Source organism: Streptomyces sp. NBC_00433 (genome assembly GCA_036015235.1).
Classification (GTDB): Bacteria; Actinomycetota; Actinomycetes; order Streptomycetales; family Streptomycetaceae; genus Actinacidiphila.
On record CP107926.1, the window covers coordinates 3,763,478 to 3,875,436 of the forward strand.

Here is a 111,959-nt window from a genome sequence, read left to right on the forward strand (position 1 = left end):
GCAGCGCCCCGCCGAGCCCGTTGTCGGGGTAGGGCGAGGCGACCCAGAGCAGGAGGACGACCGCGGTGAGTACGGCGAGCGCGAGGCCTGCGGCGGCCACCCCGGCCGCGACGGCCGACGCGCGTGCCGCGGCGAGCGCGCGGCCTGTCGTGGAGGGCGGGTACGCCGGTGCGTGTTCCGTCATATGGGTCACGACGTCACATGGTGCCAAGAACACCCGTTTCGCCCGCGCAGCGGGCGATTGGTCGCCGTGTCGCCCACGATGTGCCGTATACGTGCTTTTATCGGACCGTCTGACGAGAGGCCTCACTGGTGAGCGGGCGCAAACGGTCACAGAAGAAGCGGGCCCAGCCGACTCCGCACCCCGCCTCCCGCGCGGCCGCGTCAGCGCAGGCGGCCGGCTCGCAGGCCGAGGCCGCCGCGCGGCGCGCACCGGCCACGGCGACCACCCCCGCTCCCCCGCCCGGCCACAAGAGCTCCCGCCCGCGCAAGCCGGGGCCCTCGACGGGCCGGCCGGGCACACCGCCGCCCGCGCCCATGCGGGTACGGGTCGTCTACCGCCCGGTCGCCGCCACCGTCCTGCCCGCCGAGGAGGAGGCCGCCGACCCCGAGGGCGCCTTCGACGCCCTCTACCTGCGCAGCGCCACGGCCTTGCGGCGGCAGGTCGCCGTGCTGACGGGGGATCGGAAACTGGCCGCGCGAGCCGTGCAGCGCGCCTTCGACCTGGCCTGGCGGCAGTGGCCCGAGGTGGCGCGGGACAGCGACCCGGTGGGGTGGGTGCGGGCGGCCGCGCACAACTACGCCCTGGCGCCGTGGCAGCGCGCCTTGCGGGGCCGGGGGCCGGGGCGGCACAAGGCGGTGGCCGCGGCGGAGGACGCACTGCCGCGGGCGCTGGTGCGGCTGCACCCGGAGCGGCGGCGGGCGCTGCTGCTGCACGACGGGCTCGGGCTGAGCCTGCGGGTGACGGCCGCCGAGGTCGAGTCGAGCACGACGGCCGTCGCGTCGCGGATCATCGGCGCCCGGCGGGAGCTGGCCGCTGCGGCGCCCGACGACTACGACGGCGGCGACGCCGCCGGGCACCTGACGGTGCTGCTCGCGGCGGAGCCCGACCCGCCGGCCGGGGAGCCGGAACCCCGCGGCGTACGGAAGGCGAGCGAGCGCGGCACCCGGCGGCGTACGGTCGGCGTCCTCGCGACGGTCGGCGCGATCGCGCTGGCCACGACGGTCGGCATGATCGTCCTGCCCCAGCACGGCACCCCGCCGCGGCACGGGCCCGCCCACGAGCAGCAGGCCGCCCGACCGTCGGCGAACAGCTGACAGGACCGGACGGCCGACCGGACGCGAACGGCGTGGGCCCGCCCCGGGAAAGGGGCGGGCCCACGCCGTCGCGGGTGGCCTCGGGTCAGCCGACGAGGATCTCGCGGGCCAGCCTGGCGGTCTCGGACGGGGTCTTGCCGACCTTGACGCCCGCGGCCTCCAGGGCCTCCTTCTTGGCCTGGGCCGTGCCGGAGGAGCCGGAGACGATGGCGCCGGCGTGGCCCATGGTCTTGCCCTCGGGCGCGGTGAAGCCGGCGACATAGCCGACGACCGGCTTCGTCACGTGCTTCTCGATGAAGGCCGCGGCCCGCTCCTCGGCGTCGCCGCCGATCTCGCCGATCATCACGATCAGGTCGGTGTCGGGGTCGGCCTCGAACGCGGCGAGCGCGTCGATGTGCGTGGTGCCGATGATCGGGTCGCCGCCGATGCCGACCGCGGACGAGAAGCCGATGTCCCGCAGCTCGTACATCATCTGGTACGTCAGAGTGCCGGACTTCGACACCAGGCCGATGCGGCCGGGCTTGGTGATGTCGCCCGGGATGATGCCGGCGTTGGACTGGCCGGGGGTGATCAGGCCGGGGCAGTTCGGACCGATGATCCGGGTCTTGTTGCCCTTCTGCTGGGCCAGCGCCCAGAAGGCGGCCGAGTCGTGCACCGCGACGCCCTCGGTGATCACGACGGCCAGCGGGATCTCGGCCTCGATGGCCTCGACCACGGCGTCCTTGGTGAACTTCTCCGGGACGAAGATGACCGTCACGTCCGCGCCGGTGGCCTCCATGGCCTCCTTGACGCTGCCGAAGACCGGGACCTCACGGCCCTCGTCGAAGGTGACGGTGGTGCCGGCCTTGCGCGGGTTGACACCGCCGACGATGTTCGTGCCGTCGGCGAGCATCAGCGTGGTGTGCTTCATGCCGGTGGCGCCGGTCATGCCCTGGACGATGACCTTGCTGTCCTTGGTGAGGAAGATAGCCATGGTTGTCTGTGTCCTCGTCCCTTACTTCGCGGCCAGCTCGGCGGCCTTGTCGGCCGCGCCGTCCATGGTGTCCACCCGCTGGACCAGGGGGTGGTTCGCGTCGGACAGGATCTTGCGACCCAGCTCCGCGTTGTTGCCGTCCAGGCGCACGACCAGCGGCTTGGTGACGTCCTCGCCCTTGGACTTGAGCAGCGCCAGGGCCTGCACGATGCCGTTGGCGACCTCGTCGCAGGCGGTGATGCCGCCGAAGACGTTGACGAAGACGGACTTGACGTCCGGGTCGCCGAGGATGATCTCCAGGCCGTTGGCCATGACCTCGGCGGAGGCGCCGCCGCCGATGTCCAGGAAGTTGGCGGGCTTCACGCCGCCGTGCGCCTCGCCGGCGTAGGCGACGACGTCGAGGGTGGACATGACCAGCCCCGCGCCATTGCCGATGATGCCGACCTCGCCGTCGAGCTTGACGTAGTTGAGACCCTTGGCCTTGGCCTTGGCCTCCAGCGGGTTGGCGGCGGCCTTGTCCTCGAGCGCCTCGTGGCCGGGCTGCCTGAAGGCGGCGTTCTCGTCCAGCGAGACCTTGCCGTCGAGCGCGACGATCTTGCCCTCGCCGGTCTTGACCAGCGGGTTGACCTCGACCAGCAGGGCGTCTTCCTTGATGAAGACGGTCCACAGCTGCTGCAGCACATCGGCGACCTGGTCGGCGATGTCGGCAGGGAACTTCGCCGCGGCCACGATCTCGGCGGCCTTCTCCGGCGTCACGCCCTCCAGCGCGTCCACCGCGACCTTGGCCAGCGCGTCCGGGTTCTCCTCGGCGACGACCTCGATCTCGACACCGCCCTCGACCGACGCCATGGCCAGGAAGGTGCGGTTGGTGCGGTCCAGCAGGAAGGAGACGTAATACTCCTCCTTGATGTCCGCGGTCTCGGCGAGCATCACCTTGTGGACGGTGTGGCCCTTGATGTCCATACCGAGGATGGCCTCGGCCTTGGCGACCGCGTCGGCCGGGTCGGCGGCCAGCTTCACACCGCCGGCCTTGCCGCGGCCACCCACCTTGACCTGCGCCTTGACGACCGCACGGCCGCCCAGTCGCTCCGCCGCCGCGCGTGCCGCCTCAGGCGTGTCGATGACTTCACCGGCCAGCACCGGTACACCGTGCTTGGCGAAGAGATCCCTCGCCTGGTACTCGAACAGGTCCACGCGCGTCCGTCTCCCTTTTCCCTGGAATCCGCTGGAAGTAAGCCTGGATGTCATCCGCATCGGCAGGAGGCTGCCGCCCATGGGTACAGCGCCGCCTGCCGGCTGGGCGTGCCGCTACGGGCAGGGCGACTGCACGTCACCAGCTGTCACCAGGGAAGCGCACGCGGTGTCCGAGTACGCGGCATGTCCGTCTTGCAGGTTATCGCCGCGCGCGGGCGGGGCCTAAATCGCGGATCACTTGTGAGCGGTGAGAACGGTCACAGACCGCTGGTCGCTTCGCCCTTTCAGGCCTCGGGTATCGGAATACGGCGCTTCTCGATCGCCGCGGCCATCACTTCGGGGAAGAGGTCGGGGGTGCAGGCGAAGGCGGGCGCTCCGAGCGCGGCCAGCGCGGCCGCGTGCTCCCGGTCGTAGGCGGGCGCGCCCTCGTCGGACAGCGCGAGCAGCGCCACGAACTGCACCCCCGACGCCTTCATCGCCGCCACCCGCTTGAGCATCTCGTCCCGTATGCCGCCCTCGTAGAGGTCGCTGATCAGTACGACCACCGTTTCGGCCGGACGGGTGATCAGCGACTGGCAGTACGCCAGCGCCCGGTTGATGTCGGTGCCGCCGCCGAGCTGGGTGCCGAACAGCACGTCGACCGGGTCGGCGAGCTGCTCGGTCAGGTCCACCACCGCGGTGTCGAAGACCACCAGCCGGGTGTCGATGGACCGCATCGAGGCGAGGACCGCGCCGAAGACCGACGCGTAGACGACGGACGCGGCCATCGACCCGGACTGGTCGACGCACAGCACCACGTCCTTCTTCACCGAGCGGTCCGCGCGGCCGTAGCCGATCAGCCGCTGCGGCACGACCGTGCCGTGCTCGGGCAGGTAGTGCCGCAGGTTGGCCCGGATGGTGCGGTCCCAGTCGATGTCGCGGTGCCGGGGCCTGCTGACCTTCGCCGACCGGTCCAGCGCCCCGGTCAGCGTGGCCCGCGTGCGGGTCGCGAGCCGCGCCTCCAGGTCCTCGACCACCTTCCTGACCACGGCCCGCGCGGTCTCCTTGGTCGTCTCGGGCATCGCCCGGTTCAGCGACAGCAGGGTGCCGACCAGGTGCACATCGGCCTCCACCGCCTCCAGCATCTCCGGCTCGAGCAGCAGCGCGGACAGCCCGAGCCGGTCGATGGCGTCACGCTGCATCACCTGCACCACGGAGCTGGGGAAATACCGCCGGATGTCCCCGAGCCACCGCGCGACCTGCGGCGCCGACCCCCCGAGCCCCGCCGCCCGCTCCCCGCCCCGCTCCGGCCGCCCCCCGCCGGCCCCGCCCGAGCCGTACAGCGCGGCGAGCGTACGGTCCATCGCCGCGTCCCGCCCCGACAGCTCGTGGCCGGTCCCCTCACCCGCGGGTCCGCCGCCCAGCACCAGCCGCCAGCGCCGCAGCCGCTCCCCGGCCGCCCCGGCCTCCTCTGTGCTCCCCTTGTCACTCATCGCCCGCTCCCCCGTCTCCGCGCGTGCCCAGGTCGGTCGTCGTGGTGGTGCCCAGCAGCAGCCGCACGGTGTGCGCCGCCGCTTCCGCCCTGGCCAGGTGCAGGGTGGGGCCGAAACCGGGCAGGCCGGGCTCCGGCACCCGGCCGCCCCGCTGCCGCGCCGCCGCCGGGCCGCGGCGCACCAGCTCGCCGACCGTGCGCCGCACCCCGGGCTCGAACTCGGCGAAGGTCCGCCGCAGCAGCGGCAGCACATCGCCGAAGGCCGCCGCCGGCACCCCGGCCAGCCATCCGTCCACCAGCGCCAGCAGCTTCTCGTCGTGCACCAGCAGCATGCCGCCGCCGGCCAGGAAGCCCTCGATCCAGCCCGCCGACTCGGCCGGGCCCGTCCCCGGCGACAGCGCCAGACCCATCAGCCGGGCGGCCTGGTCCGCCTCCAGCCGGCCGTCGTCCCGCAGCAGCCGGGCGGCCGCGCCCCGCAGCAGCCCCGCTATGCCGCCGTCGCGCTCGGCCACACTCCGCAGCGCGGCCGCCCAGCGGTCCCGCAGCGCGGGGTCGGGCAGCAGGGCGACCGCCCGGTGTACCTCGTCGACCAGCGGGCGCATGGCCGCGGCGCCCTCCGCGTCCAGCCCCGCGCAGGCCGGCGGCAGCCCGACGCAGATCCGCAGCGCCAGGCCCGCCGCGACGTCGCCGAGCGCCGCCGAGTCCGTGCCGCGCACATCGCCGTAGCGCACCGCCCGCACCAGCGCGGGCAGCGCCGCCGCCAGATGCGCCACGTCCATGTCCAGCGCCGCCCGGTCGGCCAGCACCCGCATCACCACCGGCAGCGCGTCCGGCAGCCCGGCCAGCAGGCACGCCTCGGCCGTCGCCGTGACCTCGGCGAGGGTGCCCGAATGCGCCGCCGCGTCCGCCGCCTTCGCCGCGGCCGCCGACGCCACCGTCGTCCCCCATATCCCCGCCTCGGCGACCCGCACCGCCAACTCCGGCTCCCAGCGCAGCCGCCAGGTCTCCCGGAAGGTGCCCTTGTTGTCCCGGCCCCTGGCCGGCTCGCCCCAGCCGATACCGAGCAGCGCCAGCCGGTGCAGCAGCCGGCTGCGGGCCGCGTCGGTGTCCTTGCGCAGGTCCAGGTCCAGCTCGCGCTCCAGCGCCTCCGGCTTGAGCCGCAGGGTGCGCTGCTCCCTGGCCAGGTCGCGGGCCAGCGGCACCGCGGGCGCGTCCGGCGGGACCTCGCCGAGCACATCGCCGACCACCAGCCGGTCCCTTATCAGCGCCAGCGGCACATCGGAGCCGTCGCACATCACGGCCCGGATCGCGTCCGTGGTCTCGCCGAGCCCCGCCAGCGGCCGCCCGCGCATGGCCGCGAGCGTGTCGGCGAGCCGCACCGCCTCGATCACATGCGCCGACGAGACCGGCAGGTCCTCCTCCCGCAGCAGGCCGGCGACCTTCGTCATCCACCGGGTGACCGGCCGGTCGGCGGCGGTGAACAGGTGGCGATACCAGCCAGGCGAGTCGATCCCCGCGCCGTACCCGCTGGCCCTGGCCAGCCTGCGGTGCGTCCACGGCACCCAGGTCGTCTCGACCTTCGCCTTCGGCAGCCCCTTGAGCAGCTGCCGGTCGGCGGCCACCGCCGGCCGCCCGGCCAGCGCGGGCACATGCCATGCCCCGCACACCACGGCCGTCCGCTCATACGCCCGCCGCGCCTCACGCAGCCGGAGCCGCATATGCGCTTCCCGCAGCGGGTCGTGGGCATGCCCGCCGTCGCCGTGGATCGCCCGGATCGCGCCCATCGCCTCCGCCAGCGCGGCGAACGGCGCCAGCGGGTCACCGGCGTCCGCCCCGCTCCCCCGGTGCTCGACCGCGTCCTCCCACCAGCGCTCCGGGTCGTCGTAACCGGCCGTCTCCGCCAGCACCGCCAGCGGGTCGACCCGCACATCGGCGCCGCCCGGCTCCGGGGCCGCCGGATCGGGCTCCTCCTCCCCGGTCGCCGGGCGCAGCGCCAGGCTGTGCGCGGCCGGCAGGTCGATGAAGCGCACCTCGGCGCCCGCCCTCGCCGCCCACCGCAGGGCGACCCACTCGGGCGAGAACTCGGCGAAGGGCCAGAAAGCGGCCCGCGACGGGTCGTCCACCACATGCGCCAGCAGCGCCACCGGCGGCCGCATCGCCGGATCACCGGCCAGCCCCACCAGCACGTCGGCCTCCGGCGGCCCCTCGATCAGCACCGCCTGCGGCCGATACGCCTCCAGCGCGCCCAGCACCGCCCGCGCGGACCCCGGGCCGTGGTGCCGCACCCCGAGCAGCACGACATCCTCCGGCGCCGGGGCCGCCTCGCCCGCCGCCCGCGCGACGGCGGTGGCCGCCGCCCGGTCGGCGGTGTCCCGCGGCGGGACCGGCGGCAGCCGGTCCGTGGTCCTGGTCATGACGACACCTCCCTGCACGCGCGGTAGAAGTCCTTCCAGCCGTCCCGCTCCCTGACCACCGTCTCCAGATACTCCTGCCAGACGAGGCGGTCGGCCGCCGGGTCGCGGACGACCGCGCCGAGGATGCCGGCCGCGATGTCGCCCGCGCGCAGCACCCCGTCGCCGAAGTGGGCGGCCAGCGCCAGGCCGTTGGTCACCACCGAGATCGCCTCGGCCGTGGACAGCGTGCCCGAGGGGGACTTGACCTTGGTGCGGCCGTCCTCGGTGACACCGCCGCGCAGCTCGCGGAAGACGGTGACGACCCGGCGGATCTCGTCGGCGCCCCGGGGGGCGGCCGGCAGGTCCAGGCCGCGGCCGATCTGGTCGACCCGGCGGGAGACGATCTCCACCTCGTCCTCCGCGCTGGCTGGCAGCGGCAGCACCACCGTGTTGAACCGGCGGCGCAGCGCGCTCGACAGGTCGTTGACCCCACGGTCGCGGTTGTTGGCGGTCGCGATGAGGTTGAAGCCCCGGACCGCCTGCGTCTCCCCGCCCAGCTCCGGTATCGGCAGTGTCTTCTCCGACAGGATCGTGATCAGCGAGTCCTGCACGTCGGCCGGGATGCGGGTCAGCTCCTCGACCCGGGCGATCCGGCCCTCGGCCATCGCCCGCATCACCGGGCTGTGCACCAGCGCGGCACGGCTGGGGCCGTGGGTGAGCAGCTGCGCGTAATTCCACCCGTAGCGGATCGCCTCCTCGGGGGTGCCCGCCGTGCCCTGCACGAGCAGCGTCGAATCGCCGCTGATCGCGGCGGCCAGATGCTCAGACACCCAGGTCTTCGCGGTGCCCGGCACACCGAGCAGCAGCAGCGCACGGTCCGTCGCGAGAGTGGTGACCGCCACCTCCACGATCCGCCGCGGGCCCACGTATTTGGGAGTGACGACCGTGCCGTCCGGCAGCTTCCCGCCGAGCAGGTAGGTGGCGACCGCCCGCGGGGACAGATTCCAGCGCGCAGGGCGCGGGCGGTCGTCAGCGGCGGCGAGCGCGTCAAGCTCGGCCGCGAAGGCCTCCTCGGCATGTGGCCGCAGGACCTGCTCGGCGCCGGCCGCGGCGCTCGTCGTAGCGGTCATGGCTCTCCCCCACTCATCGATGCGGACCCTCTCGATCCGTACTGCTCCCACCATGCACCCGACCACTGACAATCCGTCACAGCCCGCTATCCGCGCAGGTCAGGGCGATTGTCAGTGGTCGGTCCTAGCGTGGTCGGCATGGAGGACACGGAAGGTCGGTGGACAGCGGACCAGGTGCTCGCACTCGCGCCTGACGCGGCGTCACGCTCCGCGGGCGCACGGCTCGCGGCGCCCGCGCCGTGGTCGGGCACGGGCGCGGCGGGCGCCGCGGTCTGGGGGCTGTGCGCGGGCAGCGGGAGCAGGCCTTATCAGACGGCGGTCGATCTGAGCGGACCGGCTTTCGCGTGCTCGTGCCCGAGCCGGAAGTTCCCGTGCAAGCACGCGCTGGGTCTGCTCCTGCTGTGGGCGGCGGGGGGCGGGGGGCCGGTCGCGTCGGGGGCGGCCGCGCCGGAGTGGGCCGAGCAGTGGATGGACGCGCGGCGGAAGAAAGCGGAGGCGGCTGCCGCCGCGGGGGCGGACGCGGGTCCCGGGCCCGGCTCCGCCGTGCCCGCGCAGGACGCGGCGCGGAAGCGGGCCGAGCGGCGGGCGGTCCGGGTCGAGGGCGGTGCGGCCGAGCTGGAGCAGCGGCTCACCGACCTGCTGCGGGGCGGACTCGCGGGCTCCGACCGGGCCGGATATCAGCAGTGGGACGAGATCGCGGCCCGCATGGTCGACGCGCAGGCACCCGGGCTCGCCGCCCGGGTGCGGGAGTTGGGGGCGGTGGCCGGCTCGGGGGGAGACTGGCCGTCGCGGATGCTGGAGGAAGCGGGCCTGCTGCATCTGCTGGCCCGCGGCTTCCTCGGCCGCCAGCGCCTCCCGGCGCCGCTGGCCGAGACGGTGCGGACGCGGATCGGCTTCACCGTCGACTCCGCCGATGTGCTCGCGGGGCCGCTGGTCAGGGCGAATTGGCTGGTCCTCGCGCAGTACGACACGGCAGACGAGCGGCTGACGACCCGGCGGATATGGCTGTACGACGGGGAGTCGGGGCGGTTCGCGCTCGTCCTCTCCTTCGGCGCCGCCGGCCGCGCGCCCGAGCTGACGCTGCCCGTCGGCACGGTGCTCGACGCCGAGGTCGCCTTCCACCCGGCCGCGGTGCCGCTCCGCGCGGTCCTCGGCACGCGGTATGGCACGAGCCTGCCCGGGCAGGCGCCACCGGGCACCACAGTCGGCGCCGCGCTCGACTCCTACGGCACCGCGCTGGCCGACGACCCCTGGCTCGACGCCTGGCCCGTCCTGCTCGCCGACGTCGTCCCCCTCCCGGGCCAGGACCGCTGGCGCGTGGCCGACGCCGACGGCGACGCGGCGGTGCCGCTGCTCGGCGCGGACCACTGGCGCCTCGCCGCCATATCGGGCGGGCACCCCGTCACCCTCTTCGCCGAGGCCGACGCCACCGGCTTCCGCCCGTTGGCGGGGTGGACACGGGCCTCTCCGAGGGGGGTGGCGCTGACGGCCTGACACGGGTGGCTGGTGACGGGGCATCGGGGGGCGCGGCGCGTCGGCGGCGATGCCGGGTCGCGGGTGAGGGTTCTTCGCGGGTGGCGCCCGTTCGCGGGTGACGGTGCTTCGGAGGTGACGTCGGTTCGCGGGCGACGTCGGTTCGCGGGCGACGTCGGTTCGCGGGCGACGTCGGTTCGCGGGCGAGGGTGCGTCGCCGATGGCGGCCGTTCGCGGATGACGGTGCTTCGGGCGACGACGGTCGCCCGTCGCGGTGCACGTGGGAAGCCACGCGGAGCGCGGGAGCACGGGCGGCCGCCGCCCCGAAGACGCGGGGTTCGCGTGATCGGCACGGGACGTACGAGGAGGGGTTCGGATGGATGGCGGATGGGACGACCTCGTCGGGAGCGCGCTGCTCGGGACGGAGCGGCGGCGGCCGGGCGGGGTGGTCGGGGATGCCGAGGAGGCGGCCGCGGGGTTGTTGGACGCCGCGGCGGCGGGGGTCGTGCGGCGGCGGGCCGGGCTGCTGCCGGGGGTCGCCGGGGAGCGGCCGGCCGTGGCGGCGGAGGACCGGCGGGCGGAGTTGCCGGACGCGGCACGGCGGCGGCTGGGGATGCTGCTGGCCGACCGTACCGCCGGCGCCGGGGGAAACCGGCGGGGCGCGGCGCCGAATCTGGCCGAGCTGCTGCCGCAGTGGCTGGCCGCGGCCCACCGGGAAGGTTATGCGGCGCCGCCGGAATTGCTGCCCGCGCTGCTGGACGCGGCCCGCGCCCGCACCGACCTGCGGGCCGACGCCCTGGCCTTCGCCGGCCCGCGCGGGCGCTGGCTCGCGGGGCTGAACCCGGACTGGAAGTACGCCCTGCGGGCGGGCGCGGGGGCGGTCTCCGGTCCCGACCCGGAAGGGCCCGAGCAGGTGGAGAGGCTGTGGGAGGAGGGGCTGTTCGCCGAGCGCGTCGCCCTGCTCGGCCGCCTGCGGCTCACCGCGCCCGACACCGCGCTGGCGCTGCTGGCCGCGACATGGAAGAGCGAGCGGGCCGAGGACCGGCTGATGTTCCTGGACTCGTTGCGGACCGGGCTGTCCGCGGCGGACGAGCCGTTCCTCGAGCAGGCGCTGAGCGACCGCAGTCGCAACGTGAGGGCGACGGCCGCCGAGCTGCTCTCCGCGCTGCCGGAGTCCGCGCTGGCCGCGCGGATGGCGGCTCGGGCCCGCAGCTGCGTGTCGCTCGGGCCCGACGGCATCGTGGTGGAGGCGCCCTACGAATGCGACGCGGCGATGGAGCGGGACGGGGTGGCGCCGCGGCCGCCGAACGGGCGGGGCGAACGGGCGTGGTGGCTGGGCCAATTGGTGGACGCGGCGCCGTTGGCGACCTGGCCCGCGCGGTTCGGGGGCCGCACACCCGAGCAGATCATCGGGCTGCCCGTCCTGGACGACTGGCAGCCCGACCTGCACGCGTCCTGGTGCCGGGCTGCCGTCCGGCAGCGGGACGCCCGATGGGCGCGGGCCCTGCTCGGACCGCCCCCGGCGGCGGCCGCGCCGCTCGCCGCGGTCGGCGACCCGGCGAAGCTGCTGTCCATATTGCCGGGGGGCGAGCGGGCCGAATGGGTCGCGGCCTTCATCGCGGCGCACGGGCTGTCGGAGGCGTTCCAGATGCTCGGGGTGTGCTCGGTGCCGTGGGCCGCGCCGCTCGGGCGTGCGGTGGTGGACGCGCTGGACATCGCGCGGGACGCGGGCAGTTACCCCTGGAGCTTCAGCGGGGTGATGGGGCTGGCCGAGCGCTGCCTTGACCCGGCCGACTCGGAACAGGTCGCCGCGCTGGCTGGGGGTGGGGAGGAGCCGGCGGATTCCGCGCCGGGTGCGGTGGCTTATTGGGGGGAGGCCTTCCAGAGGCTGAGCGGTACGTTGCGCTTGCGCGCGGCCATGTTGGGTGAGCTGCGTTCGGCTTGACCGTGCCCCCCGGGGTCGCGCCCGGGGCCCGCTGCGGGACCTTCTCGCCGTCGTGGCTGGGCGCTCCGTTCTCCCCCAGAGCTTCGCGTGGGGGTACCTCCACGCGCCCCTGGGTGATTGCCCCTTGCGGTGCGTTCCCTGCCTGCGGCCGCGTCGTCCTCCGGAGCTTTGCCTGGGGCTAGAGCTTGCCTCGGCGGAGGCCCTGCCAGGTCCAGCCGGAGGTGAGGACGGTTTGCTGGAGGGTGTGTTTGAGGTCGTCCGTGTCGAAGCGGTAGGACTCGCCGTCGGGGGCGAGGTCGCGGCCGGCGAACTTCTGGTGGATCTGGCCGTGGGCGCGGGAGGAGGTGCGTTTACGCGGGGGGGCTTCGCCGGTCAGGGTGAATTCGGAGTGGTAGTCCATCGTGTGGACCTCGGCGGTCTCCGGGATCAGGCGGAGGCGGATCTGGAAGTCCTCGCAGTCCTGGACGCGGCCGAAGACGCCCTTTCTGGTCAGCTTCACGAGCTGGAACTCGGCGACCAGGTCGACGCCTTCGGGGGTGCCGTCGCGGATGACGTACCGGGCGTCGGGGGTGTTGAGCGCGAGCAAGGAGTCGCGGAGGTCCGCAGCGGTGCGCGGGGGGAGGCCGGGGGCGGGCACCAGGGTGACGTTCTGGCGGTTGAAGAGGCTCACGGAATCATTCAGCCTATGCAGTCGGTTCTGGCGACCCGGTGTCCGGGCCGACGGTGCGGACGAAGTCCTGGAAGTCGCCGAGGACGTCGTCGTGCTGGCCCGCGGTGGCGGTCAGGGCCAGCCGGACCACGGCCCGCTGGTGCGGGTCGTTGTCGTCCAGCAGGGACAGGTAGACCTGGGTCTGGAGGAGTGCGTGCCGCACGCCCTGGATGACGGTGGTGAAGGACATCTGCTGGGTCAGGGCGGGCGCGGCCTCGGAGCCGGTTTCCTGGCGGCCGGTCAGCACGACCGATCCCGCGATGCCGCGCATGCGCTCGACCGACGCCTCCGCGATGTCGGCCAGGGAGGCGTCGTCGGGGCGGTATTCGCCGTCGATGGTGATGTTGGCGGTGAAGTGGTCGTCGGGCTTCGCGTAGAGCGCGACGAAGGCCACGTCGGGGGCGCCGACCTCGTCCGGCGGCGCGGGGTGCCAGCCGTCGGGGAGCCGGAATTCGATCGGCACCGGCAAGGTCGTGGACATTTCGGACTCCCTCTCGAACCGGGTGGTTCAGCCGTACGTCAGAACAGGCTGCCGATGCCGTGCCCGATGGACTTGGCCACGCCGCCGGCCTTGCCAGCCACCTTGCCGACATCATGCGCGATATTCCCCGCCGCGTCGGCGGCGTCGTTCGCCGCGTCGGCCACCTTGTGCGGGTCGACGGTGAATTCGAAGCCCACCTCGCCGCCGAGCCCGACGGCCGCGCCCACCTCGCCGCCGAAGTGGTATTTGCCGTCGTCGCCCTTGCCGAAGTCGACCTTGGCGTCGGCGCCCACGCCCGCCCAGCCCTCGGCTGTCGTGCCCGCGCCGATACCGCCGGCCTCGACGCCGCCGGCGACCGAGCCCTTCGCGCCGGCGAAGGCCTTCACCCCGGCGCTGCCGCCCTGGGGGCCGATCTTGACGCTGCCCGAGGCCTCGGCGCCGGCGAGTCCGGTGGCCCGGCCGTAGACGCCGACGTCACCGGCCTCGATACGCCCTTCGGTCAGCGCCCGCGCACCAGCGGAGACCTCGACGGTGGCGCCGAGGCCCTTCTGGGTGAAGCCGTAGTTGGCGGAGGCCCTGGCCCCGACGTTGGCGTCGGCGATGCCGGACAGTGTGAGCGAGCCGTTGGTCAGGGTGCCCTTGGCGGTGACGTGGCCGAGGTCGGCGTAGACCTTGGCCGAGCCTTCCTTGCCGTAGGCGGTGCCGCTGGTGGAGACGCCCGCGTTGGGGCCGAGGACGGTGGTGGAGCCGTCGGCGTGCCAGCCGTCGGTCTTGGTGGTGCCGGGTTTGCCGTGGGCCGGGACCGGCGGCAGGTCGCTGTCGGCGTGCGCGTTGAAGCCGCCGACGCCGCCGCCGTCCAGCGAGGTGTCGCCCGTCGCGTTGCCGAGGGCCAGTTTGACGCTCTGGTCCGCGTCGTCCACGGAGTGCACCGCTTTGGCTATCGCGGCGGTCCACTCACGGGCGGCCTGCCCGTACTGGGCCATCAGGGTGCTGTATTCCGGGTCGTGGCGGTAGTCGAACCGCTCCTTCTCGGTGAGCTTGTCGAAACCGACGTAGGTGGCGACGCCGGAGCCGTCGACCTTGAAGTCCTTGGCCTCGGCGTCGGCGACCAGGTCCTTGACGGCCTTCTGCCGCGCGGTCAGCTCGGTGTGGGCTTCCTTGAGGATGCCGGCGATGGCCAGCGCCTCGGTCTTGGCGGCCGCGAACTCGAAGGAGGTGGCCGCGGAGCCGCCCTGCTGGGCGCCGAAGGCGACGCCCTGCCAGTTGCCGTTGGCCAGGGCGCCCTGTACGTGCTTCTGGTAGTCGCTCTGGAGTACGCCGAAGCGCTCGCCCATCTTCTGCCAGGTGTCGGACACGTCAGAAAGCGGCGACAGGTCGGCGGTCATCACGTCGTGGTAGGTCAGCGGCACGGTCGGTCCCCGGTCACATCTGGTCGAGGCTGGTGGGCAGCGGCTGGAAGACGGGATTCGTACCGATCGGCGGGTTCGTCACCAGCGGGTTCGCACCGGCGGCCGGGTTCCTGCCGAGCAGCGGATTCGTACCGATCAGCGGGTTCGTCACCAGCGGATTCGGCCCCGCGGCCGGATTCGTGCCGAAGGTGGGGTGCGTGCTCAGCAGCGGGTCGGTGACCAGCGGGTTCGTGCCGGTGCCGAGGTCGGTGCCGATGCCGAGGTCCTGGCCCTGGAAGAGGGTCTTCGTGCCGCGCAGCGCGCTCAGTTCCGACTCCAGGCGGCCCATCAGGCGGCCGGCCTGGCCTCGCCAGGTGGTCATCGCCGTGGACAGGCCCGTGTCGGTGGCCCAGGCGGCCAGGCCGGGCAGGCCGGTGTCGGGTTTGGCGGAGTTGAAGATCGGCGGGGGCGCCGGGGCGAGCATCGGCGGGTGGACCGCGCCGCCGCCCTCGCCCATGCAGCCGGCTGCGCGGGTGTCAGGGAGCAGGCTCTGCTCCATGTACGTCACGGCCCGCTGCTTGTCGCTCGCCGAGCTCGCCAGTGTCGACCCTTGCGAATGCTGTCCTTCGCTGCCCCCGGAACCCACGGGTCGTCCCCCTCGCGCACGCGCAGCCCCCACCCGCCGGGCGCCGAGCGGGCGTGCAGCGGGTGCTTCGGCAGCACCTTATGGGTGCCGCAAGTGCGGAAGACAACGTTCCAGTGACGCTGCGAACAACCATGGCCCGAGCTTCTGCGGGGTCATCCCCCGTCACACCAGCACCGCAACCGGTGGAGCGGCGCCGGAAGCGGGCGCGGAAAAAATTACGAAATCCGGCTGCGGAGGGTTTAGGCGGCCGTCGGCACGTTCTCGTTGACCCATGCCACGACGTCGCCCGTCGGTGTGCCAGGGGTGAAGATCGCGGCGACGCCGAGGGCCTTGAGCGGCGGGATGTCCGCGTCGGGGATGATGCCGCCGCCGAAGACCTTGATGTCCTCGGCGTCGCGGTCCTTGAGCAGCTCGATGACCTTGGCGAAGAGGGTCATGTGGGCGCCCGACAGGATGGACAGGCCGATGGCGTCCGCGTCCTCCTGGATGGCGGTGTCGACGACCTGCTCGGGGGTCTGGTGGAGGCCGGTGTAGATGACCTCCATACCGGCGTCCCTGAGCGCCCGTGCGATGACCTTCGCCCCGCGGTCGTGACCGTCGAGTCCAGGTTTCGCGACCACTACGCGGATCGGACCGGACACACCCATCTCTGCCTCCATGCGTATGACGCGCGGCCGTGGACTGCACTGCGTGAACGTGTGTGAACGAACGTTATCGTCAGCGTCCGGCACCCGTCAGTTTTACGGAAGCCACCGAGGGGGAAATCACACAGTGGGACACATTCCCCAGATGTCGGGCCGACGGCGGCCTGCCAGGGCGTAGGGACACGCCCGGGCCGTTCGGCGACCCGTCGGGTTTGCTGAGGAGCCGCTGTCAGGACGCCGCATTGCCGCGCTCGCCAGCCGCAGGGCGCGGTGATGCGGCATCCGCGGATCGGTCCGCGGGCGCCGGCTTCTCCGATGGCACCGGGGTCAGTGCGGACTCCGGGCCGCGACGGGAGGTGGGCCATGGCCGGCCAGTCGTCAGGGGCGGAGCAAGGCGCAGGGCAGGCAGGACGAGCGGGACAAGGCGCGGGAAAGGGCGCGGCGAAAGGCTCGGGGCACAGCTCGGCGAAGAGCGCGCGACGCAGCTCGGCAAAGGGCTCGGGACACGGCTCGGCGAAGGGCGCGGACCGGGAGGAGGCCCCCGGCGAGGGGTCGGGCAAGGGCTCGGACGACGCGGGCGCGGGCAGCACGGGGAGCCGCCTGTGGCACGGCGTCGGCCTGGCCAGGGCCACCGCGGTGGACCTGGCGGTCCTGGCGGGCCATCTGGTGATGTATCCGACCGGCATGCTCCCGGAGCGCGACGAAGGCCGGGAGCCGGTCAGGGCGCATCCGCCCGTGCTGCTGCTGCACGGCTTCGTGGACAACCGTTCGACCTTCGCGGTGCTGCGCCGCTCGCTGCACGAGCACGGCTGGCCGCAGGTCCAGGCGCTGAATTACTCGCCGCTCATCGGAGACATCCGCACCGCCGCCGAGCTGCTGGGCCGCCATGTGGAGGAGATATGCGCGCAGACCGGCCGCCGCAGGGTGGATGTGGTCGGGCACAGCCTCGGCGGGCTGATCGCCCGCTACTACGTGCAGTGCCTTGGCGGTGACCTGCGGATCCGTACGCTGGTCACGCTCGGTACACCCCATTCCGGCACCCGGGCGGTGCCGGCGCTGGCGCCGCATCCGATCATCCGGCAGATGCGGCCGGGCTCCGACGTGCTCACCGAGCTGGCGGGGCCTGCTCCCGGGTGCCGTACGCGGTTCGTGGCCTTCTGGAGCGATCTGGACCAGCTGATGATCCCGGTGGAGGCGGCCTGCCTGGTCCACCCGGACCTGCCGGCGGAGAATGTCAAGGTCAGCGGGGTCGGACACCTCGCACTGCCGGTGCACGGCACGGTCGTCACCGAGATCCGCCAGGCCCTCGCGGGGACCGGACCGCTGCGCCCGGCGATCGAGGCGGCATAACGGACACATAACGGTCGGATACCGACCGAACGCCGGGCAAGCCGGACGTCAGGTTACGGGCAGAGATTGTCGCCGCCGCCTACAGCGGGCTACAGTCACCGCTAATTCTCCTGATGCCGAGGCGAAAGAGAAGCTGGCGGTGAACGAACGTCCCCCGTCGGGGTACACCCCCGACTACGACGCCTACACGTACGACGCCTATTCCACGGGCGCCTACCAGGCTGTCGGCACCCTCTTCGCGGACGACACCACGACCGGGACGTACGGGTACATCCCGCAGCAGACCCCGTTCTACGGTGACGACCGGTCACAGGCCCCGATCCCGCAGCAGCAGCAGGGCCAGGACTACGCCTACGGCACGGGCTACAGCTACGACTACGCCCAGCAGTCCCAGGCGGAGCCCGAGCAGCAGCAGCAGAGCTACGACCCTTACGGCTACCCGGCCGGCGCCACGTACTACGACACCGGGACCTACGACGCCCAGCAGTTCGCGTCGTACCAGCAGCCGCAGGCACCCCAGCAGGACTGGGACTCCGGCGCCTACCCGGCATACGGCTACGGCTACGACGCCGGCGGCGACACCGGGATCTACGAGCAGTTCCCGCCGCAGCAGTACGAGCAGCCGCCGCAGCCTCAGCACCACCAGCAGCAGCAGTCGTACGAGCAGCAGCACCAGTACGCCTACCAGGCGCCGACGCCCGAGCCGCAGCCCGAGCCCGAGGCGGCCGCCGAGCCGGACGCGTACGAATACACGTACGCATACACGTACACACCGGAGCCCGACCTCGAAGCGGTCGCCCATGACGCCGCGGAGCCGGACGCCGCCGCCGAGCGGCACGACTACGCCGCCGACGGCTACGAGCCCGGAGTGCCGGTGGCCCGCAGCCGCCGCCGCAAGCCCGCCAAGCGCTCCGCGCTGCTCACCGTCGCGGTGCCCTCGGTCGCCGTGATGGGTGTGGCGGCGGTCGGCGCGGCCGCCGTGACCGGTGTGGGCGTGGCGCAGGACTCGGGCAAGGCTCAGGCCGACGCCCCGACGACGACCGGCAAGGCGCCGACGACCCAGCTCGACCGGCAGCTCGCCGGGGTGAGCCAGGACGCGAACGACTTCGCGGACCGCGCCAGCCGCACCCAGGAGCGGATCGACCTCAAGGACCGGCAGGCGGCGGCGAAGCGCGCGGCGGCCGCGGCGGCGGCCCGCAAGGAGGCGCTGCGGCCGAAGTTCGTGCTGCCGGTCAAGCAGAAGGGCCTGAGCGCCTACTTCGGGCAGGCCGGCGTCAACTGGATGGCCCTGCACACCGGTATCGACTTCCCGGTGATGGTCGGCACCCCGGTGATGGCGGTGACCGACGGCACCGTCCGCACGCAGTGGAGCGGCTCGTACGGCAACATGGCCATCGTCACGGCCCCGGACGGCACCGAGACCTGGTATTGCCACCTGAGCAGCACGAAGATCCGCAGCGGTTCGGTCAAGGCCGGCACCGTGATCGCCTACTCGGGCAACACCGGCAACACCACGGGGCCGCACCTCCACCTGGAGGTACGGCCGGACGGCGGGTCACCGATCGACCCGCTGCCCTGGCTGCTCAAGCACGGCCTCGACCCGCGGTAGAAGCGGGCCCTTGAGCGGGCCGGCCCGGCAAGCGGGCGCGGCCTACAGCTTCTCCACGGGCGCGTACCGCAGCAGCAGCTGCTTGGGGCGCTCGTCGCCGAAGTCGATGGTCGCCTTCTCGTCGCCCGGCTGCCCGGTGACCGAGACGACCGTGCCCAGGCCGAACTGGTCGTGGGTGACCCGGTCGCCCACCTTCAGCGAGATGACCGGCCGGTCGCCGACCGAGCGCCGGGTCGCGAACCCGCCCGAGGCACCGCCGCGCCGGCCGCCGCCCGCACCGATCGTGCTGGACACCGAGGCGGCCGCCTTCGAGACGGGGGCGCCGGCGGCGGGGCCGGTCCGCTTCCACTCGATGAGGTTCTCCGGGATCTCCTCAAGGAAGCGCGAGGGCGGGTTGTACGCCGGCTGGCCCCAGGCGCTGCGCATCATCGAGCGGGTCAGGTAGAGCCGTTCGCGGGCGCGGGTGATGCCGACGTAGGCCAGCCGCCGCTCCTCCTCCAGCTCCTTGACCTGTCCCAGCGCCCGCATGTGCGGGAAGACGCCGTCCTCCATGCCGGTGAGGAAGACGACAGGGAATTCCAGGCCCTTGGCGGTGTGCAGGGTCATCAGGGTGATGACGCCGCCCGCCTCCGCGTCATCGTCGGGGATCTGGTCGGAGTCGGCTACCAGGGCGACGCGCTCCAGGAAGTCGGACAGGGTGCCCGGCTCGTCCTCGCCGCGCTCCTGCTCGAACTCCAGCGCCACCGCCGCCAGTTCCTGGAGGTTCTCCACCCGGGTCTCGTCCTGCGGGTCGGTGGAGGCCTGCAACTCGGCGAGGTAGCCCGTGCGTTCCAGCACCGCTTCCAGGACGACGGCGGGCCCCGCGCCCGATTCGACGATGGTGCGCAGCTCGTCCATCAGGGTGTTGAACCGCCGGACGGCGTTCGCCGAGCGGGCCGCCATCCCGTACGCCTCGTCGACCCGGCGCAGGGCGGCGGCGAACGACACCTTCTCGCGCAGCGCGAGGGCGTCGACCATCGCCTCGGCCCGGTCGCCGATGCCGCGCTTGGGCACGTTGAGGATGCGGCGCAGCGGCACGCCGTCCTCGGGGTTGGCGAGCACCCGCAGATACGCGAGCACGTCGCGGACCTCGCGCCGCTCGTAGAAGCGGACGCCGCCGACGACCTTGTAGGGCAGGCCGACCCGGATGAAGACCTCTTCGAAGACCCGGGACTGCGCGTTCGTGCGGTAGAAGACGGCGACGTCGCCGGGCCGGGCGTCGCCCGCGTCGGTGAGGCGGTCTATCTCGTCGGCGACGAACTGCGCCTCGTCGTGCTCCTGGTCGGCGGCGTAGCCGGTGATGACCGGGCCGTCGCCGGACTCGGTCCACAGGTTCTTCGCCCGCCGCCCGGCATTGCGCTCGATGACGGAGTTCGCGGCGGACAGGATGGTCTGCGTGGAGCGGTAGTTCTGTTCGAGGAGGATCGTGCGGGCGTCCGGGTAGTCCTCCTCGAACTGGAGGATGTTGCGGATCGTGGCGCCGCGGAAGGCGTAGATCGACTGGTCGGCGTCACCGACGACGCACAGCTCCGCCGTCTCCTCGCCGGTGCCCACCAGCTCGCGCACCAGGGTGTATTGGGCGTGGTTGGTGTCCTGGTACTCGTCCACCAGGACGTGCCGGAAGCGCCGCCGGTAGTGCTCGGCGACGTCGGGGAAGGCCTGCAGCAGGTTGACGGTGGTCATGATGATGTCGTCGAAGTCCAGCGCGTTGGCCTCGCGCAGCCGGGCCTGGTAGAGCGCGTAGGCCTCGGCGAGCTTCTTCTCGACGCTGTTCTCCGCCTGGGCGGCGAAGGTCTCCTCGTCGATCAGCTCGTTCTTGAGGTTGGAGACCTTCGCGCTGAAGGACTTCGGCGGATACTGCTTCGGGTCCAGGTCGAGGTCCCGGCAGACCAGGGCCATCAGGCGCTTGGAGTCGGCGGCGTCGTAGATCGAGAACGACGAGGTGAAGCCGAGCACCTTCGACTCGCGGCGCAGGATGCGGACGCAGGCGCTGTGGAAGGTGGAGACCCACATCACCTTCGCGCGCGGGCCGACGAGCTGCTCGACGCGCTCCTTCATCTCGCCCGCGGCCTTGTTGGTGAAGGTGATCGCGAGGATCGAGCCGGGGTGGACGTGCCGGGCGGAGAGCAGGTGCGCGATGCGGTGGGTCAGCACCCTCGTCTTGCCCGAGCCCGCGCCGGCGACGATGAGCAGCGGCCCGCCGGCGTGCTCGACGGCGGCGCGCTGCTGGTCGTTGAGCCCTTCGAGCAGCTGGGCGGGGTCGGTGGCCGGGCGCGGGGCGCCGTCGCGGTAGTACGCGTCACGCCCGCCGGCGCCGTCGTGGCCGCCGCCGGAACCCCAGTCCTCCGGGGGCGGAGGCGCGTCGGGGTCGGCCGGTTCCGGCGCCACGTGCAGACCGGGCAGGAAGTCGTCGTCAAAGAGGCTGCTCATCGCCTCCCGAGTCTAAGCGCCTCCACCGACAGCGGCGCCCGCTTCCCGCGGACACCCGACCCGTAGCCCCGTACTACCCAGCGTGACATCGGGACTTGATTACGAAAAGGTATCGGGCCTATCGGACACCGCTCTTCCCAGCGGTACCAGCGCCGGGCTACCGTGCCGCACCAGGCAGCGCCGAAAGGAGTCCGCCCGGCATGGCGACACACCGTAAGCCCCGTACCGCGATACTCACCGCCCCGCGCACCGCCGTGGGGCTGACCACGGCCGCACTGGCCACCGTGACCCTCTTCTCCGAGACCGCGGGCGCCGCGCCCGCCGCCCCCTCCCCGCAGCCCTCGATCGCGGCGGTGAAGGCGAAGGTGGACGCGCTCCAGCACCAGGCGGAGGTCGCGACCGAGGCCTACAACGGCGCCAAGGAGAAGGTCACCCAGCAGAATGCCACCGTCAACAAGCTGCTGACCCAGGCGGCGCAGAAGACGCAGGCGCTGAACGACTCGCGCCGGCTGCTGGGCCAGTACGCGGCGGCGCAGTACCGCAGCGGGGGCGACGACTCGACCGGGCGCTATCTGATGGCGGCCAACCCGCAGGACCTGCTGGACCAGTCGCACCTGGCGAATCTGCTGGGGCAGCGGCAGAAGACGGCCGTCGAGTCCTACCGCGTGCAGCAGGCCGCGGCCACCCAGCAGCGCATCGAGGCGGCCAAGAGCCTGGCGACGCTGACCACCCAGCAGGCGCAGCTGCGCAGCGCCAAGGCCGACGTGCAGTCCAAGCTGGGCGCCTCCCAGAAGCTGCTGAACAGCCTCACCGCGCAGGAGAAGGCGCGGCTGGCGGCGCTCCAGGCCAAGCAGGAGGCGGAGGCCAAGCAGAAGGCCGCCGCCCTGGCGAAGGCGGAGCAGGCCAGGGACGCGGCCGCGGCGAAGGCGGCGGCGACGAAGAAGGACGCCGGCGGGACGACCACCACCCCGGCGAACGCGTCGGTCAGCGCCAAGGCCATCGCCTTCGCGCACGACCAGTTGGGCGATCCGTACGTGTGGGGCGCGACGGGCCCCGGCTCCTGGGACTGCTCGGGCCTGACGCAGGCGGCCTACAAGGCGGCGGGCATCGACCTGCCGCGTACCACCGGCGAGCAGGTCGAGGTCGGCACCCGGGTGTCCACCGCGGACCTCGAACCCGGCGACCTGATCTTCTTCTACAGCGACCACAGCCACGTCGGCATCTACATCGGCGACGGCAACATGATCCACGCTCCGCACACGGGAACGGTGGTCAAGGTGGCCCCGATCACCGAAATGCCGATCTATGGAGCGGTTCGTCCTTACTAGTCCGATCACCAAATGTAAGATCACGAAGCGATTTCGGTCACGTTGCAATCCAAACTTCCCAATATCCGGAGAAGTTGAGTACGGTAACCCGCTAGGTGACGCGTTCACCGCCGGTGAAAGTGCCGGCACCGCGCCACCTCCGCTCAATCCGGCCCAGGCCGGAACCGGGGACCCACCAAGAAGAATTGGGGTGAATCGGGACAGACGCCATCAGGTGTCCGACCCGTAGGGCTACCTTTCCAGCCCGAACCCGACAGCTAACCCGGTCGGCGGTTCACGGAAGGAGTCGCCTTCGTGGCGTCGCACCGCAAGCCGCGTCCGCGGATACTCGCCTCGACCGCCCCCCGTGCGGCGGTCGGCGTCACCGCCGTGGCCATCGCCTCGGTCACCCTGCTCAGCGAGAGCGCGAGCGCGGCGCCCGCCAAGCCCTCGATCACCGAGGTCAAGGCGCAGATCGACACCCTGAACCAGCAGGCCGAGGTCGCGACGCAGAATTACGACCAGGCCAAGGAGCAGACGGACACGCAGCGCGCGAAGACCGACCAGCTGCTCGCGCAGGTCGCCCGGAAGACCGAGCAGATGAACGAGTCGCGCCGGGTGCTCGGCCAGTTCGCCAGCGAGCAGTACCGCGACGGCGGCATCGACCAGACCGTGCAGCTGCTGCTCTCCGCCGACCCCGAGCAGTTCCTCAACCAGTCGCACATGGTCAGCCAGCTCTCCGCGACGCAGACCGACGCGCTGAAGAACTTCCAGATCCAGCAGGAGCAGGCGTCGATCCAGCGGGCGCAGGCCACCGCGAGCCTGACCCAGCTCACCAACGCGCAGAAGACGCTGGCCACCCAGAAGAAGACGGTGCAGACCAAGCTGGCGGCCGCGCAGAAGCTGCTCAACAGCCTCACGGCTGAGCAGCGCGCGAAGGTCGCGAGCATGAACAAGGGCTCGTCGTCGAAGTCCGACTACACCTACGACGGCCCCGCGACCGGCCGCGCCGCCGAGGCCATCGCCTTCGCCCTGGCCCAGCGCGGCAAGCCGTACGTCTACGGCGCCACCGGCCCCGGCTCCTTCGACTGCTCGGGCCTGACCCAGGCGGCCTACAAGGCGGCGGGCATCACCCTCGGGCGTACCACCTACGACCAGGTCAAGGACGGCGTCCCCGTCTCGAAGGCCGATCTGCGGCCCGGCGACCTGGTCTTCTTCTACTCGGGGATGTCCCACGTGGGCATCTACCTGGGCAACGGCAAGATCGTGCACGCCCCGCACACCGGTGCGGTCGTCGAGATCGCCCCGATGAGCTGGATGCCCTTCGCCACCGCCCGCCGCGTGGCCTGACGGCCGCCGGCGGCCGCCCGGGGCCCCTCGCGGCGGCGCCCGCGCACTCGGCACAACCGAGGGGGCGCGCGCCGCGGAAACGGGCCTTCGGTCAGGCTGGGTCCGTTTCCGTCCCGCTCACCCGTCGAACGGCGGTCGCTTCCTTGCAGGGGACGACCGATTGAGGGCAGTCCCGGTCACCGTGTCCCGGTGCGCCCCCGGGCAGGTTTAGCGTCGCTCCTCAGGTGGCCGACACCCCACTGCCGTCCGACTCGGGCGGCACCGGCCGCCCCCGCCGAAGGCCCGGCGGTGACCTGCTCCCCCGTGCAGGCACCGCCGGGCCGTCCCTCGGAAGGAGTGACGGCCCGCGATGGCCTCACACAGTCCCACCCGCACGCACCGCGGGAAGCGCCCCGCCTTAACCGGCAGCGGCACCCCTGGCGCCCTCGACCCCACCGGCGGCGGCACCCGCCGCACCACCGCCCGGATCGGCGTCACCCTCGCGCTCGCGTCCGCCGCCTCTGTCTCGCTGCTCGGCGAGACCGGGCACGCGGCGCCGCAGCCCACCCCGGACCAGGTCAGGACGCAGGTGGCCGCGCTCTACCAGCAGGCGGAGCGGGCCACGGAGGACTACGACGGCGCCAAGGAGCAGGCCGACGCGGCGACTTCCGCGGTCTCCGCCCTCCAGGACCAACTGGCCCGCAAGACCGCGAAGCTGAACAGCACCAGGGACGCGCTCGGCAATATCGCCGCCGCGCAGTACCGCTCGGGCGGTATCGACCCCCTGCTGCAGCTCGCGCTCAGCTCCACCCCCGACACGTATCTGGCACGGGCGTCCTATCTCGACCAGGCAGGCACCCAGCAGAGCACCGCGCTGGCGCAACTGGCCGTCCAGCAGCGGGACATCGCCGCCACCCGCGCACGGGCGCAGGACAAGCTCGCCGCGCTGCGGGACGCGCGGGCCAGGGTCGCGGACCACGAGCGCACCGTGAAGGCGAAACTCGCCGCCGCCCAGGCGCTGCTGGCGCAGCTGACCGCGGCCCAGCGGGCGGCCGTCGCGGCCGGCGAAGGCCCGGCCCCGGCGTCCGGCGAGCCCGCGACCGCGAACCGGGACACCGTGCGCGTCCCGTTCGCCTCGGTCTCCGCGCCCTCCCCGCGCGCCGCCCGTGCGGTGGCTTTCGCCTACGGCGCGCTGGGCCTGCCCTACGTGTGGGGCGCCACAGGACCGCACGCGTACGACTGCTCGGGCCTGACCCAGGCGGCCTGGCGTGCCGCGGGGGTGTCGCTCCCCCGCACCACCGACACGCAGATCAACGCGGGCAGCCGCGTCCCCCGCTCCCGACTCCAGCCGGGGGACCTGGTGTTCTTCTACTCGGGTGCGAGCCATGTCGGCATCTACATCGGCGGCGGCAACATGATCCACGCACCGCACCCCGGCGCGTCGGTCCGTGTCGCACCGATCAGCGAGATGCCTTTCGCCGGAGCGGTACGACCCGACTGAGCCGGGGCTCGGTGATCGGGTTCTTCGCCAGGTCCGGCCCGACGCGGCTCCTGTCCACCTCGCCCGCGCGGATCTTCTGCCAGGCGCTGCCCGCGGTGCACCGTGCCGAATTCCGGGGCGAAATGTCCCGGCGCACGGTCCACTCGCCGCAGGGAGGCCGCCCGGCGCCGGCGCGGCCGGGAGTCAGACCAGCCGGCGGGCCGTCGCCCAGCGGGTCAGTTCGTGGCGGTTGGAGAGCTGGAGCTTGCGCAGCACCGCGGAGACGTGGGACTCGACGGTCTTCACCGAGATGAAGAGCTGCTTCGCGATCTCCTTGTACGCGTAGCCGCGGGCGATCAGGCGCAGGACCTGGCGTTCGCGCTGGGTGAGGCGGTCGAGGTCCTCGTCGACCGGCGGGGCGTCGGTGGAGGCGAAGGCGTCGAGGACGAAGCCGGCCAGGCGGGGGGAGAAGACGGCGTCGCCGTCGCGGACGCGGAAGATCGAGTTGATCAGGTCGGGGCCGGTGATGGTCTTGGTCACATAGCCCCGGGCGCCGCCGCGGATGACGCCGATGACGTCCTCGGCCGCGTCGGAGACGGACAGCGCGAGGAAGCGCACCGGGTGGTCGGGGTCGGCGGCCAGGGCGGCGCAGCGGCGCAGCACCTCGACGCCGCCGCCGCCGGGGAGGTGGACGTCGAGCAGCACGACCTCGGGGCGGGTGGCGGTGACCACGGTCACCGCCTGGTCGACGTCGGCGGCCTCGCCGACGACCTCGACACCGGTCTCCGCGGTGGCGCCGATCTCGGCCTGCACTCCGGTGCGGAACATCCGGTGGTCGTCCACCAGGACCACCCTGACGTGCCGTTCCCCCTGCGGGGCCGATTCCGTGTCCGTCATGCCGTCACCCTCTCCATCTCAAGTTCGACTTCGGTGCCGCCGCCCGGCGCGGGGCGCAGCCGCGCCTCGCCCCCGTTGCGCCGCATCCGGCCGATGATCGATTCCCTGACGCCCATCCGGTCGTCCGGCACGGCGTCGAGGTCGAAGCCGGGCCCGTGGTCGCGTACCGACACGAAGACCTGGGTGTCCTCGACCTCGGCGTAGACCTGCACGGCCCCCCCGCCACCGTACTTGGCGCCGTTCACCATGGCTTCCCGCGCGGCCTGCATCGTCGCGACGAGGCGGTCGTCCAGCGGGCAGTCGCCGACGCAGACGACCTCGACCGGCACCCCGTGCGCGTCCTCCACCTCTGCGGCGGCGGCCCGCACCGCGTCGGCCAGCGTCGTCGGCTCGTCGTCGCGGCCGGTGCCCTCGGGGCGGTAGAGCCAGGCGCGCAGCTCGCGCTCCTGGGCGCGGGCCAGCCGGGAGACCTCGCGGGGGTCGTCGGCATTGCGCTGGATCAGGGTGAGGGTGTGCAGGACCGAGTCGTGCACGTGGGCGGCGACCTCGGCCCGCTCCTGGGCGCGGATACGCATGAGCCGCTCCGCCGACAGGTCCTGCGTCATCCGCACCAGGTACGGGCCGGCGATCAGCGCGACACCGACCAGGACGGCGAGCGCGGCCTGCAGGATGCCGCCGAGGTGGGTGCCGGTGCCGCGCACCACGATGAAGCCGGTCACGCCGGCGATGACCAGCGCGACACCGCCGGCCGCCCGCACCAGCGGCCAGAAGCGCTTGCCGTGGCTCATCTCGACCCAGCGGGCCTTGCGGGCGTTGTCGGCCTGCCGCCACACCAGGGCCACCCCGAGCCCGACGATCAGCAGCGGCCACACGGCGCGGTTGGCGGCGCCGAGGTTGAGGTTGTCGATGAGGATGCCGGTGCCGATCGCGAGCGCGATCAGCGCCATGACCTGGCCCTTGTCGGGGCGCTTGCCGGCCAGCCAGGAGCGGGCGTCGCGCGGCTCCTTCGCCTCGGCGACACCGCCGATGCCGAGCGGCACGAAGAACCAGAAGACGGCGTAGAGCAGCACACCGATGCCGTTGAAGGCGGCGAGCACCAGGAAGAGCACCCGCACCCACAGCACGGGCAGCCCGAGGTGCCCGGCGAGTCCGCGGGCGACGCCGCCGACCATCCGGCCCTCGGAGCTGCGGTAGAGCTTGCGCACCCCGGGATCGGCGGACTCCGGCGGGTTGAGGAAGGACGCCCCGGTGCGGCCGCCGCCGGGCGCGCCCGGCGGCGGACCGGCGGGCGTCCGCGCCCCGCCGCCCGGCGGTCCCGTGTGCGCCCCGGACGGGGCACTGCTCGCTGACATACCCCCGATCGTCACACGTACGGCCCCGTCAAGGCATCAGGGTCGATCCCCCAAGGGTTGCCCCGGGTGGCGGACCAGGGTCGGATCAGGGTCCTACCAGGGTCGGGGCGGGTGCCGGGCGGCGCCGGGACCGGCCACCATGGTGGGTATGACGCACGAGCCGCACGACGAGGCAGCACCGGCCGGTGCCACCCGCGCCACCGCAGCGGAGGAGCCGGCGCCCGCGGAGGGCGGGCGCCGGCCGCGTATCACCCGGGGCCGGGAGCACAAGGTGCTGGCCGGCGTCTGCGACGGAGCGGGCCGCTACTTCGGCGTCGACCCGGTGATCTTCCGCATCGTGCTGGCCCTGCTGTCGCTGACCGGCGGCATAGGTCTGATCATCTACGGCATGGGCTGGCTGGTCGTCACGCAGGAGGGCGAGGAGCAGAGCGAGGCGCACCGGCTGATGTCCGGCCGGATCGAGGGGGCGCCGCTGACCGCGGTGCTGATGACGCTGGTCGGCTGCGGCCTCTACGCCTCGATGCTCGGCAATGGCGCCAACCAGGCCTTCTCGCTGATCCTGCTGTTCGCCACCGCGGGCGCCGTCTACTGGTCGATGCAGCGCAGGCGGGCGCCGGGCGAGACGGCCTCGCCGGCGGCGGCCGCGGCCGTGGTGGACGCGCCGCCGGCCGTGCAGGCGCCGCCGGAGCCCGGCGGGTCGCCGTCCTGGTGGCGCGACCCGCTGTCGAAGGAGCCGCCGCACTATCTGTGGGGCCCGGACGACGGGCCGTACGGCGACACCGACCGGCAGGCGTGGCGGGACCGGAAGAAGGCGGTCAGGGCGGGGCAGGAGCGCAACTGGCCCTTCGCGCTGGCGGTCCTCCTGCTGACGGTGACGGCGCTCGCGGTCGGCACCGGGGTGTCCTGGCCCTACCAACCGGTGCGCGCCAGCCTGGAGATCGGCCTGGCGTCGGCGCTCGGCGTGCTGGGCACGGCCTTCCTGGTCGGGTCCTTCGCCGGGCGGGCCAGGGGCGGCACCGCCTTCTTCTCGGTGCTGACGCTGGCCGCGCTGGTCGGCACGACCGCGCTGCCCAGGACCGGCCACGGCGTGGGCACCACCACCTGGCGCCCGGTCACCGCGGCGGGCGTGCACCAGCTGTACGAGCGCGGCACCGGCCGCGGCCTGCTCGACCTGCGCGCGCTCCCGCTGGACGGCGGCACCGTGCGCACCCGCCTGAAGGTGGGCGCGGGCCGGGCGGAAGTGCTGCTGCCCCCGGGCGCCACCGTGGTGCTCGACTACGACCTCGGCATCGGCGAGACCGTGCTGCCGGGAAAGGTGAACGACGGCGTGGACGTCAAGACCGGACAGCACCGCACGGTGACGCTGAGCCCGCCCGCGGGCACCGTGTCGACCGGCACCCTCGACCTCCAGGTCGAGGTCGGCGTCGGCCAGGTCAAGGTGGTCCGGTGAGACGGCACCGCTTCGAACCCGCGGCCCTGGTCATGGGCCTGGTCCTGATCACCCTGACGGTCTTCTTCCTGCTGGACGCGGGCGGCGTGTGGGACCTGCGCCCCTCCCGCTCCGGCCCGCTGGCCGTCGGCGGCCTGGCACTGGCCGCCGCGGCCGGCGTCGTCACGCAGGCGGCGCGGTCCGTACGGGCCCGCCGTGCGCGGCGGCGCCCGTAGCCTCCGCGGTGCGCATCCCCGGCACGGCCCCGGCCTGCCGGCGGCGGCGCAGCCACCAGTCGAGGGACACGGTGGGCGCCCCGGCGAGCACCAGCGGCAGCCACGCCATCAGATAGGCCAGGTCGTTGCCGTAGTAGTACGGCGAGGTGGACCAGCTCACGGTCAGCCACAGGCTCAGCGAGATCGCCGCACCGCCGGCCGCCGCCACCCGCCCGAGCAGCCCGAACAGCGTCCCGAGGCCGACCGCCAGCTCACCGAGCGCTATGGCGTACCCGAAGGGGTGCGGCGCCTTCAGCGCGAGGTCGATCATCCCGGGGATCGCGGCCGAGTCGTGCGACCCGTGCAGGATCTGCACCAGCGACCCGTTGGCACCGTCGGAGAAGAAGGTGTCGCTGGTCAGCTTGTCCAGGCCGGCGTAGATGAAGGTCACCCCGAGGAAGACCCGCAACGGCAGCAGGGCATGGCGCCGGGCGGTCTCCCGCCAGCTGTCGATGGTGTCGCGCATCGTCTCCCGCCTTTCCCGCCGCGCGCGTCTCGTCGACCGGAAGGGGCCTTCCGTTGCGCGGGCGTCCGACAGTCATACGTACACCAGCACGCTGTGACTCACCCGGACAGGGAGAAGACCGGGAAATTCACCCGGGGAGGCCGCCTGGCGGCTACTCCCACTCGATGGTGCCCGGCGGCTTGCTCGTGATGTCGAGCGTGACCCGGTTGACGTCCTTGACCTCGTTGGTGATGCGGGTGGAGATACGGGCCAGGGTGTCGTAGGGCAGCCGGGACCAGTCGGCGGTCATCGCGTCCTCGGAGGAGACCGGGCGCAGCACGATGGGGTGGCCGTAGGTGCGGCCGTCGCCCTGGACGCCGACCGAGCGGACGTCGGCGAGCAGCACGACGGGGCACTGCCAGATCTCCCGGTCGAGGCCGGCCGCGGTCAGCTCCTCGCGGGCGATCGCGTCGGCCTCGCGGAGCAGGTCGAGGCGGTCGCGGGTGACCTCGCCGACGATGCGGATGCCCAGGCCGGGGCCGGGGAAGGGCTGCCGCTGGACGATCTCCTCGGGCAGGCCCAGCTCCTGGCCGACCATCCTGACCTCGTCCTTGAAGAGCTTGCGCAGCGGTTCGACCAGCTGGAATTCCAGGTCCTCGGGGAGGCCGCCGACATTGTGGTGGGACTTGATGTTGGCGGTGCCGGTGCCGCCGCCGGACTCCACCACGTCGGGGTAGAGGGTGCCCTGGACCAGGAATTCCACCGGGTGGTCGCCGGGCGCCTCGGCCACGATCTCGGCCTGCGCCTGCTCGAAGACCCGGATGAACTCCCGGCCGATGATCTTGCGCTTCTGCTCCGGGTCGGACACCCCGGCCAGCGCGGCCAGGAAGCGCTCGGAGGCGTCCACGACCTTGAGCTGCACCCCGGTCGCGGCCACGAAGTCCTTCTCGACCTGCTCGGTCTCGCCCTTGCGCATCAGCCCGTGGTCGACGTAGACGCAGGTCAGCTGGCTGCCGATGGCCTTCTGGACCAGGGCGGCCGCGACAGCGGAGTCGACGCCGCCGGACAGGCCGCAGATCGCCCGGCTGCTGCCGACCTGGGCGCGGATCAGCGCGACCTGCTCGTCCACCACGTTGGTGGTCGTCCAGGTCGGGGCCAGGCCCGCGCCGCGGTAGAGGAAGTGCTCGAGGATCTGCTGGCCGTGCGCGGTGTGCAGCACCTCGGGGTGGTACTGCACGCCGTAGAGCCGCTTCTCGTCGTTCTCGAAGGCGGCGACCGGGACGACGTCGGTGGACGCGGTCACGGTGAAGCCCTCGGGCGCGGCCGAGCACGCGTCGCCGTGCGACATCCACACCGACTGCTCGTCGGGGGTGCCCTCGAAGAGCGTCGAGGCGGGCCTGGACACGGTCAGCTCCGTACGCCCGTATTCGCGCGCCCCGGTGTTGTCGACGGTGCCGCCCAGCGTCGTCGCCATCAGCTGGAAGCCGTAGCACATGCCGAAGACCGGCACCCCGGCCTCGAACAGCGCCCGGTCCAGCGTCGGCGCGCCCGGCTCGTAGACCGACGAGGGGCCGCCGGACAGGATGACCGCCTTCGGGCCCTTGGCCAGCATCTCGGCGACCGGCATGGTCGAGGGCACGATCTCGCTGTAGACCCGCGCCTCACGCACCCGGCGGGCGATGAGCTGGGCATACTGCGCCCCGAAGTCGACGACGAGGACGGTGTCCGTCGCGGCCTCGGTGCTGGGGTCGGGGGCGGCGGGGGTCGCAGATGCCACGGGCTGCCTTCCGGCGGTTGCTGCAATGGGGTCGGGTGCCAATTCTACCGTCGCCCCGATCGGCCCCATGACCCCGCACACCCCGGGGACCCTTTCGAGGGGGATCACCCAAACGGCACGTGACCGGCCGACGGCCCCTTCGTTGGAGGTGGTGTCCGTGCCAGCCAGGGGCGGCAACCCGACACCACGCGTGGAAATGGACACCGCCCAGACGCAGCTGGGCGGGGTGTGACCGGTGCGATGAGGCGGCCCGCAGCGATGCGCCCGCCGTGGGACCTCGCGCCGGCGCCAGTGACCGGACGGCAGGGGACAGCAGCCCGGTCACGATGGGTAAAGAGGCGGTCGGTACCGGGGACGCTCGGAACCGGCCGCTCTGCGAAGAGAAGACCGCGAAGCACACATTACAGCTTGTTCTGGGCTATTCGCCGGAAACGGTCCGCGCCGGCGGCACCGCCGGAATCGGCAGCAGCGGCAGCCGCAGACCGCCGAAGGCGTCCTCCGGCACGACCGGGGCGACCGGCCTGACCGCGGCGATCCTGCGGTAGGCCTCGCCCTGGGCGGGCCGCGGGTCCGCCTCGCCCCTGTTCGGCCACAGCGACATCGCCCGCTCCGCCTGCGCGGTGATGGTCAGCGACGGGTTCACACCGAGATTCGCCGACACGGCCGCGCCGTCCACCACGTGGATGCCCGGGTGCCCGAAGAGCCGGTGGTAGGGGTCGATCACACCGTGCTCGGCGTCCTCGCCGATCGGGCAGCCGCCCAGGAAGTGCGCGGTCATCGGGCGCTGCGTGGCCTCGCCGACATTGCTGCCGGGGAAACCGTTGATCTGTTCGGCGATCAGCCGGGCCGCCTGCGCACCCTCGGGGATGTGCACCGGGTTGGGCTCGCCGTGGCCCTGCCGCGCCGTCAGCAGCCCCTTGCCCAGGCCCTTGGCCTTGCGGTAGGTCGCCAGCGAGTTGTCGCTTGTCTGCATGACCAGGCCGATGATCGTACGCTCCGACCAGCGGTAGTTGGACAGCGAGCGGAGGGCGAGCACCGGGTGCTTGGCGTTGTTGCCGAGGAATTCCAGCCAGCGCGGCACCCTGCCGCGGTAGGGCGCCGCCAGCAGCGACAGCGAGCCCATCGAGTTGGAGCCGCGGCCGTAGCGGACCGGCTCGATGTGGGTGTGGTCGTTGGGGTGCACCGACGAGGTGATCGCCACGCCCCGGGTGAAGTCCAGCGGCCGGTCCGGGTGCTTCCTGCGGTAGCGGCCCGGCGTGGTCTGGGCGCCGACCAGCGCCTCGGAATTCGTCCGGGTCAGCTCGCCGAGCCGGGCCGACATCCCGGGCAGCCGGCCCGCGTCCCGCATCGCGTGCAGCAGCGTCTGCGTGCCGTACGTGCCCGCCGCGACCACCACCTGCCCGGCCCGCAGCACCCGCCGCTCACCCTTCTTGCGGCGGTCGGTGGGCACGGCGGTCACCCGGTAGCCGCCCTCGGGATCCTCGGCCAGGTCGACGACGGTGGTCATCGGATGGACGACCGCGCCGGCCCGCTGCGCCAGGTGCAGGTAGTTCTCGTTGAGGGTGTTCTTGGCACCGTGCCGGCACCCGGTCATGCACTCCCCGCACTCGGTGCACGCCCGCCTGGACGGCCCCGCCCCGCCGAAGTACGGATCGGGGACCTCCTCGCCGGGCGCCGCCTTCTGCCGGCCGTCCGCGTCCTGCCCGTCGCCGAAGAAGACGCCGACCGGGGCCAGGTGGAAGGTGTCGCCGACGCCCATCTGCTCGGCGGCCGCCCGCAGATGCACGTCGGAGGGCGTCACCGTGGGATTGAGCCGCACGCCGAGCATGCGCCGCGCCTGGTCGTAATACGGCGCCAACTCCTGCTGCCAGTCGGTGATGTGGCCCCACTGGCGGTCCTGGAAGAAGGCCGCGGGCGGCACGTAGAGGGTGTTGGCGTAATTCAGCGACCCGCCGCCCACCCCGGCGCCCGCCAGCACCAGCACATTGCCGAGGACATGGATGCGCTGGATGCCGTAGAGGCCGAGAGCGGGCGCCCACAGGTAGTTCCTGACGTCCCAGGAATTCCTGGGCAGTTCGTCGCGGGCGAAGCGGCGGCCCGCCTCCAGCACGCCGACCCGGTAGCCCTTCTCGGTCAGCCGCAGCGCCGAGACGGCGCCGCCGAAGCCGGAGCCGATGACGAGGACGTCGTAGTCCTCCCCGCGGCCGCTGTCCTTGCCGTCGTCCTGTGACACCAGTGCCTCCCGCGCTCAGCGCATCCGGAGCTTCTTCATGAGCCGCAGCGAACGGGTCAGGAAGGCCGCGTATTTCTCGTCGTCCATGCCGAAGGCGGGCGCCATGGGAAGCAGCCGCTGCGTGGCGACGGTCTGGGCCTCGGTGAACTTCAGGATGCCCTCCGAGCCGTGCCTGCGGCCGAGCCCCGAGTCCTTCATGCCGCCCATCGGGGCGCGCACACTGCCATAGGCGGCGGCGTAGGCCTCGTTGACATTCACCGTGCCCGAGCGCAGCCGGGCCGCGATACGGGCGCCGCGCCGGGTGTCCCTGGTCCAGACGCTGGAATTGAGGCCGTAGTCGGTGGAGTTGGCCCGCTCGACCGCCTCGTCCTCGTCACGGAAGCGGTAGACCGAGACGACCGGCCCGAAGGTCTCCTCCGCGCACACCGCCATCGGCGCCTCGACGCCGTCCAGGATCGTCGGCTCGTAGACGTAAGGCCCGATGTCCGGCCGCGCCCGGCCGCCCGCCAGCACCTTCGCGCCCTTCTCGCGCGCCTCGTCCACATGGCGCGTCACCACGTCCAACTGCCGCCGGCCCACCAGCGATCCCATGCCCGCGCCGTACGCCAGCGCCGTGCCCAGCTTCAACGCCTTGGTCTTGGCGGCGAAGCGGGCCAGGAAGGCGTCCGCCACGGACTCGTCGACGAACAACCGCTCGATGGAGATGCACAGTTGGCCCGCCGAGGCGAAGCAGGCGCGGACCGCGCCGTCCGCGGCCTTGTCCAGGTCCGCGTCGCGCAGCACCAGCAGCGCGTTCTTGCCGCCCAGCTCCAGGCTCGCCCCGACCAGCCGGGCGGCCGCGCGCTGCGCCACCTCGCGACCCGTGCGGGTCGAGCCGGTGAAGGACACGTAGTCCGCGTGGTCGACCACGGCGGGCCCCACGACCGGCCCGTCGCCGATCACGATCTGCCACACGCCCTCGGGCAGCCCCGCCTCGATCATCTGCTCGCGCGCCCACAGCGCGGTCAGCGCGGTCTCGGTGTCCGGCTTCATCACCACGGCATTGCCCGCGACCAGGGCGGGCAGGGCGTCCCCGACCGACAGCTCGAACGGGTAATTCCACGGGGCGATCTGCCCCACCACCCCGCGCGGCTGCCGCAGCTCCACCGTACGGGTGAGCGTCGGGATCGCGCCCTGGTGCCGCTTCGGCCCCAGATACGCCGGGGCCCTGCGCCCGTAGTGCCGCGCCGCCATCGCGACGACCTGCACCTCCTCGTGCGCGTGCAGGCGGGCTTTGCCCGTCTCGACCTGGATGAGGTCGAGCACCTCGGCCTGCCGCTCCAGGACCAGGTCGTGGAATCCGAGCAGCACCGCGGCCCTGCGGCGGACCGGCGTCCGGGCCCAGGCCGCCTGGGCGCGGCGGGCCCTCGCGAAGGCCTCCGCGACGTCCTCGGGCGACGCCTCCGGAAACTCGGCGAGCCGCTCGCCGGTGAGCGGCGTATGGCTCACCGTCCTGGTCTCCCCCGGCAGCCCGCGCGTCAGCCGTGCCAGCACCTCCGGTGTGACGACATCCCCCGCGACCCGCGACCCGAGTGGCGCGGCCGGGTTCCCGTCCTGCGGTGCGATCGCTTCTGCCAGCTCCGGGGAATCCGTCATGCGGGTGAGGTTACGACGCCACCTCACTGCGTGGCTACCCGTGAGTAAGCCGATTTCTTCCCCTGCTCAGGTTTCCGCCACCTCCCGCTGGCATGTTCCCCGCCGTGGCCGCCCGGCCTGGGGTAACCCTCGGTAGCGGGCGTCCCCACTTGCGCCGCGTGAGTGGCTTGTCACGCAGTTCCCCGCGCCCCTGGGTGATTGCCCCTTGCGGTGGCGTTGCTTTCCTGCCCGCCTCGCCGGCGGGGCGCGCAGTTCCCCGCGCCCCTTGTGGCCTGCGTCCCCCTACGCCCCGCATCGGCCCCTGGAGGGTGAGCGTTTTTCAGGGGCGCGGGGAACCGCGGAGGGGGGTGAAGGTGGCGCGGGCCGTGTCGAAGGTGGTGCGGGTCGCCTCGACCTGCGTGACGGGTCCCGAGACCCACACGTCGTACATGCGCCCACCTTGCGTCCAGCAGAGATCGAACGTACGGCGGGCACCGCCCCCCTCGGGGAAGCCGTCGTAGGTGAATTCCCAGAGCGCGGCCTCGTGGCCGTTCTGCGTGGTCCGCGTGATGACGCCGTCACGGTAGCCCGCGTAGATGCCATGGGCGCCGCGCGCCGCCACGTGCTGGGCGTGCATGACGGCGTACGGGCCGCCGGGGTCGGGGTCCTGGACGCGTTCACCGAAGCGGAAGGCGTGGTCGGGCGACCAGTAGTAGACGCGGGGCTTGACCTCCTGCCGTACGTAGCCCGCCGGCAGGGCGACGGAGAAGCCGCGCTTGTCGGTGACCGTGAGGAAGCCGACCGGCAGGGAAGGAGCGGCGGGAGTCGCGGACGGCGCGGGCGCGGGCGCGGGTGTCGACGGCAGGGTCGTCGCCGGGGAGGACGGAGGCGGCGGCGCGGCCGCGTCGTCGCCCCGGGTGACCACGAGCGCCGCGGTGCCGCCCGCGACGACGGCGATCAGGACGGCCGCCGCCAGCCCGGCCAGCACCCGGCGCTTCCGGCCGCGCGGCCGGGACGGCGCGTCCTCGACGGGGAGTTCGGGCGTCGGCGCGTCCGGGGTGGGCGGCTCGACGCCGGTCTCCGCGTAGGCGACCAGCACGGTCTGCACGTCCGCCGCGGCCATCCGGCGGGCCGGGTCCCTTTCGAGCAGCGCGCGTACCACCGGCAGCAGCGGGCCGACCGTCGCCGGCGGCATGATGTCGGCGAAGGCGACGGCGTGCACGATCTCGCCGATCGACTCCCGCTGGAAGGGCGAGTGGCCGTCGACGGCCGCGCACAGCAGCGCGCCCAGCGACCACAGGTCGGACTCGGGCCCCGCGGACCGGCCGCCCGACATCCGCTCGGGCGCGGTGTATTCGGGCGAACCGACGAAGGCCCCGGTCTCGCTGATCGTGGCGCTGCCCGGGATGTGGGCGATACCGAAGTCGGTGAGGACGACGCGGCCGCTCGCGCGGTCGACCAGGACGTTGGCGGGCTTGACGTCGCGGTGCTGGATGCCGTGCGCGTGCGCGGCGAGCAGCGCGCCCGCGACGGCCGCGCAGATCCTGGCGGCCTCGCGGGGCGCCAACGGACCGTCCTCGCGCAGGATGTCGGCCAGGGAGCGGCCCTCGACCAGCTCCATCACGATCCACGGGCGGTCGTCCTGCTCCACGACGTCGTAGACGACGACCACGTGGGGGTGGCGGATACTCGCGACGCTGCGGGCCTCGCGCAGGGCGCGGTCGTGCTGGCGGCCCGACTCCGGGTGCAACTCCTTGACGGCCACCTGGCGGTGGAGCAGTTCGTCTGTCGCCGCCCATACGGTGCCCATGCCGCCGCGGCCCACGCGTGCGGTGAGGCGGTACCGCCCCGCGACGACATCCTGGGGTGCCGCGGCCCCCCGCCCCCCGTCACTCGCCATGCTCCCATCATGCCGCACCCCGGCACGGCGCTGCCGCGGACTTCACAGTTGCGGCCCGGTGGTGGGACGGGCGGGGCCGGGGAAGCCGGGGGGGACAGCGGGGAGGTCAGGACGTCGTGTAGGTCTCGACGACCTTGTCGAACGCTCGCTGCACAGCGGCCCGCTGGGAATCGGGGCCGTAGATGAGGATCACGTGATAGCGGCCGTCGATCTGGACGGCGAGATTGCGGGCGTAGACGGACACCTGGTTCGCGTCCCGCCAGGTGTATTCGCCTTCGGCAGCGGGGTGACCGCCCACGGTCACAGCTTGAAGACCCGCCGCCGAGGACCAGGAAGACGCGCGGAAATCGGCGAGCTCGGGCTCGATCAACTGGTAGGCCAGGGGATCGTCCGCGTCGCCGGACGCCTTGTCGCGGCCCGGCACGACGGTCATCGTGAGGTCGCTCCCGGTGAACCGCACCTGCCCCTTGCCATTCTTGCCGGCGCGCTGCCACCCGGTGTGGACGGCGACGGTGAAGCCCGCGGGGTCGGTGTGCAGGGCGAAGTCCGAGCCCAGGTCGGGGGGCGGCGGCGCCGCCGTGGTGGGGGCCGCGTGGGTGGGCTCCTTGGTCGGCGGCGGCTTGGCCGCGGTAGGCGACGCGGAGGCGGACGCCGACGCCGAGGGCGACTTGGCCTTGTCGCCGCCGGAGCCCGGCATCTGCGCCGGCACCGTACGGTCGCCGCCCGCACCGCCGTCGGTGTCGTCGCGGTGCGGCAGCAGCAGGACCACGAAGACGACGAGCGCGACGAGCACCGCCAGGACCAGCACCAGAAGGCGGGCGCCGAGCCGGCGCGGGGCGGCGGCGGAGCCGGCGGAGGACGAGGAGGAGACCACCTGCTCCTCGTGGTAGTGCTCCTGGCGGACCTCGCTGCGCCGCACCTTCTCCCGCTTGTCCTTGGCGACCTTGGCCTGCTTGCCGCGGGCGTGCCTGCGGTGCTGGAGGCCGGCGGGGTCGGCGGCCTCGCGGCGGCGGCGCCGGACCAGCTCGCCCTTGCGGCGCTTGACGGGGAGCTTGGCCGGGTCGGTGGGGACCTGGACGGTGTTGGCGCCGATCTCCGGCTCGGGTGCGGAGCGGATGAGGGAGCGGAGCCAGCCGCCCAACTCCTCGGCCTCGGGCCGCTCTTCGGGGTCGGGCCGCAGCAGGGACTCGACGACGGGCCGCAGTGGTCCGCATTCCTCGGCGAAGGCCGGCGGTTCGGCGCACACGAGTTGCACCAGCTCGGCGGCATTCTCCTCGGGGTAGGGCGGGTGGCCCTGGACGCTGCGGAAGAGCAGGGAGCCGAGCGCCCACAGGTCGGCGGCCGGGCCGACGGGGGGCGACAGCCGCCAGTTCTCGTGCACCGGGTGCGCCTGCTCCGGCGCCCAGCGCTCGGTGACGGCGCCGACGACGGTGATGCGGTTCTGCCGGGCCCGCTCCTGTTCGAGCGCGGACCGCGGGCCGTGCCAGGCCGCCGGGTCGCGTACGACCGGCTCGGCCGCTTCCGCGGAGCCGCTCATCGCCGGCACTTGCTCGGGCAGCGGGTCGTAGCCGCAGAGGGCTTCCTGGGCGGCGCCGGCCGCCAGGCCGCCGAGCATGGCGCGGCCGTCGTCGCAGACCAGCACGGTGCCCGCGGTGACATTGCGGTGGGTCCAGCCGCCGGCGTGCAGCGCGCGCAGCGCGGTGAGGACGTCGGAGGCGACCTCGGCGGCGCGGTAGGCGTCGATGGGGCGTTCGGCGAGCAAGGCGGCGAGCGGGCGACCGGACACCAGTTCGCTAGCGATCCACAGGCTGCCGTCCTCGACGAAGATGTCGAAGACCTGCACCAGCCGCGGGTGGTCGGCGATCGCGGCGGCGGCGCGGGCGGCCTCCAGGGCGCGGCGGGAGCTGTCGTCCAGGCCGTCGGGGTCGCTGTCGCCGGTGTGTTCGGCGGCCACCACCTCGGGCAGCAGCACCTGGCGGACCAGGACTTCCTGGCCGCTGTAGGTGTCGAAGGCGCGCGTCTCCACGAGTTCGTACTCGTCCGCGGGCGGCCTGGGCAGCCGGTAGCGGTCGGCGAGCACCCGCCCTGCGTATTCGTCCACGGCGCCCCCTCCCTGGCCCGGTCGGACTGCGGTACGAACCGGTCACGTCCGGGCGGTTCCGGATGCGTACAGTTCGCGCCCCTTCACGATACGTGCTGCGGCGCGCTCACTTGGCCGGTTTGAACGTGTCGAGGACGACGTCGCGAATGTGCCGGTTCGCATCGCTGTTCCACGTGCCGGTGGGGAAGTCGAGCAGCAGGGCGTAGCCGTGGTGAGCGTCCGTCACCATGCCTCGGTTCTGGACACGCACTTGCGTACCCGCAAGCGTCCGCTTGTACTCCCAGTCCGCGGTGTCGTATCCACGGTAGTCGGCCTTCCTGACGCCGATCAGCTGGTAGCCGGACAGCGTCGGGCCGACGGTCTTGGAGTCGTGCTGCCATTTGGCGAGCGCGCTGGGGCCGGGGGTCGGTGTGAAGTCGACCAGCAGTTCGCCGCCCGCGGGACCGGCGAAGAGCGTGCCCGTGTGGTAACGGTTCTGGGCCGCCGGCACCCGCTTCCAGTCCGCGGGGATCGCCACGGAGGCCTTCCCTGCACCTTGCACGAGGGTGAAGCCGGCGGGCGGGGCGCCGGGGCCGCCGGCCGGGTCGGCGGTCGCGGACGGCTTGCCGCCCTTGCCCGCGGAGTCGTCGGCCGCGTCGTCACCCGAGCCGGAGCCGGAGTCCGAACCGGAGCCGGCGGCGGGCGTGCTCGCCGGGGCCGACGGCTTGCGGTCGGCGCCCGGCTTGGCCGGCGCGGACGTCGGGTCGCCGTTCTTGGTGTCGCCGCCGTCCTTCCCGCCACCGGAGTTGGCGAGCACCACGCCTATCACCGTGCCCAGCAGGGCGAGTACGAGGACGGTGACGCCGATCAGCAGGGTGCGGCGGGGGACGACGTCGGTGATCGAGGCGCGGGCGGGCGGCGGCGCGTCGGCCGGCATGCCGGGCTCCGGCGCGGGCTTGGCCGCGGCCTTCGCGGCGGGCTTGGCGGGCTTGGCGGGCTTGGGCGGCTTGGCCGCGGCCTTGCGTACCGTACGCAGCGCCTCGCGCACCCTGACCTGCTCGGCCGCCGTCCGCCGGGCGGCGGCGGGCGCGTCGGTCGGGGTCGGCTGCGGGTCGACGGGCAGTACGGCGGTGGGGGCGTCACCGGTGGGGGCGGGCGGTGCGACGGGCCGGTCGGGGGCCTTGGCGACGCCCTCCAGCATCCTGCGGGCGGCCTGCTCGTCGAGGCGCTGCTCGGGGTCCTTGGCCAGCAGCCCGGTGATGACGGCGGCGAGCGGTCCCGCATTCTGCATCGGCCCGACGGGCTCGGTCATCACCGCGGTCAGGGTGGCGATCGCCGAGCCCTTGTCGTAGGGCGGGCGGCCCTCGACGGAGGCGAAGAGCAGCGCGCCCAGCGACCACAGGTCGGCGGGCGGGCCCGGCTTCTGGCCGCGGGCGCGCTCCGGCGAGATGTACGAGGGCGCTCCGACCAGCATGCCGGTCGAGGTGACCGAGGGGTCGCCGTCGATCTGGGCGATGCCGAAGTCGCCGAGCACGACCCGCGAGTCGTCGGCGATGAGCACGTTGGACGGTTTGACGTCGCGGTGCAGGATGCCCTCGCGGTGTGCGGCGGACAGCACGTCGAGGATGACGAGCCCGACCTCCGCCGCCCGCTTGGGGGTCAGCGGGCCGTCCTCGCGGATGGCGTCGGACAGCGACCTGCCCTCGATCAGCTCCATCACGATCCACGGCCGGTCGTCCTCCTTGACGACGTCGTAGACGGTGATGGCGCCGGTGTTGCGGATCCGGGCGGTCGCCTTGGCCTCGCGCAGGGTGCGCGTGACCATGCGGCGCTTCTCCTCCTCGTCCACATTGCCGGGGAAGCGCAGTTCCTTGACGGCGACGGTGCGGCCCAGGGTCTCGTCGACCGCGCGCCAGACCGTGCCCATCCCGCCCTTGCCCAGTACGCCGTCGAGGCGGTACCGGTCGGCGAGCACGCGTCCGTCGGTACCTTCGGCCTCGCTCATGGGTTCCCTCTGCAGTCCTGCGGTGTGAATCCCCATCATCCCCGATGGAGGTGCGGAGACGCGAATACGGAGATCGGGCCGCGCGTCAGTCCTGCTGCCGGAAGCCGGCCAAGGCGTTGTCGAACACCCGCCGGTAAGTGGACCATTGGGAATCGGGCGCGGACAGGTACACGGCGTACTCGCGGCCGCCCTCCTCGCCGAAGCCGATGTCGAGCGCGTGGAAGAGGGTGCCGGTGGTGGCGCCCCTGAAGGTGAACTCCCACAGGGCGGCGTCCTGGCCGGACGGGGTCTTGGTGGGCGCCATCCGCTCGCGGTGGTAGTGCTTCACCTGGCTCTCGGTCTGCGGCTCCAGATCCTTCCAGTGCTGGTAGGGGTCCGGTCCCGCGAAGTCCAGGGCGCTGATCTTGAGGGCGACGGTTTCGGTGGGGTCGACGTAGCTGATCTGGTCGCCGTTGTCGGTGACCTTCTTCTTCCAGTGGTCGGGCACGGGCACGCTGTAGCCGTGGTCTGCCTGGTGCACCAGGTGGTAGCCGGCGGGGACGGGCGGCGGCTCCGGCGCGGTCGTGGGCGGGTCGCTGGTGGGCGGGGTGGTGGCCGGTTCCGTGGTGGCCGGGGTCGTCAGGGTGGCGGTCGGGGCGCCGGTGGTGCCCCCGTTGCCGCCGTCGTCCCCGCCTGCGGCGTCCGAGCGGTTGGCCCGGTCCACGGCGATGGCGACGCCCCCGGCGATCACCGCGACGGCGACCGCGACGGCGACCCAGCGGCCGGGGCGGCGGCGGGCCGGGCCGTGCTGCGCGTGCTGCGGCTCGTGCGGGTGCTGGGCGTGCTGGGCGTGCTGGCCGGTCGGATGCGGTCCCGGTGGATGCGTGCCGTCGCTGTGGGGGCCGGTCCGCGGCTCGGACGGGGAGAGCCGCCGGGTGATGCCGACCTGCTCGACCAGCGCGGTGTCCTGCTCTCCGGCCGGTATCCGCAGCATCCGCTCGGCCTCTTCCGCCGACAGCCGCTCGCCGGGCTCCTTGGCCAGCAGGCCGGCGATCACCCGGGTCAGCGCCCCGGCGTTCGGCGCGGGCACGACGGGCTCCTCGGCGATGGCGTACGCCGTCTCGATCGCGGTCGGCCGGCGGAAGGGCGAGGCGCCCTCGACGGCCTGGTAGAGCGTGGCGCCCAGCGCCCACAGGTCGGCCTCGGGTCCGGGCATGGCGCCGCGGATGCGCTCGGGCGACAGGAAGTCGATGGAGCCGATCAGCTCGCCGGTGCGGGTGAGGGTGGAGGTGCCGGACGCCTGGGCGATGCCGAAGTCGGTCAGCACGACCCGGCCGTCCTCGCCGAGCAGCACATTGCCGGGTTTGACGTCCCGGTGCAGCACCCCGGCCCGGTGGGCGGCCCGCAGCGCCGCGATCATGCCGCGGCCGATCCGGGCGGCCTCGGCGGGCGGCAGGGCGCCGCGCTGCTTGAGCAGCTCGCCGAGGGTGAGCGAGGGGACGTACTCCATGACGATGGACGGCAGGCCGTCGTCGTCCACCACGTCGTGGACGACGATGACGTTGGGGTGGCTGATCCTGGCGGCGGCGCGTGCCTCGCGGCGGGTGCGCTCGAAGAGCGTGGCCACTTCCTCGTCGGCCATGTGCGGCTGCGGCGGGTGCAGTTTCTTCACCGCGACCTGGCGGTCGAGGAGTTCGTCCTCGGCCCGCCACACGGTGCCCATCCCGCCGCGGCCGATCCGCTCCATGAGCCGGTAGCGGCCCGCGACCAACCGCCCCTCGTCCGCGGGTCCCACCATGTCGCGCTCCTCCGTCTGTCCCCCGACCGCGCGTTCCGGGAGGGCCTTTCCCGCACCCTCCGCCGCGCCCAGACGCCGTGCGCCTAGAGGGGAACGATATCCGGAGCGCCGAGCCTGGCCGCATCCGCGGTCAGATCATCGGGCTGGCGCTGCGATTCGCGTTCGGCTTCCACCCGCTTTTCGTAGTACTCGACCTCCTTGTCGACCTGGTTCGCGTCCCAGCCGAGCACCGGCGCCATCAACTCCGCCGCCTCGCGGGCGCTGCGGGTGCCGCGGTCGAAGGTCTCGATGGAGATGCGCGTCCTGCGGGCCAGCACGTCGTCCAGGTGCCGGGCGCTCTCATAAGCCGCCGCGTAGACGACCTCGGCCCGCAGGTAGTCGTCCGCGCCGGTCAGCGGCGCGGCCAGCGACGGGTCGTCGGCGATCAGGTCGAGCAGCTCGCCGGTCAGGCTGCCGTAGCGCTGGAGCAGGTGCTCGATGCGGGCCACGTGCACACCGGTGCGGGCCGCGGTCCTCGCGCGGGCGTTCCACTGCGCCTGGTAGCCCTCGGCCCCGACCAGCGGCACATCCTCGGTGCAGCACTCGGCGACCCGGTAGTCCAGTCCGTGCACGGCCTCGTCCACCGCGTCCTTGGCCATCACCCGGTAGGTCGTGTACTTCCCGCCGGCGACCACCACGAGCCCGGGCACCGGGTGGGCCACCGTGTGCTCACGGGACAGCTTGCTCGTCGCGTCGGACTCGCCGGCCAGCAGCGGGCGCAGCCCGGCGTAGACGCCCTGGACGTCGTCCCTGGTCAGCGGGGTGTTGAGCACCGCGTTGACATGGTCGAGCACATAGTCGATGTCGGCGCTGGAGGCCGCCGGGTGCGCCTTGTCCAGCTCCCAGTCGGTGTCGGTGGTGCCGACGATCCAGTGCCTGCCCCACGGGATGACGAAGAGCACGCTCTTCTCGGTGCGCAGGATGATGCCGCTGCTGGAGTGGATGCGGTCCTTCGGGACCACCAGGTGGATGCCCTTGGACGCCCTGACGTGGAATTGCCCGCGCTCGGCGATCAGCGCCTGGGTGTCGTCGGTCCACACCCCGGTCGCGTTGACCACCTGCTTGGCCCGGATCTCGTACTCGCCGCCGGCCTCGCCGTCGTGCACCAGGGCGCCGACGACGCGCTCCCCCTCACGGAGGAATTCGACCACCCGCGCCTGGTTGGCGACGTGGGCGCCGTAGGAGGCCGCAGTACGCACCAGGGTCGCGACGAAGCGCGCGTCGTCCACGCCGGCGTCGTAATACTGCAGCGCGCCCACCAGCGCGTCCTTGCGCAACGCGGGGGCGATCCGCAGCGCGTGCCTGCGGCTCAGGTGGCGGTGCACCGGCAGGCCGCGGCCGTGCCCCGACGACAGCGACATCGCGTCGTAGAGGGCCACGCCGGAGCCCGCGTAGACCCGCTCCCAGCCCTTGTGCTGGAGCGGGTAGAGGAAGGGCACCGGGCGCACCAGGTGGGGCGCTATTCGCCCCAGCAGCAGCCCGCGCTCCTTGAGCGCCTCGCGGACCAGGGCGAAGTCCAGCATCTCCAGGTAGCGCAAGCCGCCGTGGATCAGCTTGCTCGACCTGCTCGACGTGCCCGCGGCCCAGTCGCGGGCCTCGACCAGTCCGGTCGACAGTCCGCGGGTCGCGGCGTCCAGCGCGGTCCCGGCGCCGACGATGCCGCCGCCCACCACCAGGATGTCCAGCTCCTTCTCCGCCATCCGGGTGAGGGCTGCTTCCCGCTGGGCCGGTCCGAGTGTCGTCGTACGCATCCGTAACCTCCGTGCCTGCCGATGCTGATCGGGCTCTCGGTCGCTTCTGCTCGGGCTCCGCCGGGTACCTGCCCCGAGCCGGCGGGATTCCTCCTCCTTCGATAGTGACCGGCGCGGCGGCACGCTGCCAGGGCAGGCGGATCGGGCGCCCGGTCCGCAGCCGTACGGGCCCCTACGGCGCGGCGAGTGGTCATATCAGTGATTTGTCTGGTTAGCCTGTTTTGAAGCCATGCGTGAGCCCATTCGTGGTGGTCGCCAGGGAGGACAACCCCATGCCCGCAGACCTCGCCGTACTCGGACTCGGCAGCACAGGACTCCCCCTCGCCCAGGCGGCGACCGCCGCGGGCGTCGGTGTCATCGGCTACGACCCCGACCCCGCCACGGTCGCCGACATCAACGCCGGACGCGTACCGCCCGGCTCCCTCGCCGCCGCCGACCTGCGCAGGATGCTGGCCTGCGGCTTCCGCGCCACCGCCGACCCCGCCGTGCTCGGCCGGGTGCGCACCGCGGTGATCTGCGCGCCCACCCCGCCCGGCGAGGACCACGCCCTGGACCTGTCCGCGGTCGCCGCGGCCGCCCGCGCGCTGGCCGCGCACCTGCGGCCGCACACCACCGTCGTCCTGGAGTCGGCCGTCTACCCGGGCACCACCGAGGGATACCTGCGGCCGCTGCTGGAATCGCACGGCCTGCGGGCCGGGCGCGACTTCCACCTCGCCTACTCCCCCGGCCGCCTCGACCCCGGCAACCGCGACTTCCAGCTCGCCAACACCCCCAAGGTCGTCGGCGGCTGCACCCCCGCCTGCACCGAGGCGGCCGCCGCCTTCTACAGCCGCTTCACCGAACGCATCGTGCGCGCCCGCGGCACCCGCGAGGCCGAGGCGGTCAAGCTGCTGGAGACCAACTACCGGCACGTCAACATCGCCTTCGCCAACGAGATGGCGGTCTTCTGCCACGACCTGGGCGTCGACCTGTGGGACGTCATCAGGTGCGCCGAGACCAAGCCCTTCGGCTTCCAGGCCTTCCGCCCAGGACCCGGCGTCGGCGGCCCCGCGGCGCCCCTGGACCCCAACGCGGCACCGCACTTCACCCCGCCCGCGCACCCGCGGCTGCCCGGCCACCCGCTGCGGATGGTCGAACTCGCCCAGGAGGTCAACTCGCGCATGCCGCGCTACGTCGTCCAGCGCGCCGCGGCCCTGCTCAACGAGCACGGCAAGTCGCTGCGCGGCGCCCGCATCCTGCTGCTCGGCGTGACCTACAAGGCCGACCTCGCCGACCAGCAGGGCGCCCCCGCACGGGAGATCGGCACCCGGCTGCTCGAACTCGGCGCCCAGCTCTGCTACCACGACCCCTACGTACCCCAATGGCGGGTGACGGACCGCCCGGTGCCGCGCGCCGACTCGCTGTGGGAGGCCGCCGCCGAGGCCGACCTGACGCTGCTGCTCCAGCACCACCGCACCTACGACCTCCAGGGACTGGCGGTCAAGGCGCAACTCCTGCTCGACACCAGGGGCGCCACACCGGTCGGAGCCGCCGCCCGGCTGTGACCCGAGGGGCGCGATCGCGCCGGTGAGAACGGGGACGTGCGGGTCCTGTAACGACGGATCAATCTTCTTGTCCGATTGTCATCCCCCCCTGCTAGATTTCGGCGTCACCGTTCGCACCTGAGCATGCACGCATCAAGACGCGACGCCTGCCGCGCGAACCTCTCGTACATCCGTCCCCGGGGGATCCTTCATGAGCTCCAACTACCCGCCGCCCCAGCAGCCGGCCGGACAGAACCCGTACGCCCAGCAGCCGCCGCAGGGCCCGCCGGCGCCTCAGCAGCCGTACGCGCCGTCCCCGTACGCCGCCCCGCCGCAGGGCGGCGGCTTCAACGCGCCCGCCCCCGGCGGTTTCAACGCCGCGGCCTACGCACCGCCCGCCCCGATCGGCGCCGCCCCGGCCGGCAACCCCGGGCTGGGCGTGCTGGCGGGTGTCGCGGCCATGCTGGTCGCCGCGCTGGTCTACGGCCTGCTCATCAAGGCCACGAAGCACGAGATCAGCTACGCGGCCGTCGCCGTCGGCGTGCTCGTCGGCTTCGCGCTCGCCAAGGCCGGCGGCCGCAACCCCGCGCTGCCCTTCATCGGCGTGCCGCTCGCGCTGCTCGGCGTGTACCTGGGCCAGCTGTTCGGCATCGCCCTGCTGATCAGCGACCTGTCAGGAGCGCCCGGCGTCGTGACGCTGTTCACCGACCACTTCAGCGTTCTCCAGGACTCCTGGAAAGAGGCGATGAACGGCAGGGACTACTTCTTCTTCGCCATCGCCGGCCTCGAAGGCTTCATCGTCACCAAGCGCGTGGCGGGCTGACGCCCGAGGGCACGTGACCACGGCAGGAGGGCCCCACCGCGGGAAGCGGTGGGGCCCCTCCTGGCGTACTGCCGCGGTCAGCGGTGGTGCGTCGGCGAGACCGTGACCTCGACCCGCTGGAATTCCTTCAGGTCCGAATAGCCGGTCGTGGCCATCGAGCGGCGCAGCGCGCCGAAGAAGTTCATCGAGCCGTCCGGGGCGTGCGAGGGGCCGAGCAGGATCTCCTCGGTCGTGCCCGCCGTCCCCAGGTTCATCCGCTTGCCGCGCGGCAGCTCGGGGTTGACGGCCTCCATACCCCAGTGGAAACCGCGGCCGGGCGCGTCGGTCGCGCGGGCCAGCGGCGAGCCCATCATGACCGCGTCGGCCCCGCAGGCGATCGCCTTCGGCAGGTCGCCGCTGGCGCCGAAGCCGCCGTCCGCGATGACGTGCGCGTAGCGGCCGCCGGACTCGTCCATGTAGTCCCTGCGGGCCGCCGCCACGTCGGCCACCGCGGTGGCCATCGGCACCTGGATGCCCAGCACGTTGCGCGTGGTGTGCGCGGCCCCGCCGCCGAAGCCGACCAGCACACCGGCCGCGCCGGTCCGCATCAGGTGCAGCGCCGCCGTGTACGTGGCGCAGCCGCCGACGATGACCGGCACGTCCAGCTCGTAGATGAACTGCTTCAGGTTCAGCGGCTCGTGCGACCCGCTCACGTGCTCCGCCGACACCGTGGTGCCCCGGATCACGAACAGGTCGACCCCGGCGTCCACCACGGCCTTGGAGAACTGCGCGGTCCGCTGCGGCGAGAGCGCGGCCGCCGTCACGACCCCGGCGTCCCGCACCTCCTTGATCCGCTGCCCGATCAGCTCCTCGCGGATCGGCGCCCTGTAGATCTCCTGGAGCCGCGCGGTCGCCCGCCCGTCGTCCAGCTCGGCGATCTCCGCGAGCAGCGACTCGGGGTCGTCGTACCTGGTCCACAGCCCTTCCAGGTTCAGCACCCCGAGCCCGCCGAGGTTGCCGATCCTGATCGCCGTCTCCGGCGACACGACGGAGTCCATCGGGGCCGCCAGGAAGGGCAGCTCGAAGCGGTAGGCGTCGATCTGCCAGGCGATCGAGACTTCTTTCGGGTCCCGGGTGCGGCGGCTCGGCACCACGGCGATGTCGTCGAACGAATATGCCCTGCGGCCTCGCTTGCCCCGACCGATCTCGATCTCTGTCACGTCTCGTGCCTCTCTCTATGGCCTGCGGCCCCAGTATCCCGCAACCTGGCCTTCGGCCCGACTCCCACTACGGCGCCCTCCCGCAGGGGGCGCCCTTCCGCCGGCCGCAGTGGCTGAGAGAGTCCCCTCCGGCAGGGGGTGCGCTTCCCCCCGGGCACGGGGGGTGTGGGATGCCCCTTCGGCAAGGGGGTGCCTGATAGGGGCGCGGGGAACTGCGCGACCAGCCCACCACCGGCCGGTGGTCCGGCACGGACCGAACAGCCCCTCACGGACGGTGGCGACGTACAGCCCGTCGACGGCTGGTCGCGCAGTTCTCCCCCAGAGCTTCGCCTGGGGGTACCCCCACGCCCCTGGTGGGCACCCCCTTGCCGAAAGGGGACCGCAGCACCACCGCGGCCCGGGGGATGCTTACCGACCGCCGGAGGCTAGCCGTGGTAGTTGGGGGCCTCGACGGTCATCTGGATGTCGTGGGGGTGGGACTCCTTGAGCCCGGCGGCGGTGATGCGGACGAACCGCCCCTTCGACTCCATCTCGGAGACGGTGGCGGCACCGACGTAGCCCATCGTCTGGCGGAGCCCGCCGACGAGCTGGTGGAGGACGGCGGACAGCGGCCCGCGATACGGCACCTGGCCCTCGATGCCCTCGGGCACGAGCTTGTCGTCGGAGGAGACCTCGGCCTGGAAGTAGCGGTCCTTGGAGTACGAGCGGCCCTGCCCGCGAGACTGCATCGCGCCGAGCGAACCCATGCCGCGGTAGGACTTGAACTGCTTGCCGTTGATGAAGAGCAGCTCGCCGGGGGATTCCTCGCAGCCGGCGAGCAGGCTGCCGAGCATGACGCTGCTCGCGCCCGCGGCCAGCGCCTTGCCGATGTCGCCGGAATACTGCAGGCCGCCGTCGCCGATGACCGGGACGCCCGCGTCGATGCAGGCCTGCGCGGCCTCGTAGATCGCGGTGACCTGGGGGACGCCGATGCCGGCGACGACCCGGGTGGTGCAGATCGAGCCGGGGCCGACGCCGACCTTGACGCCGTCCACGCCGGCGTCGATGAGCGCGCGGGCGCCGTCGCGGGTGGCGACGTTGCCGCCGACCACGTCGATGCCGACGCTGGACTTGATCTTGGACATCCAGTTGAGCGCGTTGCTGTTGTGGCCGTGCGAGGTGTCGACGACCAGGAAGTCCACGCCCACGCCGACCAGCGCCTGCGCGCGGTCGAGGGCCTCGGGTCCCGCGCCGACCGCGGCGCCGACGACGAGCCGGCCCTCGGAGTCCTTGGCGGCGTGCGGATACTGCTCGGCCTTGACGAAGTCCTTGACGGTGATCAGGCCGCGCAGCCTGCCCTCGTCGTCCACCAGCGGCAGCTTCTCGATCTTGTGGCGGCGCAGCAGCGCCATCGCGTCCACACCGGAGATGCCGACCTTGCCGGTGACCAGTGGCATCGGGGTCATGACCTCGCGCACCTGGCGTGCCCGGTCGGACTCGAAGGCCATGTCGCGGTTGGTGACGATGCCGAGCAGCCGCCCGGTCCCGTCGGTGACCGGCACACCGCTGATCCGGAACTTCGCGCAGAGCGCGTCCGCCTCGCCGAGCGTGGCGTCGGGGCGGACGGTGATCGGGTCGGTGACCATGCCGGACTCGGAGCGCTTGACCAGGTCGACCTGGTTGACCTGGTCCTCGATCGACAGGTTGCGGTGCAGCACGCCGACGCCGCCCTGCCGGGCCATGGCGATGGCCATCCTGGCCTCGGTGACCTTGTCCATCGCGGCGGACAGCAGCGGGATGTTGACCTTGACGTTGCGCGAGATGAGCGACGAGGTGTCCACCTCGTTGGGCAGCACCTCGGAAGCGCCTGGCAGCAGCAGCACATCGTCATAGGTCAACCCGAGCGCGGCGAATTTCTCGGCTACTCCGTCGGCGTTCAGCGTCATGACACCTTCCCGAATGGTCTTGCCCGGCGAGTTGTTCAATGGTAGTGGCTGCGCCGGTATTCCCTGACCGCCCAGGTGAGGGCCCCTTTCGGGCCGGTCCTAGGCGCTCAGCCCGCCCGCGCTCGCCGAATGCGCGGCGGCCGACTCCTCGGCGATGGCCCGCAGCCTGCTGAGCGCGCGGTGCTGGGCCACCCGGACGGCTCCGGGCGACATGCCGAGCACCTGGCCGGTCTCCTCGGCGCTCAGCCCGACCGCGACCCGCAGCAGCACCAGCTCCCGCAGGTGCCCCGGCAGCCGGTCGAGCAGTTCCTTGGCCCAGGCGGCGTCGCTGTTGAGCAGCGCGCGCTCCTCGGGGCCGAGCGAGTCGTCGGGCTTCTCCGGCATCTCGTCGGAGGGGACCGCGGTGCTGCCCGGGTGGCGCATCGCGGCCCGTTGCAGGTCGGCGACCTTGTGGGCGGCGATGGACACCACGAAGGCCTCGAAGGGCCGCCCCAGGTCGCGGTAGCGCGGCAGTGCGCACAGCACGGCGAGGCAGACCTCCTGGGCGAGGTCGTCCACGAAGTGCCGCGCGTCACCCGGCAGCCGGGACAGCTTGGTGCGGCAGTAGCGCTCGGCCAGCGGGTGCACATGGGCCAGCAGATCGTGGGTCGCCCGCTCGTCGCCGTCGACGGCGCGACGAACGAGGGCACCGATCGCCGGAGTGTCGTCGTCGCGCATCCACCCATGGTGCCTCGCCGCCGGACTTTCCGTCGCATCGCGGCCGTACTTCTGCACCGAAGCGTTATGAGCCGCCGTGGCCGAGGCCGCGGCGGAGTCCGCGGCTGGCTCGGTCATCTCCGCCTTCTGGTCCGCCTTATGGTCCGCCATGTGAAGCCCCCGCCGATCCCCGAGGAAGTCCATACGTCAAGCATGCGTCCTCCCCCGGGAAACCGAGGACTCGTGGGGGACTCCGCCGTACGGCGTACGGCGTAGCCGGGTCAGCGGACCAGGCCCCAGCGGAAGCCGAGAGCCACCGCGTGGGCCCGGTCGGAGGCGCCAAGCTTCTTGAACAGCCGCCGCGCGTGCGTCTTGACGGTGTCCTCGGAGAGGAACAGCTCGCGGCCGATCTCGGCGTTGGACCGTCCGTGGCTCATCCCTTCGAGCACCTGGATCTCGCGGGCGGTCAGGGTGGGCGCGGCGCCCATCTCGGCGGACCGCAGCCGGCGCGGCGCGAGCCGCCAGGTCGGGTCGGCGAGCGCCTGGGTGACGGTGGCCCGCAGTTCGGCGCGCGAGGCGTCCTTGTGCAGGTAGCCGCGGGCGCCGGCGGCGACCGCCAGGGCCACGCCGTCCAGGTCCTCGGCGACGGTGAGCATGATGATGCGGGCGCCGGGGTCGGCGGACAGCAGCCGCCGTACGGTCTCGACACCGCCGAGGCCGGGCATCCTGACGTCCATCAGGATGAGGTCGGACCGGTCGGCCCCCCAGCGGCGGAGCACTTCCTCACCGTTGGCCGCGGTGGTTACGCGCTCGACGCCGGGCACGGTCGCCACCGCGCGGCGCAGGGCCTCTCGGGCGAGCGGGGAGTCGTCGCAGACGAGGACGGAAGTCATGACCGCCCTCCGCAGCTGAACCGCGTCACGTTGTGCCTCCAGGCTGTACGAAGTCTTCACCGTTGGGGCTGACGGCATCGGGCAGCTGCCCGAATCCTGTGGGACCGCTTGGGCCGCCAACCGCTTCCGCCACACTCAACGACCCTCACCCGAAAGAGTTACGAAGTTTGGTCGCCGCCATCGGCACTCTACGTGATCACTTGCGTGCGGATCAGTCACGCCGCAGGTCAGAACGGGTGAGCCGGCGGAATTCCGGACCCGGGGGCGGGGCACCGCCGCACGGCACGGCCCGGCCGATACTGCTGAACGGGTGTTATGCCGGACTTTGCACCCTTTGGCCGCTCTTTTCTGATGCGTGGGCTAATCGTCGCTAGATTGGCGATGAGTCATATTTACATCTACTACGACAGTAGATGTACGGTCGGAGACACCGAGGTCGTCTTGGCCGTCACGCACCCGTCGAGGGGATGAGCAATGGCAGACTTCTCCCGCCTTCCCGGCCCGAACGCCGATCTCTGGGACTGGCAGCTGGTGGCTGCCTGCCGAGGCGTCGACAGCTCGCTGTTCTTCCACCCCGAGGGCGAACGCGGCGCGGCACGCAGCGCGCGCGAGGCCGCGGCCAAGGAGGTGTGCATGCGCTGCCCCGTGCGGGCCGAATGCGCCACCCACGCCCTGGCCGTACGCGAGCCGTACGGCGTCTGGGGCGGGCTCACCGAGGACGAACGCGAGGAGATGATGGGGCGGTCGAGGCACCGGGAGCTCAGTCCGCAGAACTAGCCGCGCCCGCGGTGGGGCCCACCCCTGCGCGCGGGGCGGCCCGCACATTATTCCGGTGGGTGACCGTCCGCAGAATCGATTCTGCGCAGCGTCATGAAGCCGCCCGCGAATCCGCACCGCCTCATGAACCCCGCCGCAGCGCCGCGCGCGCCAGGCGGGCCAGCATCATGTCCACCGCCGGGACGTGGGCGAGGTCGGGCAGGGTCAGGGCCACGACCTCGCGCTCGACCGCCGGACGCAAGGTGATCACCGCGACGCCGCGCGAGCGCAGCGACTCCAGCGCAAGGCGCGGCAGGACCGCCACGCCGAGCCCCGCTCCGACCAGGCCGATCACCGCCGGGTAGTCGTCGGTCGCGAAGTCGATCCGGGGCGTGAAGCCCTCCCGCTCGCACATCTCCACCAGGTGCCGCCGGCAGCGAGGGCAGCCGGCGATCCAGCGCTCCCCCGCCAGCTCGGCCAGGTCCACCGCCCCCGCGCCGCCCGCCAGCCGGTGCCCCTGCGGCACCACGCAGACCAGCCGGTCGGCCAGCAGCGGGCGTACGACCAGGTCCGCCCAGGACTCCTCGGCCGGCGTCGGCAGGTCCGGATAGCGGAAGGCCAGCGTGATGTCGCAGTCCCCGGCCCGCAGCATGTCCACGGACCCCGGCGGCTCGGCCTCCACCAGCGAGACCTCCGTGCCCGGGTGCCGCTCGCGCATCTCGGCGACCGCGCCGGGCACCAGCGTCGGCGTCCCCGACGGGAAGGACGCCAGCCGTACGCGGCCGGCCCGCAGCCCGGCGATCGCGGCGACCTCCTCCTCGGCGGCCGTCAGCCCGGCCAGGATCCCGTCGGCATGCCGCACCAGCGCCTCGCCGGCCTGTGTCAGCCGCATCTCGCGCGGCCCGCGCACCAGCAGCGGGGTGCCCGCCGACGCCTCCAGCGCCTTCATCTGCTGGCTGACCGCCGGCTGCGTACAGCCCAGCGCGCGGGCCGCGGCGGAGAACGAGCCGCCCCGCGCCACCGCCCGCAGCACTCTCAGGTGCCGTGCCTCGATCACGGCTCCACCATAAGCATTGCTTAGGCATGACCCCCATAAATCGGCGATGGACTTTGCCCCTCCCCCGGTCCACGCTGAAATTCATGAGCGCCCACGCACCAGCCGCCCTCGCCACCGCCTTCAGCGGTCTGGCGGCCGCCGAATACCCCGACGTCCCGCCCGGCCGGCTCAACGCGGCCACCCACGCGCCCGCCCCGGCCCGTACGATCGCCGCCCTGCGCCGCGCCCTGGACGCGTGGGCCGCCGGGCGGCCCGACACCGACGGCTACGAGACCGCCGTCGCCGAGGCCCGCGCCTCCTTCGCCCGCCTCACCGGGGCACCGACCTCCCAGGTCGCCCTGGCGGGCACCGTCGCCGGCGCCGTCGGCCTCATCGCGGCCGCGCTCCCGGCGGGCGCCGAAGTCATCGCCTACCAGGAGGACTTCAGCTCCCTGGTCCACCCCTTCGCCGCCCGGCCCGACCTGCGGCTGCGGCTCGTCCCGCTCCAGGACATCGCCGACGCGGTGCGGCCGGGCACCGCGCTGGTCGCCGTCAGCGCCGCGCAGTCCGCCGACGGGCGGATCGCGGACCTCCCGGCGATCCGCGCCGCGGCCGCCGCGCACGGCGCGCGCACCCTGGTGGACGCCACCCAGGCCATCGGCTGGCTGCCGCTGGACGCCACGGACCACGACTACGTCGTCTGCCACGGCTACAAGTGGCTCGTCTCACCACACGGGGCGTGCTTCCTCACCGTCCGCGCCGGCGCGGAGTCCTCCCTGTCGCCCGCCTTCACCGGCTGGTACGGGGGCGACGACCCGTGGGGTTCCTGCTACGGCCCCATCGCCGATCTCGCGCCCGGCGCCAGGCGCTTCGACGCGCGCCCCGCCTACCTGGCCTACGTGGGAGCCGCGGCGTCGCTGTCGCTCATCGAGGAGCTGGGCGTGGACGCGATCCACGCGCACGACACCGCCCTCGCGGACCGGCTCCGCTCGGGCTTCACCGCGCTCGGCTACTCCCCCGTCGCCGGCGACTCCGCGATCGTCGCGATCCCGGGTGTCCCCGCCGCCGTCGAGCACCGCCTGCGCGAGGCCGGCCTCGCCTTCGCCTCCCGCGCCGGAAACCTGCGCTTCGCCCCGCACTTCTACAACACACCGGCGGACGTGGACCTCGCCCTCTCGCTGGCGGCCTGAGGCCCGCCCCTCACGCGCCGACGCGCTCGCGCCAGGCCAGGAAGGGGACGACCGGGGACTGGCCGTTCAGGTACTGCCAGGGGGTCGTCGTGACGCGGTTGCCCACCGAGCGGAACATGACGCGGGCGGCGGCCTCCTCGCCGGCGAGGGCGAAGGCCATCGCGAAGGTGTTGACGCCGACCGCCCAGTCCCGTTCGCGGACGTAGGCCGGGTGGTGCACCGACAGGGCCGCCGCCGCGTGCAGCTCGCGGACCACAGCGGGGTCGTGGAGGACGCGGGAGTCCGGGTCGCCGCTGGCGTCCGCCCACATCTCCAGGTGCGCCATGGCGACGAGTTGGCCGAGCCCCGAGCCGTCGGGCGCTGTGCGGGCGGCCTCGCGGGCGAAGGCGAACATCCGCTCGTGCGAGCCGCCCCACTTCTTGCTCACCTGCTGGAGGTGCTGGGAATGCGCGGCCACATGGCCGGGCGCCCGGCGGCAGGTCGCCGCGAAGCGGCTCTCGGCGGCGTCGAGGTCGACCTGCATGCCGCGCCCGCAGGCCTGGAGGAAATACCAGGGCGCCGCCCAGTCCGGCTCGCGCTCGGCCACGTCGAGCAGCCGCTCCTCCGCGATCACCAGCCGCTCCTGGAAGAGCTTCCACTGCGCCTCGGGGACGCTGCTCGCGCTGTAGCCCCCGCGGGCCTGCCAAGCCCAGCCCACGTGCCGGGCGCCGGAGACCAGCAGCGCGAGGGTGTCGTCCGGCCGGCCCGCGAGCACGTCGGCGGTCCACCGCTCGACCCCGGCGGTGTCCATGATCCCCGCGACCAGGAAGGTCAGGTCCTCATGCCCTCGCGCCGCGGCCAGCGTGGCGCGCACGGGGGGCCACTGCTCCGCCCCGCCGTCCTTGGCCGCGGCCTGCATCCGCGCGAGCCGCGGGTCGCCGAACGACCGGTCGATGACCGGTACTCTGCGCCCCCTGAGCTTGCCGAGGAGGGTGCCTGCCTCGCCCCACGGCGTCACGGGCGTCTCCCGACGTGGTCGGTCCCGTTCGGCTTCCGCATGCCGCCCCCTCCTGAGTGCTGTGGGGGAATGGATATCACGGCGCGGAAAAGCGGTTGGGCACGGCGGGGGCGGGTGGTGGAATGCCCGGATGAACTCTGCTGAAACCCTCGCCCTGTTCGACGACCAGCTGCGGCGCAACGCGCCGCCGGAGTCGCCGACGACCCGGATCGACAGCGACGCCGGTGTCGTACGGCAGGTGGGGGCCGGCGTCCACGAGTGGTGCGGGGTGCTGTGGTCCGATCTGGACGAGGGCACCGCCGACGCGGCCGTCGCGGCCCAGCTGGAGTGGCTGCGCGGCCCGGAGGCGGCCGGGCGCGAGTTCGAGTGGAAGACGTACTCCCACGACCGGCCGGCGGACCTCGGGGAGCGGCTGCGGGCGGCGGGCTTCGAGCCGGAGGACCCCGAGACGCTGATGGTCGCCGAGATCGACGAGGTCGCCGCGCTGACGCGGGGCGCGGAGCTGCCGGCGGGGGTGCGGTTGGAGCCGGTGGTGGACGCCGCCGGGGTGCACCTGGCCGCGGACGTGCACGAGCAGGCGTTCGGTACGAGCGCGGAGCGGCTGCGGGTGCGGATGCTCGACCAGGTCAGGGACCGTGCGGACACCGTGAGCATCGTGCTGGCGATGGCCGGCGACGTACCGGTGTGCGCGGCGCGGATGGAGCTCGTGCCGGGGACGGCCTTCGCGGGCCTGTGGGGCGGCGGCACCGTCGAGGAGTGGCGCGGAAAGGGGATCTACCGCGCGCTGGTCGCGCACCGGGCGCGTATCGCCGCGGCACACGGGTATCGCTATCTCCAGGTCGACGCCTCGGACGACAGCCGCCCGATCCTGCAACGCCTCGGCTTCGCCGCGCTGAGCGTGACGACGCCGTATCTGATCACGGCACCGGCCTAGACAGGAGCACCGATGCGGCTGCTGAGCGTGAACGTCGGCCGTCCCATGCCCAACCCGTGGAAGGGGCTGGCGGCGACGGGCATCGACAAGTGGCCGGCCCAGGGCCCGGTCGCGGTGGCGGCGCCCGGCCCCAAGGGCACCGGGGCGGTGGGGCTGGCCGGCGACCGGGTCTACGACGTCAAGCACCACGGCGGCGACGACCAGGCCGTCTACGCCTACGCCCGGGAGGACCTGGACCGCTGGGAGAAGGAGCTGGGCCGCAGCCTGGCCAGCGGCTGCTTCGGCGAGAACCTGACGACCGCGGACTACGACGTCAATGCCGCGGTGATCGGCGAGCGGTGGCGGGTGGGTGCGGCCGGGCCGCTGCTGGAGGTCTCCTGCCCGCGCATACCGTGCGCCACCTTCGCCGGGTGGCTGGAGGAGCGCGGCTGGATCGAGCGCTTCACCGCCCGCGCCCTGCCCGGCCCGTATCTGCGGGTCATCGAGCCCGGCGAGCTGGCCGCGGGCGACACGGTGGAGGTCGTCGACCGCCCGGCGCACGGCGTGACCGTCGAGCTGGCCTTCCGCGCGCTGACCACGGAGCCCGAACTGCTCCCCGAGCTGCTGGTCGCGGACGCGCTGCCCGCGGAGGACCTGCGGCGGGTCAGGGAGCGGCTCGCACGCACCCGGCCCTGACCCGCGGGTACGCATACGCTGCCCGCATGACGACTTCCCTCATCACGGGTGCGACGGCGGGTATCGGCGCGGCCTTCGCGCGGCGGCTGGCGGGCGACAAGCACGACCTGGTGCTCGTCGCCCGGGACGGCGTACGGCTCGGCGACAGCGCCGCCGAGCTGCGCGAGCGCTACGGCGTCGGGGTCGAGGTGCTGCAGGCCGACCTCGCGACCGACGGCGGCATCTCCGCGGTCGAGTCCCGGCTGCGGGACACCGGCCTGCCCGCGGTCGACGTCCTGGTCAACAACGCGGGCTTCGGCAACCGGGGCCGCTTCCTCGACGCGCCGATGTCCGACGAGCTGCGCATGCTCACCCTGCACTGCGAGGCGGTGCTGCGGCTCACCGCCGCCGCGGCCGAGGGCATGCGGGACCGCGGCCGCGGCTCGGTGATCAACGTCGCCTCGGTCGCGGCGTTCATGCCTCGCGGCACGTACGCGGCGAGCAAGGCGTGGGTCGTCCGCTTCACCGAGGGCGCCGCCCTCGACCTGCGCGGGTCCGGCATCCGCTTCCTCGCCCTGTGCCCCGGCTTCGTCCGCACCGAATTCCACGAGCGGGCGGGCATGAACGCGGAACGCCTTCCAGGCTGGGCTTGGCTCGACGCGGACAAGGTCGTGTCCGCGGCTCTCCGCGACCTTGCCAGGGGGCGGGTCGTCAGCGTGCCCGACGCCCGGTACAAGACGGCCGTCGGGTTTGCCCGGCACGTCCCGTCCCGGCTCTTCGGGGCCATTTCCGCCGGCGCGGGGCGCAAGTACGACCCGAAGCCTTGACCTTGCCGGTGGCTCATAGGGGGGTGCCACTTGCGGTGGCTTCGCGCCTGCGGCCCGGTGGGGGCTTGGCGCTCCGTTCTCCCCCGGAGCTTCGCCTGGGGGTACCCCCACGCGCCCCTTTGGGCTTGCCCTCTGGGGAAAAGGGGTCAGGGTTTGCGGGCTACGCCTGCCCAGTAGTAGGCGGAGCGTTCGTCTTCGGTGAGGGGGGATTCGGGGTGCCAGGCCATGACGGGGACGAGGCCCGGGGGGATCAGGTCCCAGTCGCCGAAGAAGCGCAGGACGTCGGAGCGGTCGCGGGGGACGAGGGTCATGTGGCCCTCTTCCGCGGCGCGGGCGACGGACGCCATGGCCTCGGGGTCGAAGTCCTGGGTGGGGTGGCTGATGGCCACATGGCTGCCGGAGGGCAGCGCGTCGAGGAAGGCGGCGACCGCGCCCCAGGGGTCCTGCTCGTCGCGGACGAGCATCAGGATCGCGACGAGCAGCAGCCCGACCGGCCGGCCGAGGTCGAGGGTCTCCCGCAGCAGGGGTGAGGCCAGGATCTCGCCCGGCTTGCGCAGATCCGCTTCGAGGTAGACCGTGCGGCCGGCGCCGGGCTTGTCGTTGAGGACGTCGTGGGCGTGCGCCTGCACGATGGGGTCGTTGTCGACGCACACCACCCGGCTCTCGGGGGCGACGATGCCGGCCACCGACGCGGTGTCGCCGTCCGCGGGGATACCCGTGCCGATGTCGAGGAACTGCCGGATGCCGGCCTCCCCCGCCATGTACCGCACCGCGCGGCCGAGGAATCTGCGGTTCTCCATGGCCATCGCCTTGATGCCGGGTATGGCCTGCTCGATGGCCAGCCCCATCGCGCGGTCGGCGGCGAAGTTGTTGCTGCCGCCGAGCCAGTAGTCGTACATCCGCGCCGAGTGCGGAAGGCTCGTGTCGATGAGGGGCCCGCCGGTCTGATCGTTCGTCATGCGGCCCAATCTGCCGCATGGCGGGCCGCACGGAAAGGGCGGCGCCCGCCGCCCCTGAGAGGGGTGGCGGGCGCCGGCCGGAAAAGGCGGGGTCAGTGCGAGTGGCCGTGGCCACCGGCAGCGGACTCCGGCTCCTCTTCCTTCTTCTCGACGACCAGCGTCTCGGTGGTGAGCAGCAGCGACGCGATGGACGCCGCGTTCTCCAGCGCGGAGCGGGTGACCTTGACCGGGTCGATGACGCCGGCCTTGACCAGGTCGCCGTATTCGCCGGTGGCCGCGTTGAAGCCGTGGCCCTTCTCGAGCTCGGCCACCTTGGCGGTGATCACGTAGCCCTCAAGGCCGGCGTTCTCGGCGATCCAGCGCAGCGGCTCGACGGCGGCGCGGCGGACGACGGCGACACCGGTGGCCTCGTCGCCCTCCTTGCCCAGGTTCTCGGCGAGTACCTTCACGGCGTGGACGAGGGCGGAGCCACCGCCGGAGACGATGCCCTCCTCGACGGCCGCGCGGGTCGCGGAGATCGCGTCCTCGAGACGGTGCTTCTTCTCCTTCAGCTCGACCTCGGTGGCCGCGCCGACACGGATGACGCAGACGCCGCCGGCCAGCTTGGCCAGCCGCTCCTGCAGCTTCTCGCGGTCCCAGTCGGAGTCGGTGGTGCCGATCTCCGCCTTGATCTGGTTGACGCGGCCCTCGATCTCGGACTTGTCGCCCGCACCGTCGACGAGAGTGGTCTCGTCCTTGGTGATGGTGGCGCGGCGGGCGGTGCCCAGCAGGTCCAGACCGGCCTGGTCGAGCTTGAGGCCGACCTCCTCGGCGATGACGGTCGCACCGGTGAGGGTGGCGATGTCGCCGAGCATGGCCTTGCGGCGGTCACCGAAGCCGGGCGCCTTGACCGCGACGGCGTTGAACGTGCCGCGGATCTTGTTGACGACCAGGGTCGACAGCGCCTCGCCCTCGACGTCCTCGGCGATGATCAGCAGCGGCTTGGAGCCACCCGCCTGGATGATCTTCTCCAGCAGCGGCAGCAGGTCCTGGATCGAGGAGATCTTGCCCTGGTGGATCAGCACGTACGGGTCGTCGAGGACGGCCTCCATACGCTCCTGGTCCGTCACGAAGTACGGCGACAGGTAGCCCTTGTCGAAGGCCATGCCCTCGGTGAACTCCAGGTCCAGGCCGAAGGTGTTGGACTCCTCGACGGTGATCACACCGTCCTTGCCGACCTTGTCCATGGCCTCGGCGATCAGCTCGCCGACCTGCTTGTCCTGCGCGGACAGGGCGGCGACGGCCGCGATGTCCTCCTTGCCCTCGATGGCGCGGGCGGTGGCCAGCAGCTCGTCGGAGACCGCCTTGACGGCCGCGTCGATGCCCTTCTTGAGCGAGGCGGGGGACGCGCCGGCCGCCACGTTGCGCAGGCCCTCGCGGACCAGCGCCTGGGCGAGGACAGTCGCGGTGGTGGTGCCGTCACCCGCGATGTCGTTGGTCTTGGTCGCCACCTCCTTGACGAGCTGGGCGCCCAGGTTCTCGTACGGGTCCTCCAGCTCGACCTCACGGGCGATGGTCACGCCGTCGTTGGTGATGGTCGGGGCACCGAACTTCTTGTCGATGACGACGTTGCGGCCCTTGGGGCCGATCGTCACCTTCACGGTGTCGGCGAGCTTGTTGACGCCGCGCTCCAGGGCGCGACGGGCGTCCTCGTCGAACTTAAGAATCTTGGCCATGCCTGCGAACTACCTCGTCTACTCGTCTAATCACGTCGTCACGGACGGTAAGGACGGCGAAAAAACCGCCCCGGGACCCGGCCTCAAGGACAGGGACTCCCGGGGCGGGATCACGGCTGTGCAGCCGGGGAATTACTTCTCGATGATCGCGAGAACGTCGCGGGCCGAGAGGACGAGGTACTCCTCGCCGTTGTACTTCACCTCGGTGCCGCCGTACTTGCTGTACAGCACGACGTCGCCCACGGCGACGTCGAGCGGCAGGCGGTTGCCGTCCTCGAAGCGGCCCGGACCCACGGCCAGGACGACGCCCTCCTGGGGCTTCTCCTTCGCCGTGTCCGGAATGACCAGGCCCGAGGCCGTGGTCTGCTCGGCGTCGAGCGGCTGGACCACGATGCGGTCCTCAAGCGGCTTGATGGCAACCTTGGTGCTGGCGGTCGTCACGATCCGACCTCCCCCTTCAAAGGGCTCACGGGAGTGTCTGTCTGGGTCGGCGACCTGGTAGGCCCGTCGTCGCGGGTGCCGGACCTGCCCGTCGCTGTTGTTCTGGCACTCAGCGGGGCCGAGTGCCAAAAGCGAGACTAGGACGCCTTTAGCACTCGGTCAAGCGGAGTGCCAGCCACACCACTCCATCCGGGGTACCCCGACCCCCCATCCGCCCCCACTCGGCGACGGCCGCCACCCCCCACCCACCGTCGTATGCCGACGGACCGCAACGCCCCCAGGGGCGCGAGGAACGGCGCGCGTAACCCACCACACGCCGTCCTGTGCGGACGAACGGCCACCACCCCAGGGGCGCGTGGGGGTACCCCCACGCGCCCCTGGGTGGCACCCCCTTGCCGAAAGGCACCGCACAGCCACCGCGCCAGCGGAAGGGCACCCCCTTGCCGAAGGGGAACCCCCCGGGCCCGGGGAATGGCACGCCCTGGTGGAAGGGCCACCGCCCAGGCGCCGCGGCAGCGGGAGGGCGCCGCCGGGCGGAGGGGAGAATGGGGGCGTGACGCCCGAGGATCTTGAGGGATTGCTGACCGCCGAAGGGCAAGTGCTGCTGGCCGGGCTGCGGGAGCACGACCCCGTGAACGACCTGGCGGCAGCCACGCGTCTGCGGCGTACCCACGCCGCGGACCTGGTGGCGGCGGCCCTGGCCCAAACGCGCCTGCGCCAACGCGCCGTCGCCAAGTTCGGCCCGGTCGACGCCCACCGGATGTACTTCACGCCGCACGGTCTGGAGCAGTCCACCCGCGCGTCGGTGGCGACCCACCGGGCCGCCAGATTCGCGGACTTCGGGCCCGCGGCCGTCGCGGACCTGTGCTGCGGCGTCGGCGGCGACGTCATCGCCATGCTGCGGGCCGGCCTGTCGGTCACCGCCGTCGACCGCGACCCGCTGACCTGCGCGGTGGTCAGCGCGAACGCCGCCGCGCTCGGCCTGGCCGACCGCCTTGAGGTCAGGTGCGCGGACGTGCTGGACGCCGGTACGGGCGGCCTGGACGGCGTCTTCGTGGACCCGGCCCGCCGCACGGCGAGGGGCAGGGTCTTCGACCCGGAGGCGTATTCGCCGCCGCTGTCGTGGGCGCTCGGCGCGGCGGCGTCCGGTGCGCCCGGGGCGGTGAAGGTCGCCCCCGGCATCCCGCACGAGGCGGTGCCGCCCGCCGCGGAGGCCGAGTGGATCTCGGACGGCGGCGACGTGAAGGAGGCGGTGCTGTGGTTCGACGGCCGCGGCGACCGCGTACGGCCCGGCGGCCGCCGCGCGACCCTGCTCCCGTCGGGCGCCACCCTGGTCGGGCGCGGCCTGCCCGACCCCCCGGTGCGGCCGGTCGGGCGCTACCTCTACGAGCCGGACGGCGCCGTCATCCGCGCGCATCTCGTGGCCGAGGTCGCGGAGGAAGTACGCGGCGGGCTGATCGACGCCACGATCGCGTACGTCACCGCCGACGAGTTGCGGCCCACGCCGTTCGCCACCGCGTACGAGGTCACCGACGTCCTGCCCTTCGGGCTGAAGCGGCTCAAGGCGCTGGTGCGCGAACGCGAGGTCGGTGTCCTCACCGTCAAGAAGCGCGGCTCCGCCGTGGACCCGGAGGACCTCCGCCGCCGCGTAAGGCCTCGCGGCCCGCACTCCACGACGGTCTTCCTCACGAGGGCCTCCGGCGCTCCCACGATGCTCCTGGCCCACCCGGCGTAACTGTCCGGACGCGCCCTTCCCCGCGCACGGGGGGGTGCCCTTTCGGCAAGGGCGCCTTCCCCCGGGCACGGGGGGGTGCCCTTTCGGCAGGGGGGCGCCTTCCCCGGGCGCGGGGGTGTGGGGTGCCTCTTCGGCAGGGGGTGCCCCCACGCGCCCCTGGGGTGGTGGCGGTCCGTCGCCACACGACGGCGAGTGGTGGGTTGCGCGCGCCGTTCCCCGCGCCCCTGGGGGCGCCGCCCTACGCAGCGGCGCCCACGCGGCGCCAGCCGCGGATCGGGGGCGGGCCCGCGGCCCTGGGGGGCACCCCCTTACGCAGCGGCGCCCACGCGGCGCCAGCCGCACATCAGGTGCAGGCCCGCGCCCCTGGGGGGCACCCCCTTACGCAGCAGCGCCCACGCGGCGCCAGCCGCGGATCGGGGGCGGGCCCGCGGCCCTGGGGGGCGTCGCCGTGCGTCGGCTAGACGTAGTCGTCGAGCCGGGCCAGGGTGAAACCCTGCGAGGCAACTTGCCGCAGCAGGTTGGCGGTCATCACCGTCATGGTTTCCCCCTTGAGCTGCGCGGGCCCGCGAAAGTGGGCCAGAATGATGTCACCCGGGTGAAATTTCTTGTCCGGGCGCTGGAACTGCACCTTCTTGATCTGCATCGACTCGCGCCAGAGAATCATCGCCCGCAGACCCCCGCAGGATGCGACCGCGGCCCGCGTGTCGGCGTTGTAGTTGCCGTACGGCGGCCGGAAGAGCCCGGGAGCCGTCCCGTATTCGTGCGTGAGCTTCTCCTGCTGAAAGCAGATTTCGTGCTTCTGCTGCGCCAACGACCGTGTGTGCAGGTCGGGGTGACTGAGCGTGTGGTTCTGTATGGAATTGCCGAGGGCCTGGAGCGGGCGGAAGAAGCCGTAGTCGTTCTTGATGACGTCGTCGGTCAGGAACATCGTGAAGGGGATTCTCAGGTCCCGCATCATCTGAACGAATTTGGGGTCCTTCTCCGCGCCGTCGTCGAAGGTCAGGAAGACTATTTTCTGGTCGGTCGGTATGTCGCTGACGACGGGTATCGTCCCGTCACCCGTGTGTATCGGTTTGACCGCGGGCGGGGCGGGCGGCGGGGGGAGGAGCGGGAGGCCCCATTTGCGGAAGCCGGCCGCGCGGTCGTCGGTCGGGGAGGGCTTCGGGGTGGGGGTGGGCGCCGTGGTGCGGGGCGGGGGCGCCGGGGAGTGTGTGGCGTCGGTCGCCGTGCAGGCCGTGGTGAGGAGCAGGGCCAGGAGCAGGAGGACAGTTCCGCGTGGTGCGCGCATGGGGGAGGGACCCTACGTCGGGTGCTGCTACGTCGTGGTACGAGCACTCGGCGGCGCGCTCACCTTGGACGAGGCGTTTTTCAGCCCGCTGGTTCCACCGCGACGGAGCTGAACCGCCAGCGGTGGACGTCGCGGCGCACCAGGTCGGCGGGCGGCTGGGCCAGTTCGGGCACGGCGTCGTCGTATGCGGCGTCCCACCAGGTCAGGACGAGGACGCGGTCACCGGGCGCGGTGAGGAATTCGCGGCGCAGGAAGCCGCCGGGCAGTGCGGCGGCGGCTTCCCGGGCCCAGGCGAGGAGTTCGGGGCCGCGGCCCTTGGCGGCGGCGGCCTCCCACATGAGGGTGACGCTCATCCGTAGAGGTTGCCTTCGCCGACCTCGTGCGAGTGCGCGTGCGCGTGGCCGTGCCCGTGCCGGTGCGCCTCAATGCCAGCCCCGACGCCGGCGCCGGCGTCCACGTGCGTGTGCCCCGGCACGGACACCTCGGTGACCGGCAGCGAGGAGTCGGCCGGGAGGTCGAAGGTGGACGAGGGGCGCCCTCGGGCGACCATTTCCGCGCCCAGCGCGGCCACCATGGCGCCGTTGTCGGTGCACAGGCCGGGGCGCGGCACCCGGAGGCGGATTCCGGCGCCCTCGCAGCGTTCCAGGGCCAGGGAGCGCAGCCGGGAGTTGGCGGCGACTCCCCCGCCGATCATCAGGTGGTCGACGCCGTTGTCCTTGCAGGCCCTCAGGGCTTTACGGGTCAGCACGTCGACCACGGCCTCCTGGAAGGACGCGGCCACGTCGGCGACGGGGACGTCCTGGCCGTCCCTGCGGCGGGCCTCGACCCAGCGGGCGACGGCGGTCTTGAGGCCGGAGAAGGAGAAGTCGTAGAGCGGGTCGCGGCCGCCGGTCAGGCCCCGGGGGAAGGCGATGGCGGCGGGGTCGCCCTCGCGGGCGTAGCGGTCGATCGCGGGGCCGCCGGGGAAGCCGAGGCCGAGGACCCGGGCGACCTTGTCGAAGGCCTCGCCGGCCGCGTCGTCGATGGTGGCGCCCAGCGGGCGTACGTCGCCGGTGATGTCGGGGGCCAGCAGCAGCGAGGAGTGGCCGCCGGAGACCAGCAGCGCCATCGTCGGCTCGGGCAGGGGGCCGTGTTCGAGCTGGTCGACGCAGATGTGCGAGGCGAGGTGGTTGACGCCGTAGAGCGGCTTGCCGAGCGCGTAGGCGTACGCCTTGGCCGCCGACACCCCGACCAGCAGCGCGCCCGCGAGGCCGGGGCCGGCGGTCACGGCGATGGCGTCGAGGTCGCCCGCGGTCACGCCGGCCTGCTTGAGCGCCCGCTGGATGGTGGGGACCATCGCCTCCAGGTGGGCGCGGCTGGCGACCTCCGGGACGACGCCGCCGTAGCGGGCGTGCTCGTCGACGCTGGAGGCGACGGCGTCGGCGAGCAGGGTGTGCCCGCGGACGATGCCGACGCCGGTCTCGTCGCACGAGGTCTCGATGCCGAGCACTAGGGGTTCGTCAGCCATGGAATTCCTCAGCCAGGTTCTGTGCCGGGTCGGCGCGGCGCATGACGAGCGCGTTGACGTTGCCCGGCTGGTAGTAGCCCTTGCGGATGCCGATCGGCTCGAAGCCGAAGCGCTGGTAGAGCCGCTGGGCGCGGGCGTTGTCGACCCGTACTTCGAGCAGCACCTCGTGGCATTCCGCGGCGGTCGCGGCCCGCAGCAGGGCGGTGAGCAGCCGGGAGCCGAGCCCGGTGCTCCAGTGGTCGCGGGCGACCGCGATGGTCTGGACGTCGCCGGTGCCCGCGATCGCGGCGAGCCCCGCATAGCCGGCGATACGGCCGTCGGGGGTCTCCGCGACGAGGTAGGTCCGCGTGGCGGCCGGGTGCCTGGTGTCGGCGATCTCCGACCAGAACATGCCGCGGGACCAGGCGTCGTCGGGGAAGAGGGCGACTTCGAGTGCGACGACCCGGTCCAGGTCCCACCAGCGCATGTCGCGCAGGACCACGTCGTTCAGGTCGTTCACTTCGGCAGGACCGCCTTGTAGCCGGCGGGCACCTGGGCGTCGGGGCGGCGCAGGTAGAGCGGCAGCGCGGGGGCGAAGGCCTCGCCCGCGGCCAGCCGGTGGGCGGCGAGCGCGGCGAGCGAGCCGGCCGACTGGTGGGCGGGGTCGGGGCGGCGGTCGGTGAAGGCCTCGGGGTAGAGCGCGGCGCCGGCGCCGACGGCGGGCAGCGCGAGGACGTCCTGCGGCAGGTCGGCGGCGCGGTTCACCGCGGGCTCGGTGACGCGGACGGCGGGGCCGTCGTAGCGGGCCCAGTAGACCTCTTTGCGGCGGGCGTCGGTGGCGACCGTGAAGGGTCCGGCCAGGCCCGCCTCGCCCGCGGCCCAGGCGAGGCCGTCGAGGGTGCACACGCCGTGCACGGGGATGTCCAGGGCGTCGCCGAAGGACGCGGCGGTGACCAGGCCGACCCGCAGCCCGGTGTAGGGGCCGGGTCCGACGCCGACGACGACGCCGGTGACGTCGGCGAGCGCACGGCCCGCGGTGGCCAGGACCCGGTCGATGGCGGGCACCAGCAGTTCGCCGTGCCGGCGCGCGTCGACGACCGTGGACTCGGCGAGCACCCGCTCCCCGTCGTGCAGGGCGGCGGTGACGGCGGGCGTGGCGGTGTCGAAGGCAAGCAGCAGCACGCCCCCAGGGTACGGGCAGGGCCCGTACGGCCGCGGCGGTGGTGTGCGGGCTCTGGCCCAGGGCGGCGGAGGCGGCCGCGGCGGCTGCTACCGTCAGCGGGGAGTAGGCGCGCAACCCGACCGGAGGACTTCCGTGGCAATCAAAGCCGGCACCCTCGTCACGGGACTGACCGCGGCGGCCATGGTGGTGATCGCGGTGATGGCCGCGCAGGCGTCGGGTTCGGCGCCGAAGGGCCCGGCGGCGGCGCATTCCGCGGCCCCGCCGCAGAAGTCCGCCTCGGTCAAGCCGAAGCCGAGGACGTATCCGCTGCCCCTGCACTCGGGTGTCGGCAAGCGCGTCGTCTACGGCGTCTCCGCGCAGCGGGTGTGGCTGGTGGACGACGGCAACAAGGTGGTGCGCACCTATCCGGTGGTCGCCGGCAATGTGAAGCCGTCCAAGGGGCTGCACCATGTCTTCTTCCGGCGCGAGGTGGGCGTCGGCGGTGACGGCAAGCAGGTCGAGCACACGGTGCTCTTCGCGATGACCGGCGGGGTGAACATCGGTTTCAGCGCGGCCGTCGACGGCTCGCTGACCAAGCCGGACCCGGCGAAGCAGAATGCGGCGATCCGGGCGACGCGCGCCGACACCGCGGCGATGTGGCAGTTCGCGACGGTGGGCAGCGCCATCGACGTGATGCCCTGACGGCTCGGCGCACTGCTGCGGGCAGCGCGGGCGTGGCATATTGCCGCGCCCGCTGTTTTTTCACCCGTACGGGCTATGCCGCGTCCTCGTCGGGGACGCCGGCGGGGGCCTCGGGCCGCGGTGCGGCGGGCGGCGGGGTGGAGATCCGGCGGGCCGCCTCTGCGGCGGCGAGCAGGTCGCGGAAGGTGGGGGCGGGCTGGTGGTCCTGGGGGTCGTGGGCCGACATGGTGCCTCCCCGAGCGGTGGAAGTTAGGCAGCCCTAAGCGGGCCCCTGGGAACCAGGACACCACGGGTGCCGGTCCCCACGCAACATCTTCCCGACAGCCTGTCGGTTCATGCCGCGCCCGCTCGGGGCCCTCCCGCCGTTCAAGGCCTGCACGACGGCCGTCAGTTCCGCTCGGGCCTGTCCCGCCCCTCGGACCTCAGGGGCCGCTCGGGCGCTCCGGTCCCTCCCTCAGACCTCCAGCGCCGCCAGGTCCGTACCGGCCCAACGCGGGCCGATGCCGCTGACGGTGACCACCCTGGCGTCGTCGTCGGCTTCGGGGGTGGAGCCCACCGTGCGCTCGATGACGACCTGCAGGCGGGCCTCGGACAGCTCCTCGACCTTGCCCTCGCCCCACTCGACGACCACCACCGACTCCGGCAGCGACACGTCGAGGTCCAGGTCCTCCATCTCGTCCAGGCCGCCGCCCAGCCGGTAGGCGTCCACGTGGACCAGGGCGGGGCCGCCGGTCAGCGAGGGGTGGACGCGGGCGATGACGAAGGTCGGCGAAGTGACGGCGCCGCGTACGCCCAGGCCCTCGCCCAGGCCCCGGGTCAGGGTGGTCTTCCCCGCGCCCAGCTCGCCGTTGAGCAGGACCAGGTCGCCGGGGTCGAGCAGCGCGGCGAGGCGTCGCCCCAGGTCACGCATGCGCTCGGCGGTACGTACGGTGATCCGGACGGCAGGGGGGAGCCGGTCCTGAGTGCCCGCCGGGAACGGGTCGTGCGGTGTGCCCATGACCGCGAAGCCTACGCGCCGACCCGCACACCCCGCCCGTCCGCGACCCGTCCGGCCGCCTTACGCCTCGCCCGCCGCCGCCAGCTCGCGCAGCCCGTCGGCGACCGGTGCCCGCACCGAGTCCGCGGCATGGGCGATCAGCAGCGCGAGGGCCGAATTCACCAGCTCGGGCCGTTCGAAGATCACCAGGTGCCCGGCGCCCGGCACGACCACCAGCTCGGCCTCGGGGAGCTTCTCGGCGATCTCGGTGCTGTGCGCGCTGGGCGTCAGCAGGTCCTTGTCCCCGGCCATCACCAGGGCCGGCAGCCCGTCCAGCACGGCGAGCGCGTCGCCCTTCTCGTGCTCGGTGAAGGCCGGGTAGAACTCGGCGACCACGTCGATCGGCGTCGACTCGATCAGCCGCTCGGCGAACCGCCCGACCGCCGGGTCCACGTCCGAGCCGAACGAATAGCGCTTGATGATCCCGGCGAAGAGCTCGGCGGTGGCCCGCCGCGCCCGCTCCACCAGGTCGGCCTGGCTGCCCATGACCTTCAGCAGGCCCGGCGCGACCGCGCGGAAGGCCCGCGCGCCGACCGCGGGCAGCCCCAGGGTGACCGCGGCCAGCTTGCCCGAGGACGTCGAGATGAAGCCGACCCCGGCGACCCGCTCGCGGACGTAGTCCGGGTACTGGTCGGCGAAGGCCATCACCGTCATGCCGCCCATCGAGTGGCCGACCAGCACGACCGGCCCCTCCGGCGCGCACGCGTCGAGCACGGCCTTCAGGTCGCGGCCCAGCTGGTCGATGGTCGCGGGGGCGCCCGCGGCCTGGTCGCGGCCGCGCTCGCTGCGGCCGTGGCTGCGCTGGTCCCAGTAGACCGCCCGCACCGAGCCGCGCAGGGCCGCCCGCTGGAAGTGCCAGGAGTCCTGGTTGAGGCAGTAGCCGTGCGAGAAGACCACGGTGACCGGCAGCGGCGCGGCCCCGCCGCCCCTGCGCCCGCGCCGCCAGCCGCGGCGCGCGGGCGGCTCCGCCACCTCGACGGGCGTGATGTCCTCGGTCTCGAAATACAGCTCGGTGCCGTCCTCCGCGGTCGCGGTGCCCGGCACCCCGCGCAGATTCCCGTAGGGCCCGGTCGCGTCCAGCGCCAGCTGCGCCTTGCGCCGCACCCCGCGCCCGACGGTGACCCGCTCGATCGCCAGCCCGGCGGCGGCCCCCGCGGCCGCCACCCCGATCGCGGCACCGACCAGCCCGGCCCGCTCCCACTTCACGCCTGCTCCCACCTGCTCAGCCACGCCCCCCGTACACCCGCGGCACCCGGCCGCCGATGCGGGTGACGATCTCGTACGCGATGGTGCCGCACGCCCGCGCCCAGTCCTCCGCGGTCGGCTCGCCCCGGTCGCCGGGCCCGAACAGCAGGACCTCGTCCCCCGCGGCCGCGGCGTCGCCGCCGAGGTCCACCACGAACTGGTCCATCGCCACCCGTCCCGCCACCGTCCGCCACTTCCCGGCCACCAGCACCGGGCCCGCACCGGACGCATGCCGCGGCACACCGTCTGCGTACCCCAGCGGGACCAGCGCAAGCGTCGTCGGACCCGGCGTCACATAGTGGTGGCCGTAACTGACCCCGTGGCCGCCGGGCACCTGCTTGACGCTGGCCAGCCGGGCGGCGAGCGTCATCACCGGGCGCAGCCCGAAGTCCGAGGGCCCGCCGACCTGCGGCACCGGGGAGATGCCGTACATGGCCACGCCGGGCCGCACCAGGTCGAAGTGCGACTCCGGCAGCGTCAAGGTGCCGGGCGAGTTGGCGATATGCCGCACCTCCGGGTCGAGCCCGGCGTCGGCGGCCTGCGCGAGCGCGGTACGGAAGACGCCCAACTCGCGCTCGATCGACGGGTGACCGGGCTCGTCGGCGCAGGAGAAGTGCGCCCACAGGCCGGTGACCCGGATCAGCCCCGCCTTCTCCGCCGCCCTCGCCGCGGCGGTCAGCGCCGGCCACTGCGCGGGCTGCGCGCCGTTGCGGCCGAGTCCCGCGTCGACCTTGAGCTGTACGCGCGCGGTGCGGCCCGCGGCACGCGCCGCGGCCACCGCCTCCTCCAGCGCCCAGTGCGCGCTGACCGTCACGTCGACGTCGGCCTCCACGCAGTCCCGCCAGGGGCCGCCAGGGGTCCACAGCCAGCACAGCACCCGGCCGCCGACACCGGCCGCGCGCAGCGCCAGCGCCTCCTCGGGCGTGGCCACGCCCAGCCAGGTGGCGCCGCCCTCCAGCGCGGCCCTCGCGCACGGCACCATGCCGTGGCCGTACGCGTCGGCCTTCACGACCGCCATGAAGGCCGCACCGGGGGCCTTGGCCCGCAGCGCGGCGACGTTCGCCCGCAAGGCGTCCAGGTCGATCTGCGCCCAGCCGCGCCCGCTCGTCATGTCGTTCATCCAGGTCAGTGTCTCAGGCGTGGGTCATGGTTGCCCTTGACGGCTCGATAGTATGCGCGCATACTAAAAGCATGATGACTCTGGGAACGGCACGCATCACCTCGTCCGCGACCCCCGGCGCCTTCTTCGACCGCTGGGCGGACATGGCGACCTGGCCCGAGTGGAATGCCGACACCGAATGGGTCCGGCTCGACGGCCCCTTCACGCCCGGCGCCACGGGTGTCCTCAAGCCCAAGGGGGCGCCGAAGGTGCCCTTCGTGGTGGCCGCGCTCGTCCCCGGCCGGGAGTTCACCGACGTCTCCAAGCTCGTCGGGGCCCGGCTGACCTTCCGCCACCTCGTCTCCGCCACGGCCGAGGGGTCCACCCGGGTGGACGTCACCGCGACCCTCCGCGGCCCCCTCGCCCGCGTCTGGAACCTCGCCCTCGGCAAGGGCATCGCCGCCACCCTCCAGGCCGACCTGGACCGCCTCGGCGTGGCGGCGGAAGCCGCATGAGCCTCGCGACGTCCTTCGGCTCCGCCGAGGAGAGCCCGGGGCTGCTGCTCTGGCAGGTCACCAACCGCTGGCAGGCCGCCCAGCGCGCGGCCCTGCGGCCCCACGGCCTCACCCACGTCCAGTTCGTCCTCCTCGCCTCCCTCACGTACCTCCAGGACTCCGACTCCCCCGTCACCCAGCGGCGGCTCGCCGATCACGCGGCGACCGATCCGATGATGACGTCGCAAGTCCTCCGCACCCTGGAATCCCGCGGTCTCCTCACCCGCCACGCCCACCCCGGCGATGCGAGGGCGCGAGCGCTGGCTGTGACGACCGAGGGTCGCGACGTCGCGAACCGCGCGGTGAGCTCGGTGGAGGCCTGCGACGCCTCCTTCTTCTCCCCTCTGGGCCCCGAGACGGCCCCCTTCGCAGCGGCCCTCCGCACCCTCCGCCAGTAGCCTGCGGCCCGCACAGTTACGCCCCCGGATGCCACCCCCTGCGGGGTGCCGTTACGGACTCCCCGGTGCCGCTGCGTGGTGGTTGCGCGCGCAGTTCTCCCCCAGAGCTTCGCCTGGGGGTACCCCCACGCGCCCCTGGGGTGGCAGCCCCGTCCTGTTGCGTTCACAGTTGCGGTCCGCTCTGGCTGGTCGCGCAGTTCCCCGCGCCCCTTTGGGCCTGCGTCCTCCGCCGCCCAGCCTTCGCCCCTGCCAGGGGCTGGGCTCTGCGCGGGAGGATGACCGTTTTTCAGGGGCGCGTGGGGGTACCCCCAGACGAAGCTCTGGGGGGGTACCCCCACGGAGCGACAAGCCACGACGGACCGTCGTGTGGCAACGGACGGCCACCATCCCAGGGGCGCGTGGGGGTACCCCCAGGCGAAGCTCTGGGGGAGAACTGCGCGCCCCGCCGACAAGGCGGGAAAGAAAGCAACGCCACCGCAAGGGGCACCCACCCAGGGGCTCGTGGGGGTACCCCCAGGCGAAGCGCTGGGGGAGAACTGCGAGACCGGCCACCCACGCAGCGGCACCGTGGAGTCCGTAACGGCACCCCGCAGGGAGTGGCACCCGGGGGCGTAACGGCGGGCCGCAGGCTAGGTCTTGGCGTTGCGCCACGCCGTGGGGAGGGAGTCTGCCACGTCGAGGGCGGTGAGGGGGGTGGGGGTGAGGCGGGCCGCCAGGCCGTGGAGGTAGGCGGCGAGGGAGGCAGCCGCGGGGGCCGGGAGAGACGTGGCCAGGAGGGCCCCGGCGAGGCCGGAGAGGACGTCACCGCTGCCGGCCGTGGCGAGCCACGGCGTCCCGGTGGGGTTGACCCGGACCGGGTCGGAGGAGGTGGCCGAGGCCACCAGCGTGGTGGACCCCTTGAGAAGAACCGTCGCACGGAAGGCGTCGGCAAGGTCGCGTACCGAGGAGAGGCGCGCGGCCTCGACGTCCTCGCGCGGCCGCCCGAGGAGCGCGGCGGCCTCACCCGCGTGCGGCGTGAGCACGGTCGGCGCGGTCCGGGCAAGGACCGCGTCCCGGGACATCAGCCGGAGCCCGTCCGCGTCGATGAGCACCGGCACATCCGTGGCGAGGACTTCCGCGACCGCGGCCCTGGCGGCGGCCGAGTCGCCGAGCCCGGGTCCGACGACCCACGCCTGGACGCGGCCCGCGTCGTGCGGGGATCCGGTGGAGACCAGCGTCTCGGGGTGCCGGGCGAGGACGGCGGCCGCGCCACCGCCGACGTAGCGGACGGCTCCCGCGCCGCCGCGGATGGCGCCGGAGACGGCGAGGACCGCGGCGCCGGGGTAGCGGTCGGACCCGGCGACGACCCCGACCACGCCTCGCCGGTATTTGTCGCTCTCGCCGCCCGGCCGCGGCAGCAGCGCGGCGACGTCGGCGTGCTGGAGGGCCTCGACCGCGGGAGCGCCCAGGTGGGGGCCGAGGCCGATGTCGATGAGCCGCAGGGCGCCGGCGAGTTCGGCGGCGGGGTCGATGAGCAGGCCGGGCTTGTACGTGCCGAAGGTGACGGTGACGTCGGCGCGGACGGCTTCGCCGGTGACCTCTCCGGTGTCGGCGTCGACGCCGCTGGGCAGGTCGACGGCGACGACGGCGGCCCGGGTGTCGTACGCGGCCCGCATGAGGTCGGCGGCCTGCGGGCGGAGTCCGCCCTTGCCGCCGATGCCGACGATCCCGTCGTAGACGAGGTGCGCGCGGGTGACGGCCGCGAGGCCGTCGCGGTCGTCCACGACCCGGCCGCCGGCGGCCCGCAGCGCCGCGAGGCCGCCGGTGTGCGCCCGCTCGGGCGCCAGCAGGACGGCGGTGACCCCGGCGCCGCGGCGGGCGAGGCGCGCGCCCGCGTAGAGGGCGTCACCGCCGTTCGCGCCGCTTCCCGCGACCACGACGACCCGGGCGCCGTAGACGCGCCCCAGGACGTCGGCGCCGACGGCCGCGAGCCCGGTGGCGGCCCGCTGCATGAGCGTGCCTTCCGGCAGCCGCGCCATGAGCGCGGCCTCCGCGTCCCGTACGGCCTGGACCGTGTGCGCGTACCTCATCGCGTGCCCTCCCGTCGCCTTGCCCCCGACGATACGTACCGCCCGCCACCGCGGCACCCCGGCCCCTGGCGCGGCCCACCGCGGAGGCGGCACCCGCGTCGTGGTCGAGGAACTGGTGCCGGCCGCCTACGCCCAGCTCGGCGACCCTTGCAGACCCGCCACCGCGGCACCCCGGCCCCGGGTTTCGGCCACGGCCGGCGGACGGCTCAGCCCTCGGCGATGACCACGGCGGAGGCGACACCCGCGTCGTGGCTGAGGGACAGGTGCCAGCTGCGTACGCCGAGTTCGGCGGCGCGGGCGGCGACCGTGCCGGTGACGGTCAGCCGGGGGCGCCCGGACGGCTCCGTGCTGACCTCGGCGTCGAGCCAGCTGAGCCCGGCGGGGGCGCCCAGGGACTTGGCGAGCGCCTCCTTGGCGGCGAAGCGCGCGGCGAGTGAGGCGATACCGCGCGGGGCGCCGCTGGGGAGCCGCAGTTCGCCGGGGGTGAAGAGGCGTTCCGCCATTCCCGGGGTGCGCTCCATCGCGGCGGCGAACCGTTCGATCTCGGCGACGTCGATCCCGACCCCGACGATCATCCGGCGTCCCCTCGGGGGCGCGTGGCGTTGCCGTACATGGGGCCAGCTTAAGGGGCCGGCGCCGCGCGGCCGCGGCGCGCGCCCTGCGAGGATGCTCACCGTGACGACCACCCCCACCGCGCCCGCCAGCCCCTTCGTCGACCTGACCAGGGGGCAGTGGAGCGCCCTGCGGGAGCGGACGCCCTTGCCGCTGACCGCGGCGGAGGTGGAGCGCCTGCGCGGGCTCGGGGACGTCATCGACCTCGACGAGGTGGTGGACGTCTACCTGCCTCTGTCCCGCCTGCTGAATCTGTACGTGGCCGCGCACAGCGGGCTGCGCGGGGCGCTGAACACCTTCCTGGCGGGCGCGGCGGGCGGCCCGCAGCCGGGGACGCCGTTCGTGATAGGCGTCGCCGGGAGCGTGGCGGTGGGGAAGTCGACGACCGCCCGGCTGCTGCAGGCGCTGCTGGCGCGGTGGCCGGAGCACCCGCGGGTGGAGCTGGTCACCACCGACGGCTTCCTGCTGCCCAACGCGGAATTGCAGCGGCGCGGCCTGATGTCGCGCAAGGGCTTCCCCGAGTCCTACGACCGGCGCGCGCTGACCCGTTTCGTCGCGGACGTGAAGTCCGGCAAGGCCGAGGTGACCGCGCCGGTCTATTCGCACCTGATCTACGACATCGTGCCCGGTGAGCTGCTGACCGTCCGCCGTCCCGACATCCTCATCGTGGAGGGCCTGAACGTGCTGCAGCCCGCGCTGCCGGGGCAGGACGGCCGTACGAGGATCGGGCTGGCGGACTACTTCGACTTCAGCGTCTACGTCGACGCCCGCACCGAGGACATCGAGCAGTGGTATCTCGGGCGGTTCAGGAAGCTGCGGGAGACCGCCTTCCAGAATCCCGACTCGTACTTCACGAAATGCACCCGGGTGGCCGAGGACGAGGCGATGGACTACGCCCGCATGATCTGGCGGACCGTCAACCGGCCGAACCTCCAGGAGAACGTCCTGCCGACCCGCAGCCGGGCCACGCTGGTCCTGCGCAAGAGCCAGGACCACAAGGTGCAGCGCCTTTCGCTGCGCAAACTGTGACGCCGCGTGCGCCGGCACCCTGACGCTGCCCGCCCGAGAACGGCCGCGGGCGCCGCGGGGTGCCGGCGGCGCAGGACGTGGCGGGCGCGTCAGCCCAGTGTCGACTTGACGACGTCCGCGAGGCGGCCCGCCACCGACCTGGCGTGGTCGATGTCGGCGGCCTCCACCATGACGCGGACCAGCGGCTCGGTGCCTGAGGGGCGCAGCAGCACCCGCCCGGTCGCGCCCAGCTCCGCCTCGGCCTCGGCGACGGCCATGACCAGCTCGGGAGCGGTCCCGGCGCGGCTCTTGTCGACGTCCGGCACATTGACCAGCACCTGCGGCAGCCGCCGCATGACACCGGCCAGGTCGGCAAGGGTGCGGCCGGTCGCGGTGACGCGGGCGGCGAGCAGCAGCCCGGTCAGGGTGCCGTCGCCGGTGGTGGCGTGGTCGAGCACGATGACGTGGCCGGACTGCTCGCCGCCGAGCGCGTAGCCGTGCTCCTTCATCGACTCCAGGACGTAGCGGTCGCCGACCGCGGTCTGCACGAGGGTGATGCCCTCGCGCTCCATGGCCAGCTTGAAGCCCAGGTTGGACATCACGGTGCCGACGACGGTGTTGCCGCGCAGCTCGCCGCGCTCGCGCAGCGACAGCGCGAGGATCGCCAGGATCTGGTCGCCGTCGACCTCCTCGCCCGCCCCGTCCACGGCCAGGCAGCGGTCGGCGTCGCCGTCGTGCGCGATGCCGAAGTCGGCACCGTGCTCTATGACGGCGCTCTTGAGCAGCTCCAGGTGGGTGGAGCCGCAGCCGTCGTTGATGTTGAGGCCGTCGGGGCGGGCGCCGATGGTGATGACTTCCGCGCCGGCCCGCGAGAAGGCCTCGGGCGACACGCGGGACGCGGCGCCGTGCGCCTCGTCCAGGACGATCTTGAGGCCGTCGAGCCGGTTGGGCAGCACGCCGATGAGGTGGGCGACGTACTGGTCGAAGCCCTCGTCGTAGTCCTTGACCCGGCCGACGCCCGCGCCGGTGGGGCGGAGCCAGGGGGCGCCGGTGCGGTGCTCCTCGTAGATCTTCTCGATCCGGTCCTCAAGGTCGTCGTCCAGCTTGTGGCCGCCGCGGGCGAGGAACTTGACGCCGTTGTCCGGCATCGCGTTGTGGCTCGCGGACAGCATCACGCCGAGGTCGGCGCCCAGCGCGCCGGTGAGATACGCCACCGCCGGGGTGGGCAGCACACCGACCCGCAGGACGTCCACGCCCGCGCTCGCCAGGCCCGCCACGACAGCGGCCTCCAGGAATTCGCCCGAGGCGCGCGGATCGCGCCCGACCACCGCGACCGGGCGGTGCCCCGCGAAGGTGCCCGCCTCGGCGAGTACGTGTGCCGCCGCGACCGACAGGCCGAGCGCAAGCTCGGCGGTGAGGTCCGCGTTGGCGATGCCACGCACCCCGTCGGTACCGAAGAGTCGTCCCACTGTGTGTCCTCCGATGCGATACGGCGGCTCTGCCGTGTCGGCCGTGCCCGGCCGTACTCCAGGTGCGCAGGTGCCGGCCGCCGGCGCCGGCGCCGAGTGCGCGAGCCGGGGGCGGGGCGCACCTGCTTGGTGCTTGACGTTTGGCGCCCTGTTATTGGTTGTACCAGTCGTATCACCACAGATATACGACCACGGCGCCACATGCGAACGCCCCGGAGGCAATGGTGTGCCTCCGGGGCGTTGTGCAGCGGCACCGGCAGCGGCGACGGCGTGCCGTCGCGTGTGCCGGTGGCGACTAGCGCTTGCTGAACTGCGGCGCCTTGCGGGCCTTCTTCAGACCGGCCTTCTTCCGCTCGACCGCGCGGTCGTCACGGGTCAGGAAGCCGGCCTTCTTGAGCGGGCCGCGGTTGTTGTCGACGTCGGCCTCGTTCAGCGCACGGGCGACACCGAGGCGCAGCGCACCGGCCTGGCCCGAGATGCCGCCGCCGCTGATGCGGGCGATGACGTCGTAGCGGTTGTCGAGTTCGAGCACCTTGAAGGGCTCGTTGACTTCCTGCTGGTGCACCTTGTTGGGGAAGTAGCCCTCAAGGGTGCGGCCGTTGATCTTCCACTTGCCGCTGCCCGGGACGATACGGACACGCGCGATGGACTGCTTGCGGCGGCCGGTGCCGGCGGCCGGCTGCGGGTCGCCGAAGCGCGACGCGAGCGACTCGGAGGTGTACTCCCCCTCGACGGCGTCGGACTCGAAGGTGGTGATCTCCTCGAAGGACTCGTCGCCCTCGATGACGGTCTCGGCAGTGGTCTCAGCCACGATTCTCCTCAGGATTCTTTCTGTGGTAGCTGGTGGCCGGAACTACTGCGCGACCTGGGTGATCTCGAACGGCACCGGCTGCTGTGCAGCGTGCGGGTGCTGGTCGCCCGAGTAGACCTTCAGCTTGGAGAGCATCTGACGGCCCAGGGTGTTCTTGGGGAGCATGCCCTTGACGGCCTTCTCGACGGCCTTCTCGGGGTTCTTGTCCATCAGCTCGTCGTAGCGCACGGAACGCAGACCGCCCGGGTAACCCGAGTGGCGGTAGGCCATCTTCTGGGTCCGCTTGTTACCCGAGAGGTGGATCTTGTCGGCGTTGATGATGACGACGAAGTCACCCGTGTCGACGTGGGGCGCGTAGATGGGCTTGTGCTTGCCCCGCAGAAGGGTGGCGGCCTGAGTGGCCAGACGGCCCAGGACAACGTCCTGCGCGTCGATGACGTGCCACTGGCGCTGGATATCGCCGGGCTTGGGGCTGAACGTACGCACGGTCGTAGCCTTCGCTTCTTCTCAGTAGTGGTTTCCCCTGACCCGCCGCGAGGGCGGTGGGGAAGGGTCCTGACAAGGCCACCCGGACGATCACGACAGCCGTGGCCGCATACGGGGACGCAACCCGTCTGCCTGCCGCTGGTCATCGGCCCGGTGAACCGGCGTAAGGGCCCCTCACGTGAGATAGAGCAAGCCAATACGCATAACGAACTCGTAGAATACCGGGGCGGGGCCGTACGGGTCAAAACGGGGGTCCCCCACGCCCCGCGGGAACGGTCCTGGGCCGTTACCCTGCCCGCTACCGCTTGCGCTCCACCCGGCGCTCGTCCCACACCGGCTCGGCCGTCTCGCGGACCAGGCCGTCTGAGCCGAAGACCAGGTAGCGGTCGAAGCTGCGGGCGAACCAGCGGTCGTGGGTCACCGCGAGCACCGTGCCGTCGTAGGCCTCAAGACCCTCCTGGAGGGCCTCGGCGCTCTCCAGGTCCAGGTTGTCCGTCGGCTCGTCGAGCAGCAGCGCGGTGGTGCCCTCCAGCTCCATCAGCAGGATCTGGAAGCGCGCCTGCTGCCCGCCGGACAGCTTGTCGAAGGGCTGGTCGCCCTGCTGCTCCAGCTCGTAGCGGCGCAGCACCGACATGGCCCGGCCGCGGTCCCGCGAGTGCTCGGTCCACAGGATGTCCACCAGCGGGCGGCCGCGCAGCTCGGGGTGCGCGTGGGTCTGCGCGAAGTGGCCCGCCACGACGCGGGCGCCCAGTTTGTACGTCCCCGTGTGCGCCACACCCTCGTCACCGGCCAGCAGCCGCAGGAAGTGCGACTTGCCCGAGCCGTTGGAGCCGAGCACCGCGACCCGCTCGCCGTAGAAGACCTCCAGGTCGAACGGCTTCATCAGGCCGGTCAGCTCCAGCTTCTCGCAGGTCACCGCCCGCACACCGGTCCTGCCGCCCTTGAGCCGCATCCTGATGTCCTGCTCGCGCGGCGGCTCCTGCGGGGCGCCCGCGTCCTCGAACCGCTTCAGCCGGGTCTGGGCCGCGTGGTAGCGCGACGCCATGTCGGGGCTGTTCGCCGCCTGCTGCCGCAGCCGCAGCACCATCGCCTTGAGCTTGGCGTGCTCCTCCTCCCAGCGGCGCCGCAGCTCCTCGAAGCGCGCGAAGCGCTCCTTGCGTGCCTCGTGGAAGGTGCTGAAGCCGCCGCCGTGCACCCAGGTCGTCGACCCGGCGGGGCCGGTCTCCACGCTGACGATCTTCTCCGCCGTACGCGACAGCAGCTCGCGGTCGTGGCTGACGAACAGCACGGTCTTCCTGGTGGCGGCGATCTGCTCCTCCAGCCACCGCTTGCCGGGGACGTCCAGATAGTTGTCCGGCTCGTCGAGCAGCAGCACCTCGTCCGGACCGCGCAGCAGCGCTTCGAGCACCAGCCGCTTCTGCTCGCCGCCGGACAGCGTCTTGACCTCGCGCCACTGCGCCCGCTCGTAGGGGACGCCGAGCGCGGCCATCGTGCACATGTCCCACAGCGTCTCGGCCTCGTAGCCGCGCGCCTCCGCCCAGTCGCCGAGCGCGTGCGCGTATGCCATCTGCGCGGGCTCGTCGTCCTGCGCCATGATCGCCAGCTCGGCCGCGTCCACGGCTTCCGCGGCCGCCCTGATACGCGGGTGCGCCACGGAGACCAGCAGGTCGCGTACGGTCCTGTCGTCCCGGACGCTGCCGATGAACTGCCGCATCACGCCGAGGCCGCCGCTGACGGTGACACCGCCGCCGTGCGGGGCGATCTCGCCGGAGATCAGCCGCAGCAGCGTGGTCTTGCCTGCGCCGTTCGGCCCGACCAGTGCCACGGCCGCGCCGTCGCCGACGCGGAACGAGACGTCGCCGAGCAGCGCCCGCCCGTCCGGCAGGTAGTACTCCAGGTGCGCTGCTTCCACATGTCCCATGGCGTGAATTCTCCCGTGTGCTCCGAGTGCGCCCAACCGCTTTTCCCCGTACGGCCCCCGGTAGGCCGGTAGCCGGACCGGCAATATGATGCGCGACATGACCGATGGCCCCGGGCAGCAGCAGCCGCCGCAGGAACCGCGCTCCACCACCGATGGCGCCGGCGAGCGCGAAGTGCTGGAGGGACGCGTCATCCCCTCCCGTCCGCAGTCCCACCAGGACGCCGACCCGCGCCGGCAGTTCCGCCGCCAGGCCCCACCGCCGCAGGCCCCCTCCGCCGGCCCCGCCTGGTCCCCCCAGGCCGACGCCGCCGCCCAGGCAGGGCCCCCGCCGCACGCCCAGGGCCGGCCCTGGGCACCCGAGGCCCAGCAGCCCGCGCTGGACCCGACGCCCCCGCAGGAGGCGGCGCCGCAGATCGCGCCGGCGCAGGAGTGGGCGCAGCCGCCGGTTCAGCAGCCGCCGGTTCAGCAACCGCAGCCGCCTGCCCAGCAGCAGTACGCGCCCCCGCAGCAGCAGGGCCCGGCCCGGCACGCGGCCCCAGCGCCGCAACAGGCCTACGGGCCCCCGCAGCAGGCCCCGCAGGGCCCGCGGCAGCCCGCCCACGGCGGTGGCGGGCACGTACCGTTCGCGGGCGGGCCCGTACCCCGGCCGACGCCGCCACGCGAGCGGACGCCCGAGCCGGAGGCCGCCACGCCCGACTGGGGCGCGCTCGCCGAGCGGCAGGAGGCCACCGGTGCGCGCCGGCGCCGCGCGCTGATGCTCACCGGCGGGATCGTCGCCGTCGCCGTCATAGCCGGCGGTGTCGCCACCGCCGTCGTCATGTCGGGCAAGAGCAGCGACGACAAGCCGGTCGCGGGACCGTCCTCGTCCACCGGCGCCACCGCGAGCCAGCCGACGCTCCCTCCCCTGCCGTCCTTCTCCTCCGTCGCCCCGCCCCCGCCGGCGAACCCGCTCGACTACCTCAACACCGCCGCCAAGGACAAGGCCCCGCTCACCCCGGACTCCCTCTTCCCGGGCAAGCAGTTCGTCTGGCAGGGCCGCACCTACGTCAAGACCAAGGCCGACGTCACGACGGCCTGCGCGAAGAACGCCCGCAAGGGCGTCGCGACGGCCCTCACCGCCAACGGCTGCCAGAAGCTGATCCGCGCCACCTACACGCAGGGCGCGCTCGCCGTGACGGTCGGCGTCGCCGTCTTCCCCGACAACACCCACGCCAAGAAGGTCGGCGGCGTCTCCCAATACCTGGCCCCGCTCAACGGCGGCGGCGTCCCCGACTTCTGCCACGCCGTGCGCTGCCAGATGACGGCCAATTCCGTCGGCCGCTACGCCTACTTCGCCATCGCCGGCTTCAAGAACGGCACGACGCTGGCGGCGACCGACACGGTGGGCCGGCAGGCGGCCGATGACGCGTCCGACTTCGCCTTCAACCGCATAGTCCAACGCGGCAAAGACGCTGCCGCTGCGGACCCCACACGACAGTAGCCCCTCCGGCGGGGGCGCCCCGGCACACCGGTGATTGCCCCTTGCGGTGCGGCGCTAGCCTGCGGCCCGGTGGGGGCTGTGCGCGCAGTTCCCCGCCACTCCCTGCGGGGTGCTTTACGGACTCCACAGTGCCGCTGCGTGGGTGGCTTGTCGCGCCGTTCTCCCCCAGAGCTTCGCGTGGGGGTACCCCCACGCGCCCCTGAAAAACGCTCACCCTCCGCCCAGAGGGCTTCGCCCCTGCCAGGGGCAAACACCTGGCGCAGGAGGACGCAGGCCCAAAGGGGCGCGTGGGGGTACCCCCAGGCGAAGCTCTGGGGGAGAACTGCGCGCCCCGCCGGAGAGGCGGGAAAGAAAGCAACGCCACCGCAAGTGGCAATCACCCAGGCGTGCGTGGGGGTACCCCCTGGCGAAGCGCTGGGGGGAGAACGGAGCGACCAGCCCCCAGCGGGCCGCAGGCGCGCGGGCCAGCGCGAGGGGCACCCCCCTAGGCGCAACCCGGCACGGACAGTGTGCGGAGGTTGCGGGACTCCAGGTTGCGCGCCGCGAGCATGGCGTCGGCGGGGTAGCCGACCTCCTCCAGGGTGAGCCCGTGCGGACGCACGACGTTCACCGCGGAGTGCCTGACCCGTCCGGCCAGGACTTCCGCGGGGAAGCCCACCGCCCGGTGCCCGTCCCCGACCAGGATCATCGCCCCGACCAGCGCCCGCACCATGTTGTGGCAGAAGGCGTCAGCCCGCACCGTGGCGACGGCCACGCCGTCATCGCGCCGCACCCACCGCACGTCCAGCAGCGTGCGGATCGTCGTCGCACCCTCGCGCTTCTTGCAGTACGCGGCGAAGTCGTGCTCGCCGAGCAGCAGCGAAGCGGCGGCGTTCATCGCGTCGACGTCGACCGGGCGGTCGTGCCACAGGACGTGGCCGCGCAGCAGCGGGTCCACCCCGCCGGGGTGGTCGCCGACGCGGTAGGCGTACCGCCGCCAGATCGCGGAGAAGCGCGCGTTGAAGCCGGCGGGCGCCTCGCGGACGCCGAAGACGCGGACGTCCCAGGGCAGCCGTCCCGCCAGGCGCCTGCGCAGCTTGTCGTGCTCGGCGGCCCAGACGTCCGCGGGCAGGTCGACGTGCGCGACCTGGCCGCGCGCGTGGACGCCGGCGTCCGTGCGGCCGGCCACGGTCAGCTCGACCGGGTCGGGCAGCCGCAGCACCGTGGCGATCGCGGACTCCAGCTCGCCCTGCACGGTGCGCCGGGTGCGCTGCTTGGCCCAGCCGGAGAATTCGGCCCCGTCGTATGCCAGGTCCAGCCGGACCCTCACGAAGCCGGGTGCCGGGTCGTCACTCACGGGGTAGCTCCTCGCCATGGGGGAACGGAAGCGGACCCGTACCCCCAGGGGGTACGGGTCCGCCCGTGGAACACAACCGGGCTCACGCCTCGGTGTCGTCCTCCGCGTCAGCGGGCTTGGCGTCCTCGACGGCCTCGTCCTTCTTGAGGTCCTTCAGGGCGTCGTCACCCGCGGTGTCCTTCGCGGAACGCTTCGTCGCGGCCTCGGCCTCACCGACAGCGGACTGCTGCACGGTCAGGGCCTCGACCAGCTCGATGACCGCCATCGGGGCGTTGTCGCCACGACGGGGGCCGATCTTGGTGATGCGGGTGTAGCCACCGGGGCGGTTCTCGTACCGCGGGCCGATCTCGGTGAAGAGCGTGTGCACGATGCTCTTGTCCGTGATCGTCTGCAGCACCTGGCGACGGTTGTGCATGTCGCCCTTCTTCGCCTTGGTGATGAGGCGCTCCGCGACCGGGCGCAGCCGGCGCGCCTTGGCCTCGGTGGTGGTGATGCGGCCGTGCTCGAAGAGCGACTTCGCGAGGTTCGCGAGGAGCAGCTTCTCGTGCGCGGCGCTGCCGCCCAGACGGGCACCCTTGGCAGGCTGAGGCATGGTCTTTCTCCTTCTACGCTGCACCGGCCGTGTCAGGTACCGATGTCAGTGCGAACTGGCGGCTGCCAGCTCGTGGTGTGTCCAGGGGCTCGCGCCCCGGACGGCGCCCCCCAGGGGCGCGGGGAACCGCGCGCTCAGCCCACCACCGGCCGGTGGTCCGGAGCGGACCGGGCTGCCCCTTCGGGCCGGTGACGACCTGCGGCCCGTCGGCGGCTGGTCGCGCAGTTCCCCGCGCCCCTTCGGGGCACGGGTCCTACCCGGCGGCACCGGAATCCCGGGAACCGCCGGAGGCGATCAGTACTGCTCGGTCTCCACGAAGCCGGCGTCGACGTCGTCGTCGGCGCCGAAGGCGTCGGCGGCGGCGGTCGGGTCGAATCCGGGCGGGCTGTCCTTGAGGGCCAGGCCCATGCCGGCCAGCTTCGCCTTGACCTCGTCGATCGACTTCGCACCGAAGTTGCGGATGTCGAGCAGGTCGGCCTCGGAGCGTGCGACGAGTTCGCCCACGGAGTGGATGCCCTCGCGCTTGAGGCAGTTGTAGGAGCGGACGGTGAGTTCCAGCTCCTCGATCGGCAGCGCCAGGTCCGCGGCCAGGGCGGCGTCCGTGGGGGACGGGCCCATGTCGATGCCCTCGGCGTCGACGTTCAGCTCGCGGGCCAGGCCGAACAGCTCGACCAGGGTCTTGCCGGCCGACGCCATGGCGTCACGCGGCCGCATGGCCTGCTTGGTCTCGACGTCGACGATCAGCTTGTCGAAGTCGGTGCGCTGCTCGACACGGGTCGCCTCGACCTTGTAGGTGACCTTGAGCACCGGGCTGTAGATGGAGTCGACCGGGATGCGGCCGATCTCCTGGCCCTGCTGCTTGTTCTGCACCGCGGAGACGTAGCCGCGACCGCGCTCGACGGTCAGCTCCATCTCCAGCTTGCCCTTGGCGTTGAGCGTGGCCAGGACCAGGTCGGGGTTGTGGCACTCGACACCGGCCGGGGGCGCGATGTCGGCGGCGGTGACGACACCCGGGCCCTGCTTGCGCAGGTACATCACGACCGGCTCGTCGTGCTCCGAGGAGACGACCAGCTGCTTGATGTTGAGGATGATGTCGGTCAGGTCCTCCTTGACGCCCGGCACGGTGGTGAACTCGTGCAGGACGCCGTCGACCCGGATCGAGGTGACGGCGGCACCCGGGATCGAGGAGAGGAGTGTGCGGCGGAGGGAGTTGCCGAGGGTGTAGCCGAAGCCCGGCTCCAGCGGCTCGATCACGAACCGTGAGCGGAATTCGTCGACGACCTCTTCGGTCAACGAGGGACGCTGAGCGATCAGCATGGTGTCTGATGTCCTTCTGTCGTGGGCGCCCGCTATTTGACGCCCCCTGTACTACGAGGGTACGGGCGGCACGGCGAAACCGTCGTACGAGAGCACGACGGCGGCCGTACCGCCCGTGACCGTGAGCCGCTACTTGGAGTAGAGCTCGACGATCAGCTGCTCCTGCACCTGGGTGTCGATCACCTGGCGCTCGGGCAGGCTGTGCACGAGGATCCGCAGCCGGCCGGCGTTGGCCTCGAGCCACGCCGGGACGGTCTTGTCGCCGGCCTCGCCCTGCGCCACCGCGAACGGGGTCAGGTTGCGGGACGACTCACGGACCTCGACGATGTCGTTCACGGCCACGCGAGCCGACGGGATGTCGTTCTTGCGGCCGTTGACGGTGATGTGTCCGTGACGGACCAGCTGACGGGCGTGGTCGCGGGACTTGGCGAAGCCGGCCCGGTAGACCACGTTGTCGAGGCGGGTCTCAAGGATGCGAAGCAGGTTCTCACCGGTCTTGCCGGACTTCTGGTTCGCCTCCTTGTAGTAGTTCACGAACTGCTTTTCGAGGACACCGTAGATTCGCGCGCACTTCTGCTTCTCACGCAGCTGAAGCAGGTACTCGCTGTCCTTGGTGCGCCCGCGCCCGTGCTCACCCGGGGGGTAAGGACGGATCTCGATCGGGCACTTCGCGCTCTCGCACTTAGCTCCCTTGAGGAAGAGCTTCTGCTTCTCCCGACGGCATCGCTTGCAGTCGGCCCCGGTATAACGCGCCATTGTCTCAGTTCTCCTGTATCAGCTGGTCAGACGCGGCGGCGCTTCGGCGGGCGGCAGCCGTTGTGCGGGGTCGGGGTGACGTCCTGGATCGAGCCGACCTCAAGGCCGGTGGCCTGGAGGGAGCGGATCGCGGTCTCGCGGCCGGAGCCGGGACCCTTCACGAAGACGTCCACCTTGCGCATGCCGTGCTCCTGCGCGCGGCGGGCGGCCGACTCGGCGGCCATCTGCGCGGCGAAGGGGGTGGACTTGCGCGAGCCCTTGAAGCCGACGTGGCCGGCGGAGGCCCAGGAGATCACGTTGCCCGCGGGGTCGGTGATCGAGACGATCGTGTTGTTGAACGTGCTCTTGATGTGGGCGTGCCCGTGAGCGACGTTCTTCTTTTCCTTGCGGCGCACCTTCTTGGCTGCGCCCTGACGGCCCTTAGGAGGCATGTGTCAAGTTCTCCCGGTGGAGGTGGTCGGTCCTTTGGCGAAGACCGCTGGTAAGGGTCCTGCTGAGGACTACTTCTTGCCCGGCTTCTTCTTGCCGGCGATGGCGCGACGCGGGCCCTTGCGGGTGCGGGCGTTGGTGTGAGTGCGCTGCCCGTGGACGGGCAGGCCGCGGCGGTGACGCAGACCCTGGTAGCAGCCGATCTCGACCTTGCGGCGGATGTCGGCCTGCACCGAACGACGGAGGTCACCCTCGGTCGTGTAGTTGTCGTCGACCCACTTGGCGATCTTGACGAGGTCTTCCTCGGGAAGGTCGCGCACGCGGATGTCGGGGCTCACACCGGTGTTCTTCAGGATGTCCTGGGCGCGCGAGCGCCCGATGCCGAAGACATAGGTGAGGGCGATCTCCACGCGCTTCTCGCGCGGGAGGTCAACGCCTGAAAGGCGTGCCATGTGTGTGGCTCCTGGTGATGTCGGAGGTCTTCCGCAGCGCCGGTTCCCGGGCGGCCGTATCAGGTACCGGACGGGTCCCCGGCCTCCGCCGGGGGTGTCGTCCCCATCGGTGTGGGGACGGGCACTGCGTATGTACGTGTGTGCGTCGCGCGAATCTCTACGGCGGTGCAGAAGGAGCAGGTCGTACGTCAGCCCTGGCGCTGCTTGTGGCGCAGGTTGTCGCAGATGACCATGACCCGGCCGTGGCGGCGGATCACCTTGCACTTGTCGCAGATCTTCTTGACGCTCGGCTTGACCTTCATGGGATGTCAGGTTCTCCGGGTCTTGAGATCTACTTGTATCGGTAGACGATCCGTCCGCGCGTCAGGTCGTACGGAGACAGCTCCACGACGACCCGGTCATCCGGAAGGATACGGATGTAGTGCATCCGCATCTTGCCGCTGATGTGCGCGAGGACCTTGTGACCGTTCTGCAGCTCCACCTTGAACATGGCGTTCGGCAGAGACTCGATCACGGTGCCCTCGATTTCGATGGCGCCTTGCTTTTTGGCCATGTCCTGCTTTCGGGATCGGCTACCTTGATCGGCTCCAGGCATGCCGGAAGACATGCGAGAGCCGACGTGTCAGTCTACGACACGGCTCCCGGAAAGACGAATCCACTGTGTATGCCCATGGTCGAAGATCGTTACGCTTGGGGTCTCCCCAGGCCCTCAGGGCCGAGGGGAAGGGTCGGCGGGGACCGTGATGCCGTACTCGGCGAGCTTGGCGCGGCCGCAGTCCGGGGAGGTGAGCACCAGCGGGCCGTCCTCGGTCAGGGCGATGGTGTGCTCCCAGTGCGAGGACCAGGAGCCGTCGTCGGACTTCACCGTCCACTCGTCTTCCATGACGTGGGTGTGGGGCGAGCCGAGGGTGACCATCGGCTCGATCGCCAGGCACAGCCCGGGGACCAGCTTGATGCCCCGGCCGCGCTTCTTGGTGACGTAGTTCAGCAGGTGCGGGTCCATGTGCATCTCGGTGCCGATGCCGTGGCCGCCGTAGTCCTCGACGATGCCGTACTTGCCGGAGGCGGGCCGCGGCTGGCGGCGGATGTAGCCCTCGACGGCCCGGGAGATGTCCTCCAGGCGGTTGCCCTTGCGGAAGGCGGCGATGCCGGCCCACATGGACTCCTCGGTGACCCGGCTCAGCTCGATCAGCTCGGGCGCGTGGCCGGTGCCGACGAAGCAGGTGAAGGCCGCGTCGCCGTGCCAGCCCTCGATGATGGCGCCGGCGTCGATGGCGATGATGTCGCCGTCCTTGAGCACCGTCTCCCGGTCGGGGATGCCGTGGACGACGACGTCGTTGACCGAGGTGCAGATGTTGCCGGGGAAGCCGCCGTAGCCCAGGAAGTTCGGCTTGGCGTCGTGGTCGGCGATGACCCGGGCGGCGATCTCGTCCAGGTCCTTGGTCGTCGCCCCGGGCACGGCCGCCGCGCGGGTCGCCTCGTGCACCGCCGCGACGACAAGTCCGGCCCGCCTCATCGTGGCGATCTGCTCCGGGGTCTTGATCTCCACCATGCGGCTGACGCCTTCCTTGTCCTCGGGGTGCGGTCGCGGGCGCATACGCCCGTTCAACGATACGGCCGTGGTGCCCGTCGGGGCACCACGGCCGCATGCCGTGCTGTGCTGCTGCTGCCCTGGCGGGCGGGGGGTCAGTCCTCGCGCCGGTCCTGGAGCGCGTCCATGGCGCGCTTGGTGACCTCGGCCACCGGGCCGAGCGCGGAGATCGTCACCACAAGATTCTGCTGCTTGTAGTAGTCGATGATCGGCTCGGTCTCGCGGTGGTAGACGTCGAGGCGGTTGCGGACCTTGTCCTCGGCGTCGTCGCTGCGCTGGTAGAGCTCGCCGCCGCACTCGTCGCAGACGCCCGGGGTCTTGGGCTCCTTGTACTCGACGTGGAAGACGTGGGCGCTGTCGTTGCGGCACACCCGGCGGCCGGCGATGCGCTTGACGACCTCGTCCTCGGGGACCTCCAGGTCCAGCACGCCGTTGAGCTTGATGCCGTGCGCGGCGAGGTAGGCGTCGAGCGCCCGAGCCTGGAACTCGTTGCGCGGGAAGCCGTCGAGCAGGAAGCCCCCGACGGCGTCGGGCGCGTCCAGCCGGTCCTCCGCCATGCCGATGGTGACCTCGTCGGGGACCAGGTCGCCCGCGTCCATGTAGGCCTTGGCCTGCTTGCCCAGCTCGGTGCCCTGGCTGATGTTGGCCCGGAACAGGTCGCCCGTGGAGATGTGCGGGATCGACAGGTTCTCGGCGAGGTACTTGGCCTGCGTCCCCTTGCCCGCGCCCGGCGGTCCGACCAGGACGATACGCATCAGCGGAGGAACCCTTCGTAGTTACGCTGCTGGAGCTGGCTCTCGATCTGCTTCACCGTCTCCAGGCCGACACCCACGATGATCAGGATGCTCGTACCGCCGAGTGGGAAGTTGCCGTTGCTGCCGTTGAAGATCGCGATGGCGACCGTCGGCACGAGAGCGATGAGGCCCAGGTACAGCGCGCCTGGCCACGTGATGCGGTTCAGCACGTAACTCAGGTATTCAGCCGTGGGGCGACCTGCGCGGATGCCCGGGATGAATCCACCATACTTCTTCATATTGTCCGCGACCTCTTCGGGGTTGAAGGAGATCGCGACGTAGAAGAAGGCGAAGAAGACGATCAGCAGGAAGTACGCCGCCATGTAGACCGGGTGGTCGCCCTTGGTGAAGTTCCGGCTGATCCACTGGGCCCAGCCCGCGGTCGAGCCGGAGAACTGCACGATGAGCGCCGGGATGTACAGCAGCGACGACGCGAAGATGACCGGGATGACACCGGCCTGGTTGACCTTGAGCGGGATGTACGTCGACGTGCCGCCGTAGGACCGCCGGCCGATCATCCGCTTGGCGTATTGCACCGGGATACGGCGCTGCGCCTGTTCGACGAAGACCACCAGGCCGACCATCGCCAGGCCCACCGCGAGGACCGCGAGGAATTCCACCCAGCCGCCGGCGATCTTGCCGGAGACCTTGATCGCCCACAGCGAGCCGGGGAAGCCGGCCGCGATGGAGACGAACATCAGGATGGACATGCCGTTGCCGATGCCCTTGTCGGTGACCAGCTCGCCGAGCCACATGATCACCACGGTGCCGGCGGTCATCGTGGTGACCATCGTGATCGTGGTGAAGATCGACTGGTTGGGCACGATCGAGCCGGCGTTGTTGCAGCCGGAGAACAGGCTGCCGGAGCGCGCGGTGGCGACCAGGCCGGTGCCCTGGAGCACGGCCAGCGCCACGGTCAGGTAGCGGGTGTACTGCGTGATCTTCGTGGTGCCGGCCTGACCCTCCTTCTTGAGGGCCTCCAGGCGCGGGATCACCACGGTCAGCAGCTGGAGGATGATGCTCGCCGTGATGTACGGCATGATCCCGAGCGCGAAGATCGTCAGCTGCAGCAGAGCGCCGCCGCTGAACATGTTCACCAGCCCGAAGAGGCTGTTGTTCCCCTTCGTCTCCTTGATGCAGGCGTTGACGACCGTGTAGTCGATGCCCGGCACCGGTACGTGCGCTCCGAGGCGGTAGACCACCACGATGCTCAAAGTGAACAGCAGCTTCTTGCGCAGGTCGGGCGTCCTGAACGCCCGTGCGAACGCGGTGAGCACGGTGCCTCCTGCACCCCCCGCGCGAGGGCGGAAGGACGGTTTATGAGGTTTCTGACGACAGCAGCGTCGGTCAGCCTACCGGCGACTTGGCCCCGCAAGGAATGACCAACCGGGGAAGGAAAATCACAGGAACGAACGACCGGGGACGCCCAGAAGTTTCTGGGCATCCCCGGTCGTGTTCGGCATCGGGCTCAGACGAGTTCGACGACGGTGCCGCCGGCGGCGGCGATCTTCTCCTTGGCGGAGCCGGAGACCGCGTCAACGGTCACCTGCAGAGCCACGGAGACCTCGCCGGTGCCGAGCACCTTGACGAGCTGGTTCTTGCGCACCGCACCCTTGGCGACCAGGTCGGCCACCGTCACCTCGCCACCCTCGGGGTAGAGGGTCGCGAGCTTGTCCAGGTTGACGACCTGGTACTCGGTGCGGAACGGGTTCTTGAAGCCCTTGAGCTTCGGGAGGCGCATGTGGAGGGGCATCTGCCCGCCCTCGAAGCGCTCCGGAACCTGGTAGCGGGCCTTGGTGCCCTTGGTACCACGACCGGCCGTCTTGCCCTTGGACGCCTCACCGCGACCCACACGGGTCTTCGCGGTCTTGGCGCCCGGGGCGGGACGCAGGTTGTGGATCTTGATCGGGTTGTCACCCATGATCAGTCGACCTCCTCGACCGTGACGAGGTGGCGGACGGTGTGGACCATGCCGCGGATCTCCGGGCGGTCCTCCTTGACCACGACGTCGTGCAGGCGCTTGAGCCCGAGCGAACGCAGGGTGTCACGGTGGTTCTGCTTGCTGCCGATGTAGGACTTGGTCTGCGTGACCTTGAGGCGCGCCATCACACACCCACTCCGGCACGGGCCCGCAGCAGGGCGGCGGGCGCGACGTCCTCGATCGGCAGACCGCGGCGGGCCGCGATCTCCTCGGGCCGCTGAAGGCCCTGGAGCGCCGCCACCGTGGCGTGCACGATGTTGATCGCGTTGTCCGAGCCGAGGCTCTTGGACAGCACGTCGTGGATGCCCGCGCACTCCAGCACGGCGCGCACCGGGCCACCGGCGATCACACCGGTACCGGGGGAAGCAGGCTTGAGCAGGACGACGCCTGCGGCCTTCTCGCCCTGGATCGGGTGCGGGATGGTGCCCTGGATACGGGGGACCTTGAAGAAGTGCTTCTTGGCCTCCTCAACACCCTTGGCGATGGCGGCCGGCACCTCCTTGGCCTTGCCGTAGCCGACACCGACGGTGCCGTCACCATCGCCCACCACGACCAGCGCGGTGAAGCTGAAGCGACGACCACCCTTCACAACCTTGGCGACGCGATTGATCGCGACGACACGCTCGACATAGGCGGTCTTCTCGGCCTGCTGGCCGCCGTCCCGCCGGTCCTTACGGTCCCGTCGCTCGCCGCCACCGGCACCGCTTCCGCGGCGCTGGGGTCCAGCCATTGGAATTACCTCTCTTCGTTTCCCGCTAGCAAACGGAACCGGGCTAGAACTTCAGACCGGCTTCGCGGGCGGCGTCCGCCAGGGCGGCGATGCGCCCCGCGTACTGGTTGCCGCCACGGTCGAACACGACAGCCTCGACGCCCTTGGCCTTCGCACGCTCGGCCACGAGCTGGCCGACCTGCTTCGCCTTGGCGCTCTTGTCGCCTTCGCCGCCGCGGATGGACGCGTCGAGGGTCGACGCCGACGCGAGCGTGTGGCCCGCGAGGTCGTCGATGACCTGCGCCACGATGCCCCGGTTGGACCGGGTCACGACCAGGCGCGGACGCTCGGTCGTACCGGAGACGCGCTTGCGCACCCGGATGTGGCGACGCTTGATCGCAGCACTCTTGTACGCCTTGCCCTTGGCGATCTTTACACCGAATGCCATGGCTACTTACCCGCCTTTCCGACCTTGCGGCGGATGACCTCGCCGGCGTACTTGACGCCCTTGGCCTTGTACGGGTCGGGCTTGCGCAGCTTGCGGATGTTCGCTGCGACCTCGCCGACCTTCTGCTTGTCGATGCCCTCGACGGAGAACTTCACCGGGGACTCGACCTTGAAGGAGATGCCCTCGGGGGCCTCGACGAGAATCGGGTGGCTGTATCCGAGCGCGAACTCCAGGTTGGAGCCCTTCGCCTGGACGCGGTAGCCGACTCCGCTGATTTCCAGCTGCTTGCTGTAGCCCGCGGTCACGCCGGTGATCATGTTCGCCACCAGCGTGCGGGACAGGCCGTGCAGGGCCTTCGAGACACGCTCGTCGTTGGGGCGGGTGACCAGCAGAGTGCCGTCCTCGCCCTTGGCGATGTCGATCGGCGCGGCGACGGTGTGGGTGAGGGAGCCCTTGGGGCCCTTCACCGCGACCGTGCGGCCGTCGATGGTGACGTCCACTCCGGCGGGAACCGAGATGGGCAGCTTGCCGATGCGCGACATTGCTATACCTCGCTTTCCCGGTTACCAGACGTAGGCGAGGACTTCCCCACCCACGCCCTTCTTCTGAGCCTGCTGGCCGGTGAGCAGACCGTGCGACGTGGAGATGATCGCCACGCCGAGGCCGCCGAGCACCTTCGGCAGATTGGTGGACTTCGCGTAGACCCGCAGACCCGGCTTGCTGATCCGCTTGATGCCGGCGATGGAGCGCTGGCGCTCCGGGCCGAACTTCAGCTCGAGGACGAGGTTCTTGCCGACCTCGGCGTCCTCGACCTTCCAGCCGGTGATGTAGCCCTCCTGCTGGAGGATCTCCGCGATGTGCGACTTGATCTTGCTGAACGGCATCGTGACGTCGTCGTGGTATGCCGAATTAGCGTTACGCAGACGGGTCAGCATGTCTGCGATGGGGTCGGTCATGGTCATGAAGTGGCCCTGGGCCTCTCTCGCCGGGGTTTCCTGGTGCTCCATCCCTCTCCCCCGGGCGAACCGGGGACGGGTGCGGTGCGGTGGACCTACGGCGTAGTAAGTCGATGCGGGCGGCGGGCGCCCAACCCTTCTACCTTACGGGAAGAAAGGGCGGGGTCCCGCCGTCCATCTGCTTACCGAGAGTTCCTGGGTGGTCCCGGGAGGGACTACCAGGAACTCTTGGTCACGCCCGGCAGCTCGCCGCGGTGGGCCATCTCACGAAGGCACACACGGCACAGGCCGAACTTGCGGTAGACGGAGTGCGGCCGGCCACAGCGCTGGCAGCGGTTGTAGCCGCGCACAGCGAACTTGGGCTTGCGAGCGGCCTTAGCGATCAGAGCCTTCTTCGCCACGGTCAGTTCTCCTTGAACGGGAAGCCGAGGTGACGAAGCAGGGCACGACCCTCGTCGTCGTTGGTCGCCGTGGTGACCACGGTGATGTCCATGCCCCGGACCCGGTCGATCTTGTCCTGGTCGATCTCGTGGAACATGACCTGCTCCGTGAGACCGAAGGTGTAGTTGCCCCGGCCGTCGAACTGCTTCGGCGACAGGCCGCGGAAGTCGCGGATACGCGGCAGCGCCAGCGACAGCAGCCGGTCCAGGAACTCCCACATGCGGTCGCCGCGCAGCGTGACGTGCGCGCCGATCGGCTGACCCTCACGCAGCTTGAACTGCGCGATGGACTTGCGGGCCTTGGTGACCTGCGGCTTCTGGCCGGTGATCGTGGCGAGGTCGCGGATGGCGCCCTCGATCAGCTTGGAGTCGCGGGCGGCGTCGCCCACACCCATGTTGACCACGATCTTGGTCAGGCCGGGGATCTGCATGACGTTCTCGTAGGAGAACTGGTCACGCATCTTGCCCGCGATCTCCTCGCGGTAACGCGCCTTGAGACGCGGTGAAGTGGTGGTGGCAGTCATCAGATGTCCTCACCGGTCCGCTTGGCAACGCGGATCTTGTTGCCCTCGTCGTCGAAGCGGTAGCCGACGCGGGTCACGACCTTCTTGCCGTCCTTCTCAACAACCAGCTGCACGTTGCTGACGTGGACGGGCGCCTCGGTCGTGATGATGCCGCCGGTCTTCGAACCGCGGTCGGTCGCGCCGGCCTTGGTGTGCTTCTTGACCCGGTTGACACCCTCGACGAGGACGCGGTCCAGAGCGGGGTAGGCCACGATGACCTTGCCCTGCTTGCCCTTGTCCTTACCGGTGATGACCTGGACCAGGTCGCCCTTCTTGATCTTCATCGGTTACAGCACCTCCGGCGCGAGCGAGACGATCTTCATGAACTTCTTCTCGCGCAGCTCACGGCCCACCGGGCCGAAGATACGGGTGCCGCGGGGGTCGCCGTCGTTCTTGAGGATGACGGCGGCGTTCTCGTCGAACCGGATGTACGAGCCGTCGGCACGACGGCGCTCCTTGACAGTCCGGACGATGACCGCCTTGACGACCTCGCCCTTCTTCACGTTGCCACCGGGGATCGCGTCCTTGACGGTGGCGACGATGACGTCACCGATTCCCGCGTAGCGGCGACCCGAACCACCGAGAACACGGATGCAGAGGATCTCCTTGGCACCGGTGTTGTCAGCAATACGGAGTCGCGACTCCTGCTGGATCACGTCTATCTCCTGATGTGTCGCGTCGGTTCCCGGCGAGGGGGCCGCTGCCTCGCGGTGCGGCCCCGCCGCCGAGCCTGACGGAACGGTCCTGAGCGGATACCCGCTCAGGGATTACTCGGCCTTACTTGGCCTTCTCAAGGATCTCCACGACGCGCCACCGCTTCGTGGCGGAGGTCGGCCGGGTCTCCATGAGGAGGACCCGGTCGCCGATGCCCGCGGCGTTCTGCTCGTCGTGCGCCTTCAGCTTGTTGGTGCGGCGGATGACCTTGCCGTACAGGGCGTGCTTGACGCGGTCCTCGACGGCGACCACTACGGTCTTGTCCATCTTGTCGCTGACCACCAGGCCCTCACGGGTCTTGCGGAAGCCGCGCTGCTCGGTGCTGGTCTCAGTCACATTCTTCTCGCTCATCAGGCGCTCTCCACCGTCTCCACCGTCTCGATGCCCAGCTCGCGCTCACGCATGAGGGTGTAGATCCGGGCGATGTCCTTGCGGACGACCCTGAGCCGGCCGTTGTTCTCCAGCTGCCCGGTGGCCGCCTGGAAGCGGAGGTTGAAAAGCTCCTCCTTGGCCTCGCGCAGCTTGCCGACGAGCTCCTCGTCGCCGAGCTGGCGCAGCTCGGTCGCCTTGGTACCGGCCGCCATCACGACTCACCTGCCTCGCGCCGCACGATGCGGCACTTCATCGGAAGCTTGTGCGCGGCGCGGGTGAGCGCCTCGCGGGCAACCTTCTCGTTCGGGAAGGACAGCTCGAACATCACCCGACCGGGCTTGACGTTCGCGATCCACCACTCGGGAGAACCCTTACCGGAACCCATGCGGGTTTCGGCCGGCTTCTTCGTCAGCGGACGGTCCGGGTAGATGTTGATCCAGACCTTGCCGCCGCGCTTGATGTGCCGGGTGATGGAGATACGAGCGGACTCGATCTGCCGGTTGGTCACATACGCGGGAGTGACGGCCTGCAGGCCGTACTCGCCGAACGCCAGCTCCGTGCCGCCCTTGGCCATGCCACGGCGGGTGGGGTGGTGCTGCTTGCGGTGCTTGACCCTGCGGGGGATCAGCATGGTACTTAGCCTTCCGTTCCGGGGGTCTCCGCGGCCGGGGCCTCAGGAGCGGCGGTCTCGGCGGGCTTGCCCGCCGGGGCACCTTCCTGGGGACGACGACCACGGCCACCGCGCTCGCCACCGCGGCGCTGCGGACGCTCGTTGCCACCACCGCGGGCCGGACGGTTGCCCGCCCTGGCGGCCGCGTTGTCGGCACGGACCTCGGCGATGTTCTTGACGTCGCCCTTGTAGATCCACACCTTCACGCCGATACGGCCGAAGGTGGTCTTGGCCTCGAAGAAGCCGTAGTCCACGTTGGCCCGCAGCGTGTGCAGCGGGACGCGGCCCTCGCGGTAGAACTCCGAGCGGGACATCTCGGCGCCGCCGAGACGGCCGCCGCACTGGATCTTGATGCCCTTGGCGCCGGCCTTCAGCGTGCCCTGCATGCTCTTGCGCATGGCACGGCGGAAGGAGACGCGGGAGGACAGCTGCTCGGCGACGGCCTGGGCCACCAGCTGAGCGTCCATCTCGGGGTTCTTGACCTCGAGGATGTTCAGCTGGACCTGCTTGCCGGTCAGCTTCTCCAGGTCGCCGCGGATGCGGTCGGCCTCCGCGCCGCGGCGGCCGATGACGATGCCCGGACGCGCGGTGTGGATGTCGACGCGGACGCGGTCACGGGTGCGCTCGATCTCCACCTTGGAGATGCCGGCGCGCTCCATGCCCTGCGTCATCATCTTGCGGATGGCCACGTCTTCCTTGACGTAGTCCTTGTACAGCTTGTCGGCGTACCACCGGGACTTGAAGTCCGTGGTGATGCCGAGCCGGAACCCGTAAGGGTTAACCTTCTGGCCCATTACCGGGTCCCTTCCTTGCTGGCGACGACCACGGTGATGTGGCTGGTCCGCTTGCGGATCCGGTAGGCACGGCCCTGGGCGCGCGGCCGGAACCGCTTCAGGGTCGGGCCCTCGTCCACGTACGCCTCGCTGATGTACAGCGACTCGGCGTCCGTGTGGTCGTAGTTGTGCGCGGCGTTGGCGATGGCGCTGTCGAGCACCTTGCCGACCGGCTCGCTCGCGGCCTGCGGGGTGAAACGCAGGACCGCCTGAGCCTCCGTGGCATTCATGCCACGGATGAGGTCCACCACACGGCGGGCCTTCATGGGCGTGACGCGGATGTACCGCGCCTGGGCCCTGGCTTCCATGGTCGTCCCTTCAGTGTCTGTCTTCGTCACGGTTTTCAGCCCGCTCAGCGACGCCGCGACTTGCGGTCGTCCTTCTCGTGCCCGCGGAAGGTGCGGGTCGGTGCGAACTCGCCGAGCTTGTGGCCGACCATCGACTCAGTGACAAACACCGGGACGTGCTTACGGCCGTCGTGCACCGCGATCGTGTGGCCCAGCATCGCCGGGATGATCATCGAGCGGCGGGACCAGGTCTTGATGACGTTCTTGGTGCCTGCTTCGTTCTGGACGTCCACCTTCTTGATCAGGTGGTCGTCGACGAAGGGCCCCTTCTTGAGACTGCGCGGCATCTAAACCCGCTCCTAGCGCTTCTTGTTCGTCTTGCGGCGGCGGACGATGTACTTGCTCGATGCCTTCTTCGGCGAGCGCGTACGACCTTCCTTCTGACCCCACGGGGAGACCGGGTGGCGACCACCGGAGGTCTTGCCCTCACCACCACCGTGCGGGTGGTCCACCGGGTTCATGGCGACACCGCGGACGGTCGGGCGTACGCCCTTCCAGCGCATACGGCCGGCCTTGCCCCAGTTGATGTTCGACTGCTCGGCGTTGCCGACCTCGCCGATGGTGGCGCGGCAGCGGACGTCGACCATCCGGACCTCGCCGGACGGCATACGAAGGGTGGCCATGGTGCCCTCCTTCGCCAGCAGCTGGACCGAAGCGCCCGCGGAGCGGGAGATCTTCGCGCCGCCGCCGGGCCGCAGCTCGATCGCGTGGATCGTGGTACCCACCGGGATGTTGCGCAGCGGCAGGTTGTTGCCCGGCTTGATGTCGGCGTTGGGGCCGTTCTCGATCCGGTCGCCCTGCTGGAGCTTCGCGGGGGCGAGGATGTAGCGCTTCTCGCCGTCCGCGTAGTGCAGCAGCGCGATGCGCGCGGTGCGGTTGGGGTCGTACTCGATGTGCGCGACCTTGGCGGGCACGCCGTCCTTGTCGTGCCGACGGAAGTCGATGACACGGTAGGCGCGCTTGTGGCCACCACCCTGGTGGCGAACGGTCACACGACCGGCGTTGTTACGGCCGCCCTTGCTGTGCAGCGGGCGGACCAGCGACTTCTCCGGCGTGGACCGCGTGATCTCGACAAAGTCGGCGACGCTGGAGCCACGACGGCCCGGGGTCGTCGGCTTGTACTTGCGGATACCCATTTCTCAGTCCTCGGATGATTCCGGACTTCTGAACGGCCAGCCTCCGTTAGGAGACCGGGCCGCCGAAGATGTCGATTCGGTCGCCCTCGGCGAGGGTCACGATGGCGCGCTTGGTGTTGGCCCGCTTGCCGAAACCGGTACGGGTCCGCTTGCGCTTGCCCTGCCGGTTGATCGTGTTGACCCCGGTGACCTTGACCTGGAAGACCGTCTCGACGGCCTGCTTGATCTGGGTCTTGTTGGCACGCGGGTCGACGACGAACGTGTACTTGTTCTCGTCGAGCAGCGCGTAGCTCTTCTCGGAGACCACCGGCTTGATCAGCAGGTCACGGGGGTCCGTGAAGGTCTTGCTGGTGATCACGGTCTGCTCGGCCATCAGGCGTCGCTCCCTTCCAGCTCGGCCGCGTCGACGATTTCGACGTCCTCGACACCGGCGCCGGTGAAGCGGTCGAACGCGGCCTTGGTGAAGACCACGTCGTCGGAGACGAGCACGTCGTACGTGTTCAGCTGACCGGCCTCCAGGATGTGCACCTGGGGCAGGTTGCGTGCGGACAGCCAGCCGGCCTCGTCGGCCCGCTCGATGACCAGGAGCACGTTCTTGCGCTCGCTGATCTTGCCGAGCAGCGTCTTGGCGGCCTTGGTGGACGGCGTCGCACCGTCGATCACGCCGGAGACGACGTGAATGCGGTTGTGCCGCGCCCGGTCGGTCAGGGCGCCGCGCAGGGCGGCCCTGATCATCTTCTTCGGGGTGCGCTGCGAGTAGTCGCGCGGTACCGGACCGTGCACGACGCCACCGCCGGCGAACTGCGGCGCGCGGGTCGAGCCCTGGCGGGCACGACCGGTGCCCTTCTGGCGGTACGGCTTGCGGCCACCACCGCGGACCTCGCCACGCGTCTTGACCTTGTGCGTGCCCTGACGGGCCGCGGCCAGCTGCGCGACGACGACCTGGTGGATCAGCGGGATGCTGACCTTGGCGTCGAAGATCTCAGCCGGGAGCTCTACGGTCCCGGTCGTGTCGCCCGCGGGCGACAGGATGTCAATGGTGCTCATATCCTCAAGCCCCCTTGGCCGCGGTGCGGACCAGGACGAGGCCGCCGTTCGGGCCCGGGACGGCGCCCTTGATGAGGAGCAGTCCCTTCTCCGCGTCAACGGCGTGGACGGTCAGGTTCTGAGTGGTGACCCGCTCGTTGCCCATACGGCCCGCCATGCGCATGCCCTTGAAGACACGCCCAGGGGTGGCGCAGCCGCCGATGGAGCCCGGCGAGCGGTGCTTGCGCTGGACGCCGTGGCCGGCGCCGAGGCCCTTGAAGTTGTGACGCTTCATGACACCGGCGAAGCCCTTGCCCTTGCTCTTGCCGGTCACGTCCACCTTGATGCCGGCCTCGAACACCTCTGCGGTGATCTCCTGGCCGAGCGTGTACGTGGCCGCGTCCGCGGTACGCAGCTCCACCAGGTGGCGGCGGGGGGTGACGTCGGCCTTGGCGAAGTGGCCCTTGAGGGGCTTGTTCACCTTGCGCGGGTCGATCTCGCCGAAGGCGATCTGGACCGACTCGTAGCCGTCGGCGTCATTCGTACGGACCTGGGTCACGACGTTCGGGCCGGCCTTGACCACGGTCACCGGGACGACACGGTTGTTCTCGTCCCAGACCTGGGTCATGCCGAGCTTCTCGCCCAGGATGCCCTTGATCTGCTTGGTCATCTTTCCGCGCCTCTCAGAGCTTGATCTCGATGTCGACGCCGGCCGGAAGGTCCAGGCGCATCAACGAGTCAACGGTCTTGGGCGTCGGGTCGAGGATGTCGATCAGGCGCTTGTGCGTGCGCATCTCGAAGTGCTCGCGCGAGTCCTTGTACTTGTGCGGCGACTTGATGACGCAGTACACGTTCTTCTCAGTGGGCAGCGGCACCGGGCCCGCGACCTGCGCACCAGTACGCGTCACCGTCTCGACGATCTTCTTCGCCGAGGAGTCGATGACTTCGTGGTCGTAGGCCTTGAGCCGGATGCGGATCTTCTGTCCCGCCATGGCTACTCCGTAGTCCTTGTCTCTATTCAGCTCCGGCATCCGCTTGCTCCGACCCACGCGGTCGGGCGTGTCGCGCCCCTCGCCATGATTTTCCGCATGCGGAATTCCCTGACCAGGGGGTTGCGTGGGAGAAATCACCCACCGGATGCCTGGTCGGAGCCGCACTGACACTTCCCGGAAGATTCCCGTACGTCCGCCCCAGCGCTGCCCACCTGGGCAGTTAAGGCGACGAGTACCGTGGGACTCGCTTCCGGTCCTCCCGACGGGAGGCGCGCAGCATCGGCGCTCGACCGAGCAACTTGGGCAGTCTGCCATACGGCCCGTGGTCCGCGCCAATCGAGCCGGGTAGCTTACCCCTCCGTGGTGACGGGCCAAACCTGCCCTCCTACGCCCCCCTGGTACTCCCGATTCACCCGTAAGAGGGACATCAGCGGCATTACCGTCACAAGCGACGCGGCGCGCTGGTCATAGAGGTGTCACCTCACGTCACGACGCAAGGACACCGCCATGAGCGCCCGGCTGAACCTCCTCGACACCCCCGCCGTCGCCACCTCCCTCAAACACATCACCAGCGCGGGCCGCGGCCTGAAGGACTCGACGGTCCCGCCCGCGACCCAGGAGCTGGTCCGCATCCGCGCCAGCCAGATCAACGGCTGCGGCTTCTGCCTCGACATGCACACCAAGGACGCCGCCGCGGCCGGCGAGACCCCCGAGCGCCTCCACATGATCGCCGCCTGGCGCGAGGCCACCGTCTTCACCGACGCCGAGCGCGCCGCCCTCGAACTGGCCGAACAGGGCACCCGCATCTCCGACACCGCCGGCGGCGTCACCGACGAGGCCTGGGCGACCGCGGCCAAGCACTACGACGACCACGAGCTGGCCGCCCTGGTCGGCATGATCGCCGTGATCAACGCCTTCAACCGCCTGAACGTCATGATCCAGCAGCCGGCCGGCGCCTACGAGCCGGGCATGTTCGGCTGAACCTTGGCCGCCGGGAACGGCCGGCGGGACAACATACGAGACTGGTATGTGGTTCCGCCGCCGTGACATCCTGACCACGAGAGTGCCCCGATTCGTCACCGGCTTCCGCGGGAGGTGAGCGTCGCGATGAGCAGTGCCGTGCCGCAGTGGATGTACCCGCCGCGCGACAGCGGCTGGGAGGCGGCCGACCTCGACCTGCTTCCTCCGGACGCCCCCCGCCACATCGAACTGCTCGACGGAGCGCTGATCTTCAACATGTCTCCGCAGCGAAGCCGGCACGACCGGGTGATCCGCAGGCTCACCGCGGCGCTGGAGGCCGTCGCCCCCGCGGGATGGACGGTCGAGGCGCAGATGACCGTCACGCTCGGCCGACGCACCCGCCCCGAGCCCGACGTGATCGTGGCATCGGTGCCGTACGCGCCCGAGCGGACCAGCTTCCTCCCTGAGGACGTGTCTTTGGTGGTCGAGGTCGTGCCCGCCGAGTCCCAGGACCGTGACCGCCGCTACAAGCCAGGCCTCTACGCCGAGGCCGGCATCCGCCACCTGTGGCGTATCGAGGACGAGCAGGGCCTCCCGGTCATCCACACGTACGAGCTGGACGACACCACCCGCGCCTACGTGGCCACCGCCGTCCACCGCGAGCGCCTGGCCACCACCGTCCCGTTCCGCCTCGACCTCGTCCCCGCCGGGCTCGCCTGCTGACCGTGCCGCCGGGGCTCCTGGTCAGGACAGGGTGGAGTCCAGGTCGAGGGGGGTCGGGGGTGGGCCCTGGGTGCGGACGGTGGTGAGGAGGGACGGGAGCTGGGGCGGCCAGAGTGTGTCGGTGGCGGCTGCCAGCTCGTCCGGGGGCCACCAGCGGCCGCCCTGGATGCGGTCCGCCGCGTGCTCGGCGGCCAGGTCGCCGACCAGGGCGCGGTGCGGGCCGGACGCGAGGAAGATGTGCTCGTACTGCCGCACCGGCACCCCCGCACGGGTGAAGTCGTGCTCCCACCGGCAGAGCAGCGGCCCGAGCGGCAGGTCGTCCCACCCGGTCTCCTCCCGCAGTTCGCGCAGCGCCCCCTGCTCGGGACTCTCCCCCGGTTCGAGGCCCCCACCGGGCGGCGTCCAGTAGACGCCGTCCTCCTGGTTCTCGTACCGGAAGAGGAAGACCGCCCCCGCGGGGTCGGTCACGACAACACGGGCGGCCTGCCTGGCGATTCGCACGGCCCCAGCCTGCCAGAGCCCGCGCGGCGCGTCCGATTCGTTCAAGAAGCAGCCGCGCGCAGCGGCTAGCGTCGAAGGCATGAACGGCACCGGCAAGGAATCGCGCCACCTCAGCGTCCGCATCGCCCGGTCGGCGGAGGATGTCTACGACTACGCCGGCGACCCGGCCAACCTGCCCGCGTGGGCGCACGGGCTCAGCGGGTCCATCAGCCCGTCGGGGCCGGGCGGGGAGTGGGTCGCCGAGTCGCCGATGGGCCGGGTCACCGTCGTCTTCGCGCCGCGCAACAGCCTGGGCGTCCTCGACCACGACGTGACGCTGCCGACCGGGGAGACGGTCCACAACCCCGTCCGGGTGCTGCCGGACGGCCCCGGCAGCGAGGTCGTCTTCACCATCCGCCACCGCCCGGACATGACCGACGAGGAATTCGACCGGGACGCCGCGACGGTCGCGGCCGACCTGGACCGCCTCCGGCAGCTCCTGGAGGCCGCCGGGGCGTGAGGCTGCGCGCCGGGGCGGTGGATTCGCGAGGGTGGACCAGGCCTCGACCTCTGCGGTACGCACCCCGACTCCCGCACCTCCCTATCCTGTTGGGGCCTAGGGAGGGAGCGCGCGGGTGTCGCTGCGTGAAGGGGATCCGGCGGAGGTCGGCGGCTACCGTCTTGAGCGGCGGCTCGGCGCAGGCGGGATGGGGGTGGTCTTCCTCGGGCGGTCGGTGTCGGGGCGGCGGCTCGCGATCAAGGTCATCCGCCCCGAGCTGGTCGCGGACGAGGGCTTCCGGGTCAGATTCCGGCGGGAGGTGGAGGCGGCGCGGCAGGTCAGCGGGGCCTTCACCGCCCCGGTGGTCGACGCGGACGCCGACGCGGAACAGCCCTGGCTGGCCACGCTGTTCGTGCCGGGCCCTTCGCTGCACGACCACGTCGCCGAGCAGGGTCCGCTGGCCGCGGCGGACGTCCGCCGGCTGGCCGCCGGGCTCGTGGAGGCGTTACGCGACATCCACCGGGTGGGCCTGGTCCACCGCGACCTCAAGCCAGCGAACGTCCTGCTGGCCGAGGACGGCCCCCGGGTCATCGACTTCGGCATCGCCCGCGCCATCGCCGCCCCCCGGCTGACCACGACGGGTTCGGTCGTCGGCACACCCGGCTTCATGGCGCCCGAGCAGTTCCGCACCGGCGGCGTCGGGGCCGCGGGCGACGTCTTCGCGCTGGGCTCGGTCCTGGTCTTCGCGGCCACCGGCCACGGCCCCTTCGACGGCGAGAGCGATTACGGGATCGGCTACCGGGTGGTCCACGAGGAGCCCGACCTGACGGGCCTGCCCGCAGAGCTGCTGCCCTTGGTCGAGCCGTGCCTCGCCAAGGAGCCCGGCGCGCGGCCCACGGTGGCCGAGCTGCTGGCCGCGTTGTCGGACGCGGACACGCCCCGCGCGGCGGGGGAGGCGCCCGACGCGGTGACGGATGCCCCGCCCGCGGTGGCGCCCTCCGACGCGGACGCGGACCCGCGGTCCGGGGCGGCGGACCCGCGGCCCGCCCCCCGAAAGCCGGCGGAGGACTCCCCGCCCCCGGTCGCGGACGCCCTGCCCGCGACGAGGCCGGACGCGCCCCCGTTACGCCGACTGGCGGCGGACCCGCCACCCGCCGCGACGCCCGAGCCCGGCGCGGCCCCCGGCGCGATCCCCGGCCCGGAGGACGCACCGCCCGCGCGGATCGCGGACCCCCGCCGGACGGACGCACCGCCCGAGCCGGACCCGGCCGCCCACGGCCCCCGGGCGGCCGCGCCCGGCGGGGTCTTCGGGCCGCCGCCCGGCCTCCCGCACAGCCCGCCGGCCGAGGCACCCTCGCCGTCCCGCGGCCGCCCGCACCGGAACCGGCTCATCGTCGTCGCCGCCGTGCTCGCGGTGACGGCGGGCATCGCCGTACCCCTGCTGGTCGACAAGGGCGACGCGACCGGCAAGGGCGCCGGGGACTCCCCCGCCCATACGGCCACGAGCGGCCCCGCCGCCACGACCACGTCCGCGTCCGCTTCTGCCGACGGCGTCTCCTGCGGCGGGGCGAAGGGCAGGCTCAGCGGCAGTGGCTCCAGCATCCTGTCGCCCACGATGGCCGCCTGGATGGCCGACTTCCAGGCACACTGCTCGGGCGTTTCGCTCACCTACAGCCCCAACGGCTCGGGCGCGGGCCTCGCGGGCTTCCTCGCCGGGTCGATGGACTTCGCGGCAGCCGACGGCCCGCTGACCACCACGAGGGTCCAGCAGTCGAAGGAGCGCTGCACCGGTGGCGGGCAGGCCGTCAACCTGCCGCTGGCGGCCACGACCGTGGCGATCGCCTACAACCTGCCCGGCGTCAGCCGACTCGTCCTGGACACGCCCACCCTCGCCAGGATCTTCGACGGGCGGATCACCCGGTGGAACGACGTGGCCCTCCGGAAGCTCAACCCGTATGTCCAGTTGCCGTCCCTCCCCGTCCAGGCCGTCCACCGCCAGGACGGCAGCGCCGTCAGCACGGCCTTCGCGAACTTTCTGACCGCGGCCGCACCGAACGACTGGCCGTACGCGCCCGACGACACGTCGTGGCCGGGCCGTGGCGGCACCGGGGCCACCGGCACCGCCGCCGTCCACCAGCTGGTCGCGTCGACGGCGGGCTCGATCGGCTACCTCGACCTCGAAGACGCGAGCGACCTGGCCACCGTACGGCTGGACACCGGGGCGCCCGACCCGGTGGCGGCCGGCGCTTCCGGCACGACCACCTGGCTCAGCACGGCGAAGCCCGGAGGCAGCGGCGGCGAGCTGGCGCTCGACCTCGATCCCGCCACCAGCGCCCGAGGCGCCTACCCGATCGCCCTCGTCTCCTACGCCGTCGTGTGCGACAAAGGCAACGACCCCGCCCGGCTCACAACCCTCCGGGCTTTCCTGTCCTACGCGACGAGCATGAAGGGCCGCCAGGTCGCCGCCGCCCAGGACCGGGCCCCGCTCCCGGAAGCACTCGCGGAAAAGGTCCACGACACCGCGCTGACGCTGGGCTGAGCAGCCCCCCGGGGGTGACACCGCCGACTGGCCGTGGGTGAACGGGGCCGTCCGCCAGGTCGACTGCGGCACCGCGGTGCCGGGCGCTGAGGCGGTACGAGGTCCCGTTGCCGCCGGAGCGCACGGGCGCGAGCGGTTGCGTCCCCGGCGACCGTCGACCGTCCTTGGTTCCAACGCGTCACTGCGCCTCCAGGGCAAGTTTCAGCTCGACCAGCGGACGCTGCCGGACGCTGGTGAGGAATGGATCATCGGTGCGGGTCTCCCACGCCTCGGCGGAAACCCGGTGGACGTTGACGTCGCGGTGCAGACGTTCGGACGCCTCCTCGGCCACGTCGAAGAGTGCGTCGGCATCGGGGTCGCCGACGACGAGCACATCGACATCCGCGGGCGGCGGCCCCGGCGTACCGGCGTACCGAGCCGCCCATGACCCGTAGATATAGGCCCGCCGCACACCCTCCAGACCGGCGAGCGCCTCGGTGAGCAGGGGCAGCGGCCCGAAGGAGGCGGCCATGAGATCACTCAGCGGCCGGTAGACAGGCGTGTCCGTCCGCGCGCTGACGAGCCGGCTTCGCCCCACTCTTCGGTCGATCAGGATCCCTCCGCCGATCAGTCGCTCCACCTCGCGCATCACGGCCGTGGGCGTCACCCCGACCGCTTCGGCCAGCTCTGTGAGGCTGTACTCGCGTTCGGGGTGCAGGAGGACGAGCGCGAGCAGTTCGCCTTGCATGCGGGAGCGAAGGATCGGAAGCAGATCCGGCGATTTTTTCATTGGACGCGGGATATCGTGCGCCCACCGAAAATAACAATCCGTGGCCAAATGCGCGCGCTGGGCCACAGAGCCCACCAGCGGTCCCAGCGGGATGGTGACGGTCTCCCGCCGGGTGCGGCGGGTGGCGTCAGCCTGGGGCCCATGTGCGGCCAGGATCGGAGGTCGGGACCGCGAAGATGCTCGGCGGAGTCCAGCACTGCGGCAGGCCCCCTTGGTGCGGCCCTCAAAGAGAGGGGCTAAACCCGACGTCGACCGGTTCGGTCCGACCATCACTCCCCGAGGCGAGCGGGCATGGCTCGACACCCCCACGCGGCCACTCCCGGGACTCCCAGACGCCTCCGGCGACAGCCCCGCAATGGCGGCCCCCACAAACGCGGCGCGCATACTCCGTGACGCTCTGACACGAGCAGCCGTCACGAACGCGGATACGATCCCGGAAAACGGACACTTGGAGCACGATCCCGGGATCGACAGCCTCGCCCTCCACGAGCTCGTCGGCACCCTGGAGACGCGCCTGAGCGTGGTCGTCCCGGACGAGGAGGTGGGCCGTCTGAACACCATCGGCGACGTCCGCGACCTGTCTCGCCCGCCTCGGCCACCCCACAGGAGAGGCCACCACCCAGTGAGCAAGCAGCACATCACCCCCAAGCAGCGCGGCTACCTGATCGTCAACTCCCACCCCGGAGGGTCCAGGGAATCGGTCCGGCAGCTCTGGAATTCCCTCACCCCGGTCCACCGCGAAGGCCGTGCGCCCGTCGCGCTGGTCCTCGGCTCCAGCGCCGGCTACGGCATGGCCATCCTGCTGGCCGGGCTACGCCGCCACGGCATCCGCGGCGTCGGCGTCGCCTTCGAGAACGCCGGCAACGATCGGCGGACCGCCACCGCCGGCTGGTACCGCACCGCCGCCACCGCCGACCTGGTCCAGCAGACCGGCGGCGACATGACCTTCCTCAACGCCGACGCCTACGCGGACGCCACCCGCACCGACGTCATCAAACTCCTCACCGACCGGTACGGCCCGGTCGACTACCTCGTCTACTCCCTCGCCTCCCCCCGCCGCACCGACCCCGCCACCGGCGAAGTCCACCACTCGGTGATCAAGCCGATCGGCCACCCCTACGCCTCCCCCTCCCTCGTCTTCGAGGACGACGTCCCGCAGATCGGCACCGTCGACCTCACCCCCGCGACCGATGGCGAGCGCGCCGCGACGGTCAAGGTCATGGGCGGCGAGGACTGGCGACTGTGGGTGCAGGCCCTCGCCGACAGCAACCTCCTCGGCGAGGGGTTCACCACCGTCGCCCTGTCCTACGTCGGCTCCGAGATCACCGCCCCGGTCTACCGGCAGGGCACCATCGGCGCCGCGAAGGAGCATCTGGAGACCACCGCGCGCCTCCTCCAGGCAGAGGTGCTGGCCGGCCGCGGACGCGCCTTCACCGTCGTCGCCGGCGCCGCCGTCACCCAGGCCTCCACCGCGATCCCCTCCATCGCCCTCTACACCTCGCTGCTGCGCAACATCCTCGGCGAGGACGGCTGGCGCACCACCGCCCACCAGGCGGTGGACCTCTGGGAGCAGCTGACCAATGCGCGCCCGCTCAACCTGGACGATCAGGACCGCATCCGCCTGGACGGCTGGGAGCTGGATTCCGCCGTCCAGGACCAGGTCCGGAAGCTGTGGGCCGACCCGGCGGCCGCGCTCACCACCGGCCGAGAGGGTCCGGCGTGGTTCTACCGCCAGTTCCGCGAGCTGTACGGCTGGGATGTCCCCGGCACCGACTACGCCACCGAGGCCGAGACCGCGGTGCCCTGGCCCACCCAGCAACGGTAGAAACCTGCGACAGCGCGGCGACGCCGTACGGCTCAGACCTCGCGGGTCGCCGCGTACGCCAGGAACGAGGACCACGCCTCCGGCGTGAAGGAGAAGCGGGGGCCCTCCGGGTCCTTGGAGTCCCGCACCAGGACGCTGCCGCTCGCTGCCGCGACCTCGACGCAGTCGTTGTTGTCGCTACCGCTGTAGCTGCTCTTGAACCAGGCAACTTCGACGCAGTCGTTGTTGTTGCTGCCGCTGTAGCTGCTCTTGGTCCACGCCAGTGCGGGACCGCCTCCGGCAGAGGGCTTGAGGGTCATATTTCTCCCCGCAGTTTCTCGATGAAGGCCAGCGACTCACGCGGCGTGAGTGCCTGCGCTCGGATCATGCCATATCGCAACTCCAGGATCTGGACCTCTCTTGGGTCCGAGACAAGGCGGCTGGTGAGCTGGGCTTCGGAGTAGCCAACCGTCGAGCCGTCGGTGAGCTTCAGCACTTGGAGTTGGCCGCCCATCCCCGCATGGTCCTCGCGGTCAGTCGGCATCACCTGGATCTCGACGTTACGCAACTGCCCCAGCTCCAGAAGGCGGCCGAGTTGGCGACGCAACACCGCCGCGCCTCCGATGGGCCGCCGCAGGGTGACTTCCTCCTGGACGAACGTGAGGGTGGCCAGGGGCGTCCGGTGGAAGATCGCCTGCCGGGCGATCCGCGCCGATACGTACCGCTCCACGTCGTCAGCCCCCATGACCGGGCGCCTGACAGCGAACAGTGCGTTCGCGTACTCCTCGCTCTGGAGCAGGCCGTGGATGTTGTGGTTGCCGTATGCGCCCAGCTCAAGGGCGCTGGCCTCCAACTTCGCGAGGTCCCGAACCTTCTTCGGGTACCTGGCCTCCGCCACATCCGGCTTCATGGCCGACAACTTGCCGCCCGCGTTCAGGACGCGATCCGCGTTGTCGAGGAAGGCGGGCTTGGGGACGCGGACGCCCCGCTCCACCTTGGAGACCATCTCCTCGCCGTAGCCGATCGCGGCGCCGAATTCCGCCTGGGTCAGGCCCGCGGCCTCGCGCCACGCCTTGATCTGGCGGCCGACCGTCTTCATGACGCCGCTGGCGTCGTCCTCAAGGCCGGAGTCCCAGTCGGGCCCGTCCGCGCCGTCTGTCGTGTAGTCCTTGCTGTCGACCATGTCGACCCCCAGCGTCTAGCCGATGCGTAGGTACTGCGTAGTTCGCGGGCATACAGAGTATGCATGGACATTTGTGCGCGTCCGGCGAACTGACGGAATGTCACCCGATCCGGGTGGCGGGAGGCGGACGGCGGCCCGTACCCGCCCGTACAGTCGGCGGCCGGGCGGGCCGCGTAACCGGACAGCAGGCCACAGGGCGGCCTTCGGTGCTGGTCAGGGGGTCGGTGGCGCCGCCACTCTCGGTGAGGTGAGCCAAGACACCCGTACCCCCGAACTCGCGGCCGCCACGCGGCGGTTCAGCACGCAGTTGCCCTCCACCCGGCGCGGCGCCCAGCGGGCGCGACTCCTGACCGTCGCCCAACTCGCCGGATGGGAGCTGCCGTCCGACGCCGCCGCGCAGGTCGTCGCCGAACTCGCCGCGAACGCGGCCCTGCACGGGCGCGTGCCGGGGCGGAACTTCCGGCTGACGCTGGAGGTCAAGGCGGCGGACCGCCTCCGTATCGAGGTCACCGACACCCGGGGCGAACGCCTCCCGGCGGTCCCCCGGCCCGGCGAGCCCGACGCCGAGTCCGGGCGCGGGCTGCTGCTGGTCAGCGCGCTGGCCGTGCGGTGGGGCGTGACGTCGGGCCCCTTCCCGTCGAAGACGGTGTGGGCCGAGGTGGAGCTGCCGCCGCTCTAGGAAGCCCCGGTGCCGGTGGTCTTCGTGCAGGTGAGATGGCCGGTGACGGTCACGGCCTTGCCTGCGCCGTCCGCCGCGCCGAGTTGGGTGCCGGAGACGGTGAGCGTCCAGACGTCGCCGTGCTTCGCGACGGACAGGCCCTGCGCGTCGGCCTTGAGGAAGATGCTGTTGTCCGGCGTGACCAGCACGGCCGTGCCCTCGACGCCGACGTTCGCGCCGAAGGACGGCGCGGTGGGCGCGGACGCGTCATTCGTGTCGGGCGCGGTCACCGCGAGGAGCTTGCCTGCGAGGGTGACGCACCCGACGCTGGTCGTCACGTCGAAGCCGCCGCTGATGGCGCCGGTGTAGTCGATACGGCCATGGGTGCCGCCGGAGCCGGTGCCCGTACCCGCGCTTGTACCCGCGCTTGTACCCGCGCTCGCGGAATCGGCGGCGGACGCGGAAGTGGACGCCGATGCGACCGGTGCGGTCGCACCCCCCGTCGCCGCCGGCTCCTTGTCGCCGTCGGACGACGACGAGCATCCGCCCAGCGCGGCCACCGCCGCCACCGCCAGCAGCACGCCCGCTAACACCCTTGTGAAACGCGGCACTTGTCTCCCTCAGTCATCAACCTGTCACGTTCAGCGGCACGTTATACGACCCCTCAGACAATCGGCCGATAATTGACCGATCGTTTCAGTATGGCCTAGGGTCACGGCGTGGCCAGGACCAAGGAATTCGACCCGGACGCCGCACTGCAGGCAGCCCTTGAGCTGTTCTGGCGGCGCGGCTACGAGGCGACGTCGATGGCCGACCTGGTCGACCATCTGGGCATCGGGCGGGCCAGTATCTACGCCACCTTCGGCAACAAGCACGAGCTGTACCTGAAGGCGCTGGACCGCTACAACGAGAACCGCGACCCGGGCCTGCTGCACGAGCTGTCCCAGCCGGGGCCCGCACTGCCCGCCGTGCGCGCGGTGGTACGGCGCTTCGCCGGCGAGGCCTGCTCCGGCGAGTGGCGCCTGAAGGGGTGCTTCATCACCAACACGGCCGCCGAACTGGGGTCGCACGACCCTGCGGCTGCCCGCCGGGTCGAGGCGAGCTGGGGGCACGTCGAGACGCTGCTGCACTCGGCGCTGACCCGCGCACGCGCGCAGGGCGAGCTGCGCTCGGACCGCGATCCGCGCGCGCTCGCCCGGATGCTGCTGGTGCTGATGCAGGGCCTGCGGGTGGTCGGCAAGTCCTCGGACGACCCGGGCCGGGTGCGGGACGCGGCCGAGCAGGCGCTGACCCTCCTGGACTGAGCCGAGCCGCGCGGCGGCGCGTTTTTCCTGACCTGATTACAGAACGCTCGGTCTCATATCAACGGGGGAGACATGGCTCCGCTCAGCGCCGGGCGCCACACCCGCAACCCCTCGGCCCGCCCCGGCCCCGCGCCCGCCGACCCGACCGGCCCCGCGCCCGGAACGGCGACCGACCCGGCGCCCCGGCGGGCGAACCGTACGCCTACGGGCCGCTCCCCGGCCTGGTCCTGCTGCCCGCCGGGGCCGCCGCGAGCTTCGCGGGAGCCGCGGTGCCGGCGACGGACGGGGTGGAGCCGGGGCACACCGGGCTCGCGGGCGACGCCATGAACACCGCGATGGAGCCGGGCCCGACCGTCGTCCTCGCCGCGCTGCTCACACTCGGCTCCGACGCCGCCTCACCGGCCGCGGCGGCAGCCGCCTTCGCGGTCCTCGCCGTCTTCGACACCCGGCACCGAACAACCGAGTCACCCACCCAGGGAGCCAGCAATGACCGCACGCTTCACCGGCAAGGCCGTCCTCGTCACCGGCGCGGGCACCGGCATAGGCCGGGCCACCGCACTGGCCTTCGCCGCCGA

Annotated in this window: 116 protein-coding genes and 1 riboswitch (2 of these 117 running past the window's edge); of the genes, 31 read left to right on the forward strand and 85 right to left on the reverse strand. The window is 72.1% G+C overall.

Annotated features, from left to right (window positions below; all coding sequences use genetic code 11):
* A protein-coding gene (locus OG900_15580; protein ID WUH95779.1) for a DUF6350 family protein crosses the window boundary here: on the reverse strand, positions 1-184 show its 5' end (the start). 1,037 nt of this gene lie to the left of the window's left edge; the window shows 184 of its 1,221 coding nt (coding positions 1-184); the start codon lies at positions 182-184; its stop codon lies beyond the left edge, outside the window.
* A gap of 128 nt (positions 185-312) precedes the next feature.
* On the opposite strand from OG900_15580, the gene OG900_15585 reads away from it, so the two are divergent.
* The gene (locus OG900_15585) at positions 313-1,317 is read left to right on the forward strand and encodes an RNA polymerase subunit sigma-24 (GenBank protein ID WUH91384.1); all 1,005 of its coding nucleotides are present in this window, start codon (positions 313-315) and stop codon (positions 1,315-1,317) included.
* Between the two features lie 85 nt (positions 1,318-1,402).
* Here the strand turns inward: OG900_15585 and sucD are convergent, their stop codons facing one another.
* From sucD to OG900_15610, 5 genes are all read right to left on the reverse strand, one after another.
* A complete protein-coding gene (gene sucD / locus OG900_15590) occupies positions 1,403-2,290 on the reverse strand; it encodes a succinate--CoA ligase subunit alpha (GenBank protein ID WUH91385.1) in 888 nt (295 codons plus the stop codon).
* A 21-nt stretch (positions 2,291-2,311) separates the two neighbouring features.
* Positions 2,312-3,484: an ADP-forming succinate--CoA ligase subunit beta gene (gene sucC / locus OG900_15595; protein ID WUH91386.1), complete on the reverse strand. Its 1,173-nt coding sequence runs from the start codon at positions 3,482-3,484 to the stop codon at positions 2,312-2,314.
* A gap of 284 nt (positions 3,485-3,768) precedes the next feature.
* On the reverse strand, positions 3,769-4,956 hold the full coding sequence (locus OG900_15600) for a VWA domain-containing protein (GenBank protein WUH91387.1): 1,188 nt from the start codon (positions 4,954-4,956) through the stop codon (positions 3,769-3,771).
* Positions 4,949-7,369, reverse strand: a complete 2,421-nt coding sequence (locus OG900_15605; protein WUH91388.1) for a DUF5682 family protein — start codon at positions 7,367-7,369, stop codon at positions 4,949-4,951. The genes OG900_15600 and OG900_15605 overlap by 8 nt, the downstream gene beginning before the upstream one ends.
* Positions 7,366-8,478: an AAA family ATPase gene (locus tag OG900_15610; protein ID WUH91389.1), complete on the reverse strand. Its 1,113-nt coding sequence runs from the start codon at positions 8,476-8,478 to the stop codon at positions 7,366-7,368. The genes OG900_15605 and OG900_15610 overlap by 4 nt, the downstream gene beginning before the upstream one ends.
* 138 nt (positions 8,479-8,616) lie before the next feature.
* On the opposite strand from OG900_15610, the gene OG900_15615 reads away from it, so the two are divergent.
* Both OG900_15615 and OG900_15620 read left to right on the forward strand, forming a co-directional pair.
* Positions 8,617-9,972, forward strand: a complete 1,356-nt coding sequence (locus OG900_15615) for an SWIM zinc finger family protein (protein ID WUH91390.1) — start codon at positions 8,617-8,619, stop codon at positions 9,970-9,972.
* A 355-nt stretch (positions 9,973-10,327) separates the two neighbouring features.
* The gene (locus OG900_15620; protein ID WUH91391.1) at positions 10,328-11,896 is read left to right on the forward strand and encodes a DUF5691 domain-containing protein; all 1,569 of its coding nucleotides are present in this window, start codon (positions 10,328-10,330) and stop codon (positions 11,894-11,896) included.
* Between the two features lie 178 nt (positions 11,897-12,074).
* Here OG900_15620 and OG900_15625 read toward each other — a convergent pair whose 3' ends face one another.
* From OG900_15625 to OG900_15645, 5 genes are all read right to left on the reverse strand, one after another.
* Positions 12,075-12,566 carry a hypothetical protein gene (locus tag OG900_15625; GenBank protein ID WUH91392.1) on the reverse strand — a complete coding sequence of 164 codons (492 nt, stop codon included), beginning with the start codon at positions 12,564-12,566 and terminating at the stop codon, positions 12,075-12,077.
* Between the two features lie 13 nt (positions 12,567-12,579).
* The gene (locus OG900_15630) at positions 12,580-13,086 is read right to left on the reverse strand and encodes a hypothetical protein (GenBank protein ID WUH91393.1); all 507 of its coding nucleotides are present in this window, start codon (positions 13,084-13,086) and stop codon (positions 12,580-12,582) included.
* A gap of 38 nt (positions 13,087-13,124) precedes the next feature.
* Positions 13,125-14,495, reverse strand: a complete 1,371-nt coding sequence (locus tag OG900_15635) for a hypothetical protein (protein ID WUH91394.1) — start codon at positions 14,493-14,495, stop codon at positions 13,125-13,127.
* 13 nt (positions 14,496-14,508) lie between these two features.
* Positions 14,509-15,042 carry a hypothetical protein gene (locus tag OG900_15640; GenBank protein WUH91395.1) on the reverse strand — a complete coding sequence of 178 codons (534 nt, stop codon included), beginning with the start codon at positions 15,040-15,042 and terminating at the stop codon, positions 14,509-14,511.
* Positions 15,043-15,359: 317 nt separating this feature from the next.
* Complete coding sequence (locus OG900_15645) at positions 15,360-15,767, reverse strand: cobalamin B12-binding domain-containing protein (protein ID WUH91396.1); 408 nt, start codon at positions 15,765-15,767, stop codon at positions 15,360-15,362.
* 666 nt (positions 15,768-16,433) lie between these two features.
* Between OG900_15645 and OG900_15650 the strand changes: the two genes are divergently transcribed.
* Both OG900_15650 and OG900_15655 read left to right on the forward strand, forming a co-directional pair.
* Complete coding sequence (locus OG900_15650; protein WUH95780.1) at positions 16,434-17,114, forward strand: alpha/beta fold hydrolase; 681 nt, start codon at positions 16,434-16,436, stop codon at positions 17,112-17,114.
* 139 nt (positions 17,115-17,253) lie between these two features.
* The gene (locus tag OG900_15655) at positions 17,254-18,723 is read left to right on the forward strand and encodes a M23 family metallopeptidase (protein WUH91397.1); all 1,470 of its coding nucleotides are present in this window, start codon (positions 17,254-17,256) and stop codon (positions 18,721-18,723) included.
* Positions 18,724-18,765: 42 nt separating this feature from the next.
* Here OG900_15655 and pcrA read toward each other — a convergent pair whose 3' ends face one another.
* On the reverse strand, positions 18,766-21,192 hold the full coding sequence (gene pcrA / locus OG900_15660; protein ID WUH91398.1) for a DNA helicase PcrA: 2,427 nt from the start codon (positions 21,190-21,192) through the stop codon (positions 18,766-18,768).
* Between the two features lie 200 nt (positions 21,193-21,392).
* Here pcrA and OG900_15665 point away from each other — a divergent pair, with 200 nt between their 5' ends.
* The 3 genes from OG900_15665 to OG900_15675 all read left to right on the forward strand — a co-directional run bounded on the left by OG900_15665 (position 21,393) and on the right by OG900_15675 (position 25,329).
* Positions 21,393-22,520, forward strand: a complete 1,128-nt coding sequence (locus tag OG900_15665) for an NlpC/P60 family protein (GenBank protein WUH91399.1) — start codon at positions 21,393-21,395, stop codon at positions 22,518-22,520.
* A gap of 130 nt (positions 22,521-22,650) precedes the next feature.
* A riboswitch (cyclic di-AMP (ydaO/yuaA leader) is annotated at positions 22,651-22,808 on the forward strand.
* A gap of 6 nt (positions 22,809-22,814) precedes the next feature.
* The gene (locus OG900_15670; GenBank protein ID WUH91400.1) at positions 22,815-23,849 is read left to right on the forward strand and encodes an NlpC/P60 family protein; all 1,035 of its coding nucleotides are present in this window, start codon (positions 22,815-22,817) and stop codon (positions 23,847-23,849) included.
* A gap of 349 nt (positions 23,850-24,198) precedes the next feature.
* Positions 24,199-25,329 (forward strand): NlpC/P60 family protein, encoded by a 1,131-nt coding sequence (locus OG900_15675; protein ID WUH91401.1) that lies wholly within the window; start codon positions 24,199-24,201, stop codon positions 25,327-25,329.
* Positions 25,330-25,512: 183 nt separating this feature from the next.
* Here the strand turns inward: OG900_15675 and OG900_15680 are convergent, their stop codons facing one another.
* Positions 25,513-26,205 carry a response regulator transcription factor gene (locus tag OG900_15680; GenBank protein WUH91402.1) on the reverse strand — a complete coding sequence of 231 codons (693 nt, stop codon included), beginning with the start codon at positions 26,203-26,205 and terminating at the stop codon, positions 25,513-25,515.
* Entirely contained in the window at positions 26,202-27,557 is a 1,356-nt protein-coding gene (locus tag OG900_15685) for a PspC domain-containing protein (GenBank protein ID WUH91403.1), read from the reverse strand. Before OG900_15685 ends, OG900_15680 begins: the two co-directional genes overlap by 4 nt.
* Positions 27,558-27,705: 148 nt before the next feature.
* Here OG900_15685 and OG900_15690 point away from each other — a divergent pair, with 148 nt between their 5' ends.
* Together OG900_15690 and OG900_15695 are read left to right on the forward strand one after the other, a co-directional pair.
* Positions 27,706-29,007 (forward strand): PspC domain-containing protein, encoded by a 1,302-nt coding sequence (locus tag OG900_15690; GenBank protein WUH91404.1) that lies wholly within the window; start codon positions 27,706-27,708, stop codon positions 29,005-29,007.
* Positions 29,004-29,222, forward strand: coding sequence for a hypothetical protein (locus tag OG900_15695; GenBank protein ID WUH91405.1), 219 nt, complete (start codon positions 29,004-29,006; stop codon positions 29,220-29,222). The genes OG900_15690 and OG900_15695 overlap by 4 nt, the downstream gene beginning before the upstream one ends.
* Here the strand turns inward: OG900_15695 and OG900_15700 are convergent.
* From OG900_15700 to OG900_15740, 9 genes are all read right to left on the reverse strand, one after another.
* Entirely contained in the window at positions 29,170-29,727 is a 558-nt protein-coding gene (locus OG900_15700) for a DoxX family membrane protein (GenBank protein ID WUH91406.1), read from the reverse strand. The genes OG900_15695 and OG900_15700 overlap by 53 nt on opposite strands.
* 151 nt (positions 29,728-29,878) lie before the next feature.
* Positions 29,879-31,483 (reverse strand): glutamine-hydrolyzing GMP synthase, encoded by a 1,605-nt coding sequence (gene guaA / locus OG900_15705; protein WUH91407.1) that lies wholly within the window; start codon positions 31,481-31,483, stop codon positions 29,879-29,881.
* Positions 31,484-31,901: 418 nt separating this feature from the next.
* A complete protein-coding gene (locus tag OG900_15710; protein ID WUH91408.1) occupies positions 31,902-33,716 on the reverse strand; it encodes a GMC family oxidoreductase in 1,815 nt (604 codons plus the stop codon).
* A 15-nt stretch (positions 33,717-33,731) separates the two neighbouring features.
* Positions 33,732-35,351, reverse strand: a complete 1,620-nt coding sequence (locus OG900_15715) for a succinic semialdehyde dehydrogenase (GenBank protein ID WUH91409.1) — start codon at positions 35,349-35,351, stop codon at positions 33,732-33,734.
* Positions 35,352-35,670: 319 nt separating this feature from the next.
* Positions 35,671-37,230 carry a serine/threonine protein kinase gene (locus OG900_15720; protein ID WUH91410.1) on the reverse strand — a complete coding sequence of 520 codons (1,560 nt, stop codon included), beginning with the start codon at positions 37,228-37,230 and terminating at the stop codon, positions 35,671-35,673.
* A 106-nt stretch (positions 37,231-37,336) separates the two neighbouring features.
* Entirely contained in the window at positions 37,337-39,331 is a 1,995-nt protein-coding gene (locus OG900_15725) for a protein tyrosine kinase (GenBank protein ID WUH91411.1), read from the reverse strand.
* Between the two features lie 106 nt (positions 39,332-39,437).
* Positions 39,438-41,315, reverse strand: coding sequence for a serine/threonine protein kinase (locus OG900_15730; protein WUH91412.1), 1,878 nt, complete (start codon positions 41,313-41,315; stop codon positions 39,438-39,440).
* Positions 41,316-41,400: 85 nt separating this feature from the next.
* Positions 41,401-43,092, reverse strand: a complete 1,692-nt coding sequence (locus tag OG900_15735) for a serine/threonine protein kinase (protein ID WUH91413.1) — start codon at positions 43,090-43,092, stop codon at positions 41,401-41,403.
* A gap of 83 nt (positions 43,093-43,175) precedes the next feature.
* Positions 43,176-44,882 carry a glycerol-3-phosphate dehydrogenase/oxidase gene (locus tag OG900_15740; protein WUH91414.1) on the reverse strand — a complete coding sequence of 569 codons (1,707 nt, stop codon included), beginning with the start codon at positions 44,880-44,882 and terminating at the stop codon, positions 43,176-43,178.
* A gap of 272 nt (positions 44,883-45,154) precedes the next feature.
* On the opposite strand from OG900_15740, the gene OG900_15745 reads away from it, so the two are divergent.
* Both OG900_15745 and OG900_15750 read left to right on the forward strand, forming a co-directional pair.
* Positions 45,155-46,426: a nucleotide sugar dehydrogenase gene (locus tag OG900_15745; protein ID WUH95781.1), complete on the forward strand. Its 1,272-nt coding sequence runs from the start codon at positions 45,155-45,157 to the stop codon at positions 46,424-46,426.
* A 190-nt stretch (positions 46,427-46,616) separates the two neighbouring features.
* Positions 46,617-47,228: a hypothetical protein gene (locus tag OG900_15750; protein ID WUH91415.1), complete on the forward strand. Its 612-nt coding sequence runs from the start codon at positions 46,617-46,619 to the stop codon at positions 47,226-47,228.
* Positions 47,229-47,305: 77 nt separating this feature from the next.
* Here the strand turns inward: OG900_15750 and OG900_15755 are convergent, their stop codons facing one another.
* The 4 genes from OG900_15755 to OG900_15770 all read right to left on the reverse strand — a co-directional run bounded on the left by OG900_15755 (position 47,306) and on the right by OG900_15770 (position 51,941).
* Positions 47,306-48,427 carry a GuaB3 family IMP dehydrogenase-related protein gene (locus OG900_15755; protein ID WUH91416.1) on the reverse strand — a complete coding sequence of 374 codons (1,122 nt, stop codon included), beginning with the start codon at positions 48,425-48,427 and terminating at the stop codon, positions 47,306-47,308.
* A gap of 425 nt (positions 48,428-48,852) precedes the next feature.
* Entirely contained in the window at positions 48,853-50,352 is a 1,500-nt protein-coding gene (gene guaB / locus OG900_15760; GenBank protein WUH91417.1) for an IMP dehydrogenase, read from the reverse strand.
* Between the two features lie 99 nt (positions 50,353-50,451).
* On the reverse strand, positions 50,452-51,186 hold the full coding sequence (locus OG900_15765) for a sigma-70 family RNA polymerase sigma factor (protein WUH95782.1): 735 nt from the start codon (positions 51,184-51,186) through the stop codon (positions 50,452-50,454).
* A 143-nt stretch (positions 51,187-51,329) separates the two neighbouring features.
* On the reverse strand, positions 51,330-51,941 hold the full coding sequence (locus tag OG900_15770; protein WUH91418.1) for a response regulator transcription factor: 612 nt from the start codon (positions 51,939-51,941) through the stop codon (positions 51,330-51,332).
* Positions 51,942-52,415: 474 nt separating this feature from the next.
* Here OG900_15770 and OG900_15775 point away from each other — a divergent pair, with 474 nt between their 5' ends.
* On the forward strand, positions 52,416-52,718 hold the full coding sequence (locus tag OG900_15775; protein WUH91419.1) for a WhiB family transcriptional regulator: 303 nt from the start codon (positions 52,416-52,418) through the stop codon (positions 52,716-52,718).
* Positions 52,719-52,839: 121 nt separating this feature from the next.
* Here OG900_15775 and OG900_15780 read toward each other — a convergent pair whose 3' ends face one another.
* Positions 52,840-53,754 (reverse strand): LysR family transcriptional regulator, encoded by a 915-nt coding sequence (locus OG900_15780; GenBank protein WUH91420.1) that lies wholly within the window; start codon positions 53,752-53,754, stop codon positions 52,840-52,842.
* A gap of 83 nt (positions 53,755-53,837) precedes the next feature.
* Here OG900_15780 and OG900_15785 point away from each other — a divergent pair, with 83 nt between their 5' ends.
* The gene (locus tag OG900_15785; protein WUH91421.1) at positions 53,838-54,923 is read left to right on the forward strand and encodes an aminotransferase class V-fold PLP-dependent enzyme; all 1,086 of its coding nucleotides are present in this window, start codon (positions 53,838-53,840) and stop codon (positions 54,921-54,923) included.
* Between the two features lie 10 nt (positions 54,924-54,933).
* On the opposite strand, the gene OG900_15790 is transcribed toward OG900_15785, so the two are convergent.
* Positions 54,934-55,920: a hypothetical protein gene (locus OG900_15790; GenBank protein ID WUH91422.1), complete on the reverse strand. Its 987-nt coding sequence runs from the start codon at positions 55,918-55,920 to the stop codon at positions 54,934-54,936.
* Positions 55,921-56,050: 130 nt separating this feature from the next.
* Between OG900_15790 and OG900_15795 the strand changes: the two genes are divergently transcribed.
* Genes OG900_15795 through OG900_15805 form a run of 3 tightly spaced genes read left to right on the forward strand, consistent with a single transcriptional unit; the run spans position 56,051 to position 58,335 of the window.
* A complete protein-coding gene (locus tag OG900_15795) occupies positions 56,051-56,854 on the forward strand; it encodes a GNAT family N-acetyltransferase (GenBank protein WUH91423.1) in 804 nt (267 codons plus the stop codon).
* A 12-nt stretch (positions 56,855-56,866) separates the two neighbouring features.
* Complete coding sequence (locus OG900_15800; GenBank protein ID WUH91424.1) at positions 56,867-57,529, forward strand: MOSC domain-containing protein; 663 nt, start codon at positions 56,867-56,869, stop codon at positions 57,527-57,529.
* 26 nt (positions 57,530-57,555) lie between these two features.
* Complete coding sequence (locus OG900_15805; protein ID WUH91425.1) at positions 57,556-58,335, forward strand: SDR family oxidoreductase; 780 nt, start codon at positions 57,556-57,558, stop codon at positions 58,333-58,335.
* A gap of 146 nt (positions 58,336-58,481) precedes the next feature.
* Here the strand turns inward: OG900_15805 and OG900_15810 are convergent, their stop codons facing one another.
* The 3 genes from OG900_15810 to groES form a co-directional block, all read right to left on the reverse strand.
* Positions 58,482-59,294, reverse strand: a complete 813-nt coding sequence (locus OG900_15810) for an SAM-dependent methyltransferase (GenBank protein WUH91426.1) — start codon at positions 59,292-59,294, stop codon at positions 58,482-58,484.
* A gap of 92 nt (positions 59,295-59,386) precedes the next feature.
* Positions 59,387-61,009: a chaperonin GroEL gene (gene groL, locus OG900_15815; GenBank protein WUH91427.1), complete on the reverse strand. Its 1,623-nt coding sequence runs from the start codon at positions 61,007-61,009 to the stop codon at positions 59,387-59,389.
* 132 nt (positions 61,010-61,141) lie between these two features.
* Complete coding sequence (groES, locus tag OG900_15820) at positions 61,142-61,450, reverse strand: co-chaperone GroES (GenBank protein WUH91428.1); 309 nt, start codon at positions 61,448-61,450, stop codon at positions 61,142-61,144.
* A gap of 553 nt (positions 61,451-62,003) precedes the next feature.
* On the opposite strand from groES, the gene OG900_15825 reads away from it, so the two are divergent.
* Positions 62,004-63,185 carry a class I SAM-dependent methyltransferase gene (locus OG900_15825; GenBank protein ID WUH91429.1) on the forward strand — a complete coding sequence of 394 codons (1,182 nt, stop codon included), beginning with the start codon at positions 62,004-62,006 and terminating at the stop codon, positions 63,183-63,185.
* A gap of 457 nt (positions 63,186-63,642) precedes the next feature.
* On the opposite strand, the gene OG900_15830 is transcribed toward OG900_15825, so the two are convergent.
* From OG900_15830 to tsaB, 5 genes are all read right to left on the reverse strand, one after another.
* Positions 63,643-64,473, reverse strand: coding sequence for a polysaccharide deacetylase family protein (locus OG900_15830; protein WUH91430.1), 831 nt, complete (start codon positions 64,471-64,473; stop codon positions 63,643-63,645).
* An 80-nt stretch (positions 64,474-64,553) separates the two neighbouring features.
* On the reverse strand, positions 64,554-64,826 hold the full coding sequence (locus tag OG900_15835; protein WUH91431.1) for a hypothetical protein: 273 nt from the start codon (positions 64,824-64,826) through the stop codon (positions 64,554-64,556).
* Positions 64,823-65,980, reverse strand: a complete 1,158-nt coding sequence (gene tsaD / locus OG900_15840) for a tRNA (adenosine(37)-N6)-threonylcarbamoyltransferase complex transferase subunit TsaD (GenBank protein ID WUH91432.1) — start codon at positions 65,978-65,980, stop codon at positions 64,823-64,825. Before tsaD ends, OG900_15835 begins: the two co-directional genes overlap by 4 nt.
* Positions 65,973-66,446, reverse strand: a complete 474-nt coding sequence (gene rimI / locus OG900_15845) for a ribosomal protein S18-alanine N-acetyltransferase (protein WUH95783.1) — start codon at positions 66,444-66,446, stop codon at positions 65,973-65,975. Before rimI ends, tsaD begins: the two co-directional genes overlap by 8 nt.
* A gap of 29 nt (positions 66,447-66,475) precedes the next feature.
* Positions 66,476-67,141: a tRNA (adenosine(37)-N6)-threonylcarbamoyltransferase complex dimerization subunit type 1 TsaB gene (gene tsaB, locus OG900_15850; protein ID WUH91433.1), complete on the reverse strand. Its 666-nt coding sequence runs from the start codon at positions 67,139-67,141 to the stop codon at positions 66,476-66,478.
* Positions 67,142-67,274: 133 nt separating this feature from the next.
* Here tsaB and OG900_15855 point away from each other — a divergent pair, with 133 nt between their 5' ends.
* Positions 67,275-67,823 carry a hypothetical protein gene (locus OG900_15855; protein WUH91434.1) on the forward strand — a complete coding sequence of 183 codons (549 nt, stop codon included), beginning with the start codon at positions 67,275-67,277 and terminating at the stop codon, positions 67,821-67,823.
* Positions 67,824-67,896: 73 nt separating this feature from the next.
* Here OG900_15855 and OG900_15860 read toward each other — a convergent pair whose 3' ends face one another.
* From OG900_15860 to alr, 4 genes are all read right to left on the reverse strand, one after another.
* Complete coding sequence (locus tag OG900_15860; GenBank protein WUH91435.1) at positions 67,897-68,049, reverse strand: hypothetical protein; 153 nt, start codon at positions 68,047-68,049, stop codon at positions 67,897-67,899.
* 228 nt (positions 68,050-68,277) lie between these two features.
* Complete coding sequence (gene tsaE, locus OG900_15865) at positions 68,278-68,820, reverse strand: tRNA (adenosine(37)-N6)-threonylcarbamoyltransferase complex ATPase subunit type 1 TsaE (protein ID WUH91436.1); 543 nt, start codon at positions 68,818-68,820, stop codon at positions 68,278-68,280.
* Positions 68,821-68,880: 60 nt separating this feature from the next.
* On the reverse strand, positions 68,881-70,089 hold the full coding sequence (locus tag OG900_15870; protein WUH91437.1) for an alpha/beta hydrolase: 1,209 nt from the start codon (positions 70,087-70,089) through the stop codon (positions 68,881-68,883).
* On the reverse strand, positions 70,082-71,224 hold the full coding sequence (alr, locus tag OG900_15875; GenBank protein WUH91438.1) for an alanine racemase: 1,143 nt from the start codon (positions 71,222-71,224) through the stop codon (positions 70,082-70,084). Before alr ends, OG900_15870 begins: the two co-directional genes overlap by 8 nt.
* A gap of 71 nt (positions 71,225-71,295) precedes the next feature.
* Here alr and OG900_15880 point away from each other — a divergent pair, with 71 nt between their 5' ends.
* Both OG900_15880 and OG900_15885 read left to right on the forward strand, forming a co-directional pair.
* Positions 71,296-71,718, forward strand: coding sequence for a hypothetical protein (locus OG900_15880; protein ID WUH91439.1), 423 nt, complete (start codon positions 71,296-71,298; stop codon positions 71,716-71,718).
* A complete protein-coding gene (locus OG900_15885; GenBank protein ID WUH91440.1) occupies positions 71,715-72,155 on the forward strand; it encodes a MarR family winged helix-turn-helix transcriptional regulator in 441 nt (146 codons plus the stop codon). The genes OG900_15880 and OG900_15885 overlap by 4 nt, the downstream gene beginning before the upstream one ends.
* A 629-nt stretch (positions 72,156-72,784) precedes the next feature.
* On the opposite strand, the gene OG900_15890 is transcribed toward OG900_15885, so the two are convergent.
* Both OG900_15890 and OG900_15895 read right to left on the reverse strand, forming a co-directional pair.
* Positions 72,785-74,224 (reverse strand): NAD(P)H-hydrate dehydratase, encoded by a 1,440-nt coding sequence (locus tag OG900_15890; GenBank protein ID WUH91441.1) that lies wholly within the window; start codon positions 74,222-74,224, stop codon positions 72,785-72,787.
* 206 nt (positions 74,225-74,430) lie between these two features.
* Positions 74,431-74,799, reverse strand: a complete 369-nt coding sequence (locus tag OG900_15895) for a holo-ACP synthase (protein WUH91442.1) — start codon at positions 74,797-74,799, stop codon at positions 74,431-74,433.
* Positions 74,800-74,890: 91 nt separating this feature from the next.
* Between OG900_15895 and coaA the strand changes: the two genes are divergently transcribed.
* The gene (gene coaA, locus OG900_15900; GenBank protein WUH91443.1) at positions 74,891-75,865 is read left to right on the forward strand and encodes a type I pantothenate kinase; all 975 of its coding nucleotides are present in this window, start codon (positions 74,891-74,893) and stop codon (positions 75,863-75,865) included.
* An 89-nt stretch (positions 75,866-75,954) separates the two neighbouring features.
* Here the strand turns inward: coaA and glmM are convergent, their stop codons facing one another.
* From glmM to OG900_15920, 4 genes are all read right to left on the reverse strand, one after another.
* On the reverse strand, positions 75,955-77,313 hold the full coding sequence (gene glmM / locus OG900_15905; GenBank protein ID WUH91444.1) for a phosphoglucosamine mutase: 1,359 nt from the start codon (positions 77,311-77,313) through the stop codon (positions 75,955-75,957).
* A gap of 295 nt (positions 77,314-77,608) precedes the next feature.
* Positions 77,609-78,124: a 30S ribosomal protein S9 gene (rpsI, locus tag OG900_15910; GenBank protein ID WUH91445.1), complete on the reverse strand. Its 516-nt coding sequence runs from the start codon at positions 78,122-78,124 to the stop codon at positions 77,609-77,611.
* Between the two features lie 42 nt (positions 78,125-78,166).
* On the reverse strand, positions 78,167-78,610 hold the full coding sequence (gene rplM, locus OG900_15915; protein WUH91446.1) for a 50S ribosomal protein L13: 444 nt from the start codon (positions 78,608-78,610) through the stop codon (positions 78,167-78,169).
* A 298-nt stretch (positions 78,611-78,908) separates the two neighbouring features.
* Positions 78,909-80,531: an ATP-binding cassette domain-containing protein gene (locus OG900_15920; GenBank protein WUH91447.1), complete on the reverse strand. Its 1,623-nt coding sequence runs from the start codon at positions 80,529-80,531 to the stop codon at positions 78,909-78,911.
* Positions 80,532-80,628: 97 nt separating this feature from the next.
* Between OG900_15920 and OG900_15925 the strand changes: the two genes are divergently transcribed.
* Positions 80,629-82,011 (forward strand): hypothetical protein, encoded by a 1,383-nt coding sequence (locus OG900_15925; GenBank protein WUH91448.1) that lies wholly within the window; start codon positions 80,629-80,631, stop codon positions 82,009-82,011.
* A gap of 484 nt (positions 82,012-82,495) precedes the next feature.
* Here the strand turns inward: OG900_15925 and truA are convergent, their stop codons facing one another.
* From truA to rpsJ, 32 genes are all read right to left on the reverse strand, one after another.
* Positions 82,496-83,347, reverse strand: a complete 852-nt coding sequence (gene truA / locus OG900_15930) for a tRNA pseudouridine(38-40) synthase TruA (protein WUH91449.1) — start codon at positions 83,345-83,347, stop codon at positions 82,496-82,498.
* Between the two features lie 82 nt (positions 83,348-83,429).
* Entirely contained in the window at positions 83,430-83,939 is a 510-nt protein-coding gene (gene rplQ, locus OG900_15935) for a 50S ribosomal protein L17 (protein WUH91450.1), read from the reverse strand.
* Between the two features lie 294 nt (positions 83,940-84,233).
* The gene (locus OG900_15940; GenBank protein ID WUH91451.1) at positions 84,234-85,256 is read right to left on the reverse strand and encodes a DNA-directed RNA polymerase subunit alpha; all 1,023 of its coding nucleotides are present in this window, start codon (positions 85,254-85,256) and stop codon (positions 84,234-84,236) included.
* Positions 85,257-85,385: 129 nt separating this feature from the next.
* Positions 85,386-86,012 carry a 30S ribosomal protein S4 gene (rpsD, locus tag OG900_15945; protein WUH91452.1) on the reverse strand — a complete coding sequence of 209 codons (627 nt, stop codon included), beginning with the start codon at positions 86,010-86,012 and terminating at the stop codon, positions 85,386-85,388.
* A 26-nt stretch (positions 86,013-86,038) separates the two neighbouring features.
* Positions 86,039-86,443, reverse strand: a complete 405-nt coding sequence (rpsK, locus tag OG900_15950; protein WUH91453.1) for a 30S ribosomal protein S11 — start codon at positions 86,441-86,443, stop codon at positions 86,039-86,041.
* A 69-nt stretch (positions 86,444-86,512) separates the two neighbouring features.
* Positions 86,513-86,893, reverse strand: coding sequence for a 30S ribosomal protein S13 (gene rpsM, locus OG900_15955; protein WUH91454.1), 381 nt, complete (start codon positions 86,891-86,893; stop codon positions 86,513-86,515).
* A 188-nt stretch (positions 86,894-87,081) separates the two neighbouring features.
* Complete coding sequence (gene rpmJ / locus OG900_15960; protein ID WUH91455.1) at positions 87,082-87,195, reverse strand: 50S ribosomal protein L36; 114 nt, start codon at positions 87,193-87,195, stop codon at positions 87,082-87,084.
* A 29-nt stretch (positions 87,196-87,224) separates the two neighbouring features.
* On the reverse strand, positions 87,225-87,446 hold the full coding sequence (gene infA, locus OG900_15965; protein WUH91456.1) for a translation initiation factor IF-1: 222 nt from the start codon (positions 87,444-87,446) through the stop codon (positions 87,225-87,227).
* 156 nt (positions 87,447-87,602) lie between these two features.
* Positions 87,603-88,445 carry a type I methionyl aminopeptidase gene (gene map, locus OG900_15970; protein WUH95784.1) on the reverse strand — a complete coding sequence of 281 codons (843 nt, stop codon included), beginning with the start codon at positions 88,443-88,445 and terminating at the stop codon, positions 87,603-87,605.
* 134 nt (positions 88,446-88,579) lie between these two features.
* Complete coding sequence (locus tag OG900_15975; GenBank protein ID WUH91457.1) at positions 88,580-89,239, reverse strand: adenylate kinase; 660 nt, start codon at positions 89,237-89,239, stop codon at positions 88,580-88,582.
* The gene (gene secY, locus OG900_15980; protein ID WUH91458.1) at positions 89,239-90,555 is read right to left on the reverse strand and encodes a preprotein translocase subunit SecY; all 1,317 of its coding nucleotides are present in this window, start codon (positions 90,553-90,555) and stop codon (positions 89,239-89,241) included. The genes OG900_15975 and secY overlap by 1 nt, the downstream gene beginning before the upstream one ends.
* Before the next feature lie 191 nt (positions 90,556-90,746).
* Complete coding sequence (rplO, locus tag OG900_15985) at positions 90,747-91,202, reverse strand: 50S ribosomal protein L15 (protein WUH95785.1); 456 nt, start codon at positions 91,200-91,202, stop codon at positions 90,747-90,749.
* Positions 91,202-91,384, reverse strand: a complete 183-nt coding sequence (gene rpmD / locus OG900_15990; GenBank protein ID WUH91459.1) for a 50S ribosomal protein L30 — start codon at positions 91,382-91,384, stop codon at positions 91,202-91,204. Before rpmD ends, rplO begins: the two co-directional genes overlap by 1 nt.
* On the reverse strand, positions 91,384-91,989 hold the full coding sequence (gene rpsE, locus OG900_15995) for a 30S ribosomal protein S5 (protein WUH91460.1): 606 nt from the start codon (positions 91,987-91,989) through the stop codon (positions 91,384-91,386). Before rpsE ends, rpmD begins: the two co-directional genes overlap by 1 nt.
* 43 nt (positions 91,990-92,032) lie before the next feature.
* Entirely contained in the window at positions 92,033-92,416 is a 384-nt protein-coding gene (gene rplR, locus OG900_16000; protein ID WUH91461.1) for a 50S ribosomal protein L18, read from the reverse strand.
* Between the two features lie 2 nt (positions 92,417-92,418).
* Positions 92,419-92,958 (reverse strand): 50S ribosomal protein L6, encoded by a 540-nt coding sequence (gene rplF, locus OG900_16005; GenBank protein ID WUH91462.1) that lies wholly within the window; start codon positions 92,956-92,958, stop codon positions 92,419-92,421.
* A 21-nt stretch (positions 92,959-92,979) separates the two neighbouring features.
* Complete coding sequence (gene rpsH / locus OG900_16010) at positions 92,980-93,378, reverse strand: 30S ribosomal protein S8 (protein ID WUH95786.1); 399 nt, start codon at positions 93,376-93,378, stop codon at positions 92,980-92,982.
* A gap of 209 nt (positions 93,379-93,587) precedes the next feature.
* The gene (locus OG900_16015; GenBank protein WUH91463.1) at positions 93,588-93,773 is read right to left on the reverse strand and encodes a type Z 30S ribosomal protein S14; all 186 of its coding nucleotides are present in this window, start codon (positions 93,771-93,773) and stop codon (positions 93,588-93,590) included.
* A gap of 2 nt (positions 93,774-93,775) precedes the next feature.
* Complete coding sequence (gene rplE, locus OG900_16020; protein ID WUH91464.1) at positions 93,776-94,336, reverse strand: 50S ribosomal protein L5; 561 nt, start codon at positions 94,334-94,336, stop codon at positions 93,776-93,778.
* A complete protein-coding gene (gene rplX / locus OG900_16025; protein ID WUH91465.1) occupies positions 94,336-94,659 on the reverse strand; it encodes a 50S ribosomal protein L24 in 324 nt (107 codons plus the stop codon). The genes rplE and rplX overlap by 1 nt, the downstream gene beginning before the upstream one ends.
* A gap of 3 nt (positions 94,660-94,662) precedes the next feature.
* On the reverse strand, positions 94,663-95,031 hold the full coding sequence (gene rplN / locus OG900_16030) for a 50S ribosomal protein L14 (GenBank protein WUH91466.1): 369 nt from the start codon (positions 95,029-95,031) through the stop codon (positions 94,663-94,665).
* A gap of 121 nt (positions 95,032-95,152) precedes the next feature.
* Entirely contained in the window at positions 95,153-95,440 is a 288-nt protein-coding gene (rpsQ, locus tag OG900_16035; GenBank protein WUH91467.1) for a 30S ribosomal protein S17, read from the reverse strand.
* On the reverse strand, positions 95,440-95,673 hold the full coding sequence (gene rpmC, locus OG900_16040; GenBank protein ID WUH91468.1) for a 50S ribosomal protein L29: 234 nt from the start codon (positions 95,671-95,673) through the stop codon (positions 95,440-95,442). Before rpmC ends, rpsQ begins: the two co-directional genes overlap by 1 nt.
* Positions 95,673-96,092, reverse strand: coding sequence for a 50S ribosomal protein L16 (gene rplP / locus OG900_16045; protein ID WUH91469.1), 420 nt, complete (start codon positions 96,090-96,092; stop codon positions 95,673-95,675). Before rplP ends, rpmC begins: the two co-directional genes overlap by 1 nt.
* Positions 96,093-96,097: 5 nt before the next feature.
* Positions 96,098-96,925 (reverse strand): 30S ribosomal protein S3, encoded by an 828-nt coding sequence (gene rpsC / locus OG900_16050; GenBank protein WUH91470.1) that lies wholly within the window; start codon positions 96,923-96,925, stop codon positions 96,098-96,100.
* Positions 96,925-97,272: a 50S ribosomal protein L22 gene (gene rplV / locus OG900_16055; protein ID WUH91471.1), complete on the reverse strand. Its 348-nt coding sequence runs from the start codon at positions 97,270-97,272 to the stop codon at positions 96,925-96,927. Before rplV ends, rpsC begins: the two co-directional genes overlap by 1 nt.
* Before the next feature lie 44 nt (positions 97,273-97,316).
* Positions 97,317-97,598, reverse strand: a complete 282-nt coding sequence (gene rpsS, locus OG900_16060; protein WUH91472.1) for a 30S ribosomal protein S19 — start codon at positions 97,596-97,598, stop codon at positions 97,317-97,319.
* Between the two features lie 12 nt (positions 97,599-97,610).
* A complete protein-coding gene (gene rplB, locus OG900_16065) occupies positions 97,611-98,447 on the reverse strand; it encodes a 50S ribosomal protein L2 (GenBank protein ID WUH91473.1) in 837 nt (278 codons plus the stop codon).
* Between the two features lie 46 nt (positions 98,448-98,493).
* Entirely contained in the window at positions 98,494-98,820 is a 327-nt protein-coding gene (gene rplW, locus OG900_16070) for a 50S ribosomal protein L23 (GenBank protein ID WUH91474.1), read from the reverse strand.
* Complete coding sequence (gene rplD, locus OG900_16075; protein ID WUH91475.1) at positions 98,820-99,494, reverse strand: 50S ribosomal protein L4; 675 nt, start codon at positions 99,492-99,494, stop codon at positions 98,820-98,822. The genes rplW and rplD overlap by 1 nt, the downstream gene beginning before the upstream one ends.
* A 4-nt stretch (positions 99,495-99,498) precedes the next feature.
* A complete protein-coding gene (rplC, locus tag OG900_16080; protein ID WUH91476.1) occupies positions 99,499-100,143 on the reverse strand; it encodes a 50S ribosomal protein L3 in 645 nt (214 codons plus the stop codon).
* Between the two features lie 13 nt (positions 100,144-100,156).
* Positions 100,157-100,465: a 30S ribosomal protein S10 gene (gene rpsJ / locus OG900_16085; GenBank protein WUH91477.1), complete on the reverse strand. Its 309-nt coding sequence runs from the start codon at positions 100,463-100,465 to the stop codon at positions 100,157-100,159.
* A gap of 507 nt (positions 100,466-100,972) precedes the next feature.
* On the opposite strand from rpsJ, the gene OG900_16090 reads away from it, so the two are divergent.
* Positions 100,973-101,446: a carboxymuconolactone decarboxylase family protein gene (locus OG900_16090; GenBank protein ID WUH91478.1), complete on the forward strand. Its 474-nt coding sequence runs from the start codon at positions 100,973-100,975 to the stop codon at positions 101,444-101,446.
* Between the two features lie 126 nt (positions 101,447-101,572).
* Complete coding sequence (locus OG900_16095) at positions 101,573-102,148, forward strand: Uma2 family endonuclease (protein ID WUH91479.1); 576 nt, start codon at positions 101,573-101,575, stop codon at positions 102,146-102,148.
* Positions 102,149-102,169: 21 nt separating this feature from the next.
* On the opposite strand, the gene OG900_16100 is transcribed toward OG900_16095, so the two are convergent.
* The gene (locus OG900_16100; GenBank protein ID WUH91480.1) at positions 102,170-102,649 is read right to left on the reverse strand and encodes an NUDIX domain-containing protein; all 480 of its coding nucleotides are present in this window, start codon (positions 102,647-102,649) and stop codon (positions 102,170-102,172) included.
* A gap of 79 nt (positions 102,650-102,728) precedes the next feature.
* Here OG900_16100 and OG900_16105 point away from each other — a divergent pair, with 79 nt between their 5' ends.
* Entirely contained in the window at positions 102,729-103,148 is a 420-nt protein-coding gene (locus OG900_16105) for an SRPBCC family protein (GenBank protein ID WUH91481.1), read from the forward strand.
* 115 nt (positions 103,149-103,263) lie between these two features.
* Complete coding sequence (locus tag OG900_16110) at positions 103,264-105,666, forward strand: substrate-binding domain-containing protein (protein WUH91482.1); 2,403 nt, start codon at positions 103,264-103,266, stop codon at positions 105,664-105,666.
* Between the two features lie 178 nt (positions 105,667-105,844).
* Here the strand turns inward: OG900_16110 and OG900_16115 are convergent, their stop codons facing one another.
* Positions 105,845-106,435 (reverse strand): ArsR family transcriptional regulator, encoded by a 591-nt coding sequence (locus OG900_16115; protein ID WUH91483.1) that lies wholly within the window; start codon positions 106,433-106,435, stop codon positions 105,845-105,847.
* Positions 106,436-107,057: 622 nt separating this feature from the next.
* Between OG900_16115 and OG900_16120 the strand changes: the two genes are divergently transcribed.
* The gene (locus OG900_16120; GenBank protein WUH95787.1) at positions 107,058-108,260 is read left to right on the forward strand and encodes an enoyl-[acyl-carrier-protein] reductase FabV; all 1,203 of its coding nucleotides are present in this window, start codon (positions 107,058-107,060) and stop codon (positions 108,258-108,260) included.
* Positions 108,261-108,292: 32 nt separating this feature from the next.
* On the opposite strand, the gene OG900_16125 is transcribed toward OG900_16120, so the two are convergent.
* Both OG900_16125 and OG900_16130 read right to left on the reverse strand, forming a co-directional pair.
* Positions 108,293-108,559 (reverse strand): DUF397 domain-containing protein, encoded by a 267-nt coding sequence (locus tag OG900_16125; protein WUH91484.1) that lies wholly within the window; start codon positions 108,557-108,559, stop codon positions 108,293-108,295.
* A complete protein-coding gene (locus OG900_16130) occupies positions 108,556-109,422 on the reverse strand; it encodes a helix-turn-helix transcriptional regulator (GenBank protein ID WUH91485.1) in 867 nt (288 codons plus the stop codon). The genes OG900_16125 and OG900_16130 overlap by 4 nt, the downstream gene beginning before the upstream one ends.
* Positions 109,423-109,669: 247 nt before the next feature.
* On the opposite strand from OG900_16130, the gene OG900_16135 reads away from it, so the two are divergent.
* Positions 109,670-110,101 carry an ATP-binding protein gene (locus OG900_16135; GenBank protein WUH91486.1) on the forward strand — a complete coding sequence of 144 codons (432 nt, stop codon included), beginning with the start codon at positions 109,670-109,672 and terminating at the stop codon, positions 110,099-110,101.
* Here OG900_16135 and OG900_16140 read toward each other — a convergent pair.
* On the reverse strand, positions 110,098-110,661 hold the full coding sequence (locus tag OG900_16140) for a hypothetical protein (protein ID WUH91487.1): 564 nt from the start codon (positions 110,659-110,661) through the stop codon (positions 110,098-110,100). The genes OG900_16135 and OG900_16140 overlap by 4 nt on opposite strands.
* A gap of 138 nt (positions 110,662-110,799) precedes the next feature.
* On the opposite strand from OG900_16140, the gene OG900_16145 reads away from it, so the two are divergent.
* The gene (locus tag OG900_16145; protein ID WUH91488.1) at positions 110,800-111,384 is read left to right on the forward strand and encodes a TetR/AcrR family transcriptional regulator; all 585 of its coding nucleotides are present in this window, start codon (positions 110,800-110,802) and stop codon (positions 111,382-111,384) included.
* A gap of 202 nt (positions 111,385-111,586) precedes the next feature.
* Here the strand turns inward: OG900_16145 and OG900_16150 are convergent, their stop codons facing one another.
* Positions 111,587-111,760 carry a hypothetical protein gene (locus tag OG900_16150; GenBank protein WUH91489.1) on the reverse strand — a complete coding sequence of 58 codons (174 nt, stop codon included), beginning with the start codon at positions 111,758-111,760 and terminating at the stop codon, positions 111,587-111,589.
* Positions 111,761-111,870: 110 nt separating this feature from the next.
* Between OG900_16150 and OG900_16155 the strand changes: the two genes are divergently transcribed.
* On the forward strand, positions 111,871-111,959 hold the 5' end (the start) of the coding sequence (locus OG900_16155) for an SDR family oxidoreductase (GenBank protein ID WUH91490.1). It continues 676 nt past the right edge of the window; 89 of the gene's 765 nt are visible here — the first part of the coding sequence; it begins with the start codon at positions 111,871-111,873; its stop codon lies beyond the right edge, outside the window.

Bases quoted from the DNA above. Each gene is read 5' to 3' on its own strand.
- sucD (WUH91385.1), bottom strand. From the start codon at position 2,290: ATGGCTATCTTCCTCACCAAGGACAGCAAGGTCATCGTCCAGGGCATG.
- OG900_15600 (WUH91387.1), bottom strand. From the start codon at position 4,956: ATGAGTGACAAGGGGAGCACAGAGGAGGCCGGGGCGGCCGGGGAGCGG.
- OG900_15605 (WUH91388.1), bottom strand. From the start codon at position 7,369: ATGACCAGGACCACGGACCGGCTGCCGCCGGTCCCGCCGCGGGACACC.
- OG900_15610 (WUH91389.1), bottom strand. From the start codon at position 8,478: ATGACCGCTACGACGAGCGCCGCGGCCGGCGCCGAGCAGGTCCTGCGG.
- OG900_15615 (WUH91390.1), top strand. From the start codon at position 8,617: ATGGAGGACACGGAAGGTCGGTGGACAGCGGACCAGGTGCTCGCACTC.
- OG900_15620 (WUH91391.1), top strand. From the start codon at position 10,328: ATGGATGGCGGATGGGACGACCTCGTCGGGAGCGCGCTGCTCGGGACG.
- OG900_15630 (WUH91393.1), bottom strand. From the start codon at position 13,086: ATGTCCACGACCTTGCCGGTGCCGATCGAATTCCGGCTCCCCGACGGC.
- OG900_15645 (WUH91396.1), bottom strand. From the start codon at position 15,767: ATGGGTGTGTCCGGTCCGATCCGCGTAGTGGTCGCGAAACCTGGACTC.
- OG900_15650 (WUH95780.1), top strand. From the start codon at position 16,434: ATGTATCCGACCGGCATGCTCCCGGAGCGCGACGAAGGCCGGGAGCCG.
- pcrA (WUH91398.1), bottom strand. From the start codon at position 21,192: ATGAGCAGCCTCTTTGACGACGACTTCCTGCCCGGTCTGCACGTGGCG.
- OG900_15665 (WUH91399.1), top strand. From the start codon at position 21,393: ATGGCGACACACCGTAAGCCCCGTACCGCGATACTCACCGCCCCGCGC.
- OG900_15675 (WUH91401.1), top strand. From the start codon at position 24,199: ATGGCCTCACACAGTCCCACCCGCACGCACCGCGGGAAGCGCCCCGCC.
- OG900_15680 (WUH91402.1), bottom strand. From the start codon at position 26,205: ATGACGGACACGGAATCGGCCCCGCAGGGGGAACGGCACGTCAGGGTG.
- OG900_15685 (WUH91403.1), bottom strand. From the start codon at position 27,557: ATGTCAGCGAGCAGTGCCCCGTCCGGGGCGCACACGGGACCGCCGGGC.
- OG900_15690 (WUH91404.1), top strand. From the start codon at position 27,706: ATGACGCACGAGCCGCACGACGAGGCAGCACCGGCCGGTGCCACCCGC.
- OG900_15700 (WUH91406.1), bottom strand. From the start codon at position 29,727: ATGCGCGACACCATCGACAGCTGGCGGGAGACCGCCCGGCGCCATGCC.
- OG900_15715 (WUH91409.1), bottom strand. From the start codon at position 35,351: ATGACGGATTCCCCGGAGCTGGCAGAAGCGATCGCACCGCAGGACGGG.
- OG900_15720 (WUH91410.1), bottom strand. From the start codon at position 37,230: ATGGCGAGTGACGGGGGGCGGGGGGCCGCGGCACCCCAGGATGTCGTC.
- OG900_15730 (WUH91412.1), bottom strand. From the start codon at position 41,315: ATGAGCGAGGCCGAAGGTACCGACGGACGCGTGCTCGCCGACCGGTAC.
- OG900_15735 (WUH91413.1), bottom strand. From the start codon at position 43,092: ATGGTGGGACCCGCGGACGAGGGGCGGTTGGTCGCGGGCCGCTACCGG.
- OG900_15740 (WUH91414.1), bottom strand. From the start codon at position 44,882: ATGCGTACGACGACACTCGGACCGGCCCAGCGGGAAGCAGCCCTCACC.
- OG900_15745 (WUH95781.1), top strand. From the start codon at position 45,155: ATGCCCGCAGACCTCGCCGTACTCGGACTCGGCAGCACAGGACTCCCC.
- OG900_15750 (WUH91415.1), top strand. From the start codon at position 46,617: ATGAGCTCCAACTACCCGCCGCCCCAGCAGCCGGCCGGACAGAACCCG.
- guaB (WUH91417.1), bottom strand. From the start codon at position 50,352: ATGACGCTGAACGCCGACGGAGTAGCCGAGAAATTCGCCGCGCTCGGG.
- OG900_15765 (WUH95782.1), bottom strand. From the start codon at position 51,186: ATGACCGAGCCAGCCGCGGACTCCGCCGCGGCCTCGGCCACGGCGGCT.
- OG900_15770 (WUH91418.1), bottom strand. From the start codon at position 51,941: ATGACTTCCGTCCTCGTCTGCGACGACTCCCCGCTCGCCCGAGAGGCC.
- OG900_15775 (WUH91419.1), top strand. From the start codon at position 52,416: ATGGCAGACTTCTCCCGCCTTCCCGGCCCGAACGCCGATCTCTGGGAC.
- OG900_15785 (WUH91421.1), top strand. From the start codon at position 53,838: ATGAGCGCCCACGCACCAGCCGCCCTCGCCACCGCCTTCAGCGGTCTG.
- OG900_15795 (WUH91423.1), top strand. From the start codon at position 56,051: ATGAACTCTGCTGAAACCCTCGCCCTGTTCGACGACCAGCTGCGGCGC.
- OG900_15800 (WUH91424.1), top strand. From the start codon at position 56,867: ATGCGGCTGCTGAGCGTGAACGTCGGCCGTCCCATGCCCAACCCGTGG.
- OG900_15805 (WUH91425.1), top strand. From the start codon at position 57,556: ATGACGACTTCCCTCATCACGGGTGCGACGGCGGGTATCGGCGCGGCC.
- OG900_15810 (WUH91426.1), bottom strand. From the start codon at position 59,294: ATGACGAACGATCAGACCGGCGGGCCCCTCATCGACACGAGCCTTCCG.
- groL (WUH91427.1), bottom strand. From the start codon at position 61,009: ATGGCCAAGATTCTTAAGTTCGACGAGGACGCCCGTCGCGCCCTGGAG.
- OG900_15830 (WUH91430.1), bottom strand. From the start codon at position 64,473: ATGCGCGCACCACGCGGAACTGTCCTCCTGCTCCTGGCCCTGCTCCTC.
- OG900_15835 (WUH91431.1), bottom strand. From the start codon at position 64,826: ATGAGCGTCACCCTCATGTGGGAGGCCGCCGCCGCCAAGGGCCGCGGC.
- tsaD (WUH91432.1), bottom strand. From the start codon at position 65,980: ATGGCTGACGAACCCCTAGTGCTCGGCATCGAGACCTCGTGCGACGAG.
- rimI (WUH95783.1), bottom strand. From the start codon at position 66,446: ATGCGCTGGTGGGACCTGGACCGGGTCGTCGCACTCGAAGTCGCCCTC.
- OG900_15860 (WUH91435.1), bottom strand. From the start codon at position 68,049: ATGTCGGCCCACGACCCCCAGGACCACCAGCCCGCCCCCACCTTCCGC.
- tsaE (WUH91436.1), bottom strand. From the start codon at position 68,820: ATGGGCACACCGCACGACCCGTTCCCGGCGGGCACTCAGGACCGGCTC.
- alr (WUH91438.1), bottom strand. From the start codon at position 71,224: ATGAACGACATGACGAGCGGGCGCGGCTGGGCGCAGATCGACCTGGAC.
- OG900_15880 (WUH91439.1), top strand. From the start codon at position 71,296: ATGATGACTCTGGGAACGGCACGCATCACCTCGTCCGCGACCCCCGGC.
- OG900_15885 (WUH91440.1), top strand. From the start codon at position 71,715: ATGAGCCTCGCGACGTCCTTCGGCTCCGCCGAGGAGAGCCCGGGGCTG.
- OG900_15890 (WUH91441.1), bottom strand. From the start codon at position 74,224: ATGAGGTACGCGCACACGGTCCAGGCCGTACGGGACGCGGAGGCCGCG.
- OG900_15895 (WUH91442.1), bottom strand. From the start codon at position 74,799: ATGATCGTCGGGGTCGGGATCGACGTCGCCGAGATCGAACGGTTCGCC.
- coaA (WUH91443.1), top strand. From the start codon at position 74,891: ATGCTCACCGTGACGACCACCCCCACCGCGCCCGCCAGCCCCTTCGTC.
- OG900_15920 (WUH91447.1), bottom strand. From the start codon at position 80,531: ATGGGACATGTGGAAGCAGCGCACCTGGAGTACTACCTGCCGGACGGG.
- OG900_15925 (WUH91448.1), top strand. From the start codon at position 80,629: ATGACCGATGGCCCCGGGCAGCAGCAGCCGCCGCAGGAACCGCGCTCC.
- rplQ (WUH91450.1), bottom strand. From the start codon at position 83,939: ATGCCTCAGCCTGCCAAGGGTGCCCGTCTGGGCGGCAGCGCCGCGCAC.
- OG900_15940 (WUH91451.1), bottom strand. From the start codon at position 85,256: ATGCTGATCGCTCAGCGTCCCTCGTTGACCGAAGAGGTCGTCGACGAA.
- rpsD (WUH91452.1), bottom strand. From the start codon at position 86,012: ATGGCGCGTTATACCGGGGCCGACTGCAAGCGATGCCGTCGGGAGAAG.
- rpsK (WUH91453.1), bottom strand. From the start codon at position 86,443: ATGCCTCCTAAGGGCCGTCAGGGCGCAGCCAAGAAGGTGCGCCGCAAG.
- rpsM (WUH91454.1), bottom strand. From the start codon at position 86,893: ATGGCACGCCTTTCAGGCGTTGACCTCCCGCGCGAGAAGCGCGTGGAG.
- rpmJ (WUH91455.1), bottom strand. From the start codon at position 87,195: ATGAAGGTCAAGCCGAGCGTCAAGAAGATCTGCGACAAGTGCAAGGTG.
- infA (WUH91456.1), bottom strand. From the start codon at position 87,446: ATGGCCAAAAAGCAAGGCGCCATCGAAATCGAGGGCACCGTGATCGAG.
- map (WUH95784.1), bottom strand. From the start codon at position 88,445: ATGGTGGAGATCAAGACCCCGGAGCAGATCGCCACGATGAGGCGGGCC.
- OG900_15975 (WUH91457.1), bottom strand. From the start codon at position 89,239: ATGCGTATCGTCCTGGTCGGACCGCCGGGCGCGGGCAAGGGGACGCAG.
- rpmD (WUH91459.1), bottom strand. From the start codon at position 91,384: ATGGCGCGCCTCAAGGTCACGCAGACCAAGTCCTACATCGGCAGCAAG.
- rpsE (WUH91460.1), bottom strand. From the start codon at position 91,989: ATGGCTGGACCCCAGCGCCGCGGAAGCGGTGCCGGTGGCGGCGAGCGA.
- rplR (WUH91461.1), bottom strand. From the start codon at position 92,416: ATGGCATTCGGTGTAAAGATCGCCAAGGGCAAGGCGTACAAGAGTGCT.
- rplF (WUH91462.1), bottom strand. From the start codon at position 92,958: ATGTCGCGCATCGGCAAGCTGCCCATCTCGGTTCCCGCCGGAGTGGAC.
- rpsH (WUH95786.1), bottom strand. From the start codon at position 93,378: ATGACCATGACCGACCCCATCGCAGACATGCTGACCCGTCTGCGTAAC.
- rplE (WUH91464.1), bottom strand. From the start codon at position 94,336: ATGACTGCCACCACCACTTCACCGCGTCTCAAGGCGCGTTACCGCGAG.
- rplX (WUH91465.1), bottom strand. From the start codon at position 94,659: ATGAAGATCAAGAAGGGCGACCTGGTCCAGGTCATCACCGGTAAGGAC.
- rpsQ (WUH91467.1), bottom strand. From the start codon at position 95,440: ATGAGCGAGAAGAATGTGACTGAGACCAGCACCGAGCAGCGCGGCTTC.
- rpmC (WUH91468.1), bottom strand. From the start codon at position 95,673: ATGGCGGCCGGTACCAAGGCGACCGAGCTGCGCCAGCTCGGCGACGAG.
- rplP (WUH91469.1), bottom strand. From the start codon at position 96,092: ATGCTGATCCCCCGCAGGGTCAAGCACCGCAAGCAGCACCACCCCACC.
- rpsC (WUH91470.1), bottom strand. From the start codon at position 96,925: ATGGGCCAGAAGGTTAACCCTTACGGGTTCCGGCTCGGCATCACCACG.
- rplV (WUH91471.1), bottom strand. From the start codon at position 97,272: ATGGAAGCCAGGGCCCAGGCGCGGTACATCCGCGTCACGCCCATGAAG.
- rpsS (WUH91472.1), bottom strand. From the start codon at position 97,598: ATGCCGCGCAGTCTCAAGAAGGGGCCCTTCGTCGACGACCACCTGATC.
- rplB (WUH91473.1), bottom strand. From the start codon at position 98,447: ATGGGTATCCGCAAGTACAAGCCGACGACCCCGGGCCGTCGTGGCTCC.
- rplW (WUH91474.1), bottom strand. From the start codon at position 98,820: ATGGCCGAGCAGACCGTGATCACCAGCAAGACCTTCACGGACCCCCGT.
- rplD (WUH91475.1), bottom strand. From the start codon at position 99,494: ATGAGCACCATTGACATCCTGTCGCCCGCGGGCGACACGACCGGGACC.
- rplC (WUH91476.1), bottom strand. From the start codon at position 100,143: ATGACCAAGCAGATCAAGGGCATCCTGGGCGAGAAGCTCGGCATGACC.
- rpsJ (WUH91477.1), bottom strand. From the start codon at position 100,465: ATGGCGGGACAGAAGATCCGCATCCGGCTCAAGGCCTACGACCACGAA.
- OG900_16090 (WUH91478.1), top strand. From the start codon at position 100,973: ATGAGCGCCCGGCTGAACCTCCTCGACACCCCCGCCGTCGCCACCTCC.
- OG900_16095 (WUH91479.1), top strand. From the start codon at position 101,573: ATGAGCAGTGCCGTGCCGCAGTGGATGTACCCGCCGCGCGACAGCGGC.
- OG900_16105 (WUH91481.1), top strand. From the start codon at position 102,729: ATGAACGGCACCGGCAAGGAATCGCGCCACCTCAGCGTCCGCATCGCC.
- OG900_16115 (WUH91483.1), bottom strand. From the start codon at position 106,435: ATGAAAAAATCGCCGGATCTGCTTCCGATCCTTCGCTCCCGCATGCAA.
- OG900_16125 (WUH91484.1), bottom strand. From the start codon at position 108,559: ATGACCCTCAAGCCCTCTGCCGGAGGCGGTCCCGCACTGGCGTGGACC.
- OG900_16130 (WUH91485.1), bottom strand. From the start codon at position 109,422: ATGGTCGACAGCAAGGACTACACGACAGACGGCGCGGACGGGCCCGAC.